The sequence below is a fragment of the Streptomyces sp. NPDC040718 genome (assembly GCF_055593565.1).
Genome location: NZ_JBVIXO010000010.1, coordinates 1 through 109052 on the forward strand (window position 1 = coordinate 1; position 109052 = coordinate 109052).

The window sequence follows — 109052 nt, forward strand, 5'->3', positions numbered from 1 at the left end:
CATGCGTGAGCCACTCACACAGGTGGAGAGGGGTTCGTCCGGCGGGGGGCTGTGCGCCCCGGCCGCCTCGGCGACAACACCAGTTAGCCAGCCCCCGGACGCCCTGGCAACGCCCCCCACCTACTAACCCCCCTCGCAGCCCGGGCCCAACGCCCCGCCCGGCAACCCGTACGACTACCGGCCCGCCGCCCTACTAACCCGCACCGGATGTGACGTGGGTCCTGTGGGCCGCCTCACCGGCCGGAACCCCGAAACTCACCCCCCGTAGCCGATCAGACCCGCTGAGCTGAGTGGCCCCCGTCACTTCCGGCACCCGAATCGAAGGAAACGGGTGCGTCGAACGCGGCATTCCGAGTCGCTGGGCTACGAGGAGAGGCGCGGCAGGCCGCTGGTCACACGGCTCCACAGGGAACGCGTGGCGCCGAAGCCGCTCTCGTGCGTCCAGACGTGGGTGCAGCCGGGGCACTGGAGGTGGAGGAGGCTGCCCTTGTTGGAGAGCAGGTAGCGCCAGTGGCGGGAACAGGCCCGGCGCTCCGCGCACGGTTCGCAGTCCCGGGCGTCCTCGCAGCCGGGGCACGGCACCCACGCCCGGCGGCCGATTTCGGCCTGCGGGTCAAGCGGCAGCATGGCCGCCCCCGCGCACGGGCAGCACGCCGGCCGCCACGAGCTCGTCGTACGTGCGCTGCTGCTCCGCGTCGAGGCCGGAGTAGAGCAGGTCGTACGCCTCCTCCTCACCCCGCAGCACCTCGACCGGATCCCAGTCGGGACCGAGCGCGGCCATCACCTGGGCGCGCCGGAGCATCTCCTGGGCGGTGAGGTCGACGGCGAAGTCGAACGGCTCGGCGGCGTCGCCCGGGCCGGCGGGGGGCGTGGAGTGGTGCGAGGACATGAGGCAGAACTTAGGTATGCCTTCCCTCCCGGGTCAAGGGAGGGTGGGCGGAGTCACATCCCACCCTCCACGGGAGGATTCGCACATTTCTCACGGGCCGTCAGGGCGGACGCCCGGGGCAGCCCGCCCGGTCCGGTCAGCCGCGCTGGAAGACCACCTCGGGAGTGGCGCCAGGCGGGGCGGTCGCCCGTGAGCCGGTCCAGCAGGAACGTCACGTCACGCGCCCGGCCCTCGGACACGCGGTGAAGGCGACCGATCGGGGAAGACCTGCTCGCACCTAACCAATCATGGAATGGCCGGAACCCGCTGCCCGGAACCGGCCATCCGCGCCCGGAGGAATTCCGTGCCGTCCCGCGAGGAAGCCCGGCGTCGGCCGGCTCGGGCGCCACACTGGCGGGCATGAGGATCGCCGTCATGACAGCGGGGTCGCGCGGGGACGTCGCACCCTACACGGGGCTGGGGGCCGGCCTGGCCCGGGCCGGACACGAGGTCACGCTGGTCACCCATGGGGTGTTCGAACCGCTGTTGGCCGGGTCCGGGGTGCGCTTCGAGAGCCTTCCCGGGGATCCCAGAGCCGAGTTGCACTCCGCGCGCGGGCGCGGGCTGCACCGGAGCCGGACCGGGGCGGCGAAACTGCTGCGCGCCGTCGCGCTGGCGCGGCGCATCGCGCCGGAGATGACGCACCCGCTGGTCCGTGCCGCGCGCGACGCCGACGTCGTACTGGCAGGCGGAACGGTCGCGCCGCTGGCGTACGCCATCGCCGAGGGCCTCTCCCGGCCCAGCATGGGCCTCTTCCTGCAACCCCTGCACGGCACCCGCGAGTTCCCGCCGCCGATGCTCGGCACCCGCTCCGCGGGCGCGCTGGGCAACCGGCTCGGCGGTCAGGCCGTCGTCACGGCCGTCGACCACGTCTTCACCCGGGCCGCACGGGCCCTGGCCGCCGAGCACGGCCTGCCCCGGCGCAGCCTGCCCGCCGCCCGCCGCGCCCGCGAGCGGCGGAACTGGCCCGTGTGGCACGGCTTCAGCGAGCTGGTGGTCCCCCGCCCCCGCGACTGGCGCCCGGGGCTGGAGATCTCCGGATACTGGTGGCCCCACGACAGCGCCGGCCGGCTGCCGGCGGATCTGGAGGACTTCCTCGCCGCCGGCCCCGCCCCGGTCTACGTGGGCCTCGGCAGCGCCACCACACCCGACCCGGCGCGGGTCAGCGCCGATGTCGTCGCCGCCCTGCGCGCCGCCGGCCTGCGGGGCGTGGTCCAGCAGGGGTGGGCCGGGCTGTCCGCCGCCCAGGACGACATGATCACCATCGGCGACGTTCCGCACTCCCTGCTGTTCCCCCGCATGGCGGCCGTCGTCCACCACGCGGGGGCCGGCACCACCGGTGCCGCCCTGCGCGCGGGCGTCCCGTCCGTACCGGTGCCCGTGCAGTTCGACGCCCACTTCTGGGCGGCCCGTCTCGTGGAGCTGGGCACCGCCCCCGGTGTGCTGCCCCTGCGCCGGCTCGGGCCGGCCGCCCTGGGCTCCGCACTGCGGGAGGCCGTGGGCAACGCCTCCTACCGGGAGCGGGCCCGGTACCTGGCCGGCCGGCTGGCGGCGGAGGACGGCATCGCCCCCGTGGCCGCCGCGCTCGAACGGCTGGTGCACACCTGACGGATGCTCCTCAGCCGCGCGGGTGCTGCTGCCAGGGCTGCTGGTACTGGCCCGGCTGAGGGTACTGACCTGGCTGCTGGTACGGCGCTGCCTGCGGGTACCGGTCCGGCTGCCGGTTCGGCGCCGGGGCCGGCCGGGCGCCGCGCAGCAGGGCGTCGAAGCGGGCGTACAGGTCGTGGGCCGTGTCGGGCGTGGGCACGTACGCGGTGACCGTTCCGTCGGTGAGCTGGACCGTGATCACGCTGCCGCCGCGCGGATCGGGCTGGTGCCAGACTCCGGAGAGGGCCGTGGCGGGGACCCAGCCCTGCCCGGTCTCCGCGTCGCCGCTCCCCCAACGGCGGCGCAGGGCCCGCCGGTAGCCGGGGATCAGCAACAGGGGGAAGCCCACCACGACGAACAGGAGGAGGAAGACGCTCCCGATGACCCCGCTGGTCCAGTGCAGCAGGGCGATGATCGCCCCGTAGCAGACCGAGACGATCGCCACCCACAGGCAGGCCGTGACGGCGGCCTCCGGTGCACCGTTCTTCTTGAGCAGGCCGTAGAGGCCTGTCGACGCGAGCATCAGCAGCAGGGTGACGCACCCGGCCCCCTCGCCGAAGAGCTTGTCGGCGAGGGACTCGTCGCTCCCGTCCTGCTTGGCGGCGTAGCCGTGGTCGTGGAACTGGACGGACATCCGCCCGCCCGGCGTGGCGGTCACGCCCTTGATCGTGTACATGGTGATCACGCTAGCTCCGCCGTACGGCCGGGCGGGGATCGCCCCCCCCGGTCAGACGCGGGCGGGCGCCTCCGCCCGGGCGATGACCACGTCGAGCAGGGCCAGCAGGGAGTCCCGCGCGTCCGTACGGGAGCGGGCGTCCAGCAGGAGCACGGGCGTGGCCGGGTCGCGCAGGTGCAGTGCGGCGGCGATCTCCTCGGCGGTGTAGGGCTGTTCGCCGTGGAAGCAGTTCGCCCCGACGACGAACGGCAGGCCCCGGCTCTCGAAGAAGTCGATCGCCGGGAAGCCCCGGTCCAGGCGCCGCGTGTCGACGAGCACGAGTGCGCCCAGGGCCCCGTTCAGCAGGTCGTCCCACATGAACCAGAACCGCTCCTGGCCGGGCGTGCCGAACAGGTAGAGGACGACTCCGGCGTCGGCGAGGGTGATCCGGCCGAAGTCCATCGCGACGGTGGTCAGTGTCTTGGACTCGATGCCTTCGAGGTCGTCGACGCCGACTCCCGCGCTGGTGAGGCGTTCCTCCGTGCGCAGCGGCTCGATCTCGGAGACCGCCTCGACCAGGGTGGTCTTCCCGACGCCGAACCCGCCGGCGATGAGGATCTTGACGGGGGACGCCGCCCGGGCGGTGGAGTCTTCGGAAGTGTCATATCCGGGCAAGGTTGTCCCTGATTTTCATGAGCAGGTGGACATTGGTGGTCTCGGCGCCCTCCAGGGGCGGCCGGTGGTGGATCAGTCCGCGGTCGGCGAGCTCGCCCAGGAGGAGCGTCGCCGGGGTGAGGCGCATGTGCATGCGTGCGGCGATCTCGGCGACCGCCAGTCCGCCCGGCCGCGCGCACATGGTGAGGACGGTCCGCCATTCGGTGGCCAGACCGGTGTGGGCGTCGTCGCCGACGGCCGCCGCCACGATGGTGGTGTCCATGGTGAGCACGGTCTGCGGGGCGGCGGCCGTGCGGCCGTCGGTCAGCGCGTACAGCCGTGTCCGGCGGGGGCTTCGGCGCGGCGGCTCGTCGGGCATTACGGCGTCGGCGGGGTGGTGCGCTCGGGGGTTCCCAGCCATTCGCCGAGCGCCTGGGCGGTGCGTACGGCTTCGCCTCCCAGTTCGCCGAGCCGTGCCTTGCGGGAGGTCACCACGATGAGCGTGCTGCCTTCCCCGCAGCCGACGACGCAGAGGTAGCGGTCGTCCATCTCCACGAGCTGGCGGATGACCCTGCCGCCGTCGATCTCCCGGGATATCGCCTTCATGGTGGCGGCGATGCCGGAGGACGCGGCCGCGATGCGCTCCGCCTGGTCCCGCTCCAGCAGGTAGGCGCTGAGCTTGATCCCGTCGTTGGACAGGAGCACGGCCCCCTGGATGCCGGCGATCCTGCTCAGGTTGTTGTCCAGGATGCCGTAGATCATGTCGCTGGCTGTCGTTGTCATGGCTGATCCGCTCCGAGCTCTGCTTCCACTTTCTTGGTCCCCTCTTCGTAGTCGGCCCAGGCGTCGGCCACCTCTTCGGGTGTCTCCGTCTCCCGGCCGGCGGCCGGTTCCGGGGCGCGCGGGCCCCGGAGTTGCCGGGTGAGGTGGGTCTGCGGGACGCGCTCGGGCAGGGCGGGCCGCGCGTCCGGGGCGGCCGCGGAGCGCGCCGGCGGTGCGGCCGCGGGGGCCGGTTCCGGGGCCGGGGCCTGCGGGGCGCCGGCGTCGGGCGCGGGCTCGCGCACGGGTACGCGTACGGGCTCCGGCACGGCGGCGGGCCGGGGAGCCCGCTCGGGCAGGGGCTTCCGCTCCGCCTGCTGCGGCACCCGGGGCTTCTCCCCGGCGGGCAGCAGCAGCCCGCCGGGCAGGATCACCACGGCGGCCGTCCCCCCGTACACCGAGCGGCGCAGCGTGACCCGGGCCTGGAGCTGGTCGGCCAGGTGGCCCACGACGAAGAGGCCGAGCCGGTGCGCGTTCTCGGCGAGCACGGAGAACGGCGGCGCCGAGTGCAGGCGCTCGTTCATGGCCTCGTACCCGGCAGCCGAGACCCGCGGTCCGCGGTCCTCGATCTCGACCGACAGGCCGTCCGCGACGAGTTCGGCGCGGACGACCACCTTGGAGCGCGGCGGCGAGAACCGGGTCGCGTTGTCCAGCAGCTCCGCCAGCAGGTGGCTGATCTGGCTGATCACGTGCGGGCGCACGCTCGCCTCGTCCAGTGCCTGCCGTTCGATGCGCCGGAAGTCCTCGACCTCCGCGGCGGCCTCGCGCAGCAGGTCGGCGACGCGCATGGGTTCGGTGTGCGGGTCCGGGATCTCGCCGCCGGCGAGGATGAGCAGGTTCTCGATCTGGCGCCGCATCCCCACCGTCAGCTGGTCGGACCGCATCAGCTGGGCCAGGAGCGCCTCGTCGTGGCCGAAGGTGTCCTGGAGGTCCTCGGTCAGGCTCAGCTGCCGGCTGACGAGGTTCCCGGTGCGCGAGGCGATGCCCGAGGCGAACAGGCCGAAGCCGTGGCGTTCGGCGGCGAGTTGCCTGTGCCCGTCGACGGACACGGCGACCACGCGGGCGAAGGCGTCGGCGATCTGCCCGACTTCGTCCTCGCGTCCGTGCACGGCCGGCAGTGCCTCCGTGTCGACGGGTTCCCCGCGCTGGAGCCGGGCCACCACCTCGGGCAGCGTCTCCTCGGCGATGGCGACCGTACGCGTGTGCAGGCGGCTCAGCCGGCGCAGTACCGACCGGGTGGTGAGGACGACGACCGCGGTGACGAGGAGCAGGGCGCCGCCGCTGGCTCCGACGAGCCAGTAGACCTCGGTCTGGAGCGCGGCGGCCTTCGCGTCGGCGTGGGCGAGCACGTTCTTGGCGCGGGCCGTGTTGAGTTCGGCGAGTCGCGGCGCGAAGGTGTGGTGCGCGGCGGGCCAGTCGTCGACGTCGGCGGGCAGTTTGACGCCGGTCGCGGTGTCCTTGTGGTTGGCGATGACCGCGTTTTCGACGCGGAGCTTGGTCTGCCAGGCGTCCGAGCCGGTCAGCTTGTCGTACGCCGCCAGTTCGGCGGGCGGCAGGTACGGCACGATCCAGGTGTCGTACAGGTACCGGTGGGTGCCGACGGCGTCGAGGAACTGGGAGAAGCCGGTGGCCGCCAGTTCGCGGGAGGGCCCCGCGAGGGTGAGGGCCGTGTCCTCGCGGGCGACCATCTCGGCGGCGGAGAACAGGGCCACGGCGGGCCTGCTCTCCTGGGCGAGTTCGGCGTCCTCGGCGTGGCTGAATTCATCCTGGTAGGCGCGGATGATGTCGTCGATCACGCCGGTGTAGTAGCCGACGGCCTGGTCCGCGCTGCCGCTGTGGGCGTCCACGCGCTTGCGGTACGAGGCGAGCAGGTCGAGCCGGCCGCTCACGGCGCCGAGGCGCCCCTCGCCCTGCCCGTGGTGCTGCGCGGTGTCGCCGCCGCCGCTGCCCGCGAGCCGCCGGAACTCCGCCGCGGCGCGGTCCGTCGCGGCCCGCCTCTCGTGCAGGGCTTCGTCGGCCACGGAGGATCCGGCCCATCGCGCCGCCGTCACCGCCCGCTCGTTCTGCAGCTCCGTCATCAGCCTGACCAGCGGTACGCCGATCCGTTCACCGGCCTCCACGTCGGCGCGCAGGTGCTCCGACTGGGCCAGCAGCCGCTGGGCGGTCACGGTGGTCTGGGCCCCCATCGCCACGGTCGGCACGACTGCCAGGCAGACCAGCATCGTGCGCAGGCGTACGGTGCGGCGGCGCCGGGCGGGGGGCGGCGGGCTTGGCGGTCCTTCGGGGGCCATCGCAGACATCGGTCCTCGGGAGCGGCGGAGACGGGAAGGGCCCGGACGAGGGCATGGGGGAACTGCCGACACGGCCCTGCGGGGTGAGGATGCCGATCATATCCAGCCAGTCCGAATAAACGGAGACCTTACTTCCATGATCCTGCGTGGTAAAAGCGCCCGTCCGCCCTCCGCCGGCATCGGGAGGCGGCGCCGGGGGAAGGCTGGTCGCGACCGGAACGGGTCTTCGTCGGAGGAGTTGGACGGAATGCGCACTCTGACCTTTGTCGTGGGTACGGGCCGCAGCGGGTCGACCGCGCTGTCGGGCATCGTCAACGCGCATCCGGACGTGCTCAGTCTCAACGAGCTGCTGTCCTCGGTACAGAGCCGGGGCTTCCCTGAAGGCACCGTCACGGGCGAGGGGTTCTGGCGGCTGCTGGCCGATCCCAATCCGGTGTTCGAGCGGATGATCCGCAGCGGGGTGCCGATGCCGGAGTTCGTCTACACCCGTCGCCCCGGGCGCTTCGCGACCGCCACCACCGGGATCCCGGCCCTGTCCCTGATGGTGCTCCCGCACCTGACCGACGATCCGGACGGCCTGTTCGACGAGCTGGAGAAGGAGGTGCGCGGCTGGCCGGCCCGCACCGCGGCCGGTCACTACGAGGCCCTGTTCGCCCTGCTGTGCGCGCGGTTCGGGTCCACGGCGGTGGTGGAGCGGTCGGGGTATTCGTCGGACCGGGTGCCGCTGTTGCGCCGGACCTTCCCGCAGGCGCGCTTCGTGCACCTGTTCAGGGACGGGCCGGACTGCGCGCTGTCCATGAGCCGGCACACGGGCTACCGGATGATCTACCTGCTGCGGGAGATCCTCGCCCGGACGGGCGCCGAGCGGGTGGAGGACCTGACCGGGGAACAGGTCCGGTCCCTGCCGCCCGAGCTGTCCCGGCTGCTGGAGGAGCGCTTCGATTCCGCGCTGGTGCTGGACCGCGAGCTGCCGGTGGCGGGTTTCGCGGCGCTGTGGTCGGAGATCGTGGTCCGGGGCGTGGCGCACCTCGGCGGGGTTCCCGCGCCGATGCGCGCCACGCTCGCCTACGAGGACCTCCTCGACCGGCCCCGCGAAGAGCTCGCGAGGCTGGCCGGCTTCATCGGCGTCGAGCCCCTCCCCCAGTGGCTCGACGCGGGCGCCGCACGGCTGGACGCCGGCCGGCGGGGTGCCTCGCTGCGGCTGCCCGCGGCCGAACTCGCGGCGCTGCGGGAGGGGTGCGCCGCCGGCGCCCGGGCCCTGGCGGGCGGCCGGGCGTAGGTCCGTAGGGCCGTAGGGGCGTCCAGCAGTTCTCAGCAGGTGACGGTGACCTCGTGCACGACGGGCCTGGCGGTCCAGGGGAACGAGGCGACGCCGAAGGTGGCGCGTACGGTCGACCCGCACGGGACGGAGCCGGCCGGACCGCGCACGTCGAGGCTGGACGAGGTGAAGATGACCGGCCTCGCCTGGGTGACGGGCGCGTCGCCGCCGACGACCTCGGCGGTCAGCGTCGTGAACAGCTGCCTCGGCTCGGGCGCCGGGCTGCCCGGAGAGGGCGGGCCGGCCAGTCCGACCTTTCCGTAGATCTCGACGGTGGTGCCGGTGACATCGGCGCACACCCGGGTGGTCAGACCTGCCTGAAGGGCCGGGCTGCCGCAGGAGGTGACGGTCTCGGCGGCGGCTGGAGGGGTGGCTGCGAAGGCGGGGACGCCGGTGAGGACGGTCAGGGCGGCGGCGCCGGCTGCCAGAAGGGCCAAACGGTTCATCGGAGTTCTCCTCTTGGTCATGGGGCACGGCCCGGGCGGTTCCGGACCGGGCTCGTATGTCATGTGATATTTCACATGACATACGAACGGATCATGACCAACGACTGAACCGTTGCCGCCCGGGCCGTGACTCCTCGTCCGTCAGCGCAGCCCGGCGGCCCGGCGCGACGTGGCGTGGACGGAGCCCAGCAGGCTCAGCGCCTCGGCGCTCGGGCCGCCCGGTTCGGCGTGGTAGACGACCAGTTGCCGGCCCGGGGCGTCGCGCACGTCGAAGGCCTGGTAGGTGAGCCGCAGTTCACCCACGTCCGGGTGGTGGAAGTGCTTGGCCGCCCGGGTCTTGCCGCGCACGGTGTGGGCGCTCCACAGCGCGGCGAACTCCGCGCTCCGCCCGCTCAGTTCGCCGACCAGCTCCCGCAGTCGCGGACTGCCCGGTTCCATGCCGTCCGCCTCGCGCAGATGGCCGGCCACGGCTTCGGCCGTCAGGTCCCATCGGATGTGGAACCGGCGCGCGGCCGGGTCGAGGAAGACCATCCGGGCCAGGTTGTCCGGCCGGCCGAAGGGCGAGTACAGGGCCTCGGCGAGCGTGTTCGCGGCCACTACGTCGAGTGCGGGGCCGATCACGAAGGCGGGGGCGTGCAGATGGCCTTCCACCAACTCGCGCAGGGCGGGCGCCACTCGGTCCGCCGTGGCTGCGGCGTACGGACGGGCGGGTGCCGCGCCCGCCAGCCGGTGCAGGTGTGCCATCGCGTCGGCGTCCAGCAGCAGGGCGCGGCCCAGCGCGGCCACCACCTGCCCGGACGGGTTGCGCTCGCGCCCCTGCTCCAGCCGCGTGTAGTAGTCCGCGTTCACTCCGGCCAGCACGGCGACCTCCTCGCGGCGCAGCCCGGCCACCCGGCGCGGTCCGTGGCTCGCCATGCCGACGTCGCCGGGCCGTACGCTCCCGCGGCGCGCGCGGAGGAAGTCACCGAGGTGGTTGTCGCCCATGCCCCACAGGCTAGGCCGCGCACCGGTTCCCTGCCTGGGTGCGCCGCACCCGGGCAGGACGCGGCCGGAGTGCGGGACGGGCGTCAGGAGGGCGGCGTCCAGCCCGGGGCACGGCCGCTCAACCCGATCGTCCGGTCCAGCAGCGGTGCGCCGTCCGGCACCGGCACGACGGGGCCGAAGACGCCCCCGCCGCGGTCCTCCTCCTGGGCGGCCGCGAGCAGGAAGTCGTACGAGACCCGCAGCGCCGCCCCGTCGGGTGCGTAGTCCTGGCCGGTGGCCCTGGCCAGGTCCCAGCCGTGGACGACCAGTTCGTCGGCGGCCACCGCGGCGGCGACGGCGCCGGGCAGGTCAACGCCGCCCGCGCGGGTCGCACCGGTCCAGGCGTCCGGGTCCCGCCAGGCCTCCGCCAGTTCGCCGAGGAGCTCCGGAAGCCGCTCGCGCCAGTCGGCGGGCAGCTCGGCCGCGTCCGCGTCCGGGGGTGTGTCGGTCCTGGGTCCGAGGTCCTTGCGGGCCGCGTCGCGGAAGGCCGCGGCCAGGCCCGCCAGGTGGCCCAGCAGTCCGCCGACCGGATAGCCGGGGCAGGGCGTCGGCCCGGCGAGCCGGGCGTCGGGGACACCGGCGACCAGGCGGGCCACGACGGCCGCCTGCGGTCCGAGGTCGAACCCCGTCGTGCTGTTCATCCGCCTCTCCCTCCGGAACCGCCCGCCTGCAGGGTAGACGGGAGCCCGGGCCGGAGCCGGCCGGACATGCCCGTCCGCCGCGGGTTCCCGTCGTTCCCGGCCCGTCCGGCGGAACGCGGCCCGGTAGGTGCTCGGACGGTGCCCCGTGTGCCGGGCGAAGAGGGCGGCGAAGGTACCGGGATCCCGGTAGCCGACGGCCGCGGCGACGGCGGCGACGGTGCGGTCGGTGGTCTCCAGGAGGTGGCGGGCACGGCGCACCCGGGAGGCCTGGAGATGGGCCAGCGGGCTGTGACCGGTCTCCTCGGCGAAACGGCGCAGCAGGGTGCGGGTGCTGACACCGAAGGCGTCGGCGAGCGCGGCGAGGTCGTACGGCTCGGCGAGGTCCTGGTCGAGCCGCCGCATGACCCGCGGGGAGAACTCCCGGCCGGGCTGCGGAAGGAGCCTCGGGTCGGCGTACGGGGTCTGGGAAGTCCGCGCGTCGTCGACGAGGGCCACCCGGGCGGTGGTGCGGGCCACCCGGTCGCCGTCGTGCCGGCGGATCAGGTCGAGCGCGAAGTCGTACATGGCGCTGAAGGCCGCCGTGGTCGTCACTCCCGTGTCGGTGACGACCAGGTGCTCCGGCCGCACGTCGGCGGCCGGGCAGCGCCTGGCCAGTTCGGCGGCGTACAGCCAGGAGGTGGTGGCTCGGCGCCGGTCGAGGAGCCCGGCCTCGGCGAGCAGGAACGCGCCGGTGCAGAGGGAGACGACGGCGGTGCCGGCGGCGGCCCGCTCCCGGATCGCCGCGATCTCGGGGGCGAGCGCGGCGAGCCCCGCGTCGAGGTCGGCGTCCGGGCCCAGTTCGAAGCCGGGCACCACGAGGACGTCGACCTCGCGCAGGGGCCGTACGTCCAGGCTCGCACCGCCGGAGGCGGTGACCCGGCGGCGGGGCGAGAGGACCGACACCCGGTAGCCGGGGGCGCCGGGCCCGGCGACGTGCCCGGCCATCGTCAACAGGTCGGGGACGCCGAACACTTCGGACGCGAAGCAGCCCGGGTACGCCAGGACCCCGACCCGCAGCGCACCCGCTCCCGCGCCGTCCTCCGCCCGCGCCACCGTTCCCGTACCCCCTGCCGTCCGCGGCCCCCGGGCCGGCGGACGCGTACCGCTCGGCCCCGTCGTATGGCGAGATTACCCCCGGCCCTGGCGGTCCCGCCCCTCACCGGGCGGCCGGTGCGGGGCTCAGGCTGGGCCCATGAGCGATGACGATCCGATCGACGACTTCACCCGCCGGAGCGTGGCCGTGGCGGGGGTGGAGAAGACGGTGTACGTGGCCGGGGCCGGGCCCGCGGTCGTGCTGCTGCCCGAGATGCCGGGCATCAGTCCCGACGTCCTGCGGCTCGCGCGCTGGGTGCGGGAGGCGGGATTCACCGTGCACGTGCCCTCCCTGTTCGGGACGGACGGCGCCTTCCCCACGGCCGAGGGCGGCCGGGAGGTCGTCCGGCGCGCCTGCGTCAGCGCGGAGTTCCGGGCCTTCGCCGGGGGCGGCACCAGCCCGGTGACCCTCTGGCTGCGCGGCCTGGCACGCCAGGCCCACGCGGAGTGCGGCGGACCGGGGGTGGGTGCGGTCGGCCTGTGCTTCACCGGCAACTTCGCCCTCGCCATGGCCCTGGATCCGGCGGTGATCGCCCCGGTGGTCAACCACCCGTCGCTGCCGCTCGACGACCCCGGCGGAATCGAACTCGGCGCGGCGGACGCGCGTGCGGTGCGCGACCGGCTCCACCGCGACGGACTCACCGTCCTCGCCTACCGCTTCGAGGGCGACCGCTGGTGCACGGGGCAGCGCTTCGCCGCCTACCGCGCGCTGCTCGGGGCGGCCTTCGACGGGCGCGTCCTGCCCTCCTCCGCCGCCAACCCGGCCCCGCCGCCCTTCTTCGCCGAGCTGGTCGGCACCCCGCACAGCGTGGTCACGGCCCATCTCGTCGACGAGGCCGGGCATCCGACGGTCCGGGCCCGCGACGAGATCCTGGCCTTCCTCACCCAGCGCCTCCACCCGCGGGGGACCCGGCCCGGCCCGGGCTCGGGGAAAACGAATGGGACATGAGGCCATTGGTTGTTAGGGTGCGGATCACCGTGACAGGACGCGAGGAGGTGAGACCCATGAAGGCTGTATCGAGGTGGGTGCTCCCCAACTTCCGTCACGGTATGCGGCTGACCTAGGTGTCGTCGGGAGCGCCTCCGTAACCAGGCACTCCCGAAAGGCGACAACCATGAACACCGTGATGATCAACCGGGTCGACGAGACCCGGTGGCAGGCCGAGGCCGACGGCTTGACCGTCGGTTACGGCGACGTCTCGCAACGGCCCGACGGGCGGCTCTTCATCAGCATCGACGTGTGGCAGGACGCGGCCTTCGACCGGCTCGCCGCCGCGATCCTGGCAGACCTGCCGGCCCCGCTCCACACCCTGGTCGGCGAGGCCGACCTCGGCCTGAGGTCCCGTTGGGAAGAGGCCGGTTTCGCTCCCGGACGCCGCGAGCGGGAGTACGTCCTGTCCACCGACCCGAGCGAGACCGGACTGGATCCGTCCCGGTCGCCCGAGGGCGTGCTGATCCTGCCCGGCACGCAGGCGGACAAAAGCCTGCTGCGCGCGCTGGACCGTACGATCCGCGAGGAGGTCGAGGCCGGCGCGGGATGGCGGACCATGCCGGCCGAGGTCCTGCCGCGTCCGGCCGCGGCCCTGCCGCTGGACCCGTCGCGGTTCACGGTGGCGGTCCGGGACGGCGCGTACGTGGGCCTGGTCCGGGTGGCCCCGGTCCGCAGCCGGGCGCGGATCGGGCTGGTGGCCGTACGGGCCGGCGAGCAGCGCCGGGGCATCGGGCGGGCGCTGCTGGCCCACGCGCTGGGCTCGCTGCACCGGTCCGGGATCGGCTCGGCCTGGGCCGAGGCCGACGAGTCCAACACCGCCGCGATCACACTGTTCGAGGGCATCGGCGCCCGGCGGACCGGCGGCAACGTCGAGCTGGTGCGCCGCTGACCCCACGCCGTCGGCCCACCGGTCCGGCAACGACACCGGTTTCGACATCTGCATCGACACCCCATCCGAGAGACGAGGGACATTGGCAAGAACATCGAAGGGCCTGGAAGTCGAGGGCACCGTCATCGAGTGCATGCGCAACGCCACCTTCAAGGTGGAACTCCCGAACGGGCACCACGTGCTCGCGCACATCAGCGGGAAGATCCGGAAGAACTACATCAGGATCCTCCCCTTCGACCGGGTGCTCGTCGAAGTGAGCACGTACGACCTGACCCGCGGCCGGATCATGTACCGGTACCGGACCTGAGCGACGGCGGGCGTGCGCCCGGGGACTCCCCGGGCGCTCGCTCGGGCCGGCGCCCGTGCGATCCGTCGGAGTTGAGCCACAACTGGGCCTGAACGCACGGATGTTGCCGATTGCGGCCGCCGGGTGAAGAGGTGGCGCCACGGCTCTTGTCGTGTGGTCGGGGTTCGCGAATGATGCTTCCGGCGCGCCCGCCGGACCGGCCGGGCTCCGCGCCGCACCGAACCCCGACCAGCCGGAGGATGCTTTGCGGACGAGTCGTCACATCCGGAGGGCATCCGTCGCCGTCGGCGCCGCCCTCGCACTGGTCGTCGCCGTGCCGCAGGTGGCCTTCGCCGCCCCGCCGCCGGCCCTGCCCGTGAACGCCGAGGCCGTCGAGCTGACCTTCCAGCCGGCGTACGACTACGACACGGACGGCTGTTACCCGACCCCCGCCATAGGCCCGACCGGGGTCCTGAACGGCGGCCTGAACCCCACCGGCGCGCTCAACGGCAACTGCCGCGACGCCTCGGACCTCGCCAACACCAACGGCTATTCCCGGGCCGCCTGCAACAACGGCTGGTGCGCCGTGGCGTACGCGCTGTACTTCGAGAAGGACCAGGCCATCCCGGGCATCAGCCTCGGCGGCCACCGCCACGACTGGGAGCACGTGGTGGTGTGGATCCAGGGCGGCGAGGCGAAGTACGTCTCCACCTCCGCCCACGGCGACTTCAACGTCCACACGCGTGACCAGATCCGCTGGGAGGGGACCCACCCCAAGATCGTCTACCACAAGGACGGCGTCGGCACGCACTGCTTCCGTCCGGCCAACGCCAATGACGAACCGCCCGAGAACCACCGGGGCACCTGGCAGTTCCCGGCGCTCGTCGGCTGGTCGGGCTATCCGGCGACGCTGCGGGACAAGCTCAGCCAGGCGGACTTCGGCAGCGCGCACTTCGGCCTGAAGGACGGCTCGTTCGCCTCCCACCTCGCGAAGGCCAAACCGGCGGGCATCCCCTTCGACCCGAACCAGTAGCGGCTCCGCCCCCGTACGGTCAGCTGGACGCGTGGTCGTCGCGGGCCAGGGCGTAGACGGTGCAGGGGCGGTCCAGGACGGTGTCCTCGCGCAGGCGCGTGAAGCCGAGGCGCGAGGCCACCGCGGTGGAGGCGGTGTTGCCGTGGTGGATCATGGCGGTGATCTGCGGGAGCCGCAGCGTCCCGAAGCCCCACGCGAGCACCGCCTCGGCCGCTTCGGTGGCGTAGCCGCGCCCCCAGTGGGCGCGGGCGAAGGTCCAGCCGATCTCCGTCTCGTCGAACTGTTCCCACCAGTTGAGGCCGCTGCGGCCGATCAACTCGCCGGTTCCGCGCAGTTCGACGGCGCACAGGCCGTGGCCGCGCCGGTCCCACTGGTCCCGGATCGCGCGCAGGCGTGCCGCGGCCTGCTCCCGGGTGTAGCCGCCGACGAACCGGTTGACCTCCTCGTCGGCGTGCAGGGCCACCCACCAATCGGTGTCGGCTTCGGTGAGCGGGCGCAGTCGGAGGCGTTCTGTGGTGATCACTTTCTTACGGTCCTCGATGTCGATGGGATGGTCGTGTCGTCCGGGGGATCCGGTTGTAACAGATGTTGTTACGACAGTGGTCGAAAGGGAGGCCGGTCCCAGTGGACCGGCCGGGGCGGATCGGGTGTCGTTCAGCTTCCGGGAACCGCCGCCCTCGCCACGTCGGCGACGGTGACGGCCGCCAGTTCGGCCCTCATCGACTCCTCCGCGCGGTCGTAGACCGCTCGCAGCACGGGCGGGATGCCCCGCGCGACGGGACACTCCTGATTGGGCGGCGAGGAGTGCAGGCCGATGAGCGGCTCCGGCTCGACGGCGAGGTAGACGTCCCTCAGGGTGATCGACTCCGGAGCGCGCGCCAGCCTCCAGCCCGCGCCCTGCCCTCGCTGCGACTCCACCAGCCCGGCGTCACGCAGGCTCCCGAGGGTGCGGCGGATGACCACGGGGTTGGTGTTGACGCTGGCGGCGATCTGCTCGGACGTCACGATGCCGCCGGGCCGCTTGGGGCAGACCCGGGCCATCCAGGTCAGCGTGTGCGTGGCCACGGTCATCCGACTGCTCGCACTCACGGAACCTCCCGCCGTCCCCGATGCCGCCGGCCCGACTTCTGTCGTAACCAATATTGTTACGACAGGGGGGTTGATGTCCAGCCGTCCCGGGAGGACGGCACCCGGCACAGCACCCCCGGCCGGGATCGGTTACCCGTCGGGGCCGGCTTCGGCGGGTTGAGCAGGCCCTCCGGGGGGCCCAGGGTGACGGGGGCGCCGGCGGGCTCGAAGCCGGCCGGTGCCGGGTATCGGGCTCGGGCTGCCGCCGAGCAGGTCCTTCGGCGGGGCGTGTCCGGGGCCCGCGGACCCGGCGCCCGCGCGGCCTGCTCGTCTCCGGCAGGGTCCACGCGGGCCGGCCGTGATCGGCCACCCGACACGCCCCGGTCGGATGCGGCGGATCGCCGGGCCGGTGGACGAGGATCGCACCGCGGTCACCGCCCCTCCCCCCTCCCGTCGGAGTCACCATGGCCCCCACCTGGGACCCACGTCGCCCCCGCAGTTCCGGAGCGTCGCTCCTGCCGGTCCTGCTCCCCATCGCGTTCCTGATCGTGGCGGCGGTGGGAGTCGGGTCGTGGCTGCAGTTCAGGGAACGGCAGGCGCTCGACACCGTCCACACGGTCGGATCCGCGGCCGCCGACCGGGTGGACGTCGAGGCCACCGTCCAGCGCGTGGACGCCTCGTCCAGGGAGCTGGTCCTGCGGGTCCGGGTCGTCCCGCGCGGGACCCTGGGCGAGGAGGACGGGACCGCCCCGGTGGCAGACCTCGGCCTCCAGACCTCCACCGCGACCCTCGGCGACCTGGCGTTCAAGGCGCACGAGCGGATCGCGACCCGGGACGTGCAGGTCGCCGTCACGGGCGGGTCGGTCAGCGACTACCCGTTCGACACGTACGGGACCGACGTCGAGTTCTGGGCACAGCTGGGCGGCAGGCAGGTGCCGGTGCGGCTGCTGTTCTCCAACAACGACCCCCTCTTCTCGGTGTCCGTGACGCCCTCGGACGCCCGGCAGGAGGCCGTCCTCGGGCTGGAACTGGTCCGGTCGGGCAGCCTGCTCGTCTTCGCGGTCTTCATGATGGGCGTGATGTGGGCGCTGGCGGCGTCCGTGCTCATCGGGGCCTGGTACCTGACGACCCGCGGCGAGGGCCTGGTCTGGCCCGCCCTCGCCTGGATGGCCGCCACCCTGTTCGCCCTCGCCGCGTTCCGCAACACCGCGCCCGGCACGCCCCCCATCGGCTGCGTACTGGACTGGTTCGCCTTCCTGTGGGCCGAGACCGTCATCGCCCTCTGCCTGCTCGCCGTGGTCCTCACCGGCGTCCGCACAGCGCTCCGCCCGGACGACACGGCGTAGCACGGACGGCGCAACGACGCGCAACCGATGCGTTTTGCGCGTGGGCCGCACCCGGTCCAGGCTCGGAGGGTGCGGTGCCGAGGGAAGGAGCCGGCCCATGGCGGGTGACGAGCGGGGACGAGCCGCGACGGGGGGCCTGTGCCTGGTCACCGGCGCCACCGGCTACATCGGCGGCCGCCTGGTGCCCGAGCTGCTCGACGCCGGCTACCGGGTCCGGGCGCTGGCCCGCTCCCCGGAGCGGCTGCGCGACCACCCCTGGGCCGGCCGCGCCCAGGTGGTGCGGGGCGACGTCACCGACGCGGACTCGCTGGACGCGGCCCTGCGCGGGGTGGACGTGGCCTACTACCTGGTCCACGGCCTCAGCGCGGGTCCCGGCTTCGAGGAGCGCGACCGGGACGCGGCCCGCCTCTTCGCCGAGCGGGCCCGGCTGGCCGGCGTACGGCGCATCGTCTACCTGGGCGGGCTCACCCCGGCGGGCCTGCCCCCCGAGCAGCTCTCACCGCACCTGCGCTCCCGGGCCGAGGTGGGCCGCATCCTGCTGGCCTCGGGCGTCCCCTGCACCGTGCTGCGGGCGGCGGTGGTCATCGGCTCCGGCTCGGCCTCCTTCGAGATGCTGCGCTACCTGACGGAACGGCTGCCCGTCATGATCACGCCGAGCTGGGTGGGCACCCGGGTGCAGCCCATCGCCGTCCGCGACGTGCTGCGCTACCTCGTCGGCAGCGCGGGCATGCCCCCCGAGGTCAGCCGTGCCTTCGACATCGGCGGGCCGGACGTCCTCACGTACGAGCGGATGATGCACTGCTACGCCGCGGTCGCCGAGCTCCCGCACCGGCGCATCCTGCGCGTGCCCATGCTCAGCCCTGGCCTCTCCAGCCTCTGGATCGGCCTGGTCACCCCGGTGCCCCGGGCACTGGCCCGGCCGCTCGCCGAGTCCCTGCGCCACGAGGTGGTGTGCGCGGAGCACGACATCGCCCGCTGGGTGCCCGACCCGCCGGGCGCGCCCCTCGCCTTCGACCGGGCGCTGGCCTTCGCCCTGCAGCGGGTCCGCGAGGCACAGGTGAGCACCCGGTGGTCCTCCGCCGCCCTGCCCGGCGCCCCCAGCGACCCCCTGCCCACGGACCCCGACTGGGCCGGCGGCAGCCTCTACACCGACCACCGCAGCACCGGGGTGGCGGCCCCGCCCGCGGCGCTGTGGCAGGTGGTGGAGGGCATCGGCGGCGAGCACGGCTGGTACTCCTTCCCCCTCGCCTGGGCCGTACGGGGCTGGCTGGACCGGCTGGCGGGCGGCGTCGGCACCCGCCGCGGCCGGCGCGACGCCGGCCGGCTGCGGGTGGGCGACGCGCTCGACTTCTGGCGGGTCGAGGAGATCGAGCCGGGCCGGCTGCTGCGGCTGCGCGCCGAGATGCGGGTGCCCGGTCTGGCCTGGCTGGAGATGTACGCCGAACCGGACCCGGTGGACGAGGGCCGCTCCCGCTACCGGCAGCGCGCCCTCTTCCACCCGCGCGGCCTGCTCGGCCACCTGTACTGGTGGGCCGTGAGCCCCTTCCACTCGATGGTGTTCGGCGGCATGGCCCGCAACATCGCCCATGCCGCCGAGCAGGCCCCGCCGCCCCGCCCTGGGCCGCGCCCGACGGGCTAACCGGCCCGAAGCGCGGCCAGCCGCTGTTCGAACGGCACCACCGTGAAGCCGTCCGCCGGGTCCACCGAGGTGATCGCACCCGTCAGCGAGCGCGGCGCGACCGCGGCGGCGGTGTCGACGTCCGGGGCCGCCGCCCCGGCGGGCGCCATGAAGCGCGCCAGCTCCGCGCCGGCCCGGGCGATCCGCTGCGCCAGCCCCTCCCCGCCCCAGTCCTCGGAGGCCGCGTACACGGCGGTCGGCAGGGCGAGGGCGCGCAGGTGGGTGAAGAGCGGACGCAGGGCGTGCTCGGTGACCAGGGAGTGCCGGGCGGTACCGCCGGTCGCTCCGAGGAGCACCGGCTTCCCGGTGAGGGCGTCCTTGTCGATGAGGTCGAAGAACGACTTGAACAGGCCGCTGTAGGAGGCCGCGAACACCGGTGTCACGGCGATCAGGCCGTCCGCGGCGGCCACCGCGTCGAGTGCGGCGGCCAGCCGGCCGGGCGGGAACCCGGTGACGAGGTGCTGGGCGATCTCCGTCGCCAGTTCCCTCAGCTCGATCACCTCGGCCCCGACCGCCTCGGGCCCGATCCCTTCGGGGTCGGCGGCCGCGCGTCCGAGCGTCGCGGCCGCGAGGCGGTCGGCGAGCAGCCGGGTCGAGGAGGGCGAGCTCAGCCCCGCCGATACGACGACGAGCTTCATGCCCGCTCCTCCCGGGCCGTGGTGTTCCGGGCCGCGGCCACGCGGGCCGGGTGCGTCGGCGCGTCCGGGACGCCGGCCGGGCGCAGGTTCGCGAACTCCTTGCGCAGCACCGGCACGACCTCCTCGCCCAGCAGGTCGAGCTGCTCCAGGACGGTCTTGAGGGGCAGCCCCGCGTGGTCCAGCAGGAACAGCTGGCGCTGGTAGTCGCCGGCGTAGTCCCTGAAGGAGAGGGTCCGCTCGATGACCTGCTGCGGCGAGCCCACGGTCAGGGGCGTCTGCGAGGTGAACTCCTCCAGCGACGGGCCGTGGCCGTACACCGGCGCGTTGTCGAAGTACGGGCGGAACTCTCGGACCGCGTCCTGCGAGTTCCTGCGCATGAACACCTGGCCGCCGAGCCCGACCACGGCCTGTTCGGGGGTGCCGTGCCCGTAGTGGGCGTAGCGCTCGCGGTAGAGGTTCACCATCTGCCGGGTGTGGGAGGCGGGCCAGAAGATGTTGTTGTGGAAGAAGCCGTCGCCGTAGTAGGCGGCCTGCTCGGCGATCTCCGGCGAGCGGATGGAGCCGTGCCACACGAAGGGGGCGACGCCGTCGAGCGGGCGCGGGGTCGAGGTGAAGGACTGGAGCGGCGTACGGAACTTGCCCTTCCAGGTGACGACGTCCTCATCCCACAGGCGGCGCAGCAGCGCGTAGTTCTCGATGGCGAGGTCGATGCCGTCGCGGATGTCCTTGCCGAACCAGGGGTAGACCGGGCCGGTGTTGCCACGGCCCGTCATGAGGTCGACGCGGCCGTCGGCGACGTGCTGGAGCATCGCGAAGTCCTCGGCGATCTTCACCGGGTCGTTCGTGGTGATCAGCGTCGTGGACGTGGACAGGATCAGGTTCTCGGTGCGTGCGGCGATGTATCCGAGCAGCGTCGTCGGAGAGGAGGGGACGAACGGCGGGTTGTGGTGCTCGCCGGTGGCGAAGACGTCGAGGCCGACCTCCTCGGCCTTCTGCGCGATCGCGAGCATCGCCTTGATCCGCTCGTGCTCGCCGGGCGCGCGTCCGGTCGTCGGATCCGGTGTGACGTCACCGACGGTGAAGATCCCGAACTGCATGGCTCCCCTTCCCAAGATTGTTTATGATTCAATCATATCTCGGAACGGCGGGCGCCGTCGCCGTATTCCCGGCAGCCGCGATACGCCCGCCGCCCGTCCGGGTACCGGACGGGCGGCGGGCGGCTCCTGCGGACGGGTCAGCGGTTGTCGTGCAGCTCCTGGTGCATCTGCGGCTGGTCGTCCTCGTTGTGCGTGAGGGCGAACTTCTGGATCTCGTTGAAGCCCTTGGAGGCGACGCCGACGATCTCCTTGTACGGGTTGACGCCGGTGGCCTTCTTCGCTCCCCCGCCCAGCAGCCCGCCGCCGATGCCGCTGACCACGTCATGGCCGGCCGCGAGGGGCTTGGCGGCCGCGTCGAGGACGCTCTTGGGCAGGCCCGCCATGTCGGCGTACTTGTCGGACAGCGCGTGGCGGACCATCGCCACGAACGCGTCGTGGGTGGGGCCCGGGTAGAACTTCCTGTAGAAGTCGACGGCCTGCTTCGTCATGAAGACGCCGTCGTCGGTCTCCTTCCACTCCCTGTCGCGCTCCTGGTTCCACAGGGCCGCGACCAGGTCCGGATCCTTGGGCAGCAGCCACTTGTCGGGGGTGCCCAGGTAGTGGTTGACGTAGTGCCAGGCACACATGAAGCCCTTGGCGTCGTCCTTGGAGACGTCGATGCCCAGCCGGTCCATGGCCTGGATGATCTGGGTGGAGAAGACGCAGGCGGCACCGGTGGTGTACTTCTGCGAGACCGGCTCGCCCCACTTGGCGTAGTCCCACTCGCCGCTCTTCTTGTGCAGCCGGCGCACCGAGGCGTGCACGAGGCGGACCTTGGTGACGTTGGCGGCCAGGGTGCCGTCCCGCATGGCGTTCTTGTTGCCCATGTCGATGAACAGGCGGGAGGACTGCGAAAGGCGCCGGCCGGGCCCCTGGACACCGCCGAGCCTGCCCGTGGAGCGGAGGGTGAACGCCCCGGTCGGGGAGAGGTACGTGCCGATCAGGCCGACGGTGCCCTGGAGCATGGACACCTCTCCGTGGTGGTGCGCGAAGAAGCTCTCCGCGGCCTTGACGTCCGCCTCCGACCAGTCCGGCGGCGGGGCCGCCGCCTCCTGGAGGAACGCGGCCAGCCGGACGGGCAGGCCGGACGTATCCATCCCGGGCTTGAGCGTGCCGATCGTGCGGAACAGCGCGTTGACCCCGTCGATCTCCTTGTTGTCGATCAGGTCCGACACGAGTTCGTCCGCCTTCGGATCGCCGACCTTGCTCGCCGCTTCCAGCTCGGCGGCGATCGTCGCGGTCGTCAGAGCCACGGTGAACCACTTCCTTCCAGGGGGGGTGGGGCGCGCTCGTGCCCGCGTTCAGCGCCATGCTGCCGCCGCCCTCGACAGCTCCAGAACCCCCTGCCGACGCCGGATCGTTTGCTCCTCACCCCAACGGCGGACGGAACCGTGGCAACGGGAATCGGTCGACCCCGGCCCCGTACGGGCGCATCGCCGCGCGGAGCGCTACCCTCCGGCCCACTCCTTCACCAACTACGAGGACTCCCCATGGAGTTCGGTGAACCAGTCGGAGTCGGTCCGCGCCCAGCTCGACAACGGGGTGCGCGGCCTCAGCCTCGACTACTGGAGTCTCGGCGACACGGGCGACGACCTCGCCTGCGTCAGCCGCCGGCCCGGCATGCCGTTGAACCGTCAGGAACCGCGCTTCCGGCGGCTGTTCACGATGAACCCCCACCGCAACGCGCCGACCGTGCTCACCGCGGCCCTGGACACCGGCCCCTGACGTCCGCCCCTCTGCCGCCCCCTGCCGTCGCCGCCCGGTGGCGGCAGGGGGCGGTGCCGGTCAGAAGCCGCAGGCCGCCCGCGCGTCCCGGAAGCGGTCGGGGTGCCGCCGCCGGTACTCGACCAGCGACTGGGCGACCGCTGCGCCCTCGCCCACAGCGGCCCCGACCCGCTTCACGGATCCGGACCGGACGTCGCCCACGGCGAACACCCCGGGCACGCTGCTCTCCATCTGGAGCGCGTCCGGGCCCGCCCCGCCGCTGCCGGTCAGGACGTAGCCGCGCTCGTCGAGCTTCAGGGCTCCGCCGAGCCACTCGGTCGACGGGCGGCCGCCGATCAGGACGTACAGGCAGTGCGCGCCGACGGTCCGCTCCCCGCCGTCGCGCTCGCGCAGCCTGAGCCCGGTGAGGGTGTCCCCGCCGAGGCATTCGGCGACCTCGGTGCCCAGCAGCACCCGCAGGCCCGGGGTCCGCTCGATGCGCTGCACCAGGTAGCTCGACATGGACGAGCCGAGGTCCGTGCCCCGTACCAGCAGGGTGACGGAGCGGGCGTAGCGCGCGAAGTAGAGGGCGGCCTGTCCGGCGGAGTTGCCCGCGCCCACCATGTACACGTCCTCGCCGGCGGTCGAGGGGGCGTCGGAGAGGCAGGACCCGTAGTACACGCCGGAGTTGAGGAGCCGGTCGACGCCGGGGGCCGTGAGGCGGTTCCAGTCCACTCCGGTGGCGACCACCACGGCCGCCGCGGTCACCGAGGCCTTCTCCTCGGTGCCCGCCTTGACGAACTCGACGCTGTGGTCGCCCGTGCCCGTGGGGGCCACCCGGCCGGCCACGCGGGTGGGCTGCCACTCGACGCGGGCCCGGCGGGCCTGCTGGAGGGCGCGCTGGGCTAGGTCACCGCCGGTCAGGCCCACGGGAAAGCCGAGGTAGTTCTCGATGCGCGAGGTCGAACCGGCCTGTCCGCCGGGGGCGTCGTCCTCGATCACGACCACGCTCATGCCCTCGGCCGCCGCGTACACCGCCGCGGACAGTCCTCCGGGGCCGCCGCCGATCACGGCGACGTCGTAGTGGTCCTGCCCGGCCGGCCGGATGAGGCCGAGCCGTTCGGCCAGCTCGCTGATCGAGGGGTCCGTCATTTCGGTGCCGTCGCCGAGCCGGACGGTCACGGGGGCGTCGCGGGCGTCCTCGTCGGGCAGCCAGCGGAAGATCACTCCGCTGCGGCCGAGGAAGTCGCGTACGGCGTAGGCGGCGGGCGAGAAGCGGCTGCCGCGCACCTCGGCGGTCGGCAGGTCGCCCCGGCAGTCGGCGTTCCAGGTGCACAGGGAGTCGTCGAGCACGCCCCGGAGGTGCCCGGCCGGGTGCTCACCGCCGTCGGGCGCGCCGTAGGCGTCGGGTGCGTCGCCGGACAACCGGGCCAGGGGCAGCCAGCGCACGCCGGGGTGCGCGGCCCCGGGCTCGGGCGCCTCGTCGGCGAGCACGGCGGCGACGGGCACCTTCCGTTCGGCCAGCGAGTTCAGCGCCCGGACCACCTCCGCGGGGCCGCCGACCTGGAGCACGCGGAACGACGTCCGGTACCAGCTTTGCACCAGCTCGGCCGTCTCGTGCCGGCGGAGCGGATCGGAGTCGGACAGAACGATCACCGGCAGTGCGGCATCGGCCATCAAGGGGTCCTCCAACAAGGATCGAAAGATCGGCTTCCGCTCCGGTCAACGAGCGGGGAGGCGATACGAACCGGCTGTGGAGGAGCCCTTGCGGGCGGCGGGGCGGCGGCGGGCGCGCGGGCGCCCGTCACCGCCCCGGGCGGTTCTCGGAGGCGGTCCTCGGCCGGCCTCAGAGGCGGCCGAAGAACTGGTTCCCGCGGGCCGCGTGGTTCTCGCTCGTGTAGTACTCCTTCATCGCGGAGCTGATCTCCTCGCGGCTCAGCTGTCCGTCGCCGTCGACGTCCAGCCGGTCGAACGCCTCGTCGAAGGTCTGGCGGGGCAGCCGGAACATGCCGTGGAGCAGGGAGGTGTACTCGTCACGGCTGAGCATGCCGTCTCCGTCGCGGTCGCCGAGCTGGGTCCAGGCGTTGCTCATGTTCCGGATCCGCTCCCAGATCCGGTTCTGGTCGGTGACGATCCGCGCCCGGAACGCCGCGCGGAACTCCTGGCGGTCGACGCCCCCGTCGTCGTTGCGGTCCATGCGCTCGAAGACGGTGTCCCAGAGCTCCGCCAGCGAATCCCGGAGCCCGGCGACGTCGTCCGGGGTGAGGCCGAGGGACTCGGCGAGCCGGTCCGAGAGGGCGATGACGTCCGACTTGTCGAGCCGCCCGTCGCGGTCCGAGTCGAAGACGTCGAACGACCGGTCCAGCTTGATGTCCAGAACGCTCACGACAGCATCCCCTTCACTCCGAGTAGCCGCTCCGCGACGGTGCGGAGCGGGCCCAGGAAACCACACGCCCGGGCCTCCCCGCACCGAAGGCCCGGGAAGACTGGGCGTTCCGGGTGACGGGAGCGGACGGGCGTCCGGTTCGGGTCAGCTCGCGCCGGCGCCGGCGCCCCGACCCCGCTGGTGGCGCAGCCAGGCCGTCAGGGCGGCCTGGAGCTCGGCCACTTCGCGGTGGGTGAGGTCCTCGCCGCCCGGCCCGGCGTGCAGGCGCACGCCCGCCCCCGTGACGCTCCACCCGGCCCCGCGCCCCGGGCGGGAGGCGAGGGTCCGGCCCTGGGCGAGCGCGCCCAGCGCCTGCCGGACCGCCGGGGGGACGACGGCAGGCCCGGGCGGGAGGGCCGCGGTGCGTGCCCGCGGGACGAGGGCCGCGGTGCGCGCTCGCGGGACGAGGCCGATCGCGGCGTAGAAGGCGGCCAGGGCGTCGTCGAGCGTTCCGGGGCCGGAGGGGGCGGCGCCGGTGAAGTCGGCGATCAGCTCCGGGTGCGCGCGGGGCGCGTGCTCGCCCCAGGGGCGGGGGTGGAGGGGGCGTTCGTCGGTGTCGAGCCGGACGCAGACCGGCGGGATCAACTCCCGGCCGTAGCCCTGGTGGACCAGTCCCGCGTACGCCCGGCGCAGGGTCGCGGCCTGGCGCGGAACCGGGTGCGCGTCCGGGGCGGCCGGGGCCTGCGGTCTGGCGGGGCGCGGTGCCAGCCCGAGGAGGCCGCTGCTGTGGTGCAGGACGCCCGCCTGGGTGAGCACCACCGTGGCCTGCCGGCCCTTCCTGTCCCAGCCGAGCCGGAACCCCACCACCGTGGTCGCCATACGCCCGCTCCTCCCCCGGCCGCCACCGCGCCCGGGCCCGGCCGTCCAGAGCACGCTATCCAGAGCAGTGGGGGCCGGGGCGGGCATGTCCGAGGTTCGCGCCCGGCCGGGCCGAGTGTGCTAGGGGGTTGCCGACGGATCGTCACACCGGGCCGCAAATGCTCGACTTGTGGCCGACTGGCCTGCGACGATGCCGTCATGACGCAGATCATCAAGGGGGGCAATCTGCCCATGTCCGGCGAGCCCATGCGGGTCGCCGTCGTCCGTCGCGCGGCCGGGCCCGGTGTGCCCGAGATCGACCCGGCGGCACTGCTGCTCGACGACAGCGGAAAGGTGAGGGACCGCAGCGACCTGATCTTCTACAACCAGCGCTCGCACGCCACCAGCGCCGTGGAGCTCCTGGGCAACGCCCGGAGCGAGGACGGGCGGATGGCGGACTGGCTGGAGATCGACCCGGGCCGGGTCGAGGCGGAGGTGGAACGCATCGTCATCGCGGCCTCCTCCGAGGGCGCGGCCTTCGGGGAGATACCGGGGCTGTACCTGGAGGCCGTCAGCACGGTGACGGGGAAGAGGATGGTGGTGTACTCGGTCGACGGCGACGACGCTTCGACCGAAACCGCCTACGTGCTGGGCGAGTTCTACCGCCGCGACGGGGGCTGGAAGTTCCGCGCGGTCGGGCAGGGATACGACTCGGGGCTTCCCGGGCTGGCCGAGGACTACGGGTTCACGGTGGAGGACGAGGCGGAGGCGGAGGAGCCGGACTCCGGCCCGCCGCCCGCACCCGCGCTGCCCGAGGCTCCGCCGCCCGCGCCGCCGCTCCCGGCGACGGCGGTCGCGGCGGAGGCCGTCCGGGCGGAGGCGGAGGCGGTGGCCGTCCCGGCCGGAGCAGGGGCGGAGGGCGGCGCAGCGGCCTCCGCCGCCACGCCCGCCGTCCCGGCCGGCGTCCCCGTTTCCACGTCCGGTGCGCCTCTGCTCGGCACCATCACCCGGCGGATCAACAGCCTTCCGACCGACTTCGGTCCGGACTTCCCCGTCTTCACCCAGGAGGGCAGGGGCGAGGAGATCGTCCGTGTGGAGGCGGCCACGGCGCCCGGCTTCGCGGTGGTCGACCTGGTCCGGCTGGGGGACGGCCTCGTGGAGGTCCACGCGTTGAACCACCGCAACCGCGAGAGGACCCCCTCGGCCCTCAGCGGCTGGAACGAGGACTTCACCGGGCGCGGGATCGTGGACCACGAGGGGAACGGACCGCTGCGGCTGCGCGTGAAGGCGCGGGGCGAGTGGAAGATCACCGTCAGCCCGGTCTCCGTGCTGCGGGACGCCTCCGAGCGCGTCGAAGGCGTCGGTTGCGACGTCCTGGCGTACTCGGGGCCCGCCGTCGACCTCGCCGTCAGGTACCGCAACAGCAAGGACGACGCCTGGTTCGAGCTGGAGTCCCTCCGGCGCAGCGCCTCGCGCCGTACCCTGCACAGCGGTGACAGGTGGCCGGGGCGGAGCACGGTCGCGCTGACGCGCGGGGCACGGCTGCTGATCGTCCGGTACGACAGCGCCTGGTCCCTCACCCCCCGCGAGGTCACCCCGCACCCCAACCGGCGGGAGGGCGAGGTCCCGCCGTTCTGGCGGCGCCTGCGCTGACCCGTGCGCCCCGCAGGGCGTTCAGCGCGCGCACACCGCCGTGACGAGTTCCTCCGGCAGGCCCAGCAGGCGCAGGGCGTCCGGTACGGAGGGGCCCAGGGCGGACACCGCCGCGGCCACGGCGTCGTAGTGCGTCCGGGCCGTGGCGCGGTCGCCGCGGGCCTCGGCAGTCCGGCCGAGTCCGCCGAGGCAGCGCAGCCGGTTGCCGAGGCTCTTGACCCAGTGCGGGTCGATCCGGTCGAGGGCGTCCGCGTGGAGCCGCTCCGCCTCCTGCGGCCGACCCTCCAGCAGGGCGATGTCGCCGAGGCCGCGCAGGGCCGCGGCGCTGCCGCTGCCTCGGGCCGGGGCGGCGGCGCAGTACGTCGGCCGCGCGTGCCGGGTCGCGGTCGGCCGGCGCGGCGCGCCCTTCGGCGGCCAGCCCCTCGAACCGGGCCGCGTCCACCGCCTCTTCCGGCACCGCGATGCGGTAGCCCGTGCCGACCCGTGCGATGGGGGCCGCCCGGCCCAGGGCGGTGCGCAGCCGGGAGACCTGCGACTGGAGCGCGTGCGCGGAGACCGCTCCGCCGGGTTCCATCTCCTCGGCCAGGCGCTCGGCGGGGACGACGGCGCCCGGGCGGATCAGCAGCAGCGCGAGCAGGGTCCGTCGCGCGGGGCCGCCGAGCGGTACCTCGGTTCCGTCGTCGTGCCGGGCCTGGGTCCCTCCGAGGATGCCGAACCACATGCCGGCGGTTATCTCCCGGGACGGTCACGGCAGTTCAGGCGGTGGGGCGATCGGGCCGAGCCAAGTGCCGCCCGAGACGTCGATGGTCTGGCCGGTGACCCAGCGCCCCTGGGGGCCCGCGAGGAAGGCCACCACGTCGGCGACGTCCTCCGGTTCGCCGATCCGCCCGAGCGCGGTGATGGCCTCCAGGCGGCGACCACCTCCGGAACCGCGGTGTGGCCGGCGGTCAGGTCGGTGCGTACGGCGCCGGGTGCGACCGTGTTCACGGTGATGTCCCGGGGGCCGAGCTCGTTGGCGAGCGAGGGGGCCATGGCCTCCAGGGCCGCCTTGCTGACGGTGTAGCCGATCTGGGTGGAGACGGCGAAGCGGCTGGCCGTCGAGCCCAGGTTGATGACGCGGCCGCCGTCGTTCAGGAGCGGCAGGGCCCGCTGCACGACGAAGAACGGCGTGCTGACGTTGGCGGCCATCAGGATGGCGAACTGCGCCTCGGTGACCTGCCCGATGGAGTTCCCTCAGCTGCTCGCCCATGTCCGTGGCTCCCCTGTCGTGTGTCCGCCCGGTGCCCCCGCTGGGGCCCGATGACGTCACTCTCGGGGGGAGCGCTCACCGGCGGCTCACCGCGCGCTCACCGGCCGGGGGTCGTCTGCCCGGCCATCTTGGAGTTGCGGTAGGAGTATCCGAAGTAGACGGCCAGGCCGATGAGGAACCAGACCACGAAGCGCAGCCACGTCTCGGCGCGGAGGTAGGTGATGAGCCAGATCGACGCGATGACCCCGACGGCGGGCGTGAAGGGCATGAGCGGGGTACGGAAGGTGCGGGGCAGGTCGGGGCGCTTGTAGTGCAGGACGATGACCGAGGTGCACACGACTGCGAAGGCGAGCAGGATCCCGATGTTGGTGAGCTCAGCCGCCTCGCCGATCGGCACGAACCCCGCGATGGCCGCCGACGCCACGCCGACGATCCAGGTGACGCGGGTGGGGACGTGGCGGGTGGGGTGCGTCTTGGCGAACCAGTGGGGCAGGAGTCCGTCACGGCTCATGGAGAACCACACGCGGGTCACGCCGAGCATGAAGGTGAACATGACGGTGAGGATGCCGATGATCGCCCCGACCGCGATGATGTCGGCGACGACGGGCAGCCCGGCCGCCTTGAAGGCGCTGGAGAAGCCGCTCTCCGGGTCGATCTCGGTGTATTTCTGCATGCCGGTCAGGACCAGGCAGGCGAGTACGTACAGCACCATGGCGATGGCGAGGGAGTAGAGGATCGCGCGGGGCATGTGCCGCTGCGCGTCCTTGGACTCCTCCGCCGCCGTGCTCATGGCGTCGTAGCCGAAGACCGCGAAGAAGACGGTGGCGGCGCCGGTGAAGGCGCCGCCCACGCCGAACGGGAAGAACGGCGTGTAGTTGTCGGACTTGATGTGGAAGAAGCCGACGACGACCACCAGCAGGACGACCAGCACCTTGAGGACGACCACGACCGTCTCGAAGCGTGCGGCGTTCTTGATGCCGAGGGTGAGCAGGTAGGCCGTGAACAGGCACAGGACCGCCGCGATGAGGTCGAAGCGGTGTCCTTCGCCGGTGCCGGGGGCGCCGAGCATCCAGGTGGGGAGGGAGGCGCCGGTCTCTTCCAGGAGGAAGTTGAAGTAGCCGGAGATGCCGATGGCGACGACCGCGACGATGGCGGTGTACTCCAGCAGCAGGTCCCAGCCGATGAACCAGCCGGCCAGCTCGCCGAGGACGGCGTACCCGTAGGTGTAGGCGGAGCCGGCCTTCGGGATGAGGCCGGCGAACTCGGCGTAGGAGAAGGCCGCCGCGGCGCTGGCCACGCCGGCGATGAGGAAGGAGAGCAGCACGGCCGGTCCCGCGACGCCGTTGGCGACGGTGCCGGCGAGGGTGAAGATGCCGGCGCCGATGATGCCGCCGACGCCGATCGCGGTGAGCTGCCACAGGCCGAGGGTGCGGGTGAGCTGTTCGCTGGGCGCGCCTTCGGGCTCTTCGATGTGCTCGATCGGTTTGCGGCGCAGTACGCCTTGCCCTGACCACAGGCTGGCCATGCTCCGTTCCTTTCGGCCGGGGGTGACGGGCGCACATCATCTCGGAAGCACCGGCCTTACGGAACTAGGCGCTCCGGTGGCGTGGGAACGCCTGGCTCGAACCTGTGGTCACCCCCTGGGACGGCCGGTGCCCGTCAGTTCCAGATCCGCAGCTTCTCCGGGTTCCGCACCGCCCAGATGTGGGTGATCCGGTCGTCCGTGAGGCCGAACGCGGCCACCGTGACGGTGGTGCCGCCGAAGCGGGCCACCAGGCCGGGGCGGCCGTTGACCGACCGTTCCAGGAGGGTCATGCCGGGCGTCGACCTCCCGCCGGTGTCCGTGATGTAGCGGGCGATCCGCTCCGCGCCCACGACCGGCCGCAGCACGGCGCCGACCAGGCCGCCGCCGTCGGCGACCATCGTGGCGTCGGGGTCGAGGAGGCCGACGAGGGCAGCGACGTCCTTGGCCTCCCAGGCCTGTTTGAAGTCCCTGATGACGCCGGCCCGTCCCGCGGTCGGGCCCTGCCCGGGGCGCTCCGTGCCGATGCGGCGGCGGGCCGATGACGCCAGTTGGCGGCAGGCCGCCGGGGTGCGGCCGACGATGTCGGCCACTTCGGCGAAGGGGTAGCGGAAGACGTCGTGGAGGATGAACGCGACTCTTTCGGCCGGGGTCATCGATTCGAGGACCACGAGGAAGGCCATGTCGACCGACTCGTCGAGGGTGACGCGGTCGGCCGGGTCGGCGCCGGCGTCGCCGTGGGCGTTCATCCACTCCGTACGGTCGGGCAGCGGCTCCGGAACCCACTGGCCGACGTAACTCTCGCGCCGGGCCCGGGCGGAGCCGAGGACGTCGAGGCAGACGCGGCTCGCCACGGTCGTCAGCCAGGCGCCGGGCGACTCGATGGCCTCCTGCTTCTGCCGCGGCATGGCGTACCAGCGGACGTAGGCCTCCTGCACGGCGTCCTCGGCCTCGGACAGGGAGCCGAGGAAGCGGTAGGCGAGGTTGGTCAGCCGGGTGCGCTCCCCCGTGATCGCGCTCGGGCTCGGTTGTGTGGTCATGGCCTCGGCGGCTCCCTCGTTCGGCTCTCTGTTCGGAGGCCATCCTCGGCGAAACACCGAGGTGAGGGGCGAGTTGGTGCGTCACCTCACATCTGCGGCGGCTGCGTCGTCGTCATGACGAGACGGCGGGGCCATCCCGGAGCACCGCCGGAGACTGAGAGGGGCTCACCGTGCCCGAGCAGACGTCGGTGCGGAAGTTCATGCGGATCGCGGCGGGCTTGCAGACCGCGGGCATCTTCTTCCAGGCGGTCACCGCGGGGATGCTGCTGTCGACGGAGTACGGGGAGGCGCTGCACGGTGCGGGAGCGCGGGGGATGTACGCGGCGTCGATGCTGTACGTACTGGCCGCGGTCCTGGGGTGGCGGCCCGGCGGCGGGTCGGTCAGACCGGTCCTGTACGCGGTCGGCATGCTGGTGCTCGCCTCGGTGCAGGTCGTCCTGGGGATCGCGCACGTGTCCTCGCTCCACGTCCCGCTGGGCGTGCTGATGTTCGGGCTGAGCGTCCTCCAGCTGGGGCACGCGGTGCTGGGCGGCCGCCTCCGCGCCCCGGCGGCCGGTGCCGCCTGAGCGCGGGGCGGCCGCTCCGGGCTAGGAGGGGTGGGCGCCGTCGGTGTTCGTGCCGTCGCACATCGCTTCGCCGTACAGCTCGGTCAGGGCGGTGTCGATGGGGTGGGGCGGCCGGTCGCCGGTGGGGTCGGGGGCGGTCCAGCGCTGGAGGTTGACGGCCACGGACATCTGGCGCCTGCCGTCGGCCCGGGTCAGGGACATGGTTCCGGCGCCCCAGGCCGAGCCGTCGTGGCCCCAGAAGGTGCCGCAGCCCGGCACGGTGACCTTGTGGAGGCCGAGGCCGTACTGGATCGTCTTGCCGTCCAGGTGGCGGACCGGGACGGTGCGCCGCATCTCGTCCAGGGAGGCGCGGCTGACGATCCTGCCGTCGAGGAGCGCGGCGTAGAAGCGGTTGAGGTCCGCCATGGTCGACACCAGGGCTGCGCCGGTACCGGCCCAGGACATGTCGTAGACGCTGTAGTCGCGCGGCGGGTCGAGCAGGCCGAACGCGGCCTCGTACATGCGGGAGTGGGGGCCTTCCAGGGCCGGGCCGGACGGGAACGAGGTGTTCCGCAGACCGGCGCGGCGGATGACGTCGCGGGTGACGTACTCCAGGGCCGGGGTGCCGGTGACCCGCTCCAGGAGTTCGCCGAGCAGCAGGTAGTTGGTGTTGGAGTACACGCCCGTCGGGCCGCCGGGCTCGCCGGCGGGCGGTGCTTCGAGGCCCAGGCGGATCAGTTCGGCCGGGCTGAAGTGCCGGAAGCGGTTGTCGTCGAGGCTCGCGGGCGAGCCCGTCCGGAGGGACGGGAAGGCGTAGGCGATGTAGTCGGGGAGGCCGCTGGTGTGGTTGAGGAGCATCCGGACAGTGATCTTCCGTCCGCGCTCCCCCGGCACCAGGTCGGGGAGGTGGTCGCCGATCGGCGCGTCGAGCCGGATCCGGCCCCGCTCGACCTGCTGCATGACGGCGACGGCGGTGAAGGTCTTGGTGACGCTGCCGACGCGGTGGCGCATGTCCGGGCTGACGGGGCGTCCGGTCGTGACGTCGGCGACCCCGGAGGCGCCGCGCCAGGTCCGGCCGTCGACGCGTACCTCGCCGTACACCCCGGGTATGCCCGCCCGGTGGACGGCGTCCATGGCGGCCCGCAGCTCCGCAGGGGTGGTCCCGTGCGGTGCGGGGGCCGCCACCGCGGGGGCGGCGGTGGCGGTGGTGAGTACGGCCGCGCCCGCGCAGAGGGCGAGGCGGAGCTTCGGTCGGATCGGCAAGGTGCTGTTCCTTTCAGGGGGCGGTGAGTGGTTCAGCCGGCGAGGGCGCGGCGCAGGACGGAGCCGAGTTCGGCGTTCTGGCGCTGGGAGACCTCGGCGGAGAGGAGGGCCTGCGAGCCGTGGAAGGTGCCGGGCCACTGGTGGATCTCGACCGGTACGCCCGCCCGGAGGAGGCGCAGCCCGTAGTCGAGGCCCTCGTCGCGGTTCGGGTCGAACTCCGCGGTGGAGATGTAGGCCGGGGGCAGGCCGGACAGGTCGGTCGCCCGGGCCGGCGCGGCGTACGGGGTCGCGGGCCCCGGGCCCAGGTAGTGCCGCCAGCCCGCGGCGGCCTTGTCGCGGTAGAACCAGGGCGTGTCGGTGAAGTTCCGGGCCGACCAGCTGTCCTGGCGGTCGTCCAGGCCCGGCTGGTTGAGCAGCTGGAACCGGATCGCCGGTCCGCGGTGGTCGCGGGCCCGCAGGGCGGTCGCGGCCGCGAGGTTCGCGCCGGCGCTGTGGCCGCCGACCGCGATGCGGGCCGGGTCGATGCCGAGGCCTGCGGCGTTGTCGGCCGTCCAGGACAGGACGGCGTAGGCGTCGTCCAGGGCGGCGGGGAAGGGGTGCTCGGGGGCGAGGCGGTAGTCCACCGAGATCACCACCGCTCCGGAGCCTGCGGCGAGGCGGCTCGCCCAGGGGTGTTCGGTGTCGAGGTCGCCCATGGTGAATCCCCCGCCGTGCATCCACACGACGGCACCCTCCGCCCCGTGCGGGCGGTAGACGCGGACGGGGACGTCGGGGCCGGCGGCGACGGTGCGGTCCTCCACCTCCATGTCCGCGGCGTCCGGTGCCGGTACGGCGGAGGCCAGTTCGGCGAAGCTCTTGCGGGCGGCGACCGGGTCGCCGAGGTCGGTCCGGGGGAAGAACGGTACGAATGCTTCGAGTTCGGGGTCCATGGCGAACATCCTCCGGGGGCGGGCGGGCCCGGGTCGCCCGCCGCCCGTCGCGGATACCGGCCCGATCGCGCGCCGATCGGCGCCCCCTGACTCCCCGTCGGGCCTTCTATGCTGGCGCCATGGAGGCACTCGCCGTACGGCTGTCGGGACTCGATCCGTACGTGGACGGGGCGCTCCGCATCGTCGCGTTCTACGACACGCTGATGCGCCGGCGGGTGGACCTCCCGGCGCTCGCCCGCGCCTCGGCGGGGCTGGCCGAGTGCGTCGCCGGGATCCGGCTGTACGGCACGGGGCGGACGATCCGGGTCTCGCCCGACGGCGGCGACGCTCCGGAGGGCGCGCCGCCGGTGTCCGTGTCCGGTTCGGTGGCGGTCGTCCTCGACGAGGAGGAGATCGGCTCGGTGTGGCTGGAGCGGCCGGGCCCGGCCGGGCCGCTGGACGAGGTGCTGCTGGAGCGGCTCGCCATCGCCGTGGCGGCCGCCGTCGAACGGTACGGGCCGGCCCGTACCACGATGGCGGACCCGGCCCTGGTCGAGCTGGTGATCGGGGCCGGCACCGACGAGGCGGCCAGGGCCCGTGCGCTGCGGCTGCTGGGATTCGCCGCCGGGACGCCGGTCCGGGTCGCCGCCGTACGGTCGGAGCGGCTGCCGCTCGACCGGGTGGGCGGGCTCGTCTGTCCGGGTCGGCCGGTGAAGGGGGCGGTGGTCGCCGGGGTCGGGGTCATCCTGGCCGCGGCCGTCGAGCCGGACCGGTTCCCGGAGGGCGTGCGTGCGGGCATCGGCGCCGCCGAGCGGCCCGACGTGGCGTGGCGGGAGGCCCGTACCGCCCTGCGGTTCGCCACCGCGCGCGAACCCGTCGTCCGCCACACCGCGCTGGGCGCGCTGGCGCTCCTGGCGGAGGTGCCGCGGGACGCCCTGCGCCGCAACCCCGACGTGGCGGCGCTCGCCCGCCTGGCCGGCAGTCCGGAGGACCTGGAGACGCTGGACGCCTATTGCGCCACGGGGTCGCTGCGCCGGGCGGCCGACCTGCTCCACCTGCACCACAGCAGCGTGGCCCGCAGGATCGAGCAGATCGGCCGGGCCCTGGACCTCGACCTGACCGGGGCGCCGGGCCTGGCCCGGGCCGGGCTGGCGCTGGCCGCCTGGAGGCTGCTCGACGGGTGAGGGCGTACGGGGGGCGCTCCCGCGGGCGCCGGCACCCCGTCGGGGTCAGGGGCAGCTGGTGCCCGTCGCGGGGTTGGTGCAGACGTCGGTGCCGGGGCCGCCGTCGTTGGCGTTCGTTCCCGGGCCGCCGTCGAGGTTGTCGTTGCCGGCGTCGCCGAAGAGGAAGTCGTCGCCGTCCCCGCCGGTCAGGGTGTCGTCGCCGGGGTTGCCGTGCAGGATGTCGCTGCCCGTACCGCCGGCGACGCGGTCCGCACCGGGGCCGCCTGTGACACGGTCGTCCCCGGGGCCGGCGCAGACGAGGTCGTTGCCGACGACGGCGTTGACGGTGTCGTTGCCGCCGCGGGCGAGGATGACGTCGCGGCCGGGGGTGCCGTTGATCAGGTCGTTGCCGGGGGTGCCGGTGATGGTCGGCTGCTCGCCGAAGCAGGTGGTCGCGTCGACGGTGGTGGTCTCCTGCGCGACGTCGTTGGCGGGGGACGGGTCGGAGACCGCGCCGGCCACGGCCGCCGTGTCCGTGACGACGTCCTCCGTCGTGGCCAGTGCGGTGATGGTCCGCGCGGCGCTCGCCCCGGCGGTGAGCGTGCCGATGTCACAGGTCACGACGTCCGGTGCGGACCCGGCCGCGGTGCACCCGGCGGAGGCGGAGACGAACTGGAGTCCGGCGGGCAGGGTGTCCTTGAGGACGACCCCCTCGGCGGTCTGCGGGCCGTTGTTGGACGCCGTGAGGGTGTACGTCACGTTCTGGCCCTCCACGACGGGGTCGGATCCCGTGTCGGACTTCGTGACGGCGAGGTCGGCCTCGGTCAGGGCGATCCGCCCGATGAAGCCGGCGGTCTCGGCGAACCAGATGTTGTCGTCCGGGCCCTTGGTGATGCCCCAGGGGCCGCGCTCCGAGGAGGGCAGGGGGAACTCGGCGATGACCCCCGCGGTGCTGATCCGCCCGATCCGGCCGCTGTTGCGTTCGGTGAACCACAGGCTGTCGTCCGGCCCGGCGATGATGTCCTGGGGATGGGGCGAGGCGCCGTCCGAGGGGACGTCGAACTGGGTGATCACGCCGGCCGGGGTGATCCGGCCGATCCGGTTGCCGCCGAACACGGTGAACCAGAGGTTCCCGTCGGGGCCGGTGGTGATGTCGGTCGGGCCCCCGCCGTCGGGGACCGGGAACTCGGTGACGACGCCGGACGGGGTCATGCGGCCGATCAGGTTGTCGCCGATCTCGGTGAACCAGAGGTTCCCGTCCGGTCCGGTGGTGATGTAGGACGGCTGGCCGGAGCCGGCGGGCAGGGGGAACTCCGTGAGGGCGCCGGTCGTGGTGATCCGGGCGATCCGGTGGGCGTTCTGCTCGGTGAACCACAGGGCGCCGTCCGGGCCCGCGGTGATGCCGGTGGGCTCGACGAACTGTTCGGGCAGGGGGTAGACGGTGACCGTACCGTCCATGTCGATCTTCCCGACCCGGGAGTCGAAGGTCTGCATGGTGAACCAGACGTTCCCGTCCGGCCCCGTGGTGATGTCGTGCAGGGCGCTGAACGGGGGCACGGAGTACTCGGCGATGAGGGTGCCCGTCGGGCTCATCCGGCCGATCTTGTCGGCGGCCACCTTGGTGAACCACAGGTTGCCGTCCGGGCCGCTGGTGATGCCGACCGGGGTGCTCGGGTTGGTGAGGGGGTATTCGACGAGGTTCACGGCCGCCTGCGCCTGTGGCGCGCCCGTGGCCAGGGGCAGGACGGCGGCGAGCAGGGCGCCGGAGAGCAGCGCCGCGAGGCGGCCGAGGCGGCGGGGTCGGGGCGGCCTGGGATCCGCTGGTTCCGGCGCGTTGCGGGTGGGAGGCATGGGCGGGCACCTTTCGGTCGAGCGGGAACGCGCCCGTCGTACCAAGGCCCGATCGTTTCTGCGGATGCGGCAGCACCCGTGGCGCGCCGGTCTGTCACCGGGATTTCACCCGTACGGAGCCGTCGCGGTCCCACCGGGCCGGGCGCCCGCCGGGTTCCTATGCTCGAAGGAGGACGGCCATCGGCACCGTACGGAAGAGGGAGGCGGGTGGCATGACGGAGACGGCGGACGCGCGCGAGGCCGACCGTGCGCTCAAGGCGAAGCACCGGACGATGTGGGCGCTCGGCGATTACCCGGCGGTCGCCAGACAGGTCGTGGCGGCGCTCGGACCCGCGCTGGTGGAGGCCTGCGGGGTGAAGGACGGGGACCGGGTGCTGGACGTCGCCGCGGGATCGGGCAACGCCTCGATCCCGGCCGCGCTGGCCGGCGGCGACGTGGTGGCCTCCGACCTCACGCCCGAGCTGCTGGCCGTGGGGCGCAAGGAGGCCGAGGCGCGGGGTGCCGTGCTGAGCTGGCAGGAAGCGGACGCGGAGGCGCTGCCGTTCGAGGACGGGACCTTCGACACGGTGATGTCCTGCGTCGGGGTCATGTTCGCCCCGCACCACCAGGCCTCCGCCGACGAGCTGGTGCGGGTCTGCCGGCCCGGCGGCACGATCGGGCTGCTCAGCTGGACCCCGGAGGGCTTCATCGGGCAGATGTTCGCCACCATGAAGTCGTACGCGCCGCCGCCCCCGCCGGGAGCGCAGCCGCCGCCGCTGTGGGGCAAGGAGGAGCACGTACGGACGCTGCTCGGGGACCGCGTCACCGGCGTCGAGGCGCGGCGGCGGACGATCCGCGTGGACGCGTTCGGGGAGCCGGAGGAGTTCCGGGAGTTCTTCAAGGCCGCCTACGGGCCGACGATCGCGGTCTACCGGAACATCGCCGACGATCCCGAGCGGACCGCCGCCCTGGACGGCGCCCTCGCCGACCTGGCGGCCGGCGCCATGCGGGACGGGGCCATGGAGTGGGAGTACCTGCTGCTCACCGCCCGGCGGAGCACCGCGACGGCGGGATGACCGGGATGACGCCGGAATGACGCCGGGGCGCGCCGCCGTCCGGCCCAATGCCGGGGTCCGGGCCGCCGGCGGGCGATCCTGCAGACCGGACGGTACGGGGCCGTCCGGCGGAAGGAGTCCCGGTGGCAGCAGCATCCCCCGAGGAGCGCCCGGTGCCAGCGGGGCGGTACGGCGAGGCGCTCTTCCGGCCGGAGGGGCCCGGTGAGGGCGAGCGCATCGACCACGCCGCGCTCGTCTACGACCCGCTCACCCGGCAGCGGCTGCTCGCGCTCGGCGTCGGTCCCGGCTGGCGCTGCCTGGAGGTGGGCGCCGGTACGGGCACGGTCGCCCGCTGGCTCGCCGAGGAAGCCGGTGTGGACGAGGTCGTCGCCCTGGACCGCGACACCAGCCGGCTGGCCCCGCTGGCCGGACCGCGGCTCCGGGTGCTCACCGACGACCTGACGCGGCTGGACGACGAGGCGGAGCTCGGCTCCTTCGACCTGGTCCACGCCCGGTTCGTCCTGATGCACCTCCCCGAACGCCGGGCCCTCGTCGACCGCCTCGCGAAGCGCCTGCGGCCCGGCGGGTACCTCGTCCTCAGTGACGCGGCGGACGTGCCCGACCCCGCCGACGCGCGCTCGGCGTACCGGCGCACGCTGGACGCCATGTGGCGCACGCTCTCGGAGACCATCGGCACGGACGTCGCGGCGGTGCTCGACTACCCGCACGTCCTGCGCGCGGCCGGTCTGGCCGAGGTCGCCTCGGAACTGGTCTGCCCGCCCCTGACGCCCGGCGCTCCGCTCGCCGCCTTCTGGCGCGAGACCTGGCAGCGGATGCGGACGGACCTGCTCGCTCCGGGCCGGCTCGAACCGGTCGTCTTCGACGAGGCGCTCGCCTACCTGGACTCCCCCGGCCTGGCCGAACTCGGCCCCGGCATGCTCACCGCGTGGGGCCGCCGCCCGGCGCCCCGCGCCTGACCGCCCCTTCCTGCCTGATCCGCAGGACACCTCCAGCCGTACCGCGACGGTTTCCGGCCGTTCCCCGCCGTCCGAGGGAACGGGCCGGCATCGGGGGCACCCGCGCCAACGGCGGCGATCCGCCGCCCCGCGCGGACCCCGCGCCGGCACACAGGAACCGGAGGAACGATCATGCTGATCACGGTCACCCGCACCGGCGGCTTCACCGGAGCCGAGAAGCTCCGCGAGCTCGACACCACGGGCCGGCAGGACGCGGCACGGATCGAGGAGCTCGCCCGCCGGGCCGTTTCGTCCGTGGCCGACGGCTACCACTACCGCATCACCGTCGACGGCGAGGTCCTCGACGTCGAGGACCCGTGCCTGTCCGACGACCAGCGGACGCTGATCCGTACCGTCCTGGGCGAAGGGGCCTGAGCGCCGCCCGTCCGGCCAGGGGCCGGCGGGCGGTGCGGCACGGTGCGTTCCGGTGGGCGGCGGGCGGGCCCGTCAGTGCAGGGTCCAGGTGAACTTGCCGCCCCCGACCCACCGGACCTCGTCCAGGTCGTCGAGGTCGTGGATGGTGATCCCCGCCTCCGCGGCGACCAGCAGCACGTCCGTCATCGACTCCGCCCGGCCGACGAACTCGCCGTCGAGCTCGATGATCCGGAAGGGGGGGCTTCCGGGTTGGACGCCCAGGACGGTGATGCGCGCCGGGGAGAGGTGAGGTGTCAAGCCTTCGGTCATGGGGAGACGGTTGCACGCCGTGACAGGTGACGGGCGCGGCGACACGGCCCGGGGAGCCGATCGGCGGCGTACGGGCGACCGCGGGCCGGGGGGCGGGCCGCCGCGGCGGGGTGTCAGACCCGCTCCCAGGCGGCCATCGCCCACGAGAACAGGCCGAACAGGACCAGTCCGGCCGCCACGGCCACCAGCAGCCACGGTCCGGCGGGGGTGTCCGCGAAGGCGCGCAGGGTGTCGTCGATGCCCTTGGCCTTGGCCGGGTCGTACTCCAGTGCCGCGTAGAGCGCGCACGCGCCCGCCGCCGCGAACAGGGCACCCCGGGCGAGGCCGCCGGCCACGCCGAGCACGTCGACGGCGCCGCTCAGCCAGGCCGGCCGGGAGGGCAGTGCCAGGTCGTCGCGGAACTTCCGCCGGACCGCGGACACCGCGATCACGACTCCGCCCACCGCCACGCCGAGTCCCACCAGGAAGACGAGCCAGCGCCCGCCGGGCCATTCCAGGACGCTCGCGGTGGCGTCGCGCGACTGCTCGTCACTGGACCTGCCGCCGCCCTGCCCGGCCGCGAAGGCGATCACGGACGCGGCGACGGCGGCGTAGAACACGGCCCGGCAGGCCGCCGCCAGCCGTTTGCCGGCTTTGCGCCCGTCGGGCCCGACGCCGCCGAAGACCGCCTCCGACAGCCGCCACAGGGTCATCCCCACGAGGCCGATCCCGACGGCCCAGATCAGCACCCGGCCCAGGGGGGCGCCCGCCAGCCCGGCGAGCGCTCCCTGCCGGTCCGCCTCCCGTCCGGGGTCGTCGCCGAAGGCGATGCGCAGGGCGATCACGCCGACCAGGACGTACAGGACCCCGCGCGTGGCCAGCCCGGCCCGGGCCGCGACCACGATCCCGGTGCGCGGCGCGCCGTCCTGGACCCGGGTCCCCTCAGAAGTCGACTGCATGTCCAGCTCTCCGGTCCCGGAGCACGGGTGCGCTCCCTGCCGGGGCGTCTGCCCCGTGGCGCGCGGTTGTCCCCTGCGAAATCGGGACGGTGACGCTGTGTGGAGGGCGGCTCCACGGTCCGTGGGTCAGCGGCCCAGGGCGCCGCGCAGGGTGATGCCGTAGCGGGTGCGCAGGCGCCACACCTCCCAGGCGGAGAGTGCGGTCACCGAGAGGGGGCCGCCGAGGAGGGAGGTGCAGAGGACTTCCGGGGGCGCGGCGACGTCCGGGCCGATGAGCCGTCGTCCGGGCGTTCGTCCGGTCCGGGCGTGGTCGCCCATGCAGGTGCGGGTGGCGCCCTACGGGGTGCCGGCGTCCACCGGGGCCCCGGTCCTGGCCAGGGCCAGTACCCCGGCGCAGATCAGGGCCAGGCCCAGGAGCTGCGGGAGCAGCCACCAGTGGGCCCGCAGGTGCTCCTCGTACAGCAGGACCCCGAGCGCGATGCTGACGCCGGCGTCGCCGAGGGTCAGCGCGGGCTGCGAGGCGACCAGCGGCCCGCCCTGCATGGCGTGTTCGAGGAGCAGCAGGGCGCAGACGCCGCTCGCGCCGAAGGCGTACGTCTCCCAGGCCGTCAGGAAGGCGCCGATGCCGCCGCCCTGGAGTACGTGCACGGAGGACTTCATCAGCGCGGCCGTGAGCGCGTAGCAGACGGCGGTGGCCGCGCCGAGGCATCCGGCCCGCATGCGGCCGGGCGGCCGCCGCAGCCCCGTCGCGGCCAGCACGGCGACCGCCGCCGCGCACGCGGCCAGGGCCAGGACCCAGCGGTCGAACGGGACGTGCGTACGGTTCCCGGCGGGGGCGGCGGCCACCAGTACGATCCCGAGCCCGGCCACGACTCCCGCGACGGCGAGCCAGAGGGTGCCCGGCAGGAGGCTGCGGGCCAGCAGCGAGGCGATCAGCAGGGCGAGCGGCAGCTCCAGTACGAACAGGGGCTGTACGAGGGCCAGCGCACCCGTGGCCAGCGCGAGGGCCTGCCCCACGCCGGCCGCGATCACCGCCAGGATCCCGCCGATCCACAGCGGCCGCCGCAGCAGGTCGAGGACGAGCCCGAACCTGAAGCCGTCACTCTGCGGCACGGTGAGCGAGGCCCGCCGCTGGAGGACCGTCGCGAGCGCGTTGCTGAACGCCGCGAACAGTGCGAAGAGGACCGGCAGGAGGAAGCCCATGCCCCGATCCTCACCGCGCGGGCGCCACCCCGCGCCGCCCGTTCCCCCGTCCGGGTCCGCCCCGGTCACCCCGCGCGAGCGGGCCGAGGCCATCGGCGGGACGATCGGCGAACCCGTGCGGTTCATCGAGCAGACCCGCGCCGAAGCCCGTGCGCAGATGCCGGCCTTCATGCCCGAACCGGTGGTGGAGGGCACCCTCGCCATCCTCGGCCGGCCGCTGCCCGCCGAACTCGAAACCGCCCCGACGTCGAGCGGGTCCTGGGCCGGGCACCGCGCACCTTCGCCCCGTAGGCCGCCCGCGCGGCCCCCGCCTTCCGCTGAACCCCCGGTCGTCGGCGGACGCCGGGCAGGCATCATGTCGGGCTCGGCGTGCCACTGCTGGCCTAACGCGGTCCTTACCCATGTGGGGGGGGATCTGGGCGCTGGTCATCCAGCCCTAGAAACGGGGATAGGTGACGCCGGTCAGCCGCTCCGAGAGGGCCCAGAGCCGACGGGCTGTGGCGGGGTCCCGGATGGCGCGCTCCCGGTCGCGGAGGACGGGTTCGCCGTGGAGCTGGAGGGGGCCGTCGGGTACGACGTAGCTCCCTCCGGGCAGGCCGGGGACGGTCGCCGCGTACAGGGAGGTCTTGGCGCCCTCCGGGGTGGGGCGGAAGGCGCTGCGCAGGAGCAACCTCATGAGGGTGCCGTAGGCCCGGCCCCGGGTGCTGTTGGCGCCGCCGGTGAGCACGTTGGAGCGGGTGAGTCCGGGGGCGACGGCCATGCTGCGCAGCCCCAGCCCGGCGGCGTCGGCCCTGCGCTGCAGTTCCGTGGCGAAGTACAGGTTGGCGCGCTTCGACTGGAGGTAGGCGAACATCGCCCGGTAGCCGCGCTCGGCGTCGAGGTTGCGCAGGTCGAACCGGGCGAAGCGCTGGCCCTCGCTGCTGACCGTCACCACGCGCGGGTCCGGGGCGGCCAGCAGTGGGGGCACGAGGAGGCCGGTGAGCGCGAACGTGCCGAGGTGGTTGACGCCGAACTGCGACTCGAAGCCGTCGGCGGTCCGGGCGAACGGCACCATGGCGATGCCGGCGTTGTTGACCAGGAGGTCGAGGCGGTCATGGCTCCAGTCCTCGGCGAAACGGCGGACGGAGCCCAGGTCGGCCAGGTCGAGCGGGCGCAGTTCGGCGCGGGCGCCGGGGACTTCGGCCCGCAGGCGCTCCAGCGCCTCGTTCCCGCGTTCGCGGCTGCGGCAGGCCAGGACGACGTGGGCGCCGCGGCGGGCGAGTTCGCGGGCGGTGACGTACCCGATGCCGCTGTTGGCGCCGGTCACCACGGCCAGGCGCCCGGACTGGCCGGGGATGGAGTCCGGCGTCCAGCGCTCGTTCGATGAGCCTCGGGCGGACGCCCGGGGGGCACGGGTGCTCATGGGGAACCTCGTTCCATGGGTCGGCGGCCTGGTGGCGCGGGGAAGCGCGGCCGTATCGCAACCACCAGTTGCAATATGCTGATGCTGTCGCATGGACCGCCCATAAAGCAACCGGGAGTTGCAATGACCTCTGCCGAGTCGGCCCCAAGGCGCGGCCCCGCCGTCGGACGCGGCAGCAAGATGCGCGCCGCCGTGCTGGCGGCGGCCCTCGCCGAGCTCACGGAGACGGGGTACGCCGCGCTGACCGTCGACGCCGTCGCCCAGCGGGCCGGCGTGCACAAGACGACGATCTACCGGAACTGGAAGACCCCCGACGGCCTGGTCGCGGACGCGCTCGCCGGCCACTTCGCCACCGACGTCCCGATCCCCGACACCGGCGCGGTGGAGGGCGACCTGCGCGCCCTGGCCCGCTCCCTGGTCGCGACCATGACCACGGACGCGGGCCGCGCCCTGCTGACGACCGTCCTCTCGGACGCCGTCCGGATGCCCCAGCTGGCCGAAATCAAGCGCGCGCTCTTCGAGGACCGCTTCCGCCGGGCGGAGCCCGTCGTCACCAGAGCCGTCCAGCGCGGCGAACTGCCCCCGGAGACCGATCCCGCCGAACTCCTCAAGGCCCTCGTCGCGCCGGTCTACTTCCGCCTCGTGTTCACCGGCGAACCGGTCGACGCGAGGACCGCGGACCGTGCGGTGGACGTCGCACTGGCCGCCGCACGCGCACGCGTGCTGCCGGCGCCCTGAGCCGGGCCGGCAGCGGACGGTGCGTCAACATGCCGCCGGAGCCCGCGAAGAGGCCGGGTCGTGAGGGACCGGGTCGTTCGGGACCGGTCGCCGTAGGCCGGGGTCGTCGAATCGTCCCCGGGCCGCCGCCGGGCTCCCTCACCTACCCGGCCTGAGTCCCGCCGGGCCGGCGCGCGCGGCATCCGGCCGCGCGCGCCGCCGGCCGCCATCATGGGGGCGGAAAGGAGCTCCGCCATGCCGACCCTGGGATCCGCGAAGCAGCCCACGACCGAACTCGACGCCCGCTACAGCTCCGCCCTCAACCCGCGCCCGGGTGCCGCCGACGCGACCGCCACCGAGTGGGCCGAGGCCCTGCGGCAGCTGGAGGCCGCCGAGATCTTCTGGGTCTCGACGGTACGGCCCGACGGCCGGCTGCACGTCACCCCCGTGATCGCCGCCTCGCACGACGGGGCGCTGTACTTCTCGACCGGGCCGGGGGAACAGAAGGCGAAGAACCTCGCTCATGACGGTCACTGCGCGCTGACCACCGGCGGGAACTCGCTCACGGCCGGACTCGACCTCGTGGTGGAGGGCACGGCCGTGCGGGTCGCCGACCCGGCGGCGCTGGAGGAGGTGATCGCGGCGTACGAGTCGAAGTACGGGGCGCACATCACTTCGCCCGAGGGCACCTTCCACGGGATCGGTGACGCGTTCCGCAGGGGCGACGCGGTGCTCTTCGCGGTGGCCCCGGACACCGCCTACGGGTTCGGCCGGGACGACGGGGTGTACACCCATACGCGGTGGACGTTCTGAGCGGACCCGGCTCCGGGCGGGCTCAGGCCTCCGCTGACGGGGCGGGGCCCGTCCCCCGGAAGCCCGGGGCACCCGGCGGGGGCGCGAGGAGGACGCGGGGCAGGGCCTCCGGGTGCTTCTCCGAGAGCCAGGCGATCAGCTGCTCCCTTACCGCGCAGCGGACCGTCCACAGGTCGTCGGCGTCCTTGGCCGTGACGATCGCGCGCACGACCATGCCCGAGGGCGTCGTATCGGTGACGGCGACGTCCCAGCCGCGCCCGTCCCATTCCGGGCACCGGTCCAGGATCTCGCGCACCTTGCCGCGCATGAGGTCCACGGGGGCGCCGTGGTCGCAGTGGACGAAGACGGTGCCGGTCATCTGGACGCCGCCCCGGGACCAGTTCTCGAAGGGGCGGGTGGTGAAGTACGAGACGGGCATGGTGATCCGGCGCTCGTCCCAGGTCCGGACGGCGAGGAACGTCAGAGTGATGTCCTCCACCACGCCCCATTCACCCGCGACCACGACGGTGTCCCCGATGCGGACCATGTCGCCGAAGGCGATCTGGAACCCGGCGAAGAGGTTCCCCAGCGTGGACTGCGCCGCGACGCCGGCGACGATCCCGATGATCCCGGCGGAGGCGAGCACGGAGGTGCCCAGTGCGCGGAAGCTCGGGAAGGTCAGGAGCATCGCCGCGGCAGCGACGACGGCGACGACGGCGGTCACGACCCGCATGATCAGGGACACCTGGGTACGGACCCGGCGGACCCGGGCAGGGTCGCGGGTGCCGGTCGCGTAGCGGGCGTACCCGGATTCGACGACGGCGTGGGTCACTCCGACGACGAGCCAGGCGCCGGCCCCGATCAGCGCGAGCGAGAGGGTCCGGCCGACGGCGGCCTCGTTCTCCTGGAGCGGCCGCCACGCGGTCTGCTGGTGGGCCCCTCTGAGCAGGGCGGCCAGCAGCACGATCTGGAGGGCCGGCCGGCAGCGGCGCAGCGAGTTCCACAGCGGGGTCTCGGGGTGGCGCGCGTCGGCCCGGCGCAGCAGCAGGTCGACGGCCCAGCCTGCCGCGCCGGTCAGCAGTATCGCGGCTCCCAGGAGGGTCAGCGGGCGGACGGCGGCGTTCATTCAGCTCCTCGGTGGTGCGGACGGGCGGACGGCGGCGCCCCGGACCTCCACGCCCCTGCCCCGACGAGGGGCTCCGACACCCGCCCTCCGCCGGCCCGGGCCGGCGCATGGGCACCGCGAAGGCGGGTAGCCGGGCCCGTGGACGTCCTGACGGAGCGACCGGCACCGAGGGGTGCGGGGCTGCCGGGGACACGGAAAGGGGTGCACATGTCGCACGTCGAGGAGTACGTCGAAGTCAACGTCCCCCTGCGTACGGCCTACAACCAGTGGACGCAGTTCGAGGACTTCCCGGCCTTCATGGAAGGCGTCGAACGCGTCGAGCAACGGACGGACACCCTCACCCACTGGGTGACGAACGTCAACGGTGTGCAGCGCGAGTTCGACGCGCGGATCACCGAGCAGCTCCCGGACCAGCGCGTCGCGTGGATGACGGTGGACGGGGAGGCCCGCCAGGCCGGGCTGGTCACCTTCCAGCCGATCGACGCGAGCACCACCAAGGTCGTGCTGCACATGAACTGGGTGCCCGACGGGCTGGCCGAGACCGCCGCCGACAAGCTCGGCTTCGTCAAGCGCCAGGTCGCCGGCGATCTGAAGCGGTTCAAGATGTTCATCGAGGCACGCGGATGCGAGACGGGCGCCTGGCGGGGCGAGGTCTGACCGTGACCGGGGGGATCCGCAGGCCCTGTGCCCCGGCGGCGAACACCGCCCGGCACAGGGCCTGTTCGGATCCGCGAAAAGGCCCCGGTCTCCATGAGGAGACCGGGGCCTGGTCAGAGCGCTGGGCAGGCCTTGCACCTGCATTCCCCCACGGGAAGTGGGGTGTCTTTCCTTGGACCACCAACGCATCGTCCCGTCACCGTGTTCCGCGGCGGCGAGCTCGAGATCAACTATACGGCACGCTGCCGGGCCGTGCGGACCGCCCGGCCGCGTGGCCCGCGACTCCCTAGCCGGCGCGTACGCGGTCCAGGGCCTTGATGCCGAGCTCCAGCGCCTCGTCCGGTTCGCGCACGCACTGCTGGAGGTCGACGAAGCAGCTGTCGGCACCCGTGTCCCGGATGCCGGCGAGGACGGCCGCGATCTCCTCGTGGCCGGCACCCGGCTTGGCGTTGAAGCGGATGTTGCGGCGCAGGGCGTCGGGGTCGCGGCCGGCCTCCTCGGCGGCCCGCCGTGCGACGGCCCAGAGTCCGGCGAGCGCCTCGGCCGGCAGGACGGCGCCGACCCAGCCGTCCGCGCGGCGGCCGACCCGGCGCATCGCGGCGGGTGAGAAACCGCCCAAGTAGAGGGGCGGGTGCGGCTGCTGGGCCGGGCGCAGGCCCACGTGGGCGCGCGGGACGCGCCAGTGCGGGCCGTCGTGCTCGAAGTCCTCCCGGGCCCAGATGCCCTGGAGGATGTCGAGGATCTCGTCGAGCCGTTCGCCGCGACGGCCGAAGTCCGCGTTGACGGCGGTGTATTCGTCGCGGAGCCAGCCGATGCCGAAGCCGGCGTCCAGTCTGCCGCCGCTCACCTGGTCCAGCGAGGTGAGGCTGCGCGCGAGCAACAGGGGCGGGTACCACGGCGCGTTGAGGGTGCTCGTGCCGAGGCGGACGCGGTCGGTCGCGGTGGCGGCGACGGTCAGGACGGTGAGCGGGTCGAGGAAGGTCCGGTACTCGGGCGGGTACGGGTTCTCCGGCGTGTGGCCCGGGTAGATGTCGCTGGGCTCGACCGGGGTCAGCGAGCGGTCCCCCACCCAGAGCGAGTCGAAGCCGGCGCGCTCCGCGTCGCGTGCGAAGCCGGCGATGCGGGCGGCCTGCGCGTGAGTGCCGTACTGGGGCAGTGCGATGCCTATCTCCATGGCCCCATCGTGGACGCGGGGCGGGCGCGGGGCCCAAGGGCGCCACACGTGACGCGCGACACAACGGCTTTGGCCGGCGGTGGCCGCCCCGTCCCGCGGCGGCACCCGATCGGGCGGCCCGGTCATGCTGTCCGCCGGAACACGCCGGTGGTCAGGTGAATGCCGGGCACGGAGCCCCCGGAGGCGGTGTGATCCTGCTTCGACGTTCCGTCATCGACTTTGGAGTGACATGCGTATTCGAACTGCGATCGCCGCCACCGTCCTGGCCGCGGCCGGCATCCTCGGCGCCGGCGGTTCCGCCGTCGCCGACTCCCACGCCGAGGGTTACGCCGTCGGCTCGCCGGGCGTGCTGTCCGGCAACGTCGTCCAGGTGCCGATCCACGCGCAGCTCAACGTGTGCGGCAACACCATCAACATCATCGGCCTGATCAACCCGGCGGCCGCCAACACCTGCATCAACACCTGACCGCGGCGCGGCGCCCCCTGCGGTGCCGCGTACGGCCGGACCCCTCGCGCCCCGTCCCGGGGTGCGAGGGGATACCGTGTTCCTCCAGGTCAATAGGGGGAACAGTGATGTCGTACAACGCGGGATGGGGACAACACCCGCAGCAGCCCACGCCGCAGTGGGGAGGCGGCTGGATCCAGCCGCCTCCGCAGCCGGGGGTCATACCCCTGCGGCCGCTCGGCGCGGGCGAGATGATCGGCGGGGCCTTCAAGGCCTTCCGCCAGTACTGGAAGCCGCTGGTCGGCGTCATGCTCGCGATACAGGCCGCCGGATTCCTGCTGGTGACGGCGGCGATCGCCATCGGCGTCGCGGCGGCGAGCAGCAGCTTCGCCGAGGTCTTCGACCTGGACCCCGAGTCGTCCGCCGACAGCGCGGACGTGGCGACCGTGTTCCTGGCCCTGCTGCCCGGGGGCGTGATCCTGCTGCTCGTGATGCTGCTGGGCACCGCGGCGATCGGCGCCCTGTGCCCCGCGGTGGTGCAGGAGGCCGTACTCGGCCGCTCCGCGACCTTCCGCGACATGTGGCGCCGCAGCTGGTCCCGGCTGCCTTCCGTGCTCGGCACCTTTTCGCTGATCGGGCTGATCGCCGGCGGGCCGGCCATCCTGATCTACGCGATCGGCTTCCCGCTGGTGATCATGAACTTGGACGGCTCCGGCCCGCCGGCCGGCCTGTTCCTGCTGTTCGCCGGGGTCCTGGCATGGATGCCCGTGGCGGTCTGGCTCGCGACCCGGTTCAGCCTGGCACCCGCCGTGGCGGTCTTCGAGGACCTCCGCCCCGTCGCCGCGCTGCGGCGGTCGGCCCATCTGGTGCGCGACGACTGGTGGCGCGTCTTCGGCATCTCGCTGCTCGCGTACGGCGTGGGGATGGTCGGCGGTTACGCCATCCAGCTGCCGTTCGGCTTCGTCGGCATGCTCGCGCTCTTCCCCGCCATGCTCGACACCGGCTCGGACGGCGCGGTGCCCGCCACGATGATCCTCGGGTTCGTCGTGTACGCGGTCTGCCTGATGGCCGGAGGCGTGGTCAGCGCGCTGTTCCAGCTGGGCTACCCGCAGCTGGCGGTCTCCCTGCTGTACGTCGACCAGCGGATGCGCAAGGAGGACCTCGCGCCGGCCCTGATCACCGCCGCCTACCCCGCCGCGACACCGGGCCAGGGCTCCACGTCACCCTGACGGGCGCCCCGGGCCGACGGCGTACGGGCCGGTCAGCGCGCCGCGCCGAAGTCCTGCGTCCAGTACTGGCCCGGCTGGGCGAGGCCGATGCCGATCTCCTTGTACGAGCAGTCGAGGATGTTCCGCTTGTGGCCGGGGCTGTTCATCCAGCCCTCCATGACCTGCTCGGGGGAGCTGTACCCATAGGCGACGTTCTCGCCGTACGTCCGCCACTCGTACCCCGCGCGGGTGATCCGCCGGCCCGCGTCGGAACCGTCGGACCCCGTGTGGGACATGTTGCCGTGCGCGGCCATGTCGGCGCTGTGGTCCTGCGCGGCCTTCGTCAGCTTCGCGTTGACGGTGAGCGCGGGGCAGCCGGCCGCGGCGCGCGCCTGGTTGACGAGTTCGAGGACCTTGGCCTGCGCCCCGGAGGCCTGCGGCGCGGCGGGCGCGGCGGAGGACTCCACCGGCTCCGGCCGGGGCTGCTGCGGGCGCGCGGGCGGCGCGGCCTCGACGACCGGCTCGGCGGGCTGTTCGGCCGGCTGTTCGACGGCGGGCCGTACGGGCGCCGCATCGGCGTCGGGCAGCGCGGGCACTTCGGCCTGGACGGGAACCTGCTCCGGGAGCGGGGCCTCGGACGCGTCGAAGGGGACGTCCGACTGCGCCGCGGCGGGCCGTGCGCGGCCGGTGTCCTCGGTGTCCAGGCAGGCCATGGCGGCGGTGGGGACACCCACGACGGCCAGCGCGCCGACGGCGACGGCTATTTTCCGGTAGTGCGTCTTCTTACGGTGCTTCTTCATGCGGGACCTCACTCGGTGATCGCGAAGCTCCCGGCGCCGGACCGCTGGGGCGCCGGAGGAGTCGCCATTCTTAGAAGGCCCGCAGTGGCATGGCAAGCCGGTGCCGGCCGGCCGCGCGGGTGCCCCGGGTTCCGGCTTGAAAGGGCGGGAAGAACGTGCATGGCCCCGCACGGGCCCGCCCCGGCACAGCTGACGCGCCGCTAGAACCACCTCTCAGCAGGAGCGTTGGGAGAGGTGAAATGAGAGTCCCCAATTCCGTTTCTGGCGGTGTGCGGCATGTCAATGCCAAACGGGGACAAATAGCGAAATGTACGCCCGCCTACGATCTCCGCCGGGCCCGCCGGAGCGGAGAGGGCCGTGTGTCGCATGTCACGAAACCGCGGAGCCCCGCACACCGTCGGCCGACGGTGTGCGGGGCTCCGCGGTGCGGTCCCGTCCTGGGTCAGAAGGAGCTCTTCGACGCGCTGACGACGACGCACTCCTTGTACTCGGTGCCGTTGGTCTTGCCGAAGTACGGAGTCGTGGCCTCGGCCGGCTGGGACGCGCCCGCCTTGACCTTCAGGCTGCTCACCATGGCCGTCGCGGGGACCGCGGTCGAGGTCGCGTCGCCGCGGAACTTCATCGTGATGTTGTACGTGTAGTCCAGCGAACTGCTGTTGGTGACCGTGAGCTTGGCGACCAGGTTCTTGCCGGAGCTGTCCAGCTTGCACCCGTCGATCCGGACGTCGCGCTCCGCCTTGTCCCTCGAACCGCCCGTGACGGAGCCGGTGCTGGAACTGGAGCTGGTGCTGCCCGTGGTGGTGCTGCCCGTGGTGCCGCTGCTGTCGAGGCTGCCGCCGGTGCTGCCGCCGCTGGTGCTGCTGGAGCCGTGGCTGCTGCCACCGCCACAGCTGGCACCGTGCGAGCCACGGGCTCCGGTCAGTGCGACGACGGCGATACCGAATACTGCGACCGCGCGGACATGGCGAAGCTTCACGTTCGAACCCCGTTGGAATATCAGTGTGCAGGAGGGCCCGCCTTGACGGGCGCACGTCACCCTACAGCCGACGGAAGGGTGATCCGGACACCCTTCGGGACCCCGGCGCGCCCCCTCGGGGTACCCGTCCGCAAGTCGCGGCGGGGGTCCGCGTCTTGACGGGCACGGACGCACACGCCTCCCACGGCACATCCGCACCGGATTGTCACATCACCCCCACGCCGCGCCCACCGACCCGACAGGGCGCGGCCTGCGGCGATGCGTGTCAGGGTGAACGTGAGGAATCCGCGACCCGGCACCGAGGAGTCACCCGACATGGACGGTAAGAAGGACAAGCGCCAGGAGCCCGGCGAACCCCGCGAGGAACGCGGGCGCCCGCAGCCGCCCAGCCAGGACCCCGTCCACCCCGAGCCCATCTCCCCGGCCCGCAGCAGGCGGGCCGAGGAGAAGGGGCGGCGCCGCGACGAGCGGGAGCACCGGGGCGACGACGGCTCCTGAGCCTCAGCCGGCGGCCGGCCGGCTCCCCCGCGGTGGCGGATCGTCGTCGGGCCACAGGCCGATCATGTCGAGCAGGGCCTCCAGGTCCTCCGCCCCGATGGCTCGCGAGGCGACCGCACGGCGGGCGGCGGCCCGGTCCACGGTGCCCGCCCGGGCCGGCAGCGCGGGCTCGTCACATCCGAAGGGATCCTTCATACGACCGATGCCACCACGCGCCGGGCTGTTCCGCAGCTCCCGTTGCTCCCATCGGCCTCCGCCGCCGGCCCGCGCCTTAGGGTGGCCGGGACATCCATCCGGGCGGGGCCCTGCCCCCGACCGCCTTCCTCCGGGAGCAACCGTGGCGCGCTCGCTCGACGGCCTCGTCTTCGTCCCCGTCGCCGACCAGGCGCCGGGCCAGGTCGGCCGGCAGACCCGTTTCGAGTACCACGAGCAGGACGGCCGCGTCTGGGCCGACTACGGTGGCGGGGACGTGGCCAGGGGACACCTGGTCGGCACCCGGGCGGACGACACCGTCGACTTCCGCTACGTCCAGCTCCGCCACGACGGCTCGACCGCCTCCGGGCACTGCGTCTCCCTCGTGACGGAACTCCCCGACGGGCGGCTCCGGCTGGAGGAGACGTGGACGTGGGAGTCCCAGGAGGGAAGCGGCACCAGCGTGGTCGAGCAGCAGCCCGATACGAGGGAGAGCACCCGATGAGGATCCACCTGTCCAGCGTCTTCGTCGACGACCAGGACAAGGCCCTGCGGTTCTATACGGACGTACTGGGCTTCGTGAAGAAGCACGAGGTGCCGCTGGGCGCGGACCGGTGGCTGACCGTGGTCTCGCCGGAGGACCCCGGCGGGACCGAGCTGCTGCTGGAGCCCGACGGCCACCCGGCGGTGAGGCCGTACAAGGAGGCGCTGGTCAAGGACGGGATCCCGGCCGCCTCCTTCGCCGTGGACGACGTACGGGCGGAGTTCACCCGGCTGAGCGGGCTCGGGGTCCGCTTCACCCAGGAGCCGAGGGAGACCGGCCCGGTCACCACCGCGGTCCTGGACGACACCTGCGGCAACCTCATCCAGATCATCCACGGCGGACAGGCCTAGACTGCCGGGCAGGGCGGGGCCGTAGCGCAGGGGTCGACGCGCGCGGTCTCCAAAACCGTGAGGACGCCGGTTCGAATCCGGTCGGCCCCGCCTCCCGGCCCTCCCCCGGGCACCCGACCTGTCCGGATCAGGCCACCTGTTCGGCGGCGGCCGGCTCGCTCTGCATCGCCTGGAGCTTCTTCTGGCGGGTGGCGGCGCCCATGAGGTGGAGACGGTAACCGCCGGGCTTCTCCGCCTCGTCGGCGAGGTGCTTGACGACGCCCTTGCAGACGGTTTCCTTGAGCTTGGCGCCGGGCTTGCCGTCGACGTGGAACCAGATCGCGGTGTCGGCCTTGGCGAACTGGAAGATGCCGTCGGCCCGGCCGAGGCTGATGCACTGGGCGCCGAAGGGCTGGTTGAGGGTTTCGGGGCGTTCGCCCGCGAGGCGGCTCAGGACGGTGTCGGCGGCCCGGGCGCCCATCGGCATCGCGGCCTGGCAGCTCATCCGCAGCGGCAGGCCCGAGGGGGCGGCCGAGTCCCCGGCGGCGACGATCCGGTCGTCGTCGACGCTGGTGAGGGTCTCGTCGGTGAGGATGCGGCCGGCGGTGTCGGTGGCCAGGCCGCTGCGGGCGGCGAGGTCGGGGACGGCGAAGCCGGCGGTCCAGACGGTGACGCGGCTGGGCAGTTCGCGGCCGTCGGCCAGGCGGACCGCGGCGGCGCTGACGTGGGTGACGGTGCTTTCGGGGCCGTCGACGACGGTGACGCCGAGGCGGGCCAGGCGGCGGGCGACCGAGCGGCGTCCGCGGGTGTGGAGGTAGGGGCCGAGGGTGCCGCCGCAGACCAGGGTGACGGGCCGGCCGGCGCCTGCGAGTTCGGCGGCGGTCTCGATGCCGGTCGGGCCCGCGCCGACCACCGTCACCGGGGCCCCTTCGGGCGCGGCGTCCAGGACCGGGCGCAGGCGCTGGGCGTCTTCGAGGGTGGCGATGGGGTGGGCGTGCTCGGCGGCACCGGGGACGCGCAGGTCGGCGCCGGTGCTGCCGACGGCGTAGACGAGGTAGTCGTAGCCCAGGCGTTCGCCGGAGGCGAGTTCCAGGGTGCGGGCGGGGGCGTCGATGCGGTCCACGGTGTCCACGGCAAGGCGCACGCCGTCGGCGAGGACGTCCGCGTACTCCACGACGGCCGGGTCGTTGCCCGCGGCCAGCTGGTGCAGCCGGATCCGGTGGACGAACGACGGGCGCGCGTTGACCAGAGTCACCGTCACATCACCGCGCAGGGTCAGCCGGTTGGCCGCCATCACGCCCGCGTAACCGCCGCCGATCACGACCACACCGGTCTTCTCGCTCATGGCTTCTCCTTCGTTCGTTTCGAGGGGTTCGGGCACAAGACACCGCTGCCCCGCCCCCTGTGACGGGTGCGGGTGTGTGAGCTGCGCCACTCGCAGTCCACAGCAGTGCAGTCACTGCACTGCTGTGCAGTGACTGCATCAAGATATACTTATGCCCTGAGGAGCCGTCAAGATCCAGTCCCTGCACTGTCGGTGCCGATGGCTAGGGTTGAGGGATGAGCGAGATCGAGATCGTTGCCGGACAGGGTGCGTGGCGGGGCGGGTTCGAGGAGCGGGTGCTGGCCGGATACCGGGCCGCGGGTTGCCCCGAGCCGCTGGCCCGGGCACTGCTGGAGCGGGCCGTGAAGGGGATCGACGGCTGGACGGTGGCCACGGACGGCACCGGCTGGATAGCGGTCGCGGTGACGGAGGACGACGGTGCGCTGGTCGGCCGGATCCACGACCTCACGGTGGCGCGGGGGCGCGAGTGGGCCGAGCGGTGGTGTGCCGAGCACGGCGCCGAGCGGGTGGAGGTCCGGCTCACCGGCGGGGCGGGGGCCTTCGCCGACTACCCGGTGCGGGGGCAGAACCGCATGCGCGCGGTGGCCGAACAGCCCCAGCTGCCGCCGGGGCTGACGGTCCGCCGGCTCACGGAGGAGGAGTACCCGGCCTGGTACGCCGGCGAGGAGGCCGCGTACATCGCGGACATCGTGCGGGCCGGGGCCCTCACCCCGGAGCAGGCCAAGGAGAAGTCCGACCGGGACTTCGCCCAGTACCTCCCGCAGGGGTACCTGACCCCGGGGCACGCCTTCTACGCGATGGAGGCAGACGGCCGGGTGATCGGCACGGGCTGGGTGAACCACGGCTTCCTGCCGGGTGTCACCTTCGGCTTCTCCCTGGAGGTGTACGAGGAGCACCGCGGCAAGGGCTACGGCCGGGCCGCGATGGCCGTCGGCGAGTGGGCCACCCGGCAGGGCGGCGACGGGGCGATGATGTTCAACGTCTTCGGCGGGAACGAGGTCGCGATGGGCCTGTACGACAGCACGGGCTTCGCGGTCCTGGACGAGTTCCGCTCCATCGGCCTCCGCTGATCCGCCCCGCGGCACCCGCGCGGGGCGGCGGGATCAGCCGTTCAGCGACGCCATGAGCTCGGGCGCGTACCGGTCGCCCGAGACCACGCCGTGCGGCGCGACGGCGTCGATGGAGGCCAGATCGGCGTCGGTGAGGGTGACTCCGGTCGCGGCGACGTTCTCCTCCAGGTAGCGGCGGCGCTTGGTGCCGGGGATCGGCACGGCGCCCATGCGCAGGGTCCAGGCCAGCGCGAGCTGCGAGGGCGTGACCCCCTTCTCGGCGGCGAGGGCCCGGACGCGGTCGACGACGGCCAGGTTGCGGTCGAAGTTCTCGCCCTGGAAGCGGGGGTCCGTACGCCGGAAGTCGTCGGCCGCGAAGTCGTCCGGGCTGGTCACGGCTCCGGAGAGGAAGCCGCGGCCGAGCGGGGAGTACGCGACGAGGCCGATGCCGAGCTCGCGCAGGATCTCGCGCACGCCGTCGTGCTCGATCCCGCGCTCGAAGAGGCTGTACTCGGTCTGCACGGCGGCCAGCGGGTGCACCGCGTGGGCGCGGGAGATGGTGCTCGCGGCGGCCTCGCAGATCCCGATGTGGCCGACCTTGCCGGCGGCGACCAGCTCCGACATGGCGCCGATGCTCTCCTCGATGGGCACGGCCGGGTCGACGCGGTGCAGGTAGTACAGGTCGATGCGGTCGGTACCCAGGTGACGCAGGGAGCGGTCGGCGGAGCGGCGGATGTATTCGGGGGTGCCGTTGTGGCCGCGGAAGGCTCCCTGGTCGGTGAACTCGACGCCGGTCTTCGTGGCGATGACGGCGGCGTCGCGGCGGCCGCGGAGGGCCTTGCCGAGCAGCTGCTCGTTGACGAAGGGGCCGTAGCCCTCGGCGGTGTCGAGCAGGGTCACGCCCAGGGCGAGGGCGCGGTCGATGGTGGCGAGGGACTCGGTCTCGTCGGTGGCGCCGTAGTGGGCGCTCATGCCCATCAGGCCGAGGCCTTCGGCGCCGACCTCCAGGCCCTGGCCGCCCAGTGCGCGGATCTCCATGGTGTCCTCCGTGGGGTGAGATGCGAACAAGTAACTAACTGGATAGTTCGAGTCTGCACACGGGGTGCCCCACATGTCAATAACCGGATAGTTACTTGCTAGGCTGCCCGCCATGGCACGGGATTCCAGCGCAACCAAGGCACGCCTGCTCGACGCGGCGTTCTCCGAGTTCGCGGCGTACGGCATCGCCGGCGCCCGGATCGACCGCATCGCGGCGACCGCCCAGGCGAACAAGCGGCTCATCTACGTCTACTACGGCAACAAGGAACAGTTGTTCGATTCCGTTCTCCAGCGCGCCCTGGAGACGGGCTCGGAATCCGTGCCGTTCGACGCCGAGGACCTGCCCGGGTACGCGGGGGCGGTCTTCGACCACTTCGTGGCGTACCCGGACCTGATGCGCCTGGTGCAGTGGAAGCAGCTGGAGCGGCCGGAGACCACGGAGCCCGTGGCCGAGTCCTACCGGGGCAAGATCGCGGCGGTGGAGCGGGCACAGGGTGCGGGGCTGGTCGACCCGGGGCTCGATCCGGAGGACGTGCTCACCCTGGTCATGGGGCTGGCGCAGGCGTGGACCGGCGCGGTGGGCGGCCCGGCGGCCGGCGGCACGGGCGAGTCCTGGCCCGCCGCGCGGCTGGCCCGGCACCGCGAGGCGGTGGTGGAGTCCGTCCGCCGCCTGGTCCGGCCCCCGCAGCCGGGCGGCTGACCGGCGGCCGGGTCGGGGGTCAGGCCCCGGTCGGGGGTCAGGCCCCGGGTCCGGGGTCAGGCCCCGGGTCGGGCGGTGGCCTGGGCGAGGAGTCTGAGGGCCGTGTGGTCCTCGGAGCCCGCCGGGGCGGTGGCCACCAGGAGCGTCTGGTCGTCGGTGACGCGCAGGGCCTGCTGGGTGACGGTCAGGGTCCCGACCAGCGGATGCCACATCCGCTGCTCGGCCGCGGTGCAGGGACGGGCCCGGTGGTCGGCCCACATGGTGGCGAACTCGTCGCTCTTCATGCTGAGTTCGCCGACGAGCGCGCCGAGGAGCGCGTCGTCCGGGTGGCGGCCCGCCGCGTACCGGAGGTTGGCTACGGCGGCCCTGGCCTTGGACTCCCAGGTGCCGTAGAGCTCGCGCAGGTACGGGTCGAGGAAGATCAGCGCGGCCATGTTGGGCCGGTCCGCGGCCCGGTCGGGCGCGGTGGCGTCGAGATGACCGGCGAACAGGGCGTGCCCCAGGGGGTTCCACGCCAGGATGTCGGCCCGGCGGCCGGTGACGACGGCCGGGACCTCGGGCATGGACTCCAGCAGCCGACGGGTCGCCCCGTCGACGCGTTCCGCGGGCGGGCGCCGGGCGGCGGGCCGCCGGACGGCCTGGCCGGCGAGGTCGTGCACGTGCCGACGCTCGGCCTCGTCCAGGTCCAGCGCACGGGCGAGCGCGTCCAGCACCTCCGGCGAGGCGTTGTGCGAATGCCCCTGCTCCAGCCGTGCGTAGTACGAGGCGCTGACCCCCGCGAGGAGGGCGAGCTCCTCGCGGCGCAGGCCGGGGACCCGGCGCCGCTCGCCGTACGTGTCGAGGCCGATGTCCGCCGGCGTCAGCCGGGACCGGCGGGCCTGCAGGAACGCGCCGAGGCTGCTCTGTCCGTCCATGCGGCCCAGTATCGCGGGCCGCGCGGGCGCCTGCCTCACCCTGCCGGGGATAGGCAGGGAAGGGTGTGGCTGTCCCGCCGGACCGCCCGCAGGGTTGGGGCCATGAACACCACCACAGACACCATCGAGTTGGGCGACGTCCGGGTGACCCGGGTCCGCGAGTACTACGGGCCGCTCGGGCTCACCCCGCACGAATTCATCCCCGGGAGCAGCGAGGACGTCTGGTCGGCGCACTCCGGCTGGCTGCGGCCCGACTTCGCGGACGGCGAGCCGCCCGTGTCGCAGGTCGCGCTGCAGACGTGGGTGCTGCGCAGCGAGGGCCGGGTGATCCTCGTCGACACCGGCGGCGGCAACCACAAGGCACGGCCCGGCACGCCCTGGGACCGCCAGGAGACGGCCTTCCTGGACGAGCTGACCCGGGCCGGGGTCAGGCCCGAGGACGTCGACCTCGTGGTCAACACCCACCTGCACGGGGACCACGTCGGCTGGAACACCCGCCTGGACGGGGACAGCTGGGTCCCGACCTTCCCGAACGCCCGCTACCTGATCAACCGGAACGACTTCGAGTTCTGGAACCCCGCCAACGGCCACCCGTCCGTCCTCGGCGACGGCAACGCCGGCGTGTTCGAGGACAGCGTGGCCCCGGTCCACGAGGCGGGCCAGGTCGTGCTGTGGGAGGACAGCCACCGGATCGACTCCAACCTGCGGCTGGACCTCGCCGCCGGACACACCCCCGGCTCCAGCGTGCTCACCCTCGCCTCCGGCGGCGACCGGGCGGTGTTCGTGGGCGATCTGCTGCACAGCCCGGTGCAGGTCATGGAGCCGGACGCGAACAGCTGCTTCTGCGAGGACGCCGCGCAGTCCCGGGCCACCCGGCGCCGGCTGCTGGGCTGGGCCGCCGACCACAACGCGCTGCTGGTTCCGGCGCATTTCGGCTCCCACGGCGCCCTGGAGGTCGCCCGGGACGCGGGGGCCTTCGCGGTGAAGGGCTGGGCGCCGTTCGCGCCGTACACCCCGGGCGGGGAGGGCTGACGCCCTTCCGCGGGCCGGGCGGCCCGCCGTCGGGCGGGATGGCGAGTAGGGTCCGTCCTATACAGGGACCAACCCCTATGGAACGGATCCGATCCCCATGTACGCACCCGAGCGTCAGCACCGGATCGTCCAGCTGGCCCAGGAGCGCGGGCGCGTCGAAGTCCCGGCCCTGGCGGAGGAGTTCGGAGTCACCCAGGAGACCGTCAGGCGGGACCTGACGGCCCTGGAACGGGCCGGTCTGCTGCGCCGGGTGCACGGCGGCGCCCTTCCCGCCGGGGGGCTGCGGCTGGAGCCGGGGCTCGCCGAGCGCGATTCCACCGCCGCGGCCGCCAAGGAGCGGATCGCCCGGGCCGCGCTCGCGCTGCTGCCGGAGGAGGGCAGCCTGCTGCTGGACGCGGGTACCACCGTCTCCCGGCTGGCGGCCCTGCTGCCACGCGATTCCACCCTGACGGTGGTCACCAACGCCCTCCCGGTGGCCGCCCGGCTCGCCGAGCATCCGGGGCTGCACCTGCACATCGTCGGCGGCCGGCTGCGGCACCGTACGCAGGCCGCGGTGGACGCCTGGGCGTTGCGGGACCTCGCGGAACTGCAGCCGGACGTGGCGGTGATCGCGACCAACGGCTTCTCCGCGGAGACCGGGCTGACCACGCCCGACCTGGCCGAGGCGGCGGTCAAACGGGCCATGGTGGCCGGAGCGCGCCGTGTCGTGCTGGTCGCCGACTCCTCCAAGTACGGCGCCCGGCACTTCGCCCGGTTCGCCGCCCTGGAGCAGGTGGACGTACTGGTCACGGACACCGGCCTGACCGACGGGCAGGCGGACGAGATCGCCGGCCGCGGTCCGGAGGTCATCCGGGCCTAAGCGCTATCCCGGGAGCCCGGGGAGGCGGAAGCCGTTGAAGAGGTCGTCCATGCCGCGCAGGGCCAGCCGGTCGGGGGTGGCGCGGACCGCGAGGTCCCGGGCCGCCGCGGCGAGGGGGTTGCGCAGGGTGCCGAGGCGGCCGACCCGGCGGGCGCGGACGCGTACGGCGTCGGTGCGGTCGCGGCGGGCGGCGGTGTAGGCGGCGAGGGCGGCCGGGACGGGGTCCCCACCGCCCTCGCCGTGCCCGGTGTCCCCCGCGGGAAGCAGGTGGGCGAGGACCACGGCGTCCTCGATGGCCTGGCAGCCGCCCTGGCCGAGGTTGGGGGCCATGGCGTGGGCGGCGTCGCCGAGCCAGGCGGTCCGGCCGTGGTGCAGGCGCGGGAGCGGGGCGGCCAGCTCGTACAGGTCGTTCTGGAGGACGTCGGCGGGGACGAGGCGGGCGACCCGGTCCAGCAGGGCCGGGATCGGGTCGTGCCAGGACCCGAAACGGCGGCGGAGTTCGGCGCGGGGGTCGGACGAGCGGGTGCCGGCCGGGACGCGCGCGGTGGCGTAGAGGTAGTACCGGCCGTCGGCCAGCGGGGTCACCCCGAACCTCTCCCCCCGCCCCCAGGTCTCGCTCATGGCCGGGATCCGCAGCTCCGGGGCGTCCACGAGGGTCCGCCAGGCGGTCTCGCCGAGGTAGCGCAGGCCGGGGTGGGCGGGGAAGTGCGCGCGGCGCAGCGCGCTGTGGATCCCGTCGGCGGCGATGACCAGGTCGGCGGCGAGGTCCGGGCCGGCCGCCGTCCGGACGGTCGCCCGCCCGCCGGGGCCGTCGGGGCCCGCCGGGTCGACGCCGGTCACCGCGGTGCCGTAGCGGAGCGCGTCCGGCGGGAGGGCCGCGGCGAGGGCGGCGGTGAAGGCCGGGCGCGGGACGGCGATCGGCGGGATGCCGTAGCGGGCCGCCATGTCCCCCGTCGCGGCCCGGGTGAGCCACCGGCCGTCCGGGCGGCGTACGCCCATCGCACCGGGCACGGAGCTTCCCGCGGCGTGGGCGGCGTCGACGCCGATCGCTTCGAGTGCGCGCAGGGCGTTGGGGGCGAGGCCGATGCCGGCGCCGGTGGCGGGGGGTTCGGGGGCCCGTTCGCAGACGGTCACGTGCCAGCCCCGGCGGCGCAGTGCGAGGGCCGCCGTGAGACCGCCGATTCCGGCGCCGGCCACCACCGCGTGACGTTTCGGCATGCGACACCCCTTCCGTCCGCCCCGCGCACCGTCCACGAGGGCGGATCCCCGACCCTACAGTCGTGGGGCCGGGGCTCGGCCGCCTGTGTCCCGGGCGGGCGGGGCGGCCTCCCGGTGGCTGATGCGGTGTCAGTGCACCTCTGTCGTGACGGACTCGGCTTCCGCCGCCGCAACCGTCGGCTCGGCGAGGAGGTCGTCGACGAGGCCGAGCCTCGTCTCCGGCATCCTTTCCTCGATCGCCCCCGCCATCATCGCGATGCCCTCCGGGTCGGGCACCGCGCAGCGCTCGCGGGTCTCCTCGTCGGGCCAGCGGGCGTACGCGACCCAGGTGCCGTCGTCCGCGCGGTGGAGCCGCGAGCCGTAGCTGCCGCAGTCCCGCAGGATCGCCTCCGTCACCCGGCGCCAGCCCTCGCGGAACTGCTCCTCCGTGCCCGGTCGCAGCCGCCACCGGTAGATCACCGCGAACACGTTTCCCCCGTCGCTCCCGTCGGCCGCCGCCGGCCGTGCGGCGCCCCGGGTACACCGTACGGTGCGGGGCGCCGGCGGCGGCGGCGTCAGGACCTGCCCAGCGGGTTACCGCCCCTGCGGCGGCGTACGGCCACCGCGGTCGCCGCCGCGAGGAGCAGGCCGAGCGATACGGGGCCCGTGTAGACGTCCTGCGTCCAGAGCGGCGTGCCGAGGACGGCGAGGGGCAGCGCCGCGAGGAGCACGGCGGGCGCCGTGCGCAGCCGGGCGAACGCGGGCCGCCCGGCCAGGGCCAGTGCGGCTGCCGCCGGTACGGCGAAGCGGAGCCCGACGGCCGGTCCGGACAGGGGGCTCAGGGTGAGCACGCCGGTCAGCAGGGTGGCCCACAGCACGACGGCACCCAGCCCGGCCGCCGTTCGGACGCGCGGTTGCGGGCGGAGGTCCGCCGGGCAGAGCAGGGCCACGAGCGCGGCGAGGAACAGCGGGGACCGCGACGGGAGGGTGCCCTCCAGGTCGCCCCCCACCCGGAAGAGGTCGGTCACGACCGTCGCCGCGCAGCCCGCCAGTACGGTCCAGGTACCCGCGGTCCAGCGGCCGGCCAGGGCGGTCGCCGCGCCCAGCACCATGACGAAGTGGGTGACCGCCAGCAGCAGGAACGGGACCGTCAGCTCCGCGGGCAGCCAGGAGGCCCGGGCGGCCGGGACCATCAGGCCGGCCCACCAGAGCGCGCTCGCGCCCACCGCGGCGACGGCGAAGGGGGCCACCGCCGCCGCCAGCCGGCCGGCGCGGCCCGCCGAGCCGAGCCCGAGCCGCATGCGCAGTGCGTGCCCGACGACGTCCAGCGCCTCCCGGGTCCGGGTCGCGCGGCCCGCGTCGCGGGTGGCCTCGTGGTAGGCCATGGCCACCTCGTCGCCGAACTCCCTCCGGAATCCGGCCGGGTAGAGCCTCAGCAGGGCGGTCATGCGGTCACCGTCCCGCCGGAGGAGCCGAGCGGGCCGGACGCGGCCTTCGCGCCGAGGCCGAGGCGCCGGGTGGCCTCCTGGGCGGTGCGGGCGATCCGGGCCGCCTCGGCGGCCAGGACCTGGCGGCCGTGGGGGGCGAGCGCGTAGCTGCGCCGCCTGCGGCCGTCGACCACCTCTTCGTCGTGGACGGCGATGAGCTGCTGTTCGAGGAGCCGTTCCAGGGCCCCGTACAGCGTTCCGGTACGCATCTTCGTGCGGCCTTCCGAGATCTTCTCGACCTCCTGGGCGATCGCGTATCCGTGCCGTGGGGCGTCGGCGATCGCGGTGAGGATGAGCAGAGTCGGCTCGCGCAGAGCTTGATCGTTCACGAGCATGACAATAGCTCGGCCACCGACATATGTCGATGGCCGAGCCATATGCCGTCGGGCGTTACGCGGGGGCGGTGTGCGCCGCGGCCTCGGCCGCGGTGTAGGAGGAGGCGAAGGTGAACGCACGCGGCGACGGGCCGTGCGCCCGGATGTCCGCCAGCCGCTCCAGGGCCTCCTCGACGCCCGGGACATGGCCCGCCGGGACCCACCAGAGGACCATGTGCGCCTCGGCGTGCCGCTCGAACCAGTCGCGGCGGTGCCGCATCACCTCCAGGTGCCCGCTCCGGTAGGCGAAGTCCCACAGGGCCTCCTGGGTCTCCCACACGGACATGTTGACGATGACGTGCTCGCCCAGGGGGCGCAGCGCGGTGGCGTCGCCCTCCCCCTCCTCCGTGAGCCGCCACACGAACCCGGGCGCGGCGTCGGCGGCGGAGTTGACCGGATCGAGCATCTCGACGAACGGAGCGACGCGCGGGTCCTCCAGGGGGTAGCGGAGCGTCGCGACGTTGAGCTGGGCCAGGTGGGCGGCGGCAGGGCCGTTCGGGAATGCGGTCATGGCCCTCATCCCAGCACGGCACTCGTTTCTATGTCAATCAATATTGTTTTTAGAAGGCTCGACCACCACGCAGCACTCCCCCGGCCGGGCGTCCATCCGGGCGCGGACCGGACCGTCCGCGCCGAGCAGCCCCTCCAGCAGGGCGAGGTTCATCCCGCAGACCAGGGGCGGGAAGCGCTCGGCGACGGCGTGGAAGGGGCAGTTGCGCATGCGGACGACGGGCCCGGCCGCCCCGGCGTCCCCCCGCCCCTCCCCCCCGGCGCCCTCCAGATGCGGTTCGTAGCCGCGGGCGGCCAGCACCGCCATCGCCTCTTCGAGCCCGCCGCAGGGCGCCCCCGGACCGCGCAGGGCCTCACCCCGGCGGCGCGCCGCATCACAGAGCCCCGCGTCCAGCCCCGCCCGCTCGGCGGCCTCGGCCAGCAGCTCGGCGGCGGTGCGGTAGTCGCGGGCCGGCAAGGACACCGACCACTCGGTGCGCGCCCGCGTGTACACCTTGGCGGGACGGCCCGCCCCCGGCCCCGAGCGGCCGGTCAGCCGGCGGCTGCCGCTCTCCAGCAGCCCGGCCTCGGCCAGCCTCTCCAGGTGGTGGGCGGCGAGGGTGCGCGCCACCCCGGCCGCCTCGGCGGCCTCGTTCCGGCCCACCTCACGGCCCTGCGCCACCACGTACTCGTACAGCCGGCGCCGCACGGGATCCTGCAGCACCGCGATCGCATCGATGTCCTCCATCTCGCCATTCTAGGAACAACCCAGGTTGGAGTTAGAAGGCCGGACGGCCCGCCGGACGGACCTGACGGGCCGGAAGGTGACCGGGGAGGCCGGGAGGCGGTACGAAGGCGTACGTGAAGCAACACAGCCAGGCCGCGACCGTCCGCGTCTTCATCGCCCTCGCCCCGCCCGACGACGCGAAGGAGGAGCTGGAGCGGGCGCTCGCCCCCGCGTACGAGGCGTACCCGCGCATGCGCTGGAACCGCATCGAGGACTGGCACATCACCCTGGCGTTCCTCGGCGAGCTCCCGGTCGGGGCCGTTCCGCCGCTGCGCCCCAGGCTCGCGGAGCTGGCGGCGGCGCGCCGGCCCGTACGGCTGTCCCTGCGCGGCGGCGGCCACTTCGACGAGCGGGTGCTGTGGAGCGGGATGGGCGGCGAGCTCGACGAGCTGCACGTACTGGCCTCCGAGGTGCGCGCCGTGGTCAAGGAGTGCGGCATCGCCTTCCCGGACCGGCCGCTGCGCCCCCACCTGACACTGGCCCGGGCCCGGCGGAGCGACCCCTCCGCCGCACTGGAGGCCGCCGCCGGACTCGCCGGGTTCGGCGGGCGGGAGTGGGAGGCGGAGCGCCTGCACCTGGTCGGCAGCAACATCGGCCGGGGCCCGGGGCCGATCCACTACCGGGACATCGAGTCGTGGGCCTTCGACGGCGGGAACTGAGGAACCGGAGCCTCCGCCGATCCGGGATTCGATCCGGAATTGCATGAACATGCGGCAGCATGCATAATCTTCCTATGTCTAAGGTCCTCACCTCCCTTCCCGCCGGCGAGCGCGTCGGCATCGCCTTCTCGGGCGGCCTCGACACCTCCGTCGCGGTCGCGTGGATGCGCGACAAGGGTGCCGTCCCGTGCACCTACACCGCCGACATCGGCCAGTACGACGAGCCCGACATCGCCTCGGTGCCCGGCCGTGCGAAGACCTACGGTGCCGAGATCGCGCGCCTGGTCGACTGCCGAGCGGCGCTGGTCGAGGAGGGCCTGGCCGCACTGACCTGCGGCGCGTTCCACATCCGCTCGGGCGGGCGGGCCTACTTCAACACCACCCCGCTCGGCCGCGCCGTCACCGGCACCCTGCTGGTCCGGGCCATGCTCGAGGACAACGTCCAGATCTGGGGCGACGGCTCGACCTTCAAGGGCAACGACATCGAGCGGTTCTACCGCTACGGCCTCCTCGCCAACCCGCACCTGCGGATCTACAAGCCGTGGCTGGACGCGGACTTCGTGACCGAGCTGGGCGGCCGCAAGGAAATGTCGGAGTGGCTGCTGGCCCACGACCTGCCCTACCGCGACAGCACCGAGAAGGCGTACTCCACCGACGCCAACATCTGGGGCGCCACCCACGAGGCCAAGACCCTCGAGCACCTGGACACCGGCGTCGAGACCGTCGACCCGATCATGGGCGTCCGGTTCTGGGACCCGTCCGTCGAGATCGCCACCGAGGACGTGACGATCGGCTTCAACCAGGGCCGCCCCGTCACGATCAACGGCAAGGAGTTCCCCTCCGCCGTCGACCTGGTCATGGAGGCCAACGCCATCGGCGGCCGCCACGGCATGGGCATGTCCGACCAGATCGAGAACCGGATCATCGAGGCCAAGAGCCGCGGCATCTACGAGGCGCCCGGCATGGCCCTGCTGCACGCCGCGTACGAGCGCCTGGTCAACGCCATCCACAACGAGGACACCCTCGCCCAGTACCACAACGAGGGCCGGCGCCTCGGCCGCCTGATGTACGAGGGCCGCTGGCTGGACCCGCAGGCCCTGATGGTGCGGGAGTCCCTCCAGCGCTGGGTCGGCGCGGCCGTCACCGGCGAGGTGACCCTGCGGCTGCGGCGCGGCGAGGACTACTCGATCCTCGACACCCGGGGTCCGGCGTTCAGCTACCACCCGGACAAGCTCTCCATGGAGCGCACCGAGGACTCCGCCTTCGGCCCGGTGGACCGGATCGGCCAGCTCACCATGCGCAACCTGGACATCGCCGACTCCCGCGCCAAGCTGGAGCAGTACGCGGTCCTCGGTCTGATCGGGACCGGCAGCCCCTCCGTCGGCGCCGCGCAGGCGGCCGCGACCGGGCTGATCGGCACCATGCCGGAGATGCCGGAGGGCGGCGCCGAGGCCATCGCCTCGCGCGGCGAGGTCTCCGCCGACGAGGAGATGCTGGACCGCGCCGCGATGGAGTTCGGCACGGACTGATCCCCCGGCGGGCGGTACGACGCAACGGGCCGGCCCGGCGCCTTCGGGGCGCCGGGCCGGCCCTTCGCACGTCCGGAGCCTCAGTACACGAGCTTGTACGTCACGTCCTTCGGCACCGGGTGCGGGGCGGTGTCCGTGTAGAGCAGCCGGATCGTGGTGAACCGCCGCACGTCGGGGTGGTCGGGCCAGGGCTGCGGCTTGCTCAGGGTCACCGTCACGGGGTAGGCGCGGAAGCGGCCCGCCGCGCAGTACGGGCGGCAGTCGTTGACCATGTCGGTCCCGGTGGCGGTCGCGGTGCCCGGCCCCCAGCTCTCCCAGCGCAGCCCGACGAGCCGGTTGTTGCCGTCGCCGCAGGCCAGCAGGTACTCCTCGGGGCGGACCTGGGGCTTCGCGAAGCAGTCGACCACGACGAGAGGGTCCGGGTCCGGGGCCGCGGGGGTGGGGGCGGCGGAGGCCGGGACCGCGGCCGCCGCGAGGGCCGCGAGTGCGCACAGCAGCCCCGCCCTGCGCACGGCGTGCCGGCGTACCCGTACGGGCCGGTTCTCCCGCGAAGCTTCCATGGCTTCCATCAGCCCCTCCTCGCCAGTCCGCCCCGCCGTCGGCGCCGCGGCACTGCCCAGCTTTCCGCATCCGGGCGCGGCCCGCACCCGCTGGAAGGGGCCGCGCCAGGGCCCGTCCGCAAATCCGTTGGCGCGCGCGGCTCCCCGTCCGGAGAATCGCCATCCATGGGAACGGACATACACGGCTTCGTGGAATGCGCGGACAGCGACGGCGACGGGCCGTGGAGCGCGGCCATCGACCTCGATCTGCTGTACCACGGCCGGCACTACGACGCCTTCGGCTGCCTCTTCGGCGTACGGAACTTCGCGGGCTTCCGGCCGCTGGCCGAGCAGCGGGGGCTGCCCGAGGACGTCGCCCCGGCGGTCCGCGCGGAGTTCACGGCCTGGGAGTCCGACGCGCACAGCGCCACCTGGATCAGCTGGGCCGAGCTCAAGCGGGTCGACTGGTCGGAGCCCGCGGAGCGGGTGGACGGCCGGATCCACGAGTACCGGCGCACCGCCGAGGGCTGGGTGATGACGGGCAAGTCCTCCTGGAGCACCCGGGTCGCCGAGGTGACGGGCCTGACCACGCAGCGTGATCCGGGCAGGCTGTTGCGGTACGAGGAGCACGACTGGCCGGAGGGCACGGAATGGCCGGACGGCGACGACGTCCGCTACCGCGTCGGGCGGATGACCCGGGGCGGGGCCGTGCCGCCGGACGGCGAGTGGAAGCCGGTCTGGACGGTGATGGAGACCCTCGCCTCCCTGCACGGCGACGAGAACGTCCGGCTCACCGTCTGGTTCGACTGCTGAACCGTTCCTCCCCGGCCCGTCCCGGGGCCGGGGAGGAACGGGGGGTGCTACGCGTCGCGCGGGGCGCGGCGCATGGCCCAGAGGGTCGGGCCGCCGCCCGGGAGCTCCACCTCGCCCAGGACCTCGAAGCCGAAGTGCTCGTAGACGGGCAGGTTCGACGGCTTGGAGGACTCCAGGTAGACGGGCAGGCCCGCCGCGTCGGCCTTGGCCAGGCCCGAGCGCAGCAGCGCGGACCCGTGGCCCCGGCCCTGGCCGGCCGGGTCGGCGCCGATCAGCGCCAGGTACCAGTGCGGCTCCTGCGGCGCGTGCCGGGCGGCGAGCTCGACGGCGTCGCGGAACAGGTGGGCCCGGTCGCCGAGGATCTCCGTGAGCTCCCGGATGGTCTCCGCGTCCGGGACGGACTTCTCGTGCCCCTCCGGCGACACCCAGAAGGCGGCCGCGGCGTCGGTGCGCTCGCACACGCCGTGGCGGACGTACTGGCGCGTGTAGATGGTGCTGAAGTAGCGGGTCAGGTTCTCCTCGCGCGAGTCCTCCGCGGGGAAGAACCAGTTCATCATCGGGTCGTCGTGGAAGGCGCGGGCCAGGGCACGGCTGATCGACGGGGCGTCGTCAACGATGGCCGTCTTCGGCAGGTTTGTCATCGACATACGGGTCATTCTGCATATGGATGATCTTGGACTCCACGGGGGGGTCCCATTGACCGCGAGGCCCTACGTGCCGGTAACTTGGTGGCCGCCCAGGAGGATTCGACCGGAGGGAACGGAAGACCGTGGCAGATCACGACCTGACCGGCTTCACCGAGGGCACGTTCACGCACGACGGTGCCACCCGGCGGCTGCTGCGCCGGGGTTCGGGCCCGGCGGTGATCGTCATGGCGGAGATCCCGGGCATCACTCCCAGGGTCCTGGAGTTCGCGGAGCGGGTGGCGGAGGCGGGCTGCACGGCCGTGCTGCCGGTACTGTTCGGCGAACCGGGCCGGGACGCGGACCCCCGCAGCGCCGGCTGGCCGAAGGCCGGGCGCTACCTGGCGTCGACCATGTGGCGGGTGTGCGTGAGCCGGGAGTTCACGCTGCTCGCCACCGGGCGCGCGTCGAGGGTGGTGTCGTGGCTCCGGGCGCTCGCCGCGGCCGAGCACGAACGCTGCGGCGGCCCCGGGGTCGGCGCCGTCGGAATGTGCCTGACCGGCGGTTTCGCGCTGGCCATGGCCACCGACCCGCGGCTGCTCGCCCCGGTGCTGTCCCAGCCGTCGCTGCCGCTGGCCTGCACCCCCGGCCGTGCGGGCCGCATGGACATCTCCCCCGAGGACCTGGCCGTCGTACGCGGGCGCTGCGAGCGGGAGGGCCTCCAGGTGCTCGGCCTCCGCTTCCGGGGCGACCGGCTGGTGCCCGGCGACCGGTTCGCGCACCTGCGCCGCGAGTTGGGCGACGCCTTCGTCGCGGTCGAGCTGGACGACGACGCGGCCAACCCCGACAGCGCGCTGCCCCCGCACTCCGTCCTGACGGAGCACCTGGTCGACGAGCCGGGACAGCCCACGCGGCAGGCGCTGGACACCGTCCTCGACCTGTTCCGGACGAGGCTGCTGGCGGCCGGGCCCGGCTGACGCTCCTCAGGCGAGCTCCCGGGCCGGTTCCCCGGTGCCGAGCGGGATGGTGACGCGGGAGCGCATCGGCCCCGCGCCCCGGCGGGAGAGCAGCACGACCTCCTCGACCCGCGCCCGCGTACTGCCCAGCCGGGCTGCGCACTCCGGAGCCAGCCGGCCCGGATCGCGGGTGCGGCCGAGCGAAAGGTGCGGCGTGAACTGCGCGAACCGGCCCCGGCAGCGGGGGAAGGGTTCCGCCAGGGCCTCCTGGAGCGCCGCCCAGGGTCGCCGTCCGGCCGCCGCGGGGTCGAGCCACACGGTGGCGTACGCGTGGTGCCGGAAGACCCGTACCCCGCTCAGGCGGACGGTGAAGGGGGCGCTGCCGGCGGCCGCGGCCGCCAGCAGGGGGACGGCCGCCGGGAACTCCTCCTCGGGCACGAAGCCGAACAGCAGGTTCACGTGCGGCGGCCAGCGGCGGATCTGGGGGTCGTGCTCGGCCCTGATGTCCTGCACGGCCGGCCAGAGGCCGGACGGCGGGAGCCACACCACGGCCGTCCGGGGCGTGGGGGCGACGTCCAGGATTCCGGGGACCCCGGCGGCTGCGGCGCCGCCGGCGGCCGGGGGCGGGCTCACACCGCCATCATGCCGCGGTCGGTCCCGGAGAGGGGGCCAGGGGGCGGATGCGGGACAGGTCCTGGCCGGCCAGCTCGGGGCGGACGGTGAGTTCGCCGTGGACGGCCCGCAGGAGCGGCAGCGGGGTGGCGGCGGTGTCCAGGGCCAGGGCAACGTCCTTGGCGGCCAGTGCCACCGGGAAGTGGGAGCCGGTGGTGAAGGTGCGGGCGACGGCTCCCGCCAACGGGCCCTTGGCCAGCCCGCCGCGGACCAGTTCCACGGGGAGTCCGAGGTCCTGGCCGAGCCGGAGGGCCTCGGAGACCAGGGCCACACCGCCGATCACCGCGTTGATGAGGACCAGTTTGAGGGCGGCCCCGGAACCGGGGCCACCGCATTCGGTGACCTCTCCCAGCCGGTCCAGGACCGTGCGCACCGGGTCGGGGAGCGGTCCTCCCGCCAGGATCGACAGCTGTCCGGCCTCCGCCCGGTCCACGCTGCCCATCACCGGCGCGTCGGTCAGCGTGACCCCCTCCGGGAGGCGGGCGGCCAGTTCGGCGATCGCGTCGGGCCCCACGGTCGAGGTGTCGATCCAGTGGGTGCCCGGCCGCAGGGCCGGGAGGACGGAGCCGGCCACGTCCCGGGCGGCGGCGGGGTCGGCGAGCATCGTGACGACCACGTCGGCTCCGCCGACCGCCTCCCCCGCGCTGTCCGCGAGGCGGGCGCCGGCCGCGACCAGCGGGCCGGCCTTGTACGGGGTGCGGTTCCAGACGGTCAGCGGGTGGCCGGCGGCGAGCAGGCGCCGGGCCATGGGCAGGCCCATGGTGCCGAGGCCTATGAATGCGATCTTCTCCATGGCCCCGACGCTAGGACCATCTGGGACATGCGACAAGCGAATGTCTAGCATGGCTGCCATGCCTGATTCACATGGCTTGTACGAGGTGTTCCTGCGGGTGGCCCGGGAGGGCTCCTTCACCGCCGCCGCCCGGGCCCTGGGGTACACCCAGTCCGCCGTCTCCCGGCAGGTCCAGGCCCTGGAGGAGGAGTGGGGCGCCGAGCTGTTCGACCGGCTGCCGCGCGGGGTGCGCCTGACCGAGGCCGGGCGGGTCCTGCTCCCCCACGCCGAGGGAATGCGGGACCGGCTGCGGACGGCGCGCGCCGAGCTGGCCGCGCTGCGCTCCCTGGGCGGTGGCACGCTGCGGATCGGGGCCTTCGCCGCCGCCAACGTGTCCCTGGTCCCGCGTGCCCTCGCCGCCTTCGGGGACAGGTACCCGGCCGTCACCGTCGTCCACTCGGAAGGGCCCACCGCCAAGCACGCGGCGCTGCTGGCCGAGGGCGGGCTCGACCTGGCCGTGCTGAGCACGGCCGCCGGGATCGCGCCGCCCGGACCGCAGCTGTACCACCTGGTGGACGAGCCGATGTACGTGGCGCTGCCGCGCGGCCACCGGTACGCGGGGCGCTCCGGACTGCGCCTGTCCGAACTTGTCGACGAGGACTGGATCGAGGGGGACGTCCGCCCCGAACAGACCTTGCTGGCGCCCGCGCTGGCGGCCGGTTTCCGGCCGCGCGTGGCGTTCCGGGTCAACGACTGGACCGCCAAGCAGGGCTTCGTCGCCGCCGGACTCGGGATCACGGTGCTGCCGGAGCTGGCGGCCGGGGCGGTGCGGCCCGACGTCGTCCTCGTCCCGGTCGACCCGGCGGACCTGCCCTGCCGGAAGGTGTACGCCGCCACCCCCCGCGGACTGCGCCACTCCCCGGCGGTCGGGGCCTTCCTGTCCCTGCTGCGGTCCGCCGCCACCGGGCGGACGGACCCGTCCGAGGGGATCCGCCCGCCCATCCGATGATCCGTCGATGACACTTGCCCACAGCCGAGTTGAACCGGGACGCGGTCATGTCGGAGGACTCCGAGGCGGGCAGAACGACGGCGGGGACGGCCCGGGAGCCGGTGGTCCGCGGCCCGCCCCGCGGACGCGGGACACGCCGGGGCGGGCCGGGCCGTGCGGGATCAGCCGATCGGCTCCCGCCCCGGCCCCGTCACCGGCTCCCGCACGGCCGCCGGGGGGCACCGCGCGGCCCGCGCGCGCCGCGCCGGGCACGGGCCGTCGCGGCGTGTCCCGGGGCCGGCCGTGACAGACTCCGCGCGGAGTCCCGAGCCCCGTCCCCCACGGGAGGTTCCCCGTGCCGCACCGCACCGCCCCCGCGTACGCCCGGACCGCCGCCCTCGCCGCCGGCTCCCTGGTCCTCGTCCTCGCCGCCGGGGCCTCCCCCGCCGCGCCGGCGCCCGCACCCCCGCCGGCCGCCGCGCCGCGGGCGACCGCCGTCGCGGCGGCGCCCGGGAGCACGACGGCCCTGGCGGGGTACGCGATCCAGTCGACGGCGAAGGTCCCGGACACCGCCGCCGCCGTGTCCAGCCCCGGGTACCCGGCGGCGGGCTGGTACCCCGCCGGCTCCCGGTCCACCGTGCTCGCGGCGCTGCTCGCGGCCGGGGTCCACCCCGACCCCTTCTACTCGGTCAACCAGAAGCGGATCCCGGCCGGGGACTTCACCGTGCCGTGGTGGTACCGGTCCGACTTCCTCGTCGCCGACACGGACGCCCGTACGTACCTGGACTTCAGCGGGGTGATCTCCGCCGCCGACGTCTACGTCAACGGACGCCGGATCGCCGACACGAGCACCGTCACCGGCACCTACACCCGGCACGAGCTCGACGTCACCGGCCTGGTCAGGGCGGGCACCAATACGGTCGCGTTCCGGATCCAGCCCAACAACCCGCGCAAGCGCCTCACGATGGGCTGGCTCGACTGGCTGCAGCCGCCGCCCGACGAGAACATGGGGATCGTCCGCGACGTCACGGTGCGCCGGGGCGGCCCGGTCGCCCTGCGCGACGCGCACGTGGTGACCTCCCTGGCGCTGCCCTCGATGTCCTCGGCGGAGCTGACCGTCAAGGCCCTGGTGCGCAACGACTCGGCGGCGGCCGTCACCACGACGGTGTCGGGCACCGTCGGCCCGGCCCGGGTCAGCCGGAGCGTCGCCCTCGCCCCGCACGAGACCCGGACCGTGGTCTTCTCCCCCGCCGACCACCCTGGCCTGCGGCTGGAGTCGCCCCGCGTGTGGTGGCCCGCCTCGATGGGCGGGCAGCCCCTGTACTCCCTCGAACTGACCGCGTCGGTGGAGGGCCTGCCCTCCGACACCGCGCACCAGTCCTTCGGCATCCGCGACGTGCGGGCACCGCTGAACGCCGACGGAGCACGCCAGTACGTGGTGAACGGGCGCCCGCTGCTGATCCGGGGCGCCGGCTGGTCCCCCGACGAGTTCCTGCGCTGGGACGCCCGGTACGCCGAGGACCGGCTGAGGTACGCCGTCGACCTGGGTCTGAACGCGCTGCGCCTGGAAGGGCACATCGAGCCCGACGAGTTCTTCGACCTCGCCGACCGGTACGGGATCCTGACCCTGCCCGGCTGGGAGTGCTGCGACAAGTGGGAGGGGGAGGTCAACGGCTCGGAGGCCGGGGAGCGGTGGGAGAGCGCCGACTACCCGGTCGCGAAGGCCTCGATGGCCGCCGAGGCCGCACGGCTGCGCGACCACCCCAGCGTGGCCTCCTTCCTGATCGGCAGCGATTTCGCGCCGAACCGGACGATCGAGCAGGGCTACCTCGACGCACTGGCGGCCGCAGACTGGACCGCTCCGGTGGTTCCCTCGGCCTCCGCGCGGTCCTCCCCGATCACCGGGCGCTCCGGCATGAAGATGACCGGCCCCTACGACTGGGTCCCGCCGGGCTACTGGTACGGCAAGCGGGAGGGCGGGGCGACCGGGTTCAACTCCGAGACCAGCGCCGGGCCGGACGTACCGACCCTCGACACGCTGCGCCGGATGATGTCGCCCGCGGAGCTGGAGAGCCTGTGGAAGGACCCCTCGGCAGCCCAGTACCACCGCTCCCCCTCGTCCACGTTCGCGACGCTCAGGCTGTACGACGCCGCCCTGACGGGCCGTTACGGCGCCCCGACGGGCCTGGAGGACTACGTGCGCAAGGCGCAGCTCGCCCAGTACGAGAACGTGCGGGCGCAGTTCGAGGCGTACGCCCGCAACGCGAAGGACGCCTCCGCCCCGTCGACGGGGGTCGTCTACTGGATGTTCAACAGCGGCTGGACCTCGCTGCACTGGCAGCTGGTGGACCGCTACCTGGACCAGGGCGGGGCCTACTTCGGCGCGAAGAAGGCGAACGAGCCGCTGCACGTCCAGTACGGCTACGACAACCGCGCCGTGTCGGTCGTCAACAGCCGCGCGTCCGGAGCCTCGGGCCTCACGGCGCGCGTGACCCTCTTCGACCCCGACGGCACGCAGCGGTACGACCGGACGGTGACGGGGCTGAGCGTGGCGGGCGGCGGCGCGAGCAGCACGGCGCTGACGCTGCCCGCGTCGGTCCCGGGTCTCGCCACCACCCACCTGGCGCGGCTGCTGCTGACGGACGCCGCCGGGCGGGAGGTGAGCCGCAACGTCTACTGGCTCTCGTCCCGGGCCGACGTGCTCGACTACTCCAGGAGCACCTGGTACCACACGCCGACCACCGGGTACGCCGACCTCAAGGGGCTGAACTCGATGCCTCGGTCGGCCGTGGCCGCGACGGCCGCCACGACCGCCGACGGCCAGGGGGTCTCCACGACGACGGTGACCGTACGGCACGCCGGTACGGGAAGCGCCCCTGCCCTGCTCACCGACGTGCACCTGCTGGGGGCGGGGGGCGAGCCGCTGCTGCCCGTCCGGTGGAGCGACAACCAGGTAACCCTCTGGCCGGGCGAATCGGCGACGCTGACGGCGGCCTACCGCACGGCCGACCTGCGCGGGGCGGTACCGGCCCTGCGGATCTCCGGCTGGAACACCCCGACGACGACGGTCCCGGCCGGCTGACGGCGGCGCGGAGACCCGGGGCCCGGGGCGAGTTCCGGGCGCAGGGGTGAAGACGTATCCATCATGACAGGTCAGAGGGGGTTTTCGTAGGACCGAAAGCACAGTCGAATGCCCTTGTTTGGGCACCTGTGCGGCTTTCAGAATCTCCCTCATGAATCCCTCGGAGAAGATCAATCACGACGCCGTCCTCCGCGCCCGGGTGGCGCTCCTCGGATCGGGGAGCCTGCCGGTCCGTCAGGAGGTCGCCGCCTACCGGGTGCTGGTGCGGGTGAGCCCGCTGGCGTACCTGCCCCGGCTGGCGGCGGCGCTGTACGAGTACAGCAAGCAGGAGTTCGCGCTCCAGCCGACGATAGCCCTGGCCCTGCGGGCCGAGGCGGTCGACGCGGCACGGCGGATGCACGCGCTGGAACACGGTCGGGCCGCGCTGCTGCAGACCGCGCTGGAGGGCTACCGGGAGCAGCTGGAGGCCATGGACCGGCCGCCGGCCGAACTGGCGGCGGTGGATGCGGAGATGGCGGAGCTGCGGGCCGGGGGCCGCTGAAGTCCGCGTCCCTCCGCGGGGATGTCGGGCGCCCCGGACGTACACCCGTGGATGTACGCGGCGGCGGATGTAGTCCTGTGAGCCGATGGCCGGGCCGTTGCGGGTTCCTAGAGTTCGGGCATCGGATCAACGGAGTTGAGGACGGAGAGAGTTCGATGAAGCGCAGAACCCTGGCCGTGGTGGTCGCCGCCCTGCTCACGGCCGGGACGGCCGCCGGCACCGGCCCGGCCCTGGCCGCCACGCCCGCGCCCGGACCGCAGGGCACCGTGATGGCGTTGCCCGCACCCGGCGGGCCACGGCCGGTCGGCCGGACGGTGGTCCACCTGAAGGACGAGGGCCGGGCCGATCCGTGGGTGCCCGAGGAGCGCCGGGAGCTGATGGTCTCCCTCTGGTATCCGGCGGTGCGGCCCTCGAAGGTGCCGGCGCCGTACATGACCGGCGCGGAGTCCGTCCTCTACGTGAAGGCGAACAAGGCCTTCCTGGAGGCGAACAAAGTGGTCCTGGCGGACGACGCCTTCACCCGGGTGGCGACCCACGCGACCGTCGACGCCGAGCCGCTGCGGGCGCGCGGCGGGCTGCCGCTGGTCGTCCTGTCACCCGGCTTCGGAATGCCCCGGGCCACGCTGACGGGCCTCGCGGAGGAGCTGGCCGGCCGCGGGTACGTCGTCGCCGGCATCGGTCACAACCACGAGTCCACCGCCATCACCTTCCCCGACGGGCACACGACCACCTGCACCGCCTGCGGGAGGGCGCCCTGGCCCGAGGTCGGGGCCGCCCGCGCCCGGGACGTCTCGTTCGTACTGGACCGGCTCACCGGGAAGGACCCGGTGTGGAAGGGCGGCGCCGCCGTCGACCCGGACCGGATCGCGATGGTCGGGCATTCGGCGGGCGGCTTCAGCACGGTCCCGGCCATGCTGTCCGACCCGCGCGTCAAGGCGGGCGTCAACATGGACGGCAGCTTCCACGTGCTGCCCGACCGGCCGCTGGACCGGCCGCTGCTGATGATGGGACAGCCGGGCCGCGTGCCGGGCGGCCCCGACGGCACCTGGCAGAAGACGTGGGACGCGGCGACGGGCTGGAAGCGCTGGCTGAGCGTCGACGGCACCCAGCACCTCTCCTTCACCGACCTCGCGGTCCTGACCAAGCAGCTCGGCATCCCGTCCTTCCAGCCCCTGGACGGCGACCGCGCCGACGCCGCCACCCGCGCCTACGTGTCCGCGTTCGTCGAGAAGCACCTGGGGTGCCGCGCGGCGCCGCTGCTCGACCGGCCGTCGGAGCGGTACCCGGAGGTGCGGTTCCAGCGGCCGTGAGCCGGCCGGGGCTCGCGGGTTTCTTAGCGGAACGTTAGATCTGGGTGCCGGGCCTTGTCCGGGTCCGGCACCGGATCCATGCTCTGGGCACCCCCCTCATCCGGGGCGTCCCCCCTCCCATCAGGGAATTCCGTCTGGAGCCGCCATGTCCTCGTCCGCCGTCACGTCCGGTTCGCCGCACCGGGAGGAGCGCGCCAGGCGCCGCCTCGCCCTGATCGGCGGGTCCCTCGGCAACCTCGTCGAGTGGTACGACTGGTTCGTCTACGCGAGCTTCGCGATCTACTTCGCCGATTCCTTCTTCCCCGGCGACAACCCGACCACCCAGCTGCTGAACACGGCGGGCATCTTCGCCGTCGGCTTCCTGATGCGCCCCGTCGGCGGGTGGATCCTCGGCCGGGCCGCGGACCGGCACGGGCGCAAGAGCGCGCTCACCCTCACCGTCACCATGATGTCGGTGGCGGCCCTGATGATCGCCGTCGCTCCGACCTACGGCCAGGCCGGCTACTTCGGCGCCGTGGTGCTGCTGCTGGCGCGCCTGCTGCAGGGGATGAGCATCGGCGGCGAGTACGCGGCCAGCGCCACGTACCTCACCGAGGCCTCGGCCCGCGACCGGCGCGGGCTGGGCTCGTCCTTCCAGTACGTCTCGATGACCTGCGGGCAGCTGCTGGGCCTCGGCATCCTGATCACGATGCAGCACACGCTGACCGCCGCCCAGCTGTCGAGCTGGGGGTGGCGGATCCCGTTCGTCCTCGGGGCACTGTTCGCGGTGGTGGTCTTCTGGCTGCGGCGGCGGCTCCAGGAGACCGACGCGTTCAAGGAGGAGTCCTCGGACGAGGGCGGCCGCGACGACAGCGCGCGCGGCTCGCTGAAGGCGCTGTGGGAGCACCGGCGGCAGGCCGGGCTGGTGATGGCGCTGACCCTCGGCGGCACCGTGGCGTACTACACGTACACCACGTACCTCACCAAGTACCTGGTCGGCAGTGCGGGCATGGCCAAGACCACGGCGACGCTGGTCAGTTTCACCGCCCTCGCCCTCTTCGCCGTGCTCCAGCCCTTCGCCGGGATGCTGTCCGACCGGATCGGCCGCCGCCCGCTGCTGATCACCTTCGCGGTGGGCTGCACCGTCGGCACGTACCCGATCATGACTGCCCTCGGCTCGGCGAACTCGTACTGGCCGGCGCTGGGTCTGTCCCTGCTGGCCCTGGTGATCGTCACGGGCTACACCTCGATCAACGCGGCGGTGAAGGCCGAGCTGTTCCCGACCCGGGTGCGCGCCCTTGGGGTGGCGCTGCCGTACGCCATCGCCAACGCGTTGTTCGGCGGCACGGCCGAGTACGTGGCCCTGTGGTTCAAGAGCGGCGGGCACGAGAAGATGTTCTTCTGGTACGTGTCCGGCTGCGCGCTGGTCTCGCTCGTGACCTACGTCCTGATGCCGGACACCCGCAACGCGGCGCTGAGCCGGGCCGAGGCGGCCGGGGCGGGCGCTGCCGACGGTGGCGCCACGTCGGCGAAGGCCGGTGCCGGGGCCGCCCGCTGATCCCTGAACCCTCCGGAGGTCCGTTGTGCACGCACTGCTGGTCGAGGACGACGACCGCATGGCCCGGGCCCTCGGCACCGCCCTCGCCCAGCGCGGGCACACGGTCCGCCGGGCGGCGCGGGCGGCGGACGCCCTGCGGCACGTCCGCGAGGCCGAGTTCGTCCTGCTCGACCTGGGACTGCCCGACCTCGACGGGCTGGAACTGCTGCGCCGGCTGCGTACGGTCTGCGACGCGCCGCTGATCGTGGTGACGGCGCGCTGCGAGGAGCGCGACATCGTGCAGGGGCTGCGGGCGGGCGCCGACGACTACGTGGTCAAGCCGTTCCGGATGGCCGAGCTGATGGCGCGCATCGACAGCGTGCGCCGCCGGTCGCGCGGGCGCACGGGGGCCGAGCCCGCGCGGTACGCCGGCGGGCCGGTGCGCAGCGGGGACGTCGAGGTGGACCCGGCGGGCCGTACCGTCACGGTGGCCGGCGCCGAAGTCAGGCTGACCCGGCGGGAGTTCGACGTACTGGCGTTCCTGGCCGCACGGCCCGACGAGGTGCACTCCCGGGAGGAGATCCTGGACCGGATCTGGGGCGACGCCTTCCTCGCCGCCTCCCGCTCCCTGGACGTGCACGTCGCGGGCATCCGGGCGAAGACGGGCCGGTCCGGCCTCGTGCGCACGGTGCGCGGGTTCGGCTACCGGCTCGGTTCCCCCGCCGGCGGCGAGGAGCGGGGCTCCGGCACGTGAGGCGCAGGCTCCTCGCGGTGTTGACGGTGCTCATGGGGGCCGCCGCGCTGCTGCTGTGCGTCCCCCTGGCCGACGCGTACGCGCGCGGGCGGACGGAGCACCTGCTGCTTCAGCGGCGTTCGGAGGCGGTGCGGTTCGCCGACCTCGCGGACCGGACGGGCAGCGCCGCCGACCGGGCGGAGCTGTCGGCCGAGATCGGCCGGTACGCCGAGCTGTACGGGGCCGGGGTGCTGGTCGTCGACCCGTCGGGGGCGACGGTGGCGCGGGCCGGTTCGGGACCCGCGTCGGCCGCCCTCGCCGGGCCCGGGGCCTCCGCGGCGGCCGAGGCCCGGGACCGGGCGCTGACCGGGCGTTCCACCGACCGGCTGCCCACGGTGCGGCCCTGGGGGCCGGCGCGGGTGGTGCTCGCGGAGCCGGTGGGGCGGGACGAGCGGGTCAGCGGGGCGGTGCTGCTGGCGGTGCCCACGGAGGCCGCCCGCCGGGACGTCGCGGTCCGCTGGTCGCTCATCGCGGCGGGGGCGGCCGCCGCCTTCGCCGCGGCCGCGCTGGTCGCGGCGGGGATCACGCGCTGGCTGATGCGGCCGCTGCTCGACCTGGACCGGGCGGTGGAGGGGCTGGCCGCCGGGAGCCTGCAGGCACGGGCGGTCTCCGACACGGGGCCGCCGGAGTTGCGGCGGCTGCGGCGGCACTTCAACGCGATGGCGCAGGCCCTGGCGGAGTCCATCGGCCGCCAGCGGGACTTCGTCGCCGACGCCTCGCACCAGCTGCGCAATCCGCTGGCGACGCTGGTGCTCCAGCTGGAGAACGTCGAGCCGCACGTCGCGCCCGGTCCCGGCCGGGCCGAGCACGGCCGCGCGCTGGAGGAGACGGAGCGGCTGGAGGAGCTGCTCGACGGGCTGCTGGCGCTGGCCCGGGTGGAGTCGGCGGCGCCGCAGCTGTGCGAGCAGGACGTGGCGCGGGCGGTACGGGAGCGGGTGCGGGCCTGGCTGCCGGTGTTCCGGGCCGCCGGTCTGGAGCTGGCGGTCGCCTGCCCGCCAGGGGAGTTGCCGGCCCGTGGCCTGCCCGACGCGGCGGGCCGGGTGCTGGACGCGGCGCTGGACAACGCGGTGAAGTTCGTACCGCGCGGCGGCCGCGTGGAGGTGTGCGCGCGGCGGGGTGCGGGCGGCTCGGCCGTGGTGCGGGTCGCCGATGACGGGCCGGGTGTCTCCGAGGAGCAACTGGAGCTGCTGCCGAGGCGTTTCGCCCGCGCGCCCGAGCACCAGAACGTCCGCGGCAGCGGGCTCGGGCTGGCCATCGCCGACGAGATCGCCCGGATCAGCGGCGGCCGGCTGGGCGTCGGCGGCAACGCGCCGCGGGGGCTGGCGGTGGAGCTGCGGCTGCCGCCGCCGTGACGGCTCAGCCGTACACCGAGCGGTAGTGGGCGGCGGCGCCCGGGTGGAGGGGGACCTGCCCGGTCGAGATGGCGAACCGGGGCTCCAGCCGTACGCCGGCCGTCACCTCGCGCAGCAGGTCGCGCCACCGGTCGAACACCACCCGGAGCAGGGCGCTCGCGGCGTCCGCGGGCACCGCGTCGCGGGCCAGGAGGTAGTTGCCGACGCCGAGGGTGCCGACCGGCCCCGCCAGTCCGTACGCCCCGGCCGGGAGGGTGACGGCCGTGTAGACGGGGCCGTGGCGTTCGCGCAGCGGGCCCACGTGGGCGTCCAGCGCGAGGAAGCGCAGCGGCATCTCGCGTGCCAGCTCCGTCAGCGCCGGGGTGGGGACGCCGCCGGACCAGAAGAAGGCGGCGACGGCGCCGGTGCGCAGGGCGGCCGCCGATTCGGCGAGGCCCAGCAGGCGTACGTCCGCGGGGGCCGGCCCCGCGCCGGCCCCCGTGAGCCCGGCCGCGCGCAGGACGCGTCGGGCGACCACCTGCGCCCCGGACCCGGCGGCGCCCGCCGCGACGGGGCGTCCGGCGAGGTCGGGTACGGCGTGCACGGGTCCGGCGGCGGGGACGACCAGGTGCGTGTAGTTGACGTAGACGCGGGCCAGGGCGCTCACCGGGGCCGGCCGGGGGAACGCCTCCCGCCCGAGCACCGCGTCCTCGGCGACGTCGGCGGTGGCCAGGGCCAGGTCCACGGAGCCCTCGTCCAGTCTCCTCAGGTTGTCCACGCTCGCGGCGGTGTCCACCGGCACGATCTCCAGCCGGCTCCCGCCGACGGCGGCCGCCCGCGCCAGAGCCAGCCCGAAGGCGTTGTACGGGCCTCCGCGCGGCCCGGTGGCGAGCCGCAGCCGGCGCGCCGGGCCGGAGTCCGCCGCGCAGCCGGCGAGCGCCGCGGCGGCCGCGCCGAGCCCGGCCCGTATCAGGGGCCGGCGGCCCATCCCCGTATCCGTCACGGCGGCAGCGTAGCCACTCTCCGCACGGTGTCCCGGTGCGGCCCGCCCGGCGCCGCACCGGGACACCGCCGTCCGCTTCCGCCGGGGCTGCCCCGGGGCGGCGTAGCGTACGGTGCGGTCCCCGTACGCGCGCCGCTGCACCCGGCCGGCCGGCGGGGAACGTCATGGTTGCGTGACAGGACTGCCACAACGGCGCAGCGCGGGAACTCCGGCGGGGCTGGGCGCCGTGTCCCTGCACGCGTGCCGGTGCGGGGCCGGCCGGGAGACACCGAGGAGCATCCCATGCAGTACACAGCAGGCCCGCGCCGCTCGGCGGCGGCGCTCGTGGCGGCCGCCGCGGCCACCGTCCTGATGACGGGCTGCGGTCCGGCCGACGACGGGGCGGCCGGGACGCCGCCGGCGCCGCCCGCCGCTTCCGTGCCGGCCGCGCCGACGCCCACGGGCGGTTCCTCGTCCGGCGGCACGGGCGGTTCCGCCACCGGCGGGGGCGGAACCGCGCCCAGCCCCTCGGCGTCCGCCGCGGGCGGCGGCGGGGCGAAGCCCTGCACGATCGACGGGGTCAAGGTCTCGGACGCCGAGCAGGCCGCGGTCCGGCCGCCCGGTACCGGAACGGGGGCCGCCGTCGTCTCCGTCACCAACACCTCGAAGCACGCCTGCACCGTCAACGGGTTCCCGGCGGTCGCCGGGGCGGGCAACGGCTCGCCGGGCAAGAACGTGCCGCTGGCCGTCACCCAGAGCGGCAAGGCGTCGGCGGTCACGCTGGCGCCGGGCGCCCGCGCGTGGACGAAGCTCACCTTCGTCAACGTCCAGGGCGAGGGCGACGGGTACTGTGTGTCGGGTGCCGCTCCGGCGAGCTTCCCGACCATGGTGATCGGCGTGCCGGGCGCCGGTTCGCACCAGATCGCCATGACCGACGGCGTGTTCGCCGAATGCGACAACAAGGCGACCGTCACCGCCTTCTCCGCCGTCAAGCCCTCCTGAGGCCCCGGCGCGGGGTGGTGCGCCGGCGGGCTCACGCCGATACTTCACGGGCAGTCGGATCTGGCCTTGGAGGGGAAGCGATGGGGCTCGACAGGATGCTCCGCACCGTCTTACGGGGACCCCGTGCGGGATTCGTGGCCGCGGCCGTACTGGCCGCGGCCACGGCCGTTCCGGCGGCGGGGCCCGCGTACGCCGCGGCGCGGTGCCCGGCCGGCGCGCCGGCGGCGGCGCCGGTGCAGGTCGCGCAGCTCCCGGACTGGGTCGAGTCGATCGCCGTCGACGGGCGGGGCCGGATGTTCGCCACCGCCTACTTCAGCGGCCGGGTCTACCGGATCGACGCACCGGGCAGCACGCCGGCGGCCCTGACCGGGGACATCGGGGCCAACGGCGGGATCGTCGTCCGCGACGACGGGCAGCTCCTCGTCGGCACGGGCAACGACCTCGCGCACTCGCTGACCGGTGACCTCTTCCCCACCTCGAAGCTGCTGCGGGTGGACCCGGATTCCGGCGCGGTCGGTACGTACGCCTCCGGCCTCGGCGGGATCGACGGGGTCGCCCTCGCGCCCGACGGGACCGTGTACACCACGACCCTGGGCGGCCGGAACATCGGCCGGGTCACCCCGGACGGCCGGGTCGACCCGGCGTGGGCCCGCGTCCCGCAGCCCAACGGGATCGCCGTTTCCCCGGACGGGGACGAGGTCTACGTCGTCCAGACCACCGTCGCCCCCGGGCTGTACCGGATTCCCGTCGGCGATCCGGCGCACCCGCGGCTGCGGGTCTCCGCCGGGGCCCTCGACGCCCTGGCCCTGCCGGACGGGCTGGCCCTGGACGGCCTGGGCCGCCCGCTGATCGCCACGCACGCGGCGGGACAGATCTGGCGGGTCGAGGACGGGCGGCTGTGCTCCGTCGAGTCGGGACTCCACCTCTCCACCCAGATCACCTACGGGCGCGGCGACCGGGGCTTCTCGGCGGGCCGGCTCTACCGGGCGGGTGTCGACGGGATGGTCTACGAGGTGCCGGGCGGCGCCGGGCCCGGACGCTGAGCCGGCCCGGCCCGAGGGACGCGGCCTCCGGGGGCCGCGTCAGTTCCAGGGGAGGGTGCGCCAGGGGCTGGCGGGGTCCGTGGACAGGACCCGGTGGGTGCCGAGGGCGGTCTCGTACCACTCCCCGAACTCCTCCTCGTCGAAGTGGAGGCAGCGGCCGAGCACGTAGGCGGCCGAGAAGTCCTCCCACGAGCGGTAGTTGACCTGGACCAGGCGGCCGGCGCGGACCACGGCCGCCTCCGCCTCGGGGAGGGAGCACAGGCGCGTGGCGAGGCCCCAGCGGGCCATGGAGGAGGCCCGGCCGTAGTCCCACGCCTCGACGGAGCGGACGAACCCGCCTTCGGGGAGCAGGCCGTCGGCGCGGAAGCGCGCCTCGTAGCGGGCGATGCGGCCGATCAGCCGCTGTACGCCGGTGACCTGGCCCTCGGTCTCCGCCTCGGTGACGGTGCGGCCCCGGCTGACGCCGTCGGCCGTCAGCCGGGGTTCGGCGGCCGCCTCGGCGCGGCGGCGCACCACGTTGCCGGCCGCCTGGCGCCAGTGGTCGACCTCGACGGGGCCGGCGAAGTCCAGCGCCATGGAGCGGCGCAGTTGCAGGACGAACTCCCAGACGCCGCTGACCATGTCGGCGCGCAGCAGCCGCTCCACGGTGTCCAGCCAGTCCTCGCGGGTGGTGACGCCCCACCAGCGCTCCAGCGCGCGCTTCTCGCCGAGGTAGCCGCAGCCGTGGTAGGCCATCGAGTTCCAGTAGCGGCCGTTGTGCACGTTGATGTGCGCGCCGGCCGCGAGGCCGAAGGCGACCTGGCCGCTGCGGGGGCCTCCGACCTCAAGGGTGTGGATGGCGTCCGGGGCGAGCCCGGGCCGGTTCACCGGGGCGGAGTGGTGCTGCCACAGGGCGCGGCCCTCCGGCCCGGCCGGCAGCACGCCCTCGCACGGGCTGCCGGGGTTGACGACGAGGTAGGGCGGGTCGCCCGGCTCCCACACCTCCGCGAACCAGCCCAGGTCGTAGCAGTTGTAGACGGGGTCGGCGGCGGGCGGCGGCAGCATTCCGCCCGTGTAGACGGCCAGGCACATGGTCTGGGTCTGCGGGTTCCAGTACGGGTGGAAGCGGCTGCTGCGCGGGTTCGCGTCGACGTCCGCCCGCGACTGCATCATGTACAGGTCCGCGCGGGCGACGAGGTCGTAGTACGCGGGCCAGTCGCCGCGCGTCCTGGCCTCGTACAGCCCGCGCTCGACCGCGCTCGGTGCCTGCCAGCCCTGCGCCGGCGCCGTCGGACCGGGCGGGGCTCCTTGTTCGTGACCTGCTGTCAAACCCATGGGCAAACCCTAAAGGGTGGGTTTCCGCGGTGATGCGCGGGTCCTTCCGGTGCCCGGCCGGCCGGCGGTGGGCGGGCCGGCACCGGGCGGCCGGTGTCAGCCCGCGGGGCGGGGGTCGACGGGGGTGAGGACGCCGAGCCGGTCCTCCACCGCCTGGGCCGCGTCGAGGCACAGGTCCTCCCGGAAGGCCCGTCCGACGATCTGCACCCCGCCGGGCAGGCCGTCGTACAGCCCGGTCGGCACGGCCACGGCGGGCAGGCCCACGAAGCTGGTGGCCGTGCACAGCCGCATGCCCGACGCGACACGGTCCCGGCCGGCGCGGTCGCGGGACTCCAGCCCCGGCTCGACGGGCGGTTCGGTGAAGGAGGGGCCGAGCAACAGCGGGTACCCGTCGAGGAATTCGGCCCACGAGCGGCGGATGTTCAGCCAGGTGCCCATCAGCCGGACGAGCTCCTCGGCGGTGGCGGGAGGGGTCTTCTCCATCGCCATCTGGATGTAGCGGTCCCCGCCCTCGCCCAGGAGCGTGCGCACCACCGGCCAGCTCGGGGCGAATTCGGTCATGGTGATCCGGTCGTACGCGTCGAGGGCCTCGTCCAGCCGGGGCACGTCCGCCACTTCGCGCACGTCGTAGCCGGCGTCGCGCAGGGCGCCGGCCGCGTCGGCGACGGCCGCGCGGACCGCGGGGTGGACGCCGTGCCCGCCGGGGTCGGCCACCACCGCGACCTTCACGGGGCCGGGGAGCGGGGGCCCGTACGCGGGGACGGGTACGGCGCGGGGGTCGCGCGGATCGGCGCCGGCCAGCGCCTCGTAGGCGAGCCGCAGGTCGCCCACGCGGCGGGCCAGGGGGCCGTCGGTGACCAGCGACTGGGACGCCGGGCCGGGGTCGTCGGGGCCGAGGACGCGGTGGTCGGCCGGGAAGCGCCCGGTGGTGGGCTTGAGCCCGGCCACACCGCAGAACTGGGCGGGGATGCGGAGGGAGCCGCCGGAGTCGTTGCCGAGGCCGAGCGCCGCCATGCCGGTGGCGACGGCGGCCGCGTCGCCGCCGCTGGTGCCGCCGGGGGTTCGGGTGCGGTCCCACGGGTTGGCGGTGTCGCCGAAGAGTTCGCTGCGCGTGTGCATCCCGGCGAGGACCAGGGTGGGCATGTTGGAGTGCCCGATCGGTACGGCGCCGGCGGCGCGCAGCCGTGCCACCGGGGGCGCGTCGGCGGGTGCGGTGAGCCCCCGGAAGCGCTCGACGCCGAAGGTGGTCGGCACGCCCTCGACGGGGGTGGTCTCCTTCACCGTGAACGGCACGCCCGCGAGCGGGCCGAGCGGCTCGCCCGCGGCCCGGCGGCGGTCCGTCCCGGCGGCGGCTTCGAGTGCCCGGTCCGCCATGAGCTGGGTCACGGCGTTCACCTCCGGGTTGACCTCGGCGATCCGGTCCAAGTGGCTCTGGACGAGTTCCACGGCCGAGACCTCGCCGCCGCGTACGGCCCGTGCCTGTTCGGCGGCCGACTGCCGCCAGAGGGCTTCCTGTGTTTCCCGCATGGTCCGGGTGCTCCCCTGCTCGTTCCTGATCTGATGCACTTGCATCGGAACCATAACCGAGGAACCGATGCGTGCGCATCGAATAGAGTGGGGCGGGTACGAAGTCCCGTACGGCGGACGGCCGGAACGGGCCGGGACAGGAAGGCGGGCGCGATGCCCAGGCTGGTGGACCACGAGGGGCGGCGCCGTCTCATCGCCGAGGCCGTCTGCCGCCTCGCCGACGAACGCGGACTGGAGGGCGTCACGCTGCGCGACGTCGCGGCCCGCGCGCAGGTGTCGATGGGCGCCGTGCAGCGGTGCTTCGGCACCAAGGAGGAGATGCTGCTCTTCGCCCTCGGGTACGTCGGCGAGGCGATCGGCGAACGCGTACGGGCCCGGCTGGTCCGCAGCCCCGCCCAGTCGCCGGCGTCCGCCCTGGGCCACGCGGCCACCGAGGTCGCGCTGCTCCGCGAGGAGCACCGGGCCGAGGCCCGGGTCTGGCTGGCCTTCGTCGCACAGGCCGCCGTCAGCGCGTCGCTGGCCGAGACGCTGCGGGCGAACTACGCGGCCCTCCAGGCGGCGTTCGCCCAGCTCATCGCGGAGGCCGGCGAGGACGCGCAGGGACCGGCGGGCCTCGATCCGCGGCGGGAGGCCCGCGCCGTCCTCGCCCTCGCGGACGGCCTGACCACGCACGTCCTGATCGGGCACCTCGACCCGCGGGAGGCCGAGGAGGTGCTCCACGCCCACCTGCGCGGCCTGTGGGAGGGTCCGGCCGGCGGCAGCCGGTGAAGCCGCCGCCGCGGGCCTGTGAAAGAGTGCCGGCGGAGCGCGAACGACAGGACGGAAGGACTCCCCCACCATGCACACTGCCGACCGGATCGACCACGGGGCGGCGGTCTCGGCGGAGACCGCCCGCTTCGCGGCCCTGCTCGCGGACGCCGACCTGACGGTCCCCGTACCCACCTGCCCCGGCTGGACGCTGGCCGACCTGGTCCGGCACGCCGGCGGGGTGCACCGCTGGTTCTCGGTGCTGCTGCGGCAGCGGATCCAGCAGCCCCCGGCCGGCCGCGAAGTGGAACTGGGCCTGCCCGAGCGGCAGGACGGTTACGCCGAATGGCTGAGGGCGGGCGCCGCCGAGGCGGCCGAGGTCTTCGCGGGCATCGATCTGGACGCCCCGATGTGGGTGTGGGGCGCGGACGGGCACGCCCGGTTCTGGGTGCGCCGGATGCTGTTCGAGACCCTGGTGCACCGCGTCGACGCCGAACGGGCACTCGGCCTGGCCTCGGTCGTCGACCCCGGGCTCGCGCGGGACGGCGTGGACGAGTTCCTGGCCAACCTGCCCTTCGCCGCGCTGTTCGCGCCCAGGGTCGCGCACCTGCGCGGATCCGGCGAGGCGATCCGGTTCCGGTGCGCCGACACGGACGGGACCTGGCTGGTCCGGCTGCGGCCCGACGGTTTCGGCCTCGACGCGGACGCCCTCGCGGCACCCGCGGACGCGGAGGTCCGGGCGGGCGCCGCGGACCTCCTGCTCGTGCTCTACGGCCGGCTGGACCGTACGGCGCCGGGCGTCGCGACCACGGGGGACGAGGAGCTGCTCGACCGCTGGTTCGCCAACTCGGCGTTCTGACCGGCGACAGCCGCGCGAAACGGGGAAGTGCGGATCCCCGGCGGCTGTGTCAGCGTGAGAGGGCACCTGCCCCGCCGAAGGGATCCTCACGTGGCGTCTCCTGGTGACCCGCCGTCCGCCGCCGCCCTCGCGGCGCCGGGGCGTCCCCTCGCGGAACGGCCTCTCGGGCAGGCGCCGACCGAGCTGTGGGCGCTGGGTCTGGTGATGGCCGCGGCACCGTGTTCGGCCCGCGAGGCGAAGCAGATCCTGCTGGCGGCGGCCGACCGGGCCCGGATCACCGCGCCCCAGGCCGCGGAGGCGATGGTGGCCGACTCGCTGGGCCTGCCGGTGCCGGGGCGGGTCGCGCGGGCCCTGCACAGGGCCGTGCAGGCGGCCCGCACCCCGCTGCCGGCGGGCGCCTTCCGGGGCGTCGGGATCCTGCCCAGCCGGCTGCGGACCGAGGAGGTCCTGTCGCGCCTGCGCGGCTGCCAGGCCCGCCTGGCGGCCGCCCCCGCGGACCCGGGCACGCTGCGGGCCATGGACGACGTGGCCTACACCCTGTGCGTCCTGATGGGCCGTCCCACCACGCACGAAGCCGTCCTGGCGGCCGAACGGCACCTGCGCGCCCCGGAGTAGGGCGCCCCGCGCGGTCCGTCCCCTCCGGATCCGGTCCGCCGGGCACGCACCGGCCGGACCGGATCCGGAGCACCGGTCACCAGCGGACGGGGAGTTCCCGTACGCCTCGGATCAGCATGCCGGGCACCCAGGACAGCTCGACCGCGTCGGCGTCGCCGTCGAGGTCCGGGAAGCGCTCCAGCAGGGAGCGGAGGGCGATGCGGCCCTCCATCCGCGCCAGGGGCGCGCCGAGGCAGTAGTGGAGCCCGTGGCCGAAGGCGATGTGGCCGCGCGCGTCACGGCGGATGTCGAAGCGGTCCGGGTCCTCGAAGCGCGCCGGGTCGCGGTCCGCGTCCGCCATGGCGATCAGGACGGCGGCACCCTTGGGGATCACCACCCCGCCCATCTCCACGTCTTCCAGGGCGAGTCGCTCGGTGCAGGTCTCCACCGGCCCGTCGTACCGGAGCATCTCCTCGATGGCTCCGTCCAGCAGGCCGAGGTCCGCGCGCAGGTCGGCGAGCTGGTCGGGGTGGGCGAACAGCGCGCGCATCCCGTTGCCGATCATGTTGACGGTGGTCTCGTGCCCGGCGATGAGCAGCAGGACGCACATGCCGATCAGCTCGGACGGCGAGAGCCGGTCGCCGCCCTCGTCGACGGCGTGGATCATCGCGCTGAGCAGGTCGTCGCCCGGTTCGGCGCGCTTGGCGTCGATGAGCTCGGTCAGGTACCGGGTCATCTCCTCGTACGCGGCGGCCTCGGCTTCCGCGCTGGTGCGGGCGACCGCCTCGTTGGACCAGCCGCGGAAGGCCTCGCGGTCCAGGGCGGGCACACCGAGCAGTTCGCAGATGACGGTCATCGGCAGGGGGAAGGCGAAGGCCTCCACGAGGTCGGCCCGGCGCGCCTCGTTCCCCGCCATGGCGTCCAGGAGTTCGTCGGTGATCTGTTGGATGCGCGGGGCCAGCGCCTCGATCCGGCGCGGGGTGAACGCCCGGGCGACCAGGCGGCGCAGCCGGGTGTGGTCCGGCGGATCGGCCATGAGCATGTGGGCGAGCGCGGGGTGGTCCTGTTCGACGTTGATGATCTGGCCGACGTCCCCGGACCGGTGCCAGTCGCGGCTCAGCCGCGGGTCGGTGAAGGCCGCACGGCTGGCCTCGTGGCCGACGACGAGCCACATGTGCTCGTCGTCGGGCGTCAGTACGTGGTGGACGGGTCCCCGCTCCCGCAGCGCCGCGTAGACCGGGTACGGGTCCCGTATGAAGTCCGGGCTGAGTTCCAGCAGATCGACGACGGCAGGCTGAAGTGCCATTCCATTCCCCCTGAATCGAATGCGTCGCGGCGCCTCGACGCCGCGTGTTCACCCCAGGGTAGTCGCGCCGTCACGGCGGGAGGCGACCGGCCTGCCCGGTTCCGTTTCGACCGGCGACCGACGCATTGCGGCGCCGGAAGTGGGCAGACGCCCACCGGAGATCGGAGAAGCCATGATCATTCTGGGTGTCATCCTACTGATCGTCGGCTACGTGGCCGGCATAGCCATCCTCTGGACCATCGGCATCATCCTGGTCCTCGTCGGCCTCGTCCTGTGGATCCTCGGATCCGTCGGACACGCCATCGGAGGCCGACGGCATTACTGGTAGCGGTACCGGGCCGGGCGCCGTCCCGGCGCCGGACGGCCGTACGGGCCGGAGGGTTCGGAACCCTCCGGCCCGTACGGCGGCGCCCGCGGGACCCCGGTCGGCGGCCGGCTGCCGGTCAGGCCCCGGCGCCGTGGTCCTCGGGCAGTCCGGTGCCGCCCATGCGCGCGAGCAGGCCGCTGAGGGCCTCGACGTCCGCCGGCGCCCACTCGGGTGCCGCGAAGGCCTCTGAGGCGACCTGGCCGGCGGCCTTGAGGCACTCCTCCAGCCGCCGGCGGCCGGCGTCCGTCAGGGCCGCGTAGGCCACGCGCGCGTCACGGGCGTCGGCCTCGCGCACCACCAGGCCGATCCGCTCCAGCGGGCCCAGCCCCCGGGTCACGCCGGAAGCCGTCAGCCCCAGCGCCCCCGCGAGGTCGACGCGCCGCATCCGGCCGCCCTCCGCCCGCCCGAGGTGGAGCAGGACCATGAAGTCGGCCAGGCTGACTCCGTACAGCGACCCCAGTCGGGAGTCGAACCGTCGCACCAGGGCCGTCTGGGCCTTCACCAGGCGCAGGGACACATCCAGCGCATCACTCATTGACACCTCCTTGACTCCTCAAGCATCAGGGAAAAAGCTTGAGGAGTCAAGGAGCTGTCGAGCATCTCCGTCCCGGGGCGGGTGGCGTATCGTCCTCCCGTTCCCGAAACCGGAGGCGCCGACCATGGGGCTCGTAGGCCTGCTCCTGCTGAACGGCTTCGCCCTGGCCGCCTTCGCCTTCGGCCGCCTCGCCGTCCGACTGGTGCGCCGCGCGCCCGCGTGGGCGTACGCGGCCGCACCGCCGCTGGCGGTCGTCTCCACCGGCTGGGCGCTGGGATGGCTGATGTGGCCCTCGTACGCGGCCGCCCCCGCGGTGCTGGTGTGGTGGCTGGGCGGGCTGACCGGCGCCGTCACCTGGCGGACCTGCCAGGCCCGCACCCACCGGCGGCGCCACTGACCCCCCTGCCCAGGGGGTGTCCGCAAACCGGCTCCGCGACGCCCGGGCGGGCGGCGCCACCTTGCGGACACTCCCTAGGCTGGGCCCGTGACGAGGAACGCGGAGACGGTGACGGGCGGCGGACGGCTGCTGTACGGGTGCATGGGGCTGGGCGGGAGCTGGGAGCCCGGCCCGTACGGCCCCCGGGACGTCGACGCCGCCGAGGAGGCGATACGCGCCGCCCTCGACATCGGGATCACCGCCTTCGACCACGCCGACATCTACCGGCACGGCAAGGCCGAAGCGGCCTTCGGCGAGGTCCTCGCCCGGACGCCCGGACTCCGGGAGCGGATCACCCTCCAGACCAAGTGCGGCATCCGCCTGCCCGGCCGGGACGGCGGCCCCGGCATGTACGACCTGCGCGGCCCGAGCATCGTCCGCCGGGTCGAGGAGAGCCTCGAACGGCTGCGGACCGACGTCATCGACGTGCTCCTGCTGCACCGCCCCGACCCCCTCGCCGACCCGGACTCGATCGCGTCCGCCCTGATGTCCCTGCACGGCCGGGGGCTGGTGCGCGCCTTCGGGGTGTCCAACATGGGCGCCGCCCAGATCGCCCGCCTCCAGGCGCGGCTGGACGTACCGCTGGTCGCCAACCAGCTGGAGATGAGCCTGTACAGCCGCGCCTGGGTGGAGTCCGGGGTGCTGCTCAACACCCCCGAGGGCGCCGGCCACGGCTTCCCCGTCGGGACGCTGGAGCACTGCCTCGACCACGGCATCCGGCTCCAGGCCTGGGGCGCGCTCGCCCAGGGCCGGTTCACGGGGCGGCAGCGGACACCGGCCGAGCACGCCACCGCCGCCCTGCTCGAAGCGCTGGCGCGGAAGAAGGACACCACCCCGGAGTCGGTACTGCTGTGGTGGCTGACGAGGCACCCCTCGGGCATCGCGCCGGTGATCGGCACCGCGCGCCCCGACCGGATCCGCGCCTGCCGCGACGCGGCCCTGGGCCCGTCCGGGCTCACCCACGAGGAGTGGTACGAGCTGTGGACCACGGCCCGGGGCGTACCGCTGCCCTGATCACCCGGGCGTACCGCTGCCCTGATCACTCGTCCCGCCGGCCGGGGGCGAGGTGGGCCACCACCTCGGCCAGGTCATCGCACACCTCCTCGATCTTGAGGCGGACGTTGTTCTGCTCGGTGACCATGGCCGACAGGAGCAGTCCCGTCAGGGCCGCCGCCCCGTTGAGCGCCTGGAGGTTGACCATGACCTCCAGCAGGCTGTGGTGGGCGAAGGGCCCGGCCCGGTCGATCGCCGACCCGACGGCCACCACGGACACCACCAGGGCGCAGGGTGCGCTGCCGGCCAGCTGGAAGCGCACCGCGGCCCAGATGAGCAGCGGGAAGACCAGGAAGAGCAGCGACAGGCCGCTGCGGGTGGCGACCGCCGTCACCACCCCCGCCGCCACCAGCAGCGCGAGCGCCTCGGCCACCCGGTAGGGGTCCCGGGGCGGCCGGGCCACGCGCAGGACCAGCAGCAGCGGGGTGACCAGCAGCACCCCCATGGTGTCCCCGGCCCACCAGGCCGACCACACGCCCCAGAACTTCGCCGTCGGCAGGTCTCCCGTGAGCAGCAGCGTCCCGGCGCCGCCGGTGGCGCTGATCAGCATCGGCAGCAGACCGCCCAGGAAGACCAGTGCCAGCCCGTCCCGGAGCCGGTCGAGCTCGGGCCGGAAGCCCACGCGGCGCAGCAGGGCGTAGGCACACAGCGGGGCCAGGGTGTTCCCCGCGACGATGGCGAGGTCGACGGGACGGAACGCGCTGATCCCCTCGATGGCGAGGTACGTGCCGAGGGCGATGCCCGGCCAGACCCGCGGTCCGAACCAGAGCAGGGCCGCGAGCGCGACGCCGGTGGGCGGCCACAGGGGCGTGACGACCGAGCCCTCGACGACCACCTGCCGCAGCAGGCCGAGCCGGCCGCTCAGGTAGTAGGCGGCGGCGACCCCGAGGATCCGGACGAGCGCCTCGGACGGACCTCGCCATTGCACGGTGCGCACCACAGCATCAGACAACAGCCCGGCCGCCGGGGCGGGGCGTGACACGCCCGGCGGGGATCAGGGGCCCACCGCGTCGTGGCTGAGCACGAGCACCGCGGCGTCGTCGGCGTGGCCGGTGGAGTCGGCCACCTTCATCACCTCGGCCGCCAGCTCGTCGGGGTCGCCGCCGGCCGCCTCCCTGACGATCCGGACCACCCGCTCCAGGCCGACCTCGATCGGGAAGGCCGGGCCCTCGACCACACCGTCGGTCAGCAGGACGATCGAGCCCGCCTCGGTCAGCCGGCGCCGGGTGACCGAGTACCGAGCCCCGGGGACCGTGCCCAGGGGCGGTCCGCCCGCGTCCTCGGCCACGCCGTACCGGCCGGCGGTGGTGGCCCAGACGGTCGGCACGTGGCCGGCCCGGGCGCTGGCGAGGTCGCCGGTGCGCGGGTCGTAGCGGAGCAGGCTGCACGTGGCGAACAGCTCGCTGTCGAGGGAGAGCAGTACGTCGTTGGCCCGGCCGAGCACCTCGCCCGGGTCGGTGACGACGGCCCCGACGGCGCGCAGGCAGACCCTGACCTGCCCCATGAAGGCGGCGGCGGCCACGTCGTGCCCCTGTACGTCGCCGATGGAGAAGGCGAGGGCGTCCTCGGCCACACGGAAGCCGTCGTACCAGTCGCCGCCGATCTCCAGGCCGTGCTGGGCGGGCGCGTAGCGGGCCGCCGTGCGCAGCCCCGGCAGGACGGGCAGGGAGGAGGGCAGCATCTCGCGCTGGAGGGCCTCGGCCAGCTCCACCCGGGCGTGCTGGAACCTCGCCCCTTCCCGCGCCTGGGCGCTGAGCCGGCCCAGCATGCTCAGCAGGTCGGCGCTGTCGGGCCGGTGCGGTTGGCGCCGAGGGGTCACGGACCCCTCCGGGGTATGTGCATGGTCTCCCTGCTCCCGCCGCGCGAAGATCCAGGGCAATCATATTTCGGCCGGGCGGATTCCGCCGGGCGCCAGCTGCCGGGCCGGACCCGGCCTGGTCCGACGGGCACGGCCTAGCGCAGTACCAGGGCGCCGGGGGCCTGGTACTCGATGATGTCCACCAGCCGGTCGAAGACCGTCGGGCCGCGGCCCTCGCGGGCGGCCGCGAGGTCCCGGGCGACCCGTTCGCGGTTCGTGGGGTGGCAGCGGCGCAGCCGGTCCTCCAGTATCCGGGCGGTCTCCGCGTGGCCCAGGGCCCGCCGGGACTGCCGGTGGTCGTGCCACTCCACCGTGAAGGATCCGTCCTCCGGTGTGCCGAACCCGCCGCGCAGACAGTCGTTGAAGGCGTCGAGGTTCTTGCCGAAGTAGCCGCCGGGGCCGTTGACGGCCTCTCCTATCACCAGCCAGAAGTCGTCCAGGGTCCGGATCCGCTCGCCGTCCAGCACGTAGGTCGTCGTCATGCTCCGATCCTACGGGCCGCCAACAAGCCATTTTCTGACTGAAAATGACAGGGCTTCGGCCGGAACCTCAATGCCCTGCTCTGCATCATCTTGCGTAGGACCTTGATCGACTCGAAGCGCCGCCCGCCCCTCACCACCGGCGGCCGGCCTCCGGGTCCGGGTACCGCACCGACCGAGTACGAGGAACACCGTGCCCCTGCCTTACAACCGCCGTCTGGCCGTCAGCGCCGCCCTGCTGGCCACGGTCGCCGCCGTGGTGCCCGCCACCACCGCCCAGGCCGCGCCCGCCGCCTTCCCGCAGGCCGCCGGGACGGCCGCCACCGCCACCCTGCCGGAGCCCGATCTGGAGGCCGTGTCCCAGGCGTTGCGCAACACCGCCGCCGCCGGGGCCCCCGGCGCGCTGGCCCGCATCGGCGAGGGGAAGAACGCCCTGGTCGAGAAGGTCGGGGTGCGCGACAGGGGCACGGGCCAGGCCATGGACCCCCAGGCCCGCTTCCGGATCGGCAGCGTCACCAAGACGTTCTCGACGGTCGTGCTGCTCCAGCTCGTGGACGAGAAGAAGATCGAACTGGACCAGCCCGTCAACCGCTACCTGCCAGGCCTGCTGCCCGACGACCGGATCACCGTGCGGCACCTGCTGAACCACCGCAGCGGGCTGGCGGACTACACGAACGCCATGTTCGACAAGACCGTTCCCGGCTTCGAGGCCGTGCGCAACAAGGTGTTCGGCTACGACGAGCTGGTGAAGCTCTCCCTGGCCGAGCCGCGCACGACGGAGCCGGGCGTCGCGTACAAGTACTCGAACACCAACTTCGTGGTCGTCGGCATGCTCATCGAGAAGGCCACCGGCCGGCCGGTGGCCAAGGAGTACGAGCGCCGCATCATCAAGCCCCTGAAGCTGCGCAACACCTCGTACGTGCACCCCGACGCGAAGATCAAGGGACTGCACACGCACGGGTACCTCACCCCGGACGAGGCCGGCGCCCCGCTGGTCGACTCCACCGAACAGACGGTGTCGTGGGCCCAGTCGGCCGGTGCGATGATCTCCAACCCGGCGGATCTCGCCACCTTCATGTCCGCGCTGGTGAGCGGGAAGCTGGTGGCGCCCGCGCTGCTGGACCAGATGCTGGCCATGACCCCCACCGACGCGACCAACACCCGTTTCTACGGGCTGGGCCTGCGCCGCTACGACCTGTCGTGCGGTACGTCGGTCTACGGGCACACGGGCACGGTGCAGGGCTTCTACACCTACGCGTTCGCCACGCGCGACGGCGCCCGCACCCTCACCGCCATGGCGAACACCTCGAACCAGGGCGCGGCGAACACCGCCCTGGGCGGCACCCTCGAAGGGGCCTTCTGCGGCAAGAAGCCGGTGAAGGCCACCGCCCGCGGCTTCGCTGCGGCCCCGGCCGACGTGGACCTGCCGGAGCGCAACGCCCGATGAGGGCGGGCCGCCGCGGGCTCCGGCCCGCGGCGGCCTTCCGGCGCCGGCCCGGTAGGCTCGGGCGGCGAACGGCCGTCACCTCCAGGGGGTTTCCACCGGTATGACCATCCACCGCCCCGGCCTGCCCGGGGACCTGCCGCCCGCCGAGGTGCTCTGGGCGCACTGGGCCCTGACCGCGGTGCTGGGGGCCACCACCGAGGCCGAGGGCCAGGGCGTCCACCGCACGGGGCACTGGGTCGACGCGGAGGGGCTCCACCTCGACGACTGCGGCTGCACCTGGTGGACCTTCGCCCCGATGGGAGGGGGCCGGTACGTGCTCTACGGCGAGGACGAGTCGAGCGGCGTGAAATGGCACGAGCCGGCCGTGGACATGCTGGCGGAGGCCCCGGACTGGCTGCCGTACGAGACCCTGCGCGACCTGCTCGGCAGCTGGGAGCTCGGCTGCGTCTACTGGTACGAGAACGGCTCCTGGGCCCGGGCGCCCTATCCGGACGACCTGGACGACGACGGCCTGGACTGCGGGATGAGCCGTTTCGCGGAGCGCCGGGAGGTGCTCGACCTGCTCTTCCACGGGATCTGGGACGGCTGCCGCTGCGCCCCGGCCGCCGACCGCCGGGAGACCGCGGCGGGGCTGCTGGACGCCGCCGTGCGCCGCGAGCTCACGCCCGGGGCGCTGGAGGAGCTGGCCGCCGACTGCGCCTGCGGCCGCTGGGACCTGCCCGCGATGCTGCGCGCGCTGGGCCCCTCCGGGCTGGCGCAGGACTCGCCGGCCGCTCCCGTCAGAGCGTGATCCAGTAGCGGCGCTTCGGGCCGACCAGGGTCTCGCGCACGTCTTCCAGGACGCCGCCGTTGCGCTCGATGGTGCGGGCGGAGGCCTCGTTGCCGGGGTCGCAGGTGAGCAGGACCCGGTCCGTGCCGAGCAGCCGCGCCTCGTGCAGCACCTCGCCCAGGGCCCAGGTGGCCAGGCCGCGCCCGCGCGCCGAGGGGCGGACGCTGTAGCCGATGTGGCCGCCCGCGTCGAGCAGGAAGGCGTTGAGGTAGTGCCGCAGGTCGATGGCGCCGAGGTAGGTGTCGCCCTCGGTGATCCACCAGTGGCTGGCGTGGACCCGGCCCTGCTCGACGGGCGCCGTGCGGTCGGCCTGGCGGCGGAGCTTGTCGGTCCAGTCGGCGAAGCCCTGCGGGGTCGTGACGTCGTCGGCGGAGCCCAGCCCGGCCCCGTCCATGTGGGCGTCGGGCCCCCATTCCTCCTGCGCGGAGAGCCAGGAGGAATACAGGCGGGGGGCGGGGGCGACCAGTTCGGGCATGCCCCGGACCGTAACAGTCGGATGATCCGATTCCGCAATCCGGCCCGGATCACGGCCGCCGGTCACGCCCGCTGATCACGCCCGCTGATCACGCCCGCTGATCACGCCCGACGGTCACGCCCACCGGCTGATGCCGAAGCCCGCTCCCTCCCGGCGGACCTCGACGGCTCCCCCTCCGCCGAAGTGGGCGGGCACCACCAGCTCCCGCAGGTCCGCGGCCCGGCCGAGGACCTGCCGGCGCGTGGCGGCGGCCTGCCGCGGGTCCGCGCAGAAGCAGCTGTTGCAGGAGGGGGCGAGGATCTGGACCGGGCTGTGGACGAGGTCGCCGACGAAGACGGCCCGGTCACCGCCGGAGGCCAGCCGCAGCACCGACGAACCGGGCGTGTGGCCGGGGGCGGCCTCCAGGGTCAGGTGCTCGTCGATGCGGTGGGACCCTTCCCAGAGCACGGCCTGCCCGGCCCGGTGCACGGGCGCGACGCTGTCCTCGTAGATCAGCCGGTCGTCCTCCCGCGCCCCCTTCGCGTACCCGCCGCGCGGGCCGAAGTGGTGGTCGTCGGCGGCCGGGATCAGGTAGCGGGCGTTGGGGAAGGCGGGTATCCACTCCCCGGCGGCGTCGACGGTGTTCCAGCCGACGTGGTCGGCGTGCAGGTGCGTGTTGACGACGTAGTCCACGTCCCCCGGGTCGACGCCCGCCCGGGCCAGGGCTCCCAGGAAGTCGCCTTCCCTCCGGTGGAACAGCGGGGTGCCGGGGCGCTCGCGCCCGTTGCCCACGCCGGTGTCGACGACGACGGTGGTGCCGCCGCTGCGCAGGACCCAGGTCTGCAGGGCCATCACCGCCCGGCCGTCCTCCGCCCGCATGTGGTCGGGGGCCAGCCAGTGCTCGTTGTCCTTCCACGTCCGCTCCCCCGCCTGGGGGACCAGGTCCGTCACCGGGCCGAAGGGTCCCTGCCACTCGATCACCCGGATGACCTCGACGTCGCCGAGGACCATGCCGTTCCCGTTCGTGTTCTCCATGATCGTCACTGTACGAAGGCTCCGGTGAGCGGCTCAATGCTCCGGATGCTCTTCGGAATACGGGAGCGGCTCACGCCGAGCGCCTTCGCTAGGCTGGCGCGGTGGATGTGGTGAGCGACGCGATCTCGGCCGTACGGGTCGGCAGGCCCTCGTCCGACCGGATACGGGTGGACGGCAGCTGGTGCGCGCGGTTCGCCCCGTACGACGGCGCCGGCTTCCACGTCGTTCTGGAGGGCGGCTGCTGGCTGCTGCCCGACGGCGGCCCGCCCGTGTCGCTGGGCGCGGGTGACGCGGTGCTGCTCCCGCACGGCACGGGCCACGTGATCGCCGACTCCCCCGCCGACGCGCGGGCCGTGGCGCGGGCGGTGCCGTTCGAGTCGCTCAGGGCGGGGTGGCGGGGCCCCGGGCCCCGGGGCGGCGGCGCCGGCGCGGTGGAGATGCTGTGCGGCAAGTACCGGCTCGACCGCAGCCGGGCGCATCCGTTGATGGCGGAGCTGCCGCCGGTGGTCCACCTGCCGAACCGGGTGGGCCGCCATCCCGAACTGCGCTCCGCGATCGATCTGCTGGGCCGCGAGCTCGGCGGGCAGCGGCCGGGGGCCGGCGTCGCGGTGCCCAGCCTGCTCGACCTGCTCCTCGTCTACATGATCCGCTCCTGGCTGACGGCCGAGGGCGCGGCGGGCAGCTGGCCGGCCGTACTGGGGGATCCGGTGGCGGCCGCGGCCCTGCGGGCGCTGCACGCCGACCCGGCCGCCCCGTGGACCAACGAACGGCTGGCCGCCGAGGCGGGCGTGTCCCGCCCGACGCTGGCGCGGCGGTTCACGGCCCTGGTGGGGCGGCCTCCGATGGCGTACCTCACCTGGTGGCGGCTGAACCTCGCCGCCGCCCTCCTGCGCGACACCGGGGATCCGCTGGCCGCGGTGGCGCGCCGGGTCGGCTACGGCTCGCCGTACGCGCTGTCGCACGCCTTCAGCCGCGAGTTCGGTACGACTCCGGGCCGGTACCGGGCCCGGGAGGCGGCGGGCGCGGGGGCCGCCGGACAGGGGACGGACCCCGGCGAAGACTGACCGGAATCCGCCCCTACACTTTGTCCTTCGTTTACCCATGCCCTCCGAACCGCGCAGGAGCCCACGCATGCCCCACCTCATACGCCGCCCCGTCCGGGCGGCGGTCCTGGCCGCCGCCTCCTTGCTGGCGGTCCCCGCCCTGGCGGCCTGCGGCAGCGATGCGAAGGCTCCGGCGCAGGCGAAGCCCTCCGGGTCGGCCGGCGCCACGGCGCCCGCCCCGCTGCCCCCGCTCCCCGCCGCCCTGACCGGGCAGAAGCCCGAGTGGCGGACCTGCCCGGCCCCGTCGGCGGCCCAGGGCGGCGGCAAGGCCCCGGGCGCGGCCTGGGAGTGCGCGAGCATGAAGGCGCCGCTGGACTACGCCAAGCCGGCCGGCGAGAGCATCGACGTGGCCCTGATCCGCAAGAAGGCCACCGACGCCGGCAAGCGGATCGGCTCCCTCGTCTACAACTTCGGCGGCCCCGGCGGCTCCGGCGTCCGGACGCTCCCGCAGGCCGCGGACGCGTACAAGAAGCTGGGCGCGGTCTACGACCTGGTCAGCTTCGACCCGCGCGGCGTGGGCAACAGCGCACCGGTGCTGTGCCTGGACGACAGGACGCTCGACGAGGACCCGGGATCCGGCAACACCCTCGACGACATCAAGAAGTTCACCGACGCCTGCAAGCAGAAGTCCGCGAAGCTGCTCCCCCACGTCGGCACGGCCGACACGGCCCGCGACATGGACCTGATGCGCCAGGTCCTCGGGGACCGGAAGCTGAACTACTTCGGCATCTCGTACGGCACCCAGCTGGGCGGCGTCTACGCCCACCTGTTCCCGAAGAACGTCGGCCGCACCGTGTTCGACGCCGTCGTCGACCCCACCGCGGACGAGGCCCAGATCAGCCTCGGCCAGGCGAAGGGCTTCCAGCTGGCGCTGGAGCACGCCATGAAGTACTGCCGGGACAAGTACACCGCCAACTGTCCGACCGGCCCGAGCGACGCCGAGGGCAACAAGCGGATCAGCGAACTGCTGGAGAAGCTGAAGGCGAAGCCCGCCGCCACGGAGAGCGGCCGCAAGCTGACCTCCGACCTCGCGCTCACCGGCATCGCCGCCAGCCTCTACGACAAGGAGACCTGGGAGTACCTCGTCCAGGGACTCGGCGAGCTGCGCCAGCTGGGCACGGGGAACAACCTGCTGATGCTCGCGGACTACTACACCGGGCGCGGCGAGGACGGGCGCTACGACAACTCGCAGGCCGCGCAGGCGGCGATCAACTGCGTCGACACCAGCCGCCGGTACACCGTCGAGGAGAAGACCGCGCAGGAGCCCGCCTTCCGCGCGGCCTCCCCGGTGTTCGGGCCGGAGATGGTGGAGGGCCTGCTCGGCTGCTCCCAGTGGCCGGTCCGCGGCACCGGCGACAAGCCGCAGGTCGCCGCCGAGGGCGCGGCCCCGATCGTGGTGATCGGCAACACGGGCGACCCGGCCACCCCCGTCGAGGGTGCCAAGCGCATGGCGGACTCGCTCGGCCGGGGCGTCGGCGTCAACCTCACCGTGAAGGGCGAGGGGCACGCCACCTACGGGAAGAACTCCTGCGCCACCAAGGCCGTCGACGCGTTCCTCGTCGACGGCACCGTTCCGGCGGACGGGACCCAGTGCTCGTGAACGCCCATCTCCGCCCGTACCGACCTCTGTTCGGCTGCCGCCAGGCCGCCGCCTACACTTGTGCCGCCCGGCCCGCGGTGCCGGCTTCAGGGGAGTGAATCCTAAGTGAGCAGCACCAGCAGTGATGCGCCGATCTACGCCCAGCTCGTACGCGAGCGCGGCGACGTGCCCGGCCAGGTCCGACGGGAGGCGGAGGAGATCCTGCGCCACCTGGCACAGGTGATGGCCTGGCGTCCCTCGTCGGCCGGCCTGCCGAACTGGCGCCCCCACCAGTAGGACGGGCGGCCCGGGGCGGGCACCACCGCGCCCCGGGCCGGCCCGCGGTGGTGCCCGCCGCCACAGCGCGGCCGCCGAGTGTGGCGGTGGCGCACATCGGCACGGGGTCGTGCACGTCCCTAACGTTCGGGGCATGAGCAGCGAGATCAGCACCTCATCCGGTGGAACGGCGCCCGTCCTCGCGGGGCGCGTGGCCCTGGTGACCGGCGGCGGCAGCGGCATCGGGCGGGCCTGCGCGGTGGCGCTCGCCGGCGCGGGGGCCTTCGTGCACGTCGTGGACGTGGACGCGCGGGCCGCCGGGGCGGTGGCGGAGCTCGTCGGCGGGCGGGCCCATGCCGTCGACCTCGCCGACGCGGACGCGATCGGCCGGCTGCCCGCCGAGGCCGACGTCCTCGTCAACAACGCCGGGCTGCAGCACGTCGCGCCGATCGAGGACTTCCCGCCCGAGCGGTTCGAACTGATCCAGAAGGTCATGGTCACCGCCCCGTTCCTGCTGCTGCGGCGGACCCTGCCGTACATGTACGGGCGCGGCTGGGGGCGCGTGGTCAACATCTCCAGCGTCCACGGGCTGCGGGCGAGCGCCTTCAAATCCGGGTACGTGACCGCCAAGCACGCGCTGGAGGGGCTCAGCAAGGTGACCGCCCTGGAGGGCGCCCCGCACGGGGTGACGAGCAACTGCGTGAGCCCCGGCTACGTGCGCACCCCGCTGGTGGAGCGGCAGATCGCCGCCCAGGCCGAGGCGCACGGCATCCCCGCCTCCCGGGTGGTCGCCGAGGTGCTGCTGCGGGGCTCCGCGATCAAGCGGCTGATCGAGCCCGAGGAGGTGGCGGCGGTCGCCCTGTGGCTCTGCGGGCCGCACACGGGCCATGTCACCGGCACGTCGGTGCCGATGGACGGTGGCTGGACCGCGGCCTGACCCGGCACGGGCCCGCGTCCGGCGCGGGCCCGTCGGCCCCTCAGCCGACCACCAGGGTCAGGGCGGCCGGTGTGCGGTCCGCCCGGGGTACGGAGATCCGGCTGGTGCCGGGGCTCACGGCCCGGATCTCCCAGTCCCGGTGGCCGGACCGCGCCAGGTTCTCGATCCGGATCAGCAGCACGGATCCGCCGGTGAGGACCGGCTGCCGCTCTTCCCGCCCGGGCAGCCGCAGCAGGGCCGTCTCACCCACGGCGAGCCGTCCCGTGAAGCCGTCGTCCGCCGGGCCGAGCACCCGGCCGCGTGCCGGAGCGGGTGGGCCCGGGGTGGCGCCCGTGCCGGTCACGGGAGTGCCCGTCGCCGGAGTGCCCGGCCGCGCGGCCTCCGGCACGCCGCTCCCGCACCCGGTGAGGAGTGCGAGGGCGGCGAGGCAGGCCAGGCGGCGGTCAACCGCCGTCACGGACGTTGAACCGCAGCAGGGTGTCCACCTGCTTCTGCAACTGGAGCCGGGTGGCCGCCGGATTGTTGTAGACGGCCTCGGCCGCGGCGACGGCCGCCCCGAAGGTCGAGTCCGGGAGCCAGTTGCCGTCCGTGTCCACCCGGGTGGTCAGGTCGTACGACCCGTTGGCGAAGTTCAGCCACGCCGCCAGCAGTTGCTGGGACAGCAGCTTCCTGGGCTCGGGCGAACCGTTGGCGAGGACCGCGTACGCCTGGGCGCGGGTCAGCGGGCCGTAGACCGTGCTCATGAACGAGGCCACGTCCAGCAGGCACTGCTGCTGGGCGGGGGTGAAGTCGTCGGGTGCCAGGCCGTCGTACTGCTTCATCCAGTAGGCCTGGTTGTGTGCCTGCCTGGTGTTGCCGGTGGTGATGACCGCGGCGGTGTCGGAGGCGCTGCCGCCGTCGTCGTCCCGGCTGGTGAAGGTGAGGGTGGACAGGCAGGCGGCCGCGTACGCGTGCGACTTCTTCGCCGTCAGGGCGCGCGGCTGGACCGAGGGGCTCGGGTCCGGGTCGGTGGCCGGGGGGTTCACCAGGGAGACCAGGTCGTCCGAGGTGCCGTCTCCCCAGTTCCAGGTCAGGGTGAGGTCGTCGCTGCCGGGGTCGGCCGAGGAGCCGGTGACCTCGACCGGGACGCCCGCGTGGGCGACGTAGGCCTTCTGGCCGTTGTACGTGGTCTGGCCGTCGGGGGCGATCGCGGCGGTCGGGGCGGTGTTGCCGATCACCGCGTCGGTGACGGCGCAGCTGCGGGTGTCGTCGTCGGTGCCGCACACCTCGATGCCGAAGGTGCCGTCGTCCCCGTACGTGTGCGGGGCCGTGAGGGTCAGCGTCGCATCGGGCCGGGTGTTCTCCAGCGTGCCGTCCAGGGGCTGGGGGCCGTTGCCGTCACCCCAGTCGACGGTGGCGGTGAGCGGGTCGAGCCAGCCCGGGTCGGTGATCTTCCCGGTCAGGGTGATCTCGGTGTTCTCGGCGGCCGGGGGGACGGCCTGGAGGACGACCGACGGTTCGACGTTCCTGACGGTGACCGTCGTGGAGCCGGTGTCGGTGTTGCCGGCGCCGTCGGTGACCTTCAGGCCGACGGTGAAGACGCCGTCGCGGCCGACGCTGGAGAAGGGGGTGGTCACGCCGGTGGCGTCGTCGTACCGCCCGTCGTTGTCGAGGTCCCAGGCGTACGCCGTCAGGGCGCCGGCCGACGGGGCGGTCCCCTTCAGCGAGGCGGAGGCGTCGAGCGTGACGTCGGCGCCCTCGTCCGTGGTGTACGGGCCGCCGGCGTCGGCGGTGGGCAGGCAGGCGGCCGGGACGGTGCCGTCCGCGGTGACGGTCCGCTGGTCGGCGCTGGAGGCGGCGTTCGCGCCCATGCCGCGGCCCGCGAAGACCCGCCACAGCAGGCACTGGTTGGCGCCGCCGGTGTTGGTCATGTCGGCGGCCATGATGCCGTCGCGGGCGTCGAGGTAGCTCGGCTGGTGGACGGTGTTCTTCATGCCGTCGATGACGATCTGCTGGGTGTAGGCGATGCCCTTGGCCTCGCGGATGTCGTAGACGGTGGCGGCCCAGACCTCGCCGTTGCGGTGGACGCCGCGGGCCGGGTCGAAGCTGCCCCAGCCCTCGGTGGAGGTGTCGTAGGCCTGCGAGCGGATGCCCCGGGCGGCGTTGCCGGTGACGTACTCGCCGACGACCGCGTCGCCCCACTTCAGGAAGGAGATCGTGTCGCTCCAGCCTTCGCCGAGCGCTCCGGTCTGGGGGCCGTCGCCGAGGTCGCCGCCGCCGACCAGCCGGTTGGAGACGCCGTGGCCGTACTCGTGCGCGATGACGTCGCCGTCGAGCGAGCCGTCGCGCCACGGGCGCGACGGCTGCCACATGAACATCTGCATGCGCGGGCTGGCGCCGTCCGGGGGCGTGCCGAAGTTGGCGTTGTTGAGGCAGCGGATCCGGTTCGGCGGTGTGGCGTCGTCCTCGCAGCCGAAGTCCCAGCCGTCCTGGGCCTCGGCGAGCACGGCGTCGTTCTGGGCGCCGCCGCGGCCGAAGTTGGAGGCCTGGAAGTTGCGGGAGGCCTCGTCGAAGCCCAGGGTGTAGAGGTAGTCGTGCATCACGTTGTTGTAGTAGAAGAGCTGCGTGATGACGGGGTTGACGTCGGCGTCGAGGTTGGCCTGGGTGGCGGCGGCGTTGGTGCGCCAGACGTCGCCGAACGCGTAGTCGAAGTGCTGGTAGGCCGGGTCGCCGCTGGGCGGCGACTGCGGCCGGCGCGCGTCGTTCCCGGTGTCGGGGACGGCGTTGTCCCCGTCCTCGTCCCGGTAGGCGTTGACGTTGTTGCCCTGGGTCAGCCGGTCGGCCACCCAGGAGCCGTCCCGCCCCGTGAAGGGGGTGATCGCGCGGGTGGCGCCGGGGACGTCCGGGTGCTGCGCGGTGAACACCCGGCCCTCGGGGCCGTCGTGGTGGTAGCGGCTCTCCCGGCTGAGGATGTCGCCGTCCTCGGCGTCCACCAGCGTCTGGTACCACGAGGTGCCCGAGGCCTCGATGTCGGTGAGCCAGGCCGGGTGCAGCTCGCGGCCGGACCCGCTCGGGTACCAGACCAGCTCGGCGGTGACGTCGTTGGGCTTCATCAGCCTCCGGGCGTAGGGGTTGGCGAACTTCTGCCGTCCCTTGTCCCTGTTGTCGGAGCCCTTCAGCACGCGCCGGACCCGTACGCCCTGGGCGTCGGCCGCCGCGTCCAGGGCGTCCTGCGCGGTCAGTTCGACGCTGCCGGCCGGTTCGCCGGTCGCCGCGGCCCCGCCGATGATCACCAGGCGGCCGCGCTTGTCGACGGTGGCGGTGAGCAGGCCGCCCTCGACGCGCATGCCGTCGATGCTCTGGCCGATGGTCACCTGGCGCGCGCCGTTGTGCCTCGTCGGGTAGGAGGAGGCGATGACGAGCTGCTCCACCTGCCCTTCGGACAGGCCGAAGAGCTCGCGGTGTTCGCGTACGTAGCCGAGTGCCACCTCCTCGGGCGGCGTGGCGGCGGGTTCGGTGAGGTATCCGCCCGACTTGAAGACCATCCGGGCGTGCCCCGTGGCCGGGTCGCGGCGCACGGTGGTGTCCGCGGGTCCGTCGGCGCCGGGCCGCGCGGCGGCGGCCATCGCCGGGGCGAGGGCGAGAAGTATGGCCGTCGCGGTCGTCGCGGTCATCAGCCTGGTACGGAAACGCCTTCTGCTCATGGCCTGGGCCTCCCGAGAGCCAACGCGTCCCCCGGGTCACCAACCGGGACCCGTGAGTTGACCAGTGAAGTAGCGCACCCGGGAAGCGCAGGTCAAAGAGGCTCTCCGGGGTGTGCGCGGCTTCCCGTGCCGAAGGGCGCGCCGGTACTCCGACCGGGTGGGAGGTGCCTTTCCTGAGGCCGTCCTTTCCGCTGCCTTAAGCGGAACCTAAGGCTCGCCGGCGGCGCCCCGAAGCGAACGAATGTCCGTTTCCGGGCGGCTAGCGTGCTGCCCCGTACCCAACTCCCCGGTCATACGAAGGCAGGCACTCCATGGGCAGCAGCACGGGCGGGCACCGGCGCAGGGCGAGCGGCAGGGCGAAGGCCGCGGGGGCGGTCGTGGTGACGGCGGTGCTGGGGGGCGCGGCCTTCGCGTTCACCGGCACGGCCCAGGCCACGTCCGTCGGCGCCGTGTACACCAAGTCCAGCTCCTGGAGCGGCGGCTACACCGCCCAGTACGTGGTCACCAACGGGACCGGCCGGGAACTGTCGGGCTGGACCCTCCAGTTCGACCTGCCGGCCGGGGTGCGGATCGGCTCGCTGTGGAACGGGACCCACACGGTCGACGGGCAGCGCGTCACCGTGAAGCCCGCCGCCTGGAACGGGGCGCTGGCGCCGGGGGCGTCCGTCACCGTCGGGTTCGTGGCGAGCGGCACGGGCGCGGGGACGCCGGGCGACCCCACCCGCTGCCTGATCAACTCCGTGAAGTGCTCGGTGGACCAGGGCGCCACGCCGCTGCCGAGCGGCCGGCCGACGACGGCGCCCACCGCGACGCCCACCGGCCCTCCGACAACCGCTCCCACAACCGCTCCGACGGTCACCGCCACCACGGCCCCGACGGCCGTGCCGACCGGCGCCCCCGTCGGCGGCGCGCGGTTCGCCCCGTACGTGGACACCTCGTTCTACCCCGCGTACGACCTCCTCGACACGGCGGCGAGGACCGGGGTCAAGGAGTTCCACCTCGCCTTCGTCACCGCGGGCGGCGGCTGCACGCCGCTGTGGGGCGGGGTCACGCAGCTCGGCGACGACAAGGTCGCGGCCCAGATCGGCGCGCTGCGCAAGGCGGGCGGCGACGTGCGGGTGTCGTTCGGCGGCGCCGCCGGGCGCGAGCTGGCCCTGAACTGCGCCACCGTCGACGAACTGGCCGCCGCGTACGGGAAGGTGGTCGACGCCTACCGGCTCACCAAGGTCGACTTCGACATCGAGGGCGCCGCCCTGCCGGACACCGCCGCCAACACCCGCCGCGCGCAGGCGATAGCCCGGCTGCAGAAGTCCCACCCGGGCCTCGACGCGGCATTCACCCTGCCGGTGATGCCGGAGGGGCTGACCCAGCCGGGTCTGGCCCTGCTGGCGGACGCCGCGGAGAACGGCGTACGGATCGGCGCCGTGAACATCATGGCGATGGACTACGGGCCGGCGTACTCCGGGGACATGGGCCGGTACGCGGTCCAGGCGGCGACCGCGACGCAGGCCCAGCTCAAGGGCCTGCTCGGGCTCTCCGACACGGCGGCCTGGAAGGCGGTGGCGGTCACCCCGATGATCGGGGTCAACGACGTGGCGAGCGAGGTCTTCGGCGTGGCTGACGCGACGGAGCTCGTGCGCTTCGCCCAGGCGAAGGGGATCGGGCGGCTGGCGATGTGGTCGTCGGCCCGCGACCGGCAGTGCGCCGCCGGCGCCCTCAGCCACGCCGACGCCACCTGCAGCTCCGTGCTCCAGGAGCCGCTGGCCTTCACGAAGGCGTTCGCCGCGTACCGCTAGAGCACGAGCGGAGGCCTGACGGAGTGCCGCTGGAGCGGCGGGCCGGAAGTCAGCCGGTGCAGGACGGACACAGGCCCCGGTAGGTGATGTCGGCCCCGGACACCGAGAAGCCGAAGCGTTCGCCCGCCGGGAGGTCCGCGAGGGGGTTCCCGGCGGGGTGGACGTCCCGGATGAGGCCGCAGCCGGAGCAGACGAGGTGGTGGTGCGGGTGGTGCGCGTTGGGGTCGTAGCGCTTCGCCCGGCCGTCGGTGGAGACCTCCGCCACCTCCCCGAGGGCGACCAGCTCGCCCAGGGCGTTGTATACGGTGGCCCGTGAGATCTCGGGCAGCCGCTCCACGGCCCGGGCGTGCACCTCGTCGGCGGTCAGGTGCACGTGGTCGCCGCCCAGGACCTCCGCGACGACGCGCCTCTGGGACGTCAACCGCCAGCCGCGCCTGCGCAGCCGTTCCAGCAGGTCGCTCATGTCGGCTCACCCTCTCAGGTTCGACGGTCCGCCCGGGGCCGCGGAAGGCCCTCCTGGAGCCGCCGGAATCCGGGCTTGGTCTGCGTCTTGACTTGGACTGTGTCGATCGTAGGATCTGACGCGTTGATAGCCAAGGGTTGAGAAGACCGTTCCTGAACAGCGTGATCCGCCTGGTCCGGAAGGATTTGCATGTCTGAGAACCATGACGCAGTCGTCGCAGACGCCGAAGCACAGGGCGCGGGCGGCTGCCCCGTCGCGCACGAGCGCGCCCCCCACCCCACCCAGGGCGGCGGAAACCGCCAGTGGTGGCCCGAGCGCCTCAATCTGAAGATCCTCGCCAAGAACCCCGCCGTGGCCAACCCGCTCGGCGAGGGGTTCGACTACGCCGAGGCCTTCACGGCCCTCGACCTCCCGGCCGTGAAGCGGGACATCGAGGAGACCCTGACCACCTCGCAGGACTGGTGGCCGGCCGACTTCGGCCACTACGGCCCGCTGATGATCCGGATGGCCTGGCACAGCGCCGGCACCTACCGCATCAGCGACGGCCGCGGCGGCGCGGGCGCCGGCCAGCAGCGGTTCGCCCCGCTCAACAGCTGGCCGGACAACGCGAACCTCGACAAGGCCCGCCGCCTGCTGTGGCCCGTGAAGAAGAAGTACGGGCAGAGCCTGTCCTGGGCCGACCTCCTCGTCCTCGCGGGCAACGTGGCCCTCGAATCGATGGGCTTCGAGACCTTCGGCTTCGCCGGCGGCCGCGCCGACGTGTGGGAGCCCGACGAGGACGTCTACTGGGGCCCGGAGACCACCTGGCTCGACGACCAGCGCTACACCGGCGACCGCGAGCTCGAAAGCCCGCTCGGCGCCGTCCAGATGGGCCTGATCTACGTCAACCCCGAGGGCCCCAACGGGAACCCGGACCCGCTCGCCGCGGCCCGCGACATCCGCGAGACGTTCCGCCGGATGGCGATGAACGACGAGGAGACGGTCGCGCTGATAGCCGGCGGCCACACCTTCGGCAAGACGCACGGCGCCGGCCCCGCCGACCATGTGGGGGCCGACCCCGAGGCCGCCCCGCTGGAGGCCCAGGGCCTCGGCTGGCTGAGCACGTACGGCTCCGGCAAGGGCGCCGACACCATCACCTCCGGCCTCGAGGTCACCTGGACCACGACGCCGACCCGGTGGAGCAACAACTTCTTCGAGAACCTCTTCGGCTACGAGTACGAGCTGACCACCAGCCCGGCCGGCGCCCAGCAGTGGGTCGCGAAGGACGGCGCGGGCGCCGGCACCATCCCGGACGCCCACGACCCGTCCAAGAGCCACGCGCCGACGATGCTGACGACGGACCTCTCGCTGCGCTTCGACCCGGCCTACGAGCAGATCTCGCGCCGGTTCCTGGAGAACCCCGACCAGTTCGCGGACGCCTTCGCCCGCGCCTGGTTCAAGCTGACCCACCGCGACCTGGGCCCCGTCGCGCGCTACCTC

113 protein-coding genes, 1 tRNA gene and 4 pseudogenes (1 of these 118 running past the window's edge) are annotated in these 109052 nt (G+C 74.0%); 56 read left to right on the top strand and 62 right to left on the bottom strand.

Annotation, left to right across the window (positions count from 1 at the left end):
- Nucleotides 1-363: 363 nt before the first annotated feature.
- Nucleotides 364-627, bottom strand: coding sequence for a hypothetical protein (locus ACZ597_RS23725; protein ID WP_471333451.1), 264 nt, complete (start codon nt 625-627; stop codon nt 364-366).
- Nucleotides 614-889, bottom strand: coding sequence for a DUF6400 family protein (locus tag ACZ597_RS23730; RefSeq protein ID WP_471333454.1), 276 nt, complete (start codon nt 887-889; stop codon nt 614-616). Before ACZ597_RS23730 ends, ACZ597_RS23725 begins: the two co-directional genes overlap by 14 nt.
- A gap of 399 nt (nt 890-1288) precedes the next feature.
- On the opposite strand from ACZ597_RS23730, the gene ACZ597_RS23735 reads away from it, so the two are divergent.
- Entirely contained in the window at nt 1289-2536 is a 1248-nt protein-coding gene (locus tag ACZ597_RS23735; RefSeq protein ID WP_471333457.1) for a glycosyltransferase, read from the top strand.
- Between the two features lie 10 nt (nt 2537-2546).
- On the opposite strand, the gene ACZ597_RS23740 is transcribed toward ACZ597_RS23735, so the two are convergent.
- The 5 genes from ACZ597_RS23740 to ACZ597_RS23760 are packed head-to-tail and all read right to left on the bottom strand — an operon-like array spanning nt 2547 to nt 6994.
- Nucleotides 2547-3251 (bottom strand): hypothetical protein, encoded by a 705-nt coding sequence (locus ACZ597_RS23740; protein WP_471333460.1) that lies wholly within the window; start codon nt 3249-3251, stop codon nt 2547-2549.
- 51 nt (nt 3252-3302) lie between these two features.
- A complete protein-coding gene (locus ACZ597_RS23745) occupies nt 3303-3905 on the bottom strand; it encodes a GTP-binding protein (protein WP_471333463.1) in 603 nt (200 codons plus the stop codon).
- The gene (locus ACZ597_RS23750; protein ID WP_471333466.1) at nt 3892-4305 is read right to left on the bottom strand and encodes a DUF742 domain-containing protein; all 414 of its coding nucleotides are present in this window, start codon (nt 4303-4305) and stop codon (nt 3892-3894) included. The genes ACZ597_RS23745 and ACZ597_RS23750 overlap by 14 nt, the downstream gene beginning before the upstream one ends.
- On the bottom strand, nt 4263-4667 hold the full coding sequence (locus ACZ597_RS23755; RefSeq protein WP_007261964.1) for a roadblock/LC7 domain-containing protein: 405 nt from the start codon (nt 4665-4667) through the stop codon (nt 4263-4265). The genes ACZ597_RS23750 and ACZ597_RS23755 overlap by 43 nt, the downstream gene beginning before the upstream one ends.
- Nucleotides 4664-6994 (bottom strand): sensor histidine kinase, encoded by a 2331-nt coding sequence (locus tag ACZ597_RS23760; protein WP_471333469.1) that lies wholly within the window; start codon nt 6992-6994, stop codon nt 4664-4666. The genes ACZ597_RS23755 and ACZ597_RS23760 overlap by 4 nt, the downstream gene beginning before the upstream one ends.
- Before the next feature lie 247 nt (nt 6995-7241).
- Here ACZ597_RS23760 and ACZ597_RS23765 point away from each other — a divergent pair, with 247 nt between their 5' ends.
- Entirely contained in the window at nt 7242-8273 is a 1032-nt protein-coding gene (locus ACZ597_RS23765) for a sulfotransferase (RefSeq protein ID WP_471333471.1), read from the top strand.
- 32 nt (nt 8274-8305) lie between these two features.
- On the opposite strand, the gene ACZ597_RS23770 is transcribed toward ACZ597_RS23765, so the two are convergent.
- The 4 genes and pseudogenes from ACZ597_RS23770 to ACZ597_RS23785 all read right to left on the bottom strand — a co-directional run.
- Entirely contained in the window at nt 8306-8758 is a 453-nt protein-coding gene (locus ACZ597_RS23770) for a hypothetical protein (protein ID WP_471333473.1), read from the bottom strand.
- Between the two features lie 141 nt (nt 8759-8899).
- Entirely contained in the window at nt 8900-9742 is an 843-nt protein-coding gene (locus tag ACZ597_RS23775) for a helix-turn-helix transcriptional regulator (RefSeq protein WP_471333476.1), read from the bottom strand.
- 83 nt (nt 9743-9825) lie between these two features.
- Nucleotides 9826-10422, bottom strand: coding sequence for a TIGR03086 family metal-binding protein (locus ACZ597_RS23780; protein WP_471334109.1), 597 nt, complete (start codon nt 10420-10422; stop codon nt 9826-9828).
- Between the two features lie 129 nt (nt 10423-10551).
- Nucleotides 10552-11406, bottom strand: a pseudogene (locus ACZ597_RS23785) (GlxA family transcriptional regulator); the annotation flags it as partial.
- A 247-nt stretch (nt 11407-11653) separates the two neighbouring features.
- Between ACZ597_RS23785 and ACZ597_RS23790 the strand changes: the two are divergent.
- From ACZ597_RS23790 to ACZ597_RS23805, 4 genes are all read left to right on the top strand, one after another.
- Entirely contained in the window at nt 11654-12502 is an 849-nt protein-coding gene (locus tag ACZ597_RS23790) for a dienelactone hydrolase family protein (protein WP_471333479.1), read from the top strand.
- Between the two features lie 166 nt (nt 12503-12668).
- Nucleotides 12669-13433 carry a GNAT family N-acetyltransferase gene (locus ACZ597_RS23795; protein ID WP_471333481.1) on the top strand — a complete coding sequence of 255 codons (765 nt, stop codon included), beginning with the start codon at nt 12669-12671 and terminating at the stop codon, nt 13431-13433.
- An 82-nt stretch (nt 13434-13515) separates the two neighbouring features.
- The gene (gene infA / locus ACZ597_RS23800; protein ID WP_471333484.1) at nt 13516-13740 is read left to right on the top strand and encodes a translation initiation factor IF-1; all 225 of its coding nucleotides are present in this window, start codon (nt 13516-13518) and stop codon (nt 13738-13740) included.
- Nucleotides 13741-13984: 244 nt separating this feature from the next.
- Nucleotides 13985-14752 (top strand): NPP1 family protein, encoded by a 768-nt coding sequence (locus ACZ597_RS23805; protein WP_471333487.1) that lies wholly within the window; start codon nt 13985-13987, stop codon nt 14750-14752.
- Between the two features lie 19 nt (nt 14753-14771).
- Here ACZ597_RS23805 and ACZ597_RS23810 read toward each other — a convergent pair whose 3' ends face one another.
- On the bottom strand, nt 14772-15275 hold the full coding sequence (locus tag ACZ597_RS23810; protein WP_471333490.1) for a GNAT family N-acetyltransferase: 504 nt from the start codon (nt 15273-15275) through the stop codon (nt 14772-14774).
- A 131-nt stretch (nt 15276-15406) separates the two neighbouring features.
- Nucleotides 15407-15841: an Rrf2 family transcriptional regulator gene (locus ACZ597_RS23815; protein ID WP_471333493.1), complete on the bottom strand. Its 435-nt coding sequence runs from the start codon at nt 15839-15841 to the stop codon at nt 15407-15409.
- Nucleotides 15842-16284: 443 nt separating this feature from the next.
- On the opposite strand from ACZ597_RS23815, the gene ACZ597_RS23820 reads away from it, so the two are divergent.
- Entirely contained in the window at nt 16285-17166 is an 882-nt protein-coding gene (locus ACZ597_RS23820) for a DUF4436 family protein (protein WP_471333496.1), read from the top strand.
- A gap of 97 nt (nt 17167-17263) precedes the next feature.
- Nucleotides 17264-18805, top strand: a complete 1542-nt coding sequence (locus ACZ597_RS23825; RefSeq protein WP_471333499.1) for an SDR family oxidoreductase — start codon at nt 17264-17266, stop codon at nt 18803-18805.
- Here ACZ597_RS23825 and ACZ597_RS23830 read toward each other — a convergent pair.
- From ACZ597_RS23830 to ACZ597_RS23840, 3 genes are all read right to left on the bottom strand, one after another.
- Nucleotides 18802-19482, bottom strand: a complete 681-nt coding sequence (locus tag ACZ597_RS23830) for a CE1759 family FMN reductase (RefSeq protein WP_471333502.1) — start codon at nt 19480-19482, stop codon at nt 18802-18804. The genes ACZ597_RS23825 and ACZ597_RS23830 overlap by 4 nt on opposite strands.
- Nucleotides 19479-20579, bottom strand: a complete 1101-nt coding sequence (locus ACZ597_RS23835) for an LLM class flavin-dependent oxidoreductase (RefSeq protein WP_471333505.1) — start codon at nt 20577-20579, stop codon at nt 19479-19481. The genes ACZ597_RS23830 and ACZ597_RS23835 overlap by 4 nt, the downstream gene beginning before the upstream one ends.
- A gap of 137 nt (nt 20580-20716) precedes the next feature.
- On the bottom strand, nt 20717-21871 hold the full coding sequence (locus ACZ597_RS23840) for an oxygenase MpaB family protein (RefSeq protein ID WP_471333508.1): 1155 nt from the start codon (nt 21869-21871) through the stop codon (nt 20717-20719).
- 247 nt (nt 21872-22118) lie between these two features.
- On the opposite strand from ACZ597_RS23840, the gene ACZ597_RS23845 reads away from it, so the two are divergent.
- The gene (locus ACZ597_RS23845) at nt 22119-22343 is read left to right on the top strand and encodes a hypothetical protein (RefSeq protein ID WP_471333511.1); all 225 of its coding nucleotides are present in this window, start codon (nt 22119-22121) and stop codon (nt 22341-22343) included.
- A 60-nt stretch (nt 22344-22403) separates the two neighbouring features.
- On the opposite strand, the gene ACZ597_RS23850 is transcribed toward ACZ597_RS23845, so the two are convergent.
- The 3 genes from ACZ597_RS23850 to ACZ597_RS23860 all read right to left on the bottom strand — a co-directional run bounded on the left by ACZ597_RS23850 (nt 22404) and on the right by ACZ597_RS23860 (nt 25566).
- The gene (locus ACZ597_RS23850) at nt 22404-23999 is read right to left on the bottom strand and encodes an NAD(P)/FAD-dependent oxidoreductase (RefSeq protein ID WP_471333513.1); all 1596 of its coding nucleotides are present in this window, start codon (nt 23997-23999) and stop codon (nt 22404-22406) included.
- Between the two features lie 169 nt (nt 24000-24168).
- Complete coding sequence (locus ACZ597_RS23855) at nt 24169-24708, bottom strand: EF-hand domain-containing protein (protein WP_471333516.1); 540 nt, start codon at nt 24706-24708, stop codon at nt 24169-24171.
- A gap of 144 nt (nt 24709-24852) precedes the next feature.
- Nucleotides 24853-25566, bottom strand: a complete 714-nt coding sequence (locus ACZ597_RS23860; protein WP_471333519.1) for a hypothetical protein — start codon at nt 25564-25566, stop codon at nt 24853-24855.
- A 198-nt stretch (nt 25567-25764) separates the two neighbouring features.
- Here ACZ597_RS23860 and ACZ597_RS23865 point away from each other — a divergent pair, with 198 nt between their 5' ends.
- Complete coding sequence (locus ACZ597_RS23865; RefSeq protein WP_471333522.1) at nt 25765-27198, top strand: TerD family protein; 1434 nt, start codon at nt 25765-25767, stop codon at nt 27196-27198.
- Between the two features lie 475 nt (nt 27199-27673).
- Here ACZ597_RS23865 and ACZ597_RS23870 read toward each other — a convergent pair.
- The 4 genes and pseudogenes from ACZ597_RS23870 to sigJ form a co-directional block, all read right to left on the bottom strand.
- Nucleotides 27674-27919 (bottom strand): annotated as a pseudogene (locus tag ACZ597_RS23870) (winged helix-turn-helix domain-containing protein); the annotation flags it as partial.
- A gap of 24 nt (nt 27920-27943) precedes the next feature.
- Nucleotides 27944-28386, bottom strand: a pseudogene (locus ACZ597_RS23875) (SDR family NAD(P)-dependent oxidoreductase).
- Nucleotides 28387-28544: 158 nt separating this feature from the next.
- Nucleotides 28545-29972: an amino acid permease gene (locus tag ACZ597_RS23880; RefSeq protein WP_471333525.1), complete on the bottom strand. Its 1428-nt coding sequence runs from the start codon at nt 29970-29972 to the stop codon at nt 28545-28547.
- A gap of 134 nt (nt 29973-30106) precedes the next feature.
- Entirely contained in the window at nt 30107-31009 is a 903-nt protein-coding gene (gene sigJ / locus ACZ597_RS23885; RefSeq protein ID WP_471333528.1) for an RNA polymerase sigma factor SigJ, read from the bottom strand.
- 200 nt (nt 31010-31209) lie between these two features.
- Between sigJ and ACZ597_RS23890 the strand changes: the two genes are divergently transcribed.
- A complete protein-coding gene (locus tag ACZ597_RS23890; RefSeq protein WP_471334112.1) occupies nt 31210-31575 on the top strand; it encodes a hypothetical protein in 366 nt (121 codons plus the stop codon).
- Between the two features lie 21 nt (nt 31576-31596).
- Here ACZ597_RS23890 and ACZ597_RS23895 read toward each other — a convergent pair whose 3' ends face one another.
- Both ACZ597_RS23895 and ACZ597_RS23900 read right to left on the bottom strand, forming a co-directional pair.
- Nucleotides 31597-32700 (bottom strand): serine hydrolase domain-containing protein, encoded by a 1104-nt coding sequence (locus ACZ597_RS23895; RefSeq protein WP_471334114.1) that lies wholly within the window; start codon nt 32698-32700, stop codon nt 31597-31599.
- A gap of 149 nt (nt 32701-32849) precedes the next feature.
- On the bottom strand, nt 32850-33746 hold the full coding sequence (locus ACZ597_RS23900) for an alpha/beta hydrolase (protein ID WP_471333531.1): 897 nt from the start codon (nt 33744-33746) through the stop codon (nt 32850-32852).
- A 119-nt stretch (nt 33747-33865) separates the two neighbouring features.
- Here ACZ597_RS23900 and ACZ597_RS23905 point away from each other — a divergent pair, with 119 nt between their 5' ends.
- Nucleotides 33866-34909, top strand: coding sequence for a helix-turn-helix domain-containing protein (locus tag ACZ597_RS23905; RefSeq protein ID WP_471333533.1), 1044 nt, complete (start codon nt 33866-33868; stop codon nt 34907-34909).
- Between the two features lie 45 nt (nt 34910-34954).
- Here ACZ597_RS23905 and ACZ597_RS23910 read toward each other — a convergent pair whose 3' ends face one another.
- Nucleotides 34955-36739 (bottom strand): virginiamycin B lyase family protein, encoded by a 1785-nt coding sequence (locus tag ACZ597_RS23910; RefSeq protein WP_471333536.1) that lies wholly within the window; start codon nt 36737-36739, stop codon nt 34955-34957.
- Nucleotides 36740-36951: 212 nt separating this feature from the next.
- On the opposite strand from ACZ597_RS23910, the gene ACZ597_RS23915 reads away from it, so the two are divergent.
- From ACZ597_RS23915 to ACZ597_RS23925, 3 genes are all read left to right on the top strand, one after another.
- Entirely contained in the window at nt 36952-37794 is an 843-nt protein-coding gene (locus tag ACZ597_RS23915) for a class I SAM-dependent methyltransferase (protein ID WP_471333539.1), read from the top strand.
- Between the two features lie 122 nt (nt 37795-37916).
- Nucleotides 37917-38750 carry a class I SAM-dependent methyltransferase gene (locus ACZ597_RS23920; RefSeq protein WP_471333541.1) on the top strand — a complete coding sequence of 278 codons (834 nt, stop codon included), beginning with the start codon at nt 37917-37919 and terminating at the stop codon, nt 38748-38750.
- Nucleotides 38751-38921: 171 nt separating this feature from the next.
- Entirely contained in the window at nt 38922-39164 is a 243-nt protein-coding gene (locus ACZ597_RS23925; protein ID WP_471333543.1) for a protealysin inhibitor emfourin, read from the top strand.
- Between the two features lie 72 nt (nt 39165-39236).
- On the opposite strand, the gene ACZ597_RS23930 is transcribed toward ACZ597_RS23925, so the two are convergent.
- From ACZ597_RS23930 to ACZ597_RS23945, 4 genes are all read right to left on the bottom strand, one after another.
- Complete coding sequence (locus ACZ597_RS23930) at nt 39237-39473, bottom strand: hypothetical protein (RefSeq protein ID WP_471333546.1); 237 nt, start codon at nt 39471-39473, stop codon at nt 39237-39239.
- Between the two features lie 113 nt (nt 39474-39586).
- On the bottom strand, nt 39587-40411 hold the full coding sequence (locus ACZ597_RS23935; protein ID WP_471333548.1) for a DUF1206 domain-containing protein: 825 nt from the start codon (nt 40409-40411) through the stop codon (nt 39587-39589).
- Nucleotides 40412-40537: 126 nt separating this feature from the next.
- Nucleotides 40538-40729, bottom strand: coding sequence for a hypothetical protein (locus tag ACZ597_RS23940; protein ID WP_471333551.1), 192 nt, complete (start codon nt 40727-40729; stop codon nt 40538-40540).
- An 18-nt stretch (nt 40730-40747) separates the two neighbouring features.
- Nucleotides 40748-41614 carry a DMT family transporter gene (locus ACZ597_RS23945; protein WP_471333554.1) on the bottom strand — a complete coding sequence of 289 codons (867 nt, stop codon included), beginning with the start codon at nt 41612-41614 and terminating at the stop codon, nt 40748-40750.
- A 49-nt stretch (nt 41615-41663) separates the two neighbouring features.
- On the opposite strand from ACZ597_RS23945, the pseudogene ACZ597_RS23950 reads away from it, so the two are divergent.
- Nucleotides 41664-41905 (top strand): annotated as a pseudogene (locus tag ACZ597_RS23950) (NmrA family transcriptional regulator); the annotation flags it as partial.
- A gap of 145 nt (nt 41906-42050) precedes the next feature.
- Here ACZ597_RS23950 and ACZ597_RS23955 read toward each other — a convergent pair.
- The gene (locus tag ACZ597_RS23955; RefSeq protein ID WP_471333556.1) at nt 42051-43016 is read right to left on the bottom strand and encodes an oxidoreductase; all 966 of its coding nucleotides are present in this window, start codon (nt 43014-43016) and stop codon (nt 42051-42053) included.
- Between the two features lie 123 nt (nt 43017-43139).
- Here ACZ597_RS23955 and ACZ597_RS23960 point away from each other — a divergent pair, with 123 nt between their 5' ends.
- Nucleotides 43140-43754 carry a TetR/AcrR family transcriptional regulator gene (locus ACZ597_RS23960; RefSeq protein WP_471333559.1) on the top strand — a complete coding sequence of 205 codons (615 nt, stop codon included), beginning with the start codon at nt 43140-43142 and terminating at the stop codon, nt 43752-43754.
- Between the two features lie 234 nt (nt 43755-43988).
- On the top strand, nt 43989-44546 hold the full coding sequence (locus ACZ597_RS23965; RefSeq protein WP_471333562.1) for a pyridoxamine 5'-phosphate oxidase family protein: 558 nt from the start codon (nt 43989-43991) through the stop codon (nt 44544-44546).
- A gap of 22 nt (nt 44547-44568) precedes the next feature.
- Here ACZ597_RS23965 and ACZ597_RS23970 read toward each other — a convergent pair whose 3' ends face one another.
- Nucleotides 44569-45651 (bottom strand): mechanosensitive ion channel family protein, encoded by a 1083-nt coding sequence (locus ACZ597_RS23970; protein WP_471333564.1) that lies wholly within the window; start codon nt 45649-45651, stop codon nt 44569-44571.
- A gap of 207 nt (nt 45652-45858) precedes the next feature.
- Here ACZ597_RS23970 and ACZ597_RS23975 point away from each other — a divergent pair, with 207 nt between their 5' ends.
- Entirely contained in the window at nt 45859-46308 is a 450-nt protein-coding gene (locus tag ACZ597_RS23975) for an SRPBCC family protein (RefSeq protein WP_471333567.1), read from the top strand.
- Nucleotides 46309-46594: 286 nt separating this feature from the next.
- On the opposite strand, the gene ACZ597_RS23980 is transcribed toward ACZ597_RS23975, so the two are convergent.
- Nucleotides 46595-47482: a TIGR03619 family F420-dependent LLM class oxidoreductase gene (locus tag ACZ597_RS23980; protein ID WP_471333570.1), complete on the bottom strand. Its 888-nt coding sequence runs from the start codon at nt 47480-47482 to the stop codon at nt 46595-46597.
- Between the two features lie 229 nt (nt 47483-47711).
- Here ACZ597_RS23980 and ACZ597_RS23985 point away from each other — a divergent pair, with 229 nt between their 5' ends.
- Complete coding sequence (locus tag ACZ597_RS23985; RefSeq protein WP_471333572.1) at nt 47712-47948, top strand: chaplin; 237 nt, start codon at nt 47712-47714, stop codon at nt 47946-47948.
- Between the two features lie 107 nt (nt 47949-48055).
- Nucleotides 48056-49156, top strand: a complete 1101-nt coding sequence (locus tag ACZ597_RS23990; RefSeq protein ID WP_471333575.1) for a DUF7847 domain-containing protein — start codon at nt 48056-48058, stop codon at nt 49154-49156.
- A gap of 32 nt (nt 49157-49188) precedes the next feature.
- Here the strand turns inward: ACZ597_RS23990 and ACZ597_RS23995 are convergent, their stop codons facing one another.
- Both ACZ597_RS23995 and ACZ597_RS24000 read right to left on the bottom strand, forming a co-directional pair.
- Nucleotides 49189-49935, bottom strand: coding sequence for a CAP domain-containing protein (locus ACZ597_RS23995; RefSeq protein ID WP_471333577.1), 747 nt, complete (start codon nt 49933-49935; stop codon nt 49189-49191).
- Between the two features lie 442 nt (nt 49936-50377).
- On the bottom strand, nt 50378-50911 hold the full coding sequence (locus ACZ597_RS24000; RefSeq protein WP_471333580.1) for a hypothetical protein: 534 nt from the start codon (nt 50909-50911) through the stop codon (nt 50378-50380).
- A 315-nt stretch (nt 50912-51226) separates the two neighbouring features.
- Here ACZ597_RS24000 and ACZ597_RS24005 point away from each other — a divergent pair, with 315 nt between their 5' ends.
- Nucleotides 51227-51409: a hypothetical protein gene (locus tag ACZ597_RS24005; protein ID WP_471333582.1), complete on the top strand. Its 183-nt coding sequence runs from the start codon at nt 51227-51229 to the stop codon at nt 51407-51409.
- A gap of 3 nt (nt 51410-51412) precedes the next feature.
- Here the strand turns inward: ACZ597_RS24005 and ACZ597_RS24010 are convergent, their stop codons facing one another.
- Complete coding sequence (locus ACZ597_RS24010) at nt 51413-51604, bottom strand: hypothetical protein (RefSeq protein WP_471333585.1); 192 nt, start codon at nt 51602-51604, stop codon at nt 51413-51415.
- A 142-nt stretch (nt 51605-51746) separates the two neighbouring features.
- On the opposite strand from ACZ597_RS24010, the gene ACZ597_RS24015 reads away from it, so the two are divergent.
- From ACZ597_RS24015 to ACZ597_RS24025, 3 genes are all read left to right on the top strand, one after another.
- Complete coding sequence (locus ACZ597_RS24015; protein WP_471333588.1) at nt 51747-52106, top strand: avidin-fold protein; 360 nt, start codon at nt 51747-51749, stop codon at nt 52104-52106.
- A complete protein-coding gene (locus tag ACZ597_RS24020) occupies nt 52103-52495 on the top strand; it encodes a VOC family protein (protein ID WP_471333591.1) in 393 nt (130 codons plus the stop codon). The genes ACZ597_RS24015 and ACZ597_RS24020 overlap by 4 nt, the downstream gene beginning before the upstream one ends.
- Before the next feature lie 15 nt (nt 52496-52510).
- A tRNA-Trp gene (locus tag ACZ597_RS24025) sits at nt 52511-52585 on the top strand.
- 37 nt (nt 52586-52622) lie between these two features.
- Here the strand turns inward: ACZ597_RS24025 and ACZ597_RS24030 are convergent.
- Complete coding sequence (locus tag ACZ597_RS24030) at nt 52623-53819, bottom strand: NAD(P)/FAD-dependent oxidoreductase (RefSeq protein ID WP_471333594.1); 1197 nt, start codon at nt 53817-53819, stop codon at nt 52623-52625.
- 215 nt (nt 53820-54034) lie between these two features.
- On the opposite strand from ACZ597_RS24030, the gene ACZ597_RS24035 reads away from it, so the two are divergent.
- Nucleotides 54035-54889 carry a GNAT family N-acetyltransferase gene (locus ACZ597_RS24035; RefSeq protein WP_471333597.1) on the top strand — a complete coding sequence of 285 codons (855 nt, stop codon included), beginning with the start codon at nt 54035-54037 and terminating at the stop codon, nt 54887-54889.
- 33 nt (nt 54890-54922) lie between these two features.
- Here ACZ597_RS24035 and ACZ597_RS24040 read toward each other — a convergent pair whose 3' ends face one another.
- A complete protein-coding gene (locus ACZ597_RS24040) occupies nt 54923-55906 on the bottom strand; it encodes an aldo/keto reductase (RefSeq protein WP_471333599.1) in 984 nt (327 codons plus the stop codon).
- A gap of 112 nt (nt 55907-56018) precedes the next feature.
- Here ACZ597_RS24040 and ACZ597_RS24045 point away from each other — a divergent pair, with 112 nt between their 5' ends.
- On the top strand, nt 56019-56606 hold the full coding sequence (locus tag ACZ597_RS24045) for a TetR/AcrR family transcriptional regulator (protein WP_471333602.1): 588 nt from the start codon (nt 56019-56021) through the stop codon (nt 56604-56606).
- Between the two features lie 56 nt (nt 56607-56662).
- On the opposite strand, the gene ACZ597_RS24050 is transcribed toward ACZ597_RS24045, so the two are convergent.
- Nucleotides 56663-57520: a helix-turn-helix domain-containing protein gene (locus tag ACZ597_RS24050; RefSeq protein ID WP_471333605.1), complete on the bottom strand. Its 858-nt coding sequence runs from the start codon at nt 57518-57520 to the stop codon at nt 56663-56665.
- Between the two features lie 102 nt (nt 57521-57622).
- Between ACZ597_RS24050 and ACZ597_RS24055 the strand changes: the two genes are divergently transcribed.
- Nucleotides 57623-58552, top strand: a complete 930-nt coding sequence (locus ACZ597_RS24055) for an MBL fold metallo-hydrolase (RefSeq protein ID WP_471333608.1) — start codon at nt 57623-57625, stop codon at nt 58550-58552.
- A gap of 97 nt (nt 58553-58649) precedes the next feature.
- Nucleotides 58650-59411: a DeoR/GlpR family DNA-binding transcription regulator gene (locus ACZ597_RS24060; RefSeq protein WP_471333612.1), complete on the top strand. Its 762-nt coding sequence runs from the start codon at nt 58650-58652 to the stop codon at nt 59409-59411.
- Between the two features lie 3 nt (nt 59412-59414).
- Here ACZ597_RS24060 and ACZ597_RS24065 read toward each other — a convergent pair whose 3' ends face one another.
- From ACZ597_RS24065 to ACZ597_RS24090, 6 genes are all read right to left on the bottom strand, one after another.
- Complete coding sequence (locus tag ACZ597_RS24065; protein ID WP_471333614.1) at nt 59415-60629, bottom strand: FAD-dependent oxidoreductase; 1215 nt, start codon at nt 60627-60629, stop codon at nt 59415-59417.
- A gap of 129 nt (nt 60630-60758) precedes the next feature.
- Nucleotides 60759-61097, bottom strand: coding sequence for an antibiotic biosynthesis monooxygenase family protein (locus tag ACZ597_RS24070; RefSeq protein ID WP_471333617.1), 339 nt, complete (start codon nt 61095-61097; stop codon nt 60759-60761).
- An 86-nt stretch (nt 61098-61183) separates the two neighbouring features.
- On the bottom strand, nt 61184-62056 hold the full coding sequence (locus ACZ597_RS24075; protein WP_471333620.1) for a hypothetical protein: 873 nt from the start codon (nt 62054-62056) through the stop codon (nt 61184-61186).
- Nucleotides 62053-62430: a PadR family transcriptional regulator gene (locus ACZ597_RS24080; protein ID WP_471333623.1), complete on the bottom strand. Its 378-nt coding sequence runs from the start codon at nt 62428-62430 to the stop codon at nt 62053-62055. Before ACZ597_RS24080 ends, ACZ597_RS24075 begins: the two co-directional genes overlap by 4 nt.
- A gap of 55 nt (nt 62431-62485) precedes the next feature.
- On the bottom strand, nt 62486-62980 hold the full coding sequence (locus tag ACZ597_RS24085; protein ID WP_471333626.1) for a DUF3291 domain-containing protein: 495 nt from the start codon (nt 62978-62980) through the stop codon (nt 62486-62488).
- A 33-nt stretch (nt 62981-63013) separates the two neighbouring features.
- Nucleotides 63014-63706: a helix-turn-helix transcriptional regulator gene (locus tag ACZ597_RS24090; RefSeq protein ID WP_471333629.1), complete on the bottom strand. Its 693-nt coding sequence runs from the start codon at nt 63704-63706 to the stop codon at nt 63014-63016.
- 113 nt (nt 63707-63819) lie between these two features.
- Here ACZ597_RS24090 and thpR point away from each other — a divergent pair, with 113 nt between their 5' ends.
- Together thpR and argG are read left to right on the top strand one after the other, a co-directional pair.
- Entirely contained in the window at nt 63820-64404 is a 585-nt protein-coding gene (gene thpR / locus ACZ597_RS24095; protein ID WP_471333631.1) for an RNA 2',3'-cyclic phosphodiesterase, read from the top strand.
- 74 nt (nt 64405-64478) lie between these two features.
- Entirely contained in the window at nt 64479-65933 is a 1455-nt protein-coding gene (gene argG / locus ACZ597_RS24100; protein WP_471333634.1) for an argininosuccinate synthase, read from the top strand.
- A gap of 80 nt (nt 65934-66013) precedes the next feature.
- Here argG and ACZ597_RS24105 read toward each other — a convergent pair whose 3' ends face one another.
- A complete protein-coding gene (locus ACZ597_RS24105; protein ID WP_471333637.1) occupies nt 66014-66502 on the bottom strand; it encodes a hypothetical protein in 489 nt (162 codons plus the stop codon).
- A gap of 156 nt (nt 66503-66658) precedes the next feature.
- On the opposite strand from ACZ597_RS24105, the gene ACZ597_RS24110 reads away from it, so the two are divergent.
- Complete coding sequence (locus ACZ597_RS24110) at nt 66659-67285, top strand: hypothetical protein (RefSeq protein ID WP_471333640.1); 627 nt, start codon at nt 66659-66661, stop codon at nt 67283-67285.
- Nucleotides 67286-67332: 47 nt separating this feature from the next.
- Here the strand turns inward: ACZ597_RS24110 and ACZ597_RS24115 are convergent, their stop codons facing one another.
- Nucleotides 67333-67941, bottom strand: coding sequence for a GNAT family N-acetyltransferase (locus tag ACZ597_RS24115; protein WP_471333643.1), 609 nt, complete (start codon nt 67939-67941; stop codon nt 67333-67335).
- Nucleotides 67942-68054: 113 nt separating this feature from the next.
- Between ACZ597_RS24115 and ACZ597_RS24120 the strand changes: the two genes are divergently transcribed.
- Entirely contained in the window at nt 68055-68885 is an 831-nt protein-coding gene (locus ACZ597_RS24120; RefSeq protein WP_471333646.1) for a dienelactone hydrolase family protein, read from the top strand.
- Nucleotides 68886-68891: 6 nt separating this feature from the next.
- On the opposite strand, the gene ACZ597_RS24125 is transcribed toward ACZ597_RS24120, so the two are convergent.
- Together ACZ597_RS24125 and ACZ597_RS24130 are read right to left on the bottom strand one after the other, a co-directional pair.
- Nucleotides 68892-69497 (bottom strand): 2'-5' RNA ligase family protein, encoded by a 606-nt coding sequence (locus ACZ597_RS24125; protein WP_471333649.1) that lies wholly within the window; start codon nt 69495-69497, stop codon nt 68892-68894.
- 7 nt (nt 69498-69504) lie between these two features.
- Nucleotides 69505-70329 (bottom strand): NAD(P)-dependent oxidoreductase, encoded by an 825-nt coding sequence (locus ACZ597_RS24130; protein WP_471333651.1) that lies wholly within the window; start codon nt 70327-70329, stop codon nt 69505-69507.
- Nucleotides 70330-70387: 58 nt separating this feature from the next.
- Between ACZ597_RS24130 and ACZ597_RS24135 the strand changes: the two genes are divergently transcribed.
- The 7 genes from ACZ597_RS24135 (at nt 70388) to ACZ597_RS24165 (ending at nt 79890) form a co-directional block, all read left to right on the top strand.
- Nucleotides 70388-71317, top strand: a complete 930-nt coding sequence (locus ACZ597_RS24135; protein ID WP_471333654.1) for a LysR family transcriptional regulator — start codon at nt 70388-70390, stop codon at nt 71315-71317.
- Between the two features lie 334 nt (nt 71318-71651).
- The gene (locus tag ACZ597_RS24140; protein WP_471333657.1) at nt 71652-74378 is read left to right on the top strand and encodes a glycoside hydrolase family 2 protein; all 2727 of its coding nucleotides are present in this window, start codon (nt 71652-71654) and stop codon (nt 74376-74378) included.
- A gap of 151 nt (nt 74379-74529) precedes the next feature.
- A complete protein-coding gene (locus tag ACZ597_RS24145; RefSeq protein WP_471333660.1) occupies nt 74530-74919 on the top strand; it encodes a hypothetical protein in 390 nt (129 codons plus the stop codon).
- Between the two features lie 155 nt (nt 74920-75074).
- Nucleotides 75075-76229 (top strand): alpha/beta hydrolase family protein, encoded by a 1155-nt coding sequence (locus tag ACZ597_RS24150; protein WP_471333663.1) that lies wholly within the window; start codon nt 75075-75077, stop codon nt 76227-76229.
- A 145-nt stretch (nt 76230-76374) separates the two neighbouring features.
- A complete protein-coding gene (locus ACZ597_RS24155; protein WP_471333665.1) occupies nt 76375-77766 on the top strand; it encodes an MFS transporter in 1392 nt (463 codons plus the stop codon).
- Nucleotides 77767-77791: 25 nt separating this feature from the next.
- The gene (locus ACZ597_RS24160) at nt 77792-78499 is read left to right on the top strand and encodes a response regulator transcription factor (RefSeq protein ID WP_471333668.1); all 708 of its coding nucleotides are present in this window, start codon (nt 77792-77794) and stop codon (nt 78497-78499) included.
- Nucleotides 78496-79890: a HAMP domain-containing sensor histidine kinase gene (locus ACZ597_RS24165; RefSeq protein WP_471333671.1), complete on the top strand. Its 1395-nt coding sequence runs from the start codon at nt 78496-78498 to the stop codon at nt 79888-79890. Before ACZ597_RS24160 ends, ACZ597_RS24165 begins: the two co-directional genes overlap by 4 nt.
- 4 nt (nt 79891-79894) lie before the next feature.
- On the opposite strand, the gene ACZ597_RS24170 is transcribed toward ACZ597_RS24165, so the two are convergent.
- Complete coding sequence (locus ACZ597_RS24170) at nt 79895-80872, bottom strand: TAXI family TRAP transporter solute-binding subunit (RefSeq protein WP_471333674.1); 978 nt, start codon at nt 80870-80872, stop codon at nt 79895-79897.
- A 282-nt stretch (nt 80873-81154) separates the two neighbouring features.
- Between ACZ597_RS24170 and ACZ597_RS24175 the strand changes: the two genes are divergently transcribed.
- Together ACZ597_RS24175 and ACZ597_RS24180 are read left to right on the top strand one after the other, a co-directional pair.
- Nucleotides 81155-81853, top strand: a complete 699-nt coding sequence (locus tag ACZ597_RS24175) for a DUF4232 domain-containing protein (RefSeq protein ID WP_471333677.1) — start codon at nt 81155-81157, stop codon at nt 81851-81853.
- A gap of 80 nt (nt 81854-81933) precedes the next feature.
- Nucleotides 81934-82896 (top strand): SMP-30/gluconolactonase/LRE family protein, encoded by a 963-nt coding sequence (locus ACZ597_RS24180; protein WP_471333678.1) that lies wholly within the window; start codon nt 81934-81936, stop codon nt 82894-82896.
- A gap of 39 nt (nt 82897-82935) precedes the next feature.
- Here the strand turns inward: ACZ597_RS24180 and ACZ597_RS24185 are convergent, their stop codons facing one another.
- Nucleotides 82936-84210 (bottom strand): DUF1266 domain-containing protein, encoded by a 1275-nt coding sequence (locus tag ACZ597_RS24185; RefSeq protein WP_471333681.1) that lies wholly within the window; start codon nt 84208-84210, stop codon nt 82936-82938.
- 96 nt (nt 84211-84306) lie between these two features.
- Complete coding sequence (locus tag ACZ597_RS24190; protein WP_471333684.1) at nt 84307-85737, bottom strand: amidase; 1431 nt, start codon at nt 85735-85737, stop codon at nt 84307-84309.
- 153 nt (nt 85738-85890) lie between these two features.
- On the opposite strand from ACZ597_RS24190, the gene ACZ597_RS24195 reads away from it, so the two are divergent.
- The 3 genes from ACZ597_RS24195 to ACZ597_RS24205 all read left to right on the top strand — a co-directional run bounded on the left by ACZ597_RS24195 (nt 85891) and on the right by ACZ597_RS24205 (nt 87958).
- Nucleotides 85891-86505 carry a TetR/AcrR family transcriptional regulator gene (locus tag ACZ597_RS24195; RefSeq protein ID WP_471333687.1) on the top strand — a complete coding sequence of 205 codons (615 nt, stop codon included), beginning with the start codon at nt 85891-85893 and terminating at the stop codon, nt 86503-86505.
- Between the two features lie 70 nt (nt 86506-86575).
- Nucleotides 86576-87343, top strand: a complete 768-nt coding sequence (locus ACZ597_RS24200) for a maleylpyruvate isomerase family mycothiol-dependent enzyme (protein ID WP_471333689.1) — start codon at nt 86576-86578, stop codon at nt 87341-87343.
- Between the two features lie 90 nt (nt 87344-87433).
- Nucleotides 87434-87958: a DUF5133 domain-containing protein gene (locus ACZ597_RS24205; protein WP_471333692.1), complete on the top strand. Its 525-nt coding sequence runs from the start codon at nt 87434-87436 to the stop codon at nt 87956-87958.
- A gap of 76 nt (nt 87959-88034) precedes the next feature.
- On the opposite strand, the gene ACZ597_RS24210 is transcribed toward ACZ597_RS24205, so the two are convergent.
- A complete protein-coding gene (locus ACZ597_RS24210) occupies nt 88035-89243 on the bottom strand; it encodes a cytochrome P450 family protein (protein WP_471333695.1) in 1209 nt (402 codons plus the stop codon).
- A gap of 172 nt (nt 89244-89415) precedes the next feature.
- Here ACZ597_RS24210 and ACZ597_RS24215 point away from each other — a divergent pair, with 172 nt between their 5' ends.
- Nucleotides 89416-89571, top strand: coding sequence for a DUF6131 family protein (locus ACZ597_RS24215; protein WP_401242781.1), 156 nt, complete (start codon nt 89416-89418; stop codon nt 89569-89571).
- 115 nt (nt 89572-89686) lie between these two features.
- Here the strand turns inward: ACZ597_RS24215 and ACZ597_RS24220 are convergent, their stop codons facing one another.
- Nucleotides 89687-90145, bottom strand: coding sequence for a MarR family winged helix-turn-helix transcriptional regulator (locus ACZ597_RS24220; RefSeq protein WP_471333697.1), 459 nt, complete (start codon nt 90143-90145; stop codon nt 89687-89689).
- Nucleotides 90146-90269: 124 nt separating this feature from the next.
- Here ACZ597_RS24220 and ACZ597_RS24225 point away from each other — a divergent pair, with 124 nt between their 5' ends.
- Both ACZ597_RS24225 and ACZ597_RS24230 read left to right on the top strand, forming a co-directional pair.
- Entirely contained in the window at nt 90270-90542 is a 273-nt protein-coding gene (locus ACZ597_RS24225) for a hypothetical protein (RefSeq protein WP_471333700.1), read from the top strand.
- Nucleotides 90543-90629: 87 nt separating this feature from the next.
- On the top strand, nt 90630-91595 hold the full coding sequence (locus ACZ597_RS24230) for an aldo/keto reductase (RefSeq protein WP_471333703.1): 966 nt from the start codon (nt 90630-90632) through the stop codon (nt 91593-91595).
- Between the two features lie 25 nt (nt 91596-91620).
- Here the strand turns inward: ACZ597_RS24230 and ACZ597_RS24235 are convergent, their stop codons facing one another.
- The 3 genes from ACZ597_RS24235 to ACZ597_RS24245 form a co-directional block, all read right to left on the bottom strand.
- Nucleotides 91621-92574, bottom strand: a complete 954-nt coding sequence (locus ACZ597_RS24235; RefSeq protein WP_471333705.1) for an MASE1 domain-containing protein — start codon at nt 92572-92574, stop codon at nt 91621-91623.
- A 54-nt stretch (nt 92575-92628) separates the two neighbouring features.
- Nucleotides 92629-93453, bottom strand: a complete 825-nt coding sequence (locus ACZ597_RS24240) for a PP2C family protein-serine/threonine phosphatase (RefSeq protein WP_471333708.1) — start codon at nt 93451-93453, stop codon at nt 92629-92631.
- 134 nt (nt 93454-93587) lie between these two features.
- Complete coding sequence (locus ACZ597_RS24245) at nt 93588-93974, bottom strand: barstar family protein (protein WP_471333710.1); 387 nt, start codon at nt 93972-93974, stop codon at nt 93588-93590.
- Nucleotides 93975-94164: 190 nt separating this feature from the next.
- On the opposite strand from ACZ597_RS24245, the gene ACZ597_RS24250 reads away from it, so the two are divergent.
- Both ACZ597_RS24250 and ACZ597_RS24255 read left to right on the top strand, forming a co-directional pair.
- Complete coding sequence (locus tag ACZ597_RS24250) at nt 94165-95418, top strand: serine hydrolase domain-containing protein (RefSeq protein WP_471333713.1); 1254 nt, start codon at nt 94165-94167, stop codon at nt 95416-95418.
- A gap of 100 nt (nt 95419-95518) precedes the next feature.
- The gene (locus tag ACZ597_RS24255) at nt 95519-96208 is read left to right on the top strand and encodes a hypothetical protein (RefSeq protein WP_471333716.1); all 690 of its coding nucleotides are present in this window, start codon (nt 95519-95521) and stop codon (nt 96206-96208) included.
- Here ACZ597_RS24255 and ACZ597_RS24260 read toward each other — a convergent pair.
- Nucleotides 96198-96722, bottom strand: coding sequence for a GNAT family N-acetyltransferase (locus tag ACZ597_RS24260; RefSeq protein ID WP_471333719.1), 525 nt, complete (start codon nt 96720-96722; stop codon nt 96198-96200). The two genes, ACZ597_RS24255 and ACZ597_RS24260, sit on opposite strands and share 11 nt — an antisense overlap.
- A gap of 114 nt (nt 96723-96836) precedes the next feature.
- Nucleotides 96837-97736, bottom strand: a complete 900-nt coding sequence (locus ACZ597_RS24265) for an MBL fold metallo-hydrolase (RefSeq protein ID WP_471333721.1) — start codon at nt 97734-97736, stop codon at nt 96837-96839.
- Between the two features lie 101 nt (nt 97737-97837).
- Here ACZ597_RS24265 and ACZ597_RS24270 point away from each other — a divergent pair, with 101 nt between their 5' ends.
- The 4 genes from ACZ597_RS24270 to ACZ597_RS24285 all read left to right on the top strand — a co-directional run bounded on the left by ACZ597_RS24270 (nt 97838) and on the right by ACZ597_RS24285 (nt 101631).
- A complete protein-coding gene (locus ACZ597_RS24270) occupies nt 97838-98800 on the top strand; it encodes an AraC family transcriptional regulator (RefSeq protein WP_471333724.1) in 963 nt (320 codons plus the stop codon).
- Nucleotides 98801-98867: 67 nt separating this feature from the next.
- Nucleotides 98868-100439: an alpha/beta hydrolase gene (locus ACZ597_RS24275; RefSeq protein ID WP_471333727.1), complete on the top strand. Its 1572-nt coding sequence runs from the start codon at nt 98868-98870 to the stop codon at nt 100437-100439.
- 105 nt (nt 100440-100544) lie between these two features.
- Nucleotides 100545-100715 carry a hypothetical protein gene (locus ACZ597_RS24280; RefSeq protein ID WP_007262051.1) on the top strand — a complete coding sequence of 57 codons (171 nt, stop codon included), beginning with the start codon at nt 100545-100547 and terminating at the stop codon, nt 100713-100715.
- 133 nt (nt 100716-100848) lie between these two features.
- On the top strand, nt 100849-101631 hold the full coding sequence (locus ACZ597_RS24285) for a 3-hydroxybutyrate dehydrogenase (RefSeq protein WP_471333729.1): 783 nt from the start codon (nt 100849-100851) through the stop codon (nt 101629-101631).
- A 40-nt stretch (nt 101632-101671) separates the two neighbouring features.
- Here ACZ597_RS24285 and ACZ597_RS24290 read toward each other — a convergent pair whose 3' ends face one another.
- Both ACZ597_RS24290 and ACZ597_RS24295 read right to left on the bottom strand, forming a co-directional pair.
- Entirely contained in the window at nt 101672-102088 is a 417-nt protein-coding gene (locus ACZ597_RS24290; RefSeq protein WP_471333732.1) for a hypothetical protein, read from the bottom strand.
- Nucleotides 102075-105314 (bottom strand): M36 family metallopeptidase, encoded by a 3240-nt coding sequence (locus ACZ597_RS24295; RefSeq protein ID WP_471333734.1) that lies wholly within the window; start codon nt 105312-105314, stop codon nt 102075-102077. The genes ACZ597_RS24290 and ACZ597_RS24295 overlap by 14 nt, the downstream gene beginning before the upstream one ends.
- Nucleotides 105315-105625: 311 nt before the next feature.
- Between ACZ597_RS24295 and ACZ597_RS24300 the strand changes: the two genes are divergently transcribed.
- Entirely contained in the window at nt 105626-107110 is a 1485-nt protein-coding gene (locus ACZ597_RS24300; RefSeq protein WP_471333737.1) for a glycoside hydrolase family 18 protein, read from the top strand.
- A gap of 49 nt (nt 107111-107159) precedes the next feature.
- On the opposite strand, the gene ACZ597_RS24305 is transcribed toward ACZ597_RS24300, so the two are convergent.
- Complete coding sequence (locus ACZ597_RS24305; protein ID WP_471333739.1) at nt 107160-107573, bottom strand: Fur family transcriptional regulator; 414 nt, start codon at nt 107571-107573, stop codon at nt 107160-107162.
- Nucleotides 107574-107762: 189 nt separating this feature from the next.
- Between ACZ597_RS24305 and katG the strand changes: the two genes are divergently transcribed.
- A protein-coding gene (gene katG / locus ACZ597_RS24310; RefSeq protein WP_471333742.1) for a catalase/peroxidase HPI crosses the window boundary here: on the top strand, nt 107763-109052 show its 5' portion. Its footprint extends 942 nt past the window's final position; only the first 1290 of its 2232 coding nucleotides appear in the window; it begins with the start codon at nt 107763-107765; its stop codon lies off the right edge, out of view.

Coding starts and splice junctions, on each gene's coding strand:
- ACZ597_RS23945 (WP_471333554.1), bottom strand. CDS start 41,614: ATGGGCTTCCTCCTGCCGGTCCTCTTCGCACTGTTCGCGGCGTTCAGC.
- ACZ597_RS24275 (WP_471333727.1), top strand. CDS start 98,868: ATGCCCCACCTCATACGCCGCCCCGTCCGGGCGGCGGTCCTGGCCGCC.
- ACZ597_RS23865 (WP_471333522.1), top strand. CDS start 25,765: ATGACGCAGATCATCAAGGGGGGCAATCTGCCCATGTCCGGCGAGCCC.
- ACZ597_RS24180 (WP_471333678.1), top strand. CDS start 81,934: ATGGGGCTCGACAGGATGCTCCGCACCGTCTTACGGGGACCCCGTGCG.
- ACZ597_RS24030 (WP_471333594.1), bottom strand. CDS start 53,819: ATGAGCGAGAAGACCGGTGTGGTCGTGATCGGCGGCGGTTACGCGGGC.
- ACZ597_RS24195 (WP_471333687.1), top strand. CDS start 85,891: ATGCCCAGGCTGGTGGACCACGAGGGGCGGCGCCGTCTCATCGCCGAG.
- ACZ597_RS23780 (WP_471334109.1), bottom strand. CDS start 10,422: ATGAACAGCACGACGGGGTTCGACCTCGGACCGCAGGCGGCCGTCGTG.
- ACZ597_RS23880 (WP_471333525.1), bottom strand. CDS start 29,972: ATGGCCAGCCTGTGGTCAGGGCAAGGCGTACTGCGCCGCAAACCGATC.
- ACZ597_RS23770 (WP_471333473.1), bottom strand. CDS start 8,758: ATGAACCGTTTGGCCCTTCTGGCAGCCGGCGCCGCCGCCCTGACCGTC.
- ACZ597_RS24300 (WP_471333737.1), top strand. CDS start 105,626: ATGGGCAGCAGCACGGGCGGGCACCGGCGCAGGGCGAGCGGCAGGGCG.
- ACZ597_RS24035 (WP_471333597.1), top strand. CDS start 54,035: ATGAGCGAGATCGAGATCGTTGCCGGACAGGGTGCGTGGCGGGGCGGG.
- ACZ597_RS24045 (WP_471333602.1), top strand. CDS start 56,019: ATGGCACGGGATTCCAGCGCAACCAAGGCACGCCTGCTCGACGCGGCG.
- ACZ597_RS23825 (WP_471333499.1), top strand. CDS start 17,264: ATGGCGGGTGACGAGCGGGGACGAGCCGCGACGGGGGGCCTGTGCCTG.
- ACZ597_RS24040 (WP_471333599.1), bottom strand. CDS start 55,906: ATGGAGATCCGCGCACTGGGCGGCCAGGGCCTGGAGGTCGGCGCCGAA.
- ACZ597_RS23820 (WP_471333496.1), top strand. CDS start 16,285: ATGGCCCCCACCTGGGACCCACGTCGCCCCCGCAGTTCCGGAGCGTCG.
- ACZ597_RS23760 (WP_471333469.1), bottom strand. CDS start 6,994: ATGGCCCCCGAAGGACCGCCAAGCCCGCCGCCCCCCGCCCGGCGCCGC.
- ACZ597_RS24295 (WP_471333734.1), bottom strand. CDS start 105,314: ATGAGCAGAAGGCGTTTCCGTACCAGGCTGATGACCGCGACGACCGCG.
- ACZ597_RS23995 (WP_471333577.1), bottom strand. CDS start 49,935: ATGAAGAAGCACCGTAAGAAGACGCACTACCGGAAAATAGCCGTCGCC.
- ACZ597_RS24285 (WP_471333729.1), top strand. CDS start 100,849: ATGAGCAGCGAGATCAGCACCTCATCCGGTGGAACGGCGCCCGTCCTC.
- ACZ597_RS24265 (WP_471333721.1), bottom strand. CDS start 97,736: ATGGAGAACACGAACGGGAACGGCATGGTCCTCGGCGACGTCGAGGTC.
- ACZ597_RS23730 (WP_471333454.1), bottom strand. CDS start 889: ATGTCCTCGCACCACTCCACGCCCCCCGCCGGCCCGGGCGACGCCGCC.
- ACZ597_RS23960 (WP_471333559.1), top strand. CDS start 43,140: ATGACCTCTGCCGAGTCGGCCCCAAGGCGCGGCCCCGCCGTCGGACGC.
- ACZ597_RS24105 (WP_471333637.1), bottom strand. CDS start 66,502: ATGGAAGCCATGGAAGCTTCGCGGGAGAACCGGCCCGTACGGGTACGC.
- ACZ597_RS23925 (WP_471333543.1), top strand. CDS start 38,922: ATGCTGATCACGGTCACCCGCACCGGCGGCTTCACCGGAGCCGAGAAG.
- ACZ597_RS24260 (WP_471333719.1), bottom strand. CDS start 96,722: ATGCCCGAACTGGTCGCCCCCGCCCCCCGCCTGTATTCCTCCTGGCTC.
- ACZ597_RS24060 (WP_471333612.1), top strand. CDS start 58,650: ATGTACGCACCCGAGCGTCAGCACCGGATCGTCCAGCTGGCCCAGGAG.
- ACZ597_RS23905 (WP_471333533.1), top strand. CDS start 33,866: ATGGAGGCACTCGCCGTACGGCTGTCGGGACTCGATCCGTACGTGGAC.
- ACZ597_RS24150 (WP_471333663.1), top strand. CDS start 75,075: ATGAAGCGCAGAACCCTGGCCGTGGTGGTCGCCGCCCTGCTCACGGCC.
- ACZ597_RS24090 (WP_471333629.1), bottom strand. CDS start 63,706: ATGGAGGACATCGATGCGATCGCGGTGCTGCAGGATCCCGTGCGGCGC.
- ACZ597_RS24145 (WP_471333660.1), top strand. CDS start 74,530: ATGAATCCCTCGGAGAAGATCAATCACGACGCCGTCCTCCGCGCCCGG.
- ACZ597_RS24200 (WP_471333689.1), top strand. CDS start 86,576: ATGCACACTGCCGACCGGATCGACCACGGGGCGGCGGTCTCGGCGGAG.
- ACZ597_RS23775 (WP_471333476.1), bottom strand. CDS start 9,742: ATGGGCGACAACCACCTCGGTGACTTCCTCCGCGCGCGCCGCGGGAGC.
- ACZ597_RS24080 (WP_471333623.1), bottom strand. CDS start 62,430: ATGCTCGTGAACGATCAAGCTCTGCGCGAGCCGACTCTGCTCATCCTC.
- ACZ597_RS23965 (WP_471333562.1), top strand. CDS start 43,989: ATGCCGACCCTGGGATCCGCGAAGCAGCCCACGACCGAACTCGACGCC.
- ACZ597_RS23890 (WP_471334112.1), top strand. CDS start 31,210: ATGCGGATCGCGGCGGGCTTGCAGACCGCGGGCATCTTCTTCCAGGCG.
- ACZ597_RS24175 (WP_471333677.1), top strand. CDS start 81,155: ATGCAGTACACAGCAGGCCCGCGCCGCTCGGCGGCGGCGCTCGTGGCG.
- ACZ597_RS24225 (WP_471333700.1), top strand. CDS start 90,270: ATGGGGCTCGTAGGCCTGCTCCTGCTGAACGGCTTCGCCCTGGCCGCC.
- ACZ597_RS24210 (WP_471333695.1), bottom strand. CDS start 89,243: ATGGCACTTCAGCCTGCCGTCGTCGATCTGCTGGAACTCAGCCCGGAC.
- ACZ597_RS24010 (WP_471333585.1), bottom strand. CDS start 51,604: ATGAAGGATCCCTTCGGATGTGACGAGCCCGCGCTGCCGGCCCGGGCG.
- ACZ597_RS23990 (WP_471333575.1), top strand. CDS start 48,056: ATGTCGTACAACGCGGGATGGGGACAACACCCGCAGCAGCCCACGCCG.
- ACZ597_RS24130 (WP_471333651.1), bottom strand. CDS start 70,329: ATGGAGAAGATCGCATTCATAGGCCTCGGCACCATGGGCCTGCCCATG.
- ACZ597_RS23900 (WP_471333531.1), bottom strand. CDS start 33,746: ATGGACCCCGAACTCGAAGCATTCGTACCGTTCTTCCCCCGGACCGAC.
- ACZ597_RS24065 (WP_471333614.1), bottom strand. CDS start 60,629: ATGCCGAAACGTCACGCGGTGGTGGCCGGCGCCGGAATCGGCGGTCTC.
- ACZ597_RS24255 (WP_471333716.1), top strand. CDS start 95,519: ATGACCATCCACCGCCCCGGCCTGCCCGGGGACCTGCCGCCCGCCGAG.
- ACZ597_RS24075 (WP_471333620.1), bottom strand. CDS start 62,056: ATGACCGCCCTGCTGAGGCTCTACCCGGCCGGATTCCGGAGGGAGTTC.
- ACZ597_RS23750 (WP_471333466.1), bottom strand. CDS start 4,305: ATGGCTGGGAACCCCCGAGCGCACCACCCCGCCGACGCCGTAATGCCC.
- ACZ597_RS24135 (WP_471333654.1), top strand. CDS start 70,388: ATGCCTGATTCACATGGCTTGTACGAGGTGTTCCTGCGGGTGGCCCGG.
- ACZ597_RS23835 (WP_471333505.1), bottom strand. CDS start 20,579: ATGCAGTTCGGGATCTTCACCGTCGGTGACGTCACACCGGATCCGACG.
- ACZ597_RS24110 (WP_471333640.1), top strand. CDS start 66,659: ATGGGAACGGACATACACGGCTTCGTGGAATGCGCGGACAGCGACGGC.
- ACZ597_RS24155 (WP_471333665.1), top strand. CDS start 76,375: ATGTCCTCGTCCGCCGTCACGTCCGGTTCGCCGCACCGGGAGGAGCGC.
- ACZ597_RS24050 (WP_471333605.1), bottom strand. CDS start 57,520: ATGGACGGACAGAGCAGCCTCGGCGCGTTCCTGCAGGCCCGCCGGTCC.
- ACZ597_RS23765 (WP_471333471.1), top strand. CDS start 7,242: ATGCGCACTCTGACCTTTGTCGTGGGTACGGGCCGCAGCGGGTCGACC.
- ACZ597_RS23740 (WP_471333460.1), bottom strand. CDS start 3,251: ATGTACACGATCAAGGGCGTGACCGCCACGCCGGGCGGGCGGATGTCC.
- ACZ597_RS23975 (WP_471333567.1), top strand. CDS start 45,859: ATGTCGCACGTCGAGGAGTACGTCGAAGTCAACGTCCCCCTGCGTACG.
- ACZ597_RS24305 (WP_471333739.1), bottom strand. CDS start 107,573: ATGAGCGACCTGCTGGAACGGCTGCGCAGGCGCGGCTGGCGGTTGACG.
- ACZ597_RS24185 (WP_471333681.1), bottom strand. CDS start 84,210: ATGGGTTTGACAGCAGGTCACGAACAAGGAGCCCCGCCCGGTCCGACG.
- ACZ597_RS23940 (WP_471333551.1), bottom strand. CDS start 40,729: ATGGGCGACCACGCCCGGACCGGACGAACGCCCGGACGACGGCTCATC.
- ACZ597_RS23850 (WP_471333513.1), bottom strand. CDS start 23,999: ATGGCCGATGCCGCACTGCCGGTGATCGTTCTGTCCGACTCCGATCCG.
- ACZ597_RS24115 (WP_471333643.1), bottom strand. CDS start 67,941: ATGACCCGTATGTCGATGACAAACCTGCCGAAGACGGCCATCGTTGAC.
- ACZ597_RS23910 (WP_471333536.1), bottom strand. CDS start 36,739: ATGCCTCCCACCCGCAACGCGCCGGAACCAGCGGATCCCAGGCCGCCC.
- ACZ597_RS23915 (WP_471333539.1), top strand. CDS start 36,952: ATGACGGAGACGGCGGACGCGCGCGAGGCCGACCGTGCGCTCAAGGCG.
- ACZ597_RS23830 (WP_471333502.1), bottom strand. CDS start 19,482: ATGAAGCTCGTCGTCGTATCGGCGGGGCTGAGCTCGCCCTCCTCGACC.
- ACZ597_RS24005 (WP_471333582.1), top strand. CDS start 51,227: ATGGACGGTAAGAAGGACAAGCGCCAGGAGCCCGGCGAACCCCGCGAG.
- sigJ (WP_471333528.1), bottom strand. CDS start 31,009: ATGACCACACAACCGAGCCCGAGCGCGATCACGGGGGAGCGCACCCGG.
- ACZ597_RS23980 (WP_471333570.1), bottom strand. CDS start 47,482: ATGGAGATAGGCATCGCACTGCCCCAGTACGGCACTCACGCGCAGGCC.
- ACZ597_RS23755 (WP_007261964.1), bottom strand. CDS start 4,667: ATGACAACGACAGCCAGCGACATGATCTACGGCATCCTGGACAACAAC.
- ACZ597_RS24020 (WP_471333591.1), top strand. CDS start 52,103: ATGAGGATCCACCTGTCCAGCGTCTTCGTCGACGACCAGGACAAGGCC.
- argG (WP_471333634.1), top strand. CDS start 64,479: ATGTCTAAGGTCCTCACCTCCCTTCCCGCCGGCGAGCGCGTCGGCATC.
- ACZ597_RS24245 (WP_471333710.1), bottom strand. CDS start 93,974: ATGACGACGACCTACGTGCTGGACGGCGAGCGGATCCGGACCCTGGAC.
- ACZ597_RS23790 (WP_471333479.1), top strand. CDS start 11,654: ATGAGCGATGACGATCCGATCGACGACTTCACCCGCCGGAGCGTGGCC.
- ACZ597_RS24085 (WP_471333626.1), bottom strand. CDS start 62,980: ATGACCGCATTCCCGAACGGCCCTGCCGCCGCCCACCTGGCCCAGCTC.
- ACZ597_RS23860 (WP_471333519.1), bottom strand. CDS start 25,566: ATGGCGACCACGGTGGTGGGGTTCCGGCTCGGCTGGGACAGGAAGGGC.
- ACZ597_RS23725 (WP_471333451.1), bottom strand. CDS start 627: ATGCTGCCGCTTGACCCGCAGGCCGAAATCGGCCGCCGGGCGTGGGTG.
- ACZ597_RS23935 (WP_471333548.1), bottom strand. CDS start 40,411: ATGCAGTCGACTTCTGAGGGGACCCGGGTCCAGGACGGCGCGCCGCGC.
- ACZ597_RS23930 (WP_471333546.1), bottom strand. CDS start 39,473: ATGACCGAAGGCTTGACACCTCACCTCTCCCCGGCGCGCATCACCGTC.
- ACZ597_RS23735 (WP_471333457.1), top strand. CDS start 1,289: ATGAGGATCGCCGTCATGACAGCGGGGTCGCGCGGGGACGTCGCACCC.
- ACZ597_RS24190 (WP_471333684.1), bottom strand. CDS start 85,737: ATGCGGGAAACACAGGAAGCCCTCTGGCGGCAGTCGGCCGCCGAACAG.
- ACZ597_RS23970 (WP_471333564.1), bottom strand. CDS start 45,651: ATGAACGCCGCCGTCCGCCCGCTGACCCTCCTGGGAGCCGCGATACTG.
- ACZ597_RS24220 (WP_471333697.1), bottom strand. CDS start 90,145: ATGAGTGATGCGCTGGATGTGTCCCTGCGCCTGGTGAAGGCCCAGACG.
- ACZ597_RS23955 (WP_471333556.1), bottom strand. CDS start 43,016: ATGAGCACCCGTGCCCCCCGGGCGTCCGCCCGAGGCTCATCGAACGAG.
- ACZ597_RS23795 (WP_471333481.1), top strand. CDS start 12,669: ATGAACACCGTGATGATCAACCGGGTCGACGAGACCCGGTGGCAGGCC.
- ACZ597_RS24055 (WP_471333608.1), top strand. CDS start 57,623: ATGAACACCACCACAGACACCATCGAGTTGGGCGACGTCCGGGTGACC.
- ACZ597_RS24215 (WP_401242781.1), top strand. CDS start 89,416: ATGATCATTCTGGGTGTCATCCTACTGATCGTCGGCTACGTGGCCGGC.
- ACZ597_RS23985 (WP_471333572.1), top strand. CDS start 47,712: ATGCGTATTCGAACTGCGATCGCCGCCACCGTCCTGGCCGCGGCCGGC.